Here is an 84,599-nt window from a genome sequence, read left to right on the forward strand (position 1 = left end):
TGCTCTCGTAGGTACACCAGTGCCACCATCGCCCGCTGAGACGGACGGAGCTTGCAGCGCCGGTCGCCCTCACGGGTGACAACCAGCATGGTGACCCACTCCACGAGCGCATGCGGCAGGTCAAGTGCGGCAGGATGGATGACCAACGAGGCCCCCGAGCAACGTGATTGAGACGTCAGACATCTCGATCAACAGCTCGGGGGCCTCGTTCGTTGCGCTTCACGGCCCATCACCCGATCGGTGAGCAACTTGAAGAACTCAATCTTCGGGAACACCTCAGCGCTATCGCCCATGGCGACGACAGCTGGGGCGCGGTCGACGCCGTTCGGAAGATCATCGCGCCGTTCCGGCGGAGCGGCGGCTCTCGCGGCGGGCGTTGCTGAGAATACCGCCGAGGACGCCGAACTGGTCCTATCCGAACGAGGAATCGGCCGACGCCTTGGCCGCCTTCCTTACGGCCCTTCACCGTTCCGCTCCCGCCGGGGTGCCCACCGGCCGCGATCGCGGAAGGCCGCTGGGCGACCATGCCGAGCAGTTCGCCAAAGCAGCTCACGTCGGCCACCGAACGGGGCTGATCCCGAACCCGGACGCCGTGCGCGGCCTGGGAAGAGGCCGCCGCCACGCCCGACTGAACGGGCCCGACACTGTGGCTCGATGGCGACCTGCATCCGGCCAACGCCCTCACCGCGGACGGCACCTTCTGCGGCGTGATCGACTTCGGCGACGTCTGCGCGGGCGATCCGGCCTGCGACCTCGCCGCTCTTGGATACTGCTGCCGGACGGCGCCGCCGACCGCTTCTACGAGACCTACCAGCCGACTCCGGACACCGCGACGCTGCGTCACGCCCGCGAGTGGGCAGCGCTGTGCGCTCTCAACTGCATCCTCATCGGAGACGCCGGCGTCCACGGGCGCACCGGCGGCAAGCCCACCTGGCGCCCACCCGCCCACCTCGCGTTGCGACGCCTCACCACGACGACCTACCGCTGACTCTCGCGCGGATCCGCTCGGAGCGCCGTCTCGCGCCTAGTGACTGGTTATCGACAGTACGTTGCCAGCGGTTTGCTAACTCAATTTATTAATGAGTTAATGGCGGCCGCAGGGGGGAGGGACGGGGGCGCCCCCACCGCCGACGACACCGTTCCGGGGTGCTGGTGGCGCCGGAGGGCGGCCGTGCGCTATATCGTTAGTAATCGTTTACCGACACGGGGGACTGACATGCCGGCCAGAACGCCCGGGGCCACCGCGAGCGACGGAAAGGCGCGACCTACGGCCAACGACGTAGCGAAGGCCGCGGGCGTCTCGCGGTCGGCGGTGTCGTTCGCGTTCAACAGCCCCGAGAAGCTTTCGGCCGCGACCCGGGACCGCATCCTGGCCGCGGCCAAGGAACTGGGCTACGCCCCGAACACCCTGGCCCGCATGCTCAAGGCTGGCCAGACCCAGTCCCTGGGGGTGCTGTTGCCCCAGAACCTCGCTCGCGTCATGGAGAACCCGTACTACTCCCGGTTCCTCACCGGTGTGGGGCAGGTCTGCGACGAGCAGGGGTACACCCTGCTGCTCACTCCGCCACTGCGGGACAGCATGCTCAAGGCGATCCCGTACGCGGCGGTCGACGGCTTCATCGTGTGCGGCCTGGAGCACGACCGGGGCGAGGTGGCCGAGCTGCGCCGCCGCGGGATCCCCTTCGTGCTCGTCGACAGCAGCCCTCATGACGGCGTCTCCAGTGTGGACGTCGACGACGAGGGCGGCGCCTACGAAGCGGTGCGCCACGTCCTGGATCTCGGCCATCGCCGCATCACGCTGCTGTCGATCGATCCGGGTCCCGAGCGAGCCGAGCGCGGCTACCGGGGACCGCTCGCGCGCCGCATGGCCGGCGTGACCCGCGCCCTGGAGGACGTGGGGATGAGCCTGGCGGACATCGAGATCGTCGAAATTCCCGCCACACGCATGGACGGATTTCGGGCCACCAAGCAGTTCATGGCGTCCCGGCCCGCCACCGCGATCGTCGCCATGTCGGACATCCTCGCCTTCGGGGCGGTCGACGCTCTCCACGACCTGGGCCTGGACGTCCCTCGCGACGTGTCCGTCACGGGCTACGACGACCTTCCGGACGCGTCCTGGATGAGGCCCCGCCTGACCACCGTACGGCAGGCGATCACGACCAAGGGCCGTACGGCGGCGGACCTCTTGTGCTCGACGATCAGAGGAGAGGATCAGCACCCGCACCAACTGCTGGGCACCCACCTGATCGTGAGGGACTCCACGGCTCACCCCGCCGTCACCGACTGACCCCCTGCATCCCCCGCGGCCCGTCCGCCCGCGCCCCGTCCGCCGTCCCGGCGTAACGGGGCGCGCGTTTTCCCAGGTCAAGATCGTCTTTGCTCACCCGGACCGTCCCGTGGGACAGCGGGCAAACCAGCGACGCCCACGTTACACAAACGTTAACTAACTCCTGTTAATAACCTGCTAACGTCTGCGGCGTCAAAGGGCTCGCGGTGGGCTCACCGGCCACTCGGAGCTCTGTTCCGAACGGCCGGGGAGCCCACCGCGGCCCGGCCTCCTTTCCCGCCGGTATGTGAGGGAGGTGCTTGATCGCCTGCTGCCGCCGGTCCCGTCCCGCTCCGGCGGCAGCGTCCGGGCCGCCCTTCCGGTCAGACTTTTCCTCCGAGGAGTTCCTCATGCGCCGTGGTCTTGCGGCAGCCGTCGTCACAGCGGCTCTCACCCTCTCCGCGACTGCCTGCTCCAGCGGCAGCTCCGGCTCCGACAGCTCCGGCCCGGTGACGATCACCTGGTGGGACACCTCGGACGCCACGAACGAAGCCGGAACCTTCAAGGCCCTGGTCAAGGACTTCGAGAAGGCCAATCCCGGCATCAAGGTCAAGTACGTCAACGTGCCCTTCGGTGACGCGCAGACCAAGTTCCAGACCGCGGCGGGCAGCAAGGGCGCCCCGGACGTGCTGCGCGCCGATGTCGGGTGGACGCCCGGCTTCGCCCAGGCGGGCTTCCTGGCCCCGCTCGACGGCACGCCCGCGGCCTCGGAGAGCGCGAAGTTCAAGCCGAACCTGATCGAGCAGGCGAAGTACGACGGCAAGCTCTACGGCGTCCCGCAGGTCACCGACACGCTCGCGCTGATGTACAACAAGGCCCTGTTCGAGAAGGCGGGCATCACCGAGGCGCCGACCACTTGGGACGAGCTCAAGGCGGACATGGCGAAGGTGAAGAAGGAGACCGGTGTCGACGGCTTCGCCTTCAACCCGCAGGCGTACTACGCCATGCCGTTCCTGTATGGCGAGGGCACTGACATGGTCGACACGGAGAAGAAGCGGATCACGCTGAACTCGCCGGCCGCCGTCAAGGGCATAGACACCCTCACCTCGGTTCTCGCCGCCCCGGGCCTGCGCGAGCTCGACACCACCAGCAACGCGTACGCCAACATCATGGACGCGTTCAACAGCGGCAAGGTCGCCTCGATCATCCAGGGTCCCTGGGAGAACGCGAACGTCTTCAAGGGCTCCGCGTTCAAGGGCAGGAACAACCTCGGCATCGCCGCCCTGCCCGCCGGCAGCGCCGGCCAGGGCGCACCGCTGGGCGGTCACAACCTCGTCGCCTACGCCGGTTCGGACGCCGCGCACCAGGAGGCGTCGCAGAAGTTCATCGCCTTCATGACCTCCGCGGACGCGCAGCAGAAGGTCGCGCTGGCCAATGGCACCCTGCCAACCCGGGACGACGCCTACACCGCTGAGGTGACCGCGAACCCCGGCATCGCCGGCTACGCGAAGCTCCTGGGCGCCGGGAAGCCGCGCCAGCCGCTGGCCGAGTACTCCTCGCTCTACACGCCGTTCGAGACGCAGCTGATCAAGATCGTCTCGAAGCAGGAGAGCACCGAGGCCGGGCTGGACAAGGCCGCCGCCGAGGCGAAGAAGCTCCTGCCGGAGTTCAGCACCCCGTAAGGCCACCGAGGGCTGCCCCCTGCCGCGCCAGGGGGTGGCCCGCTCCGCTGACGCTCCTTCCCGTCCTTGTCCCATGAGGTGCCGAGATGACCACCGTCGTCGAGGGCAAGCCTGCCCGCCAGAGTCACCACGACCGGGGCTCCGGCCGCGGTCCGATGCGACGCATCAAGAACTCCTACGACCAGTACTGGTACGCCTGGGCCATGTGCGTGCCCGTCGTCCTGGTCCTGGGCGCTGTCGTCGCCTACCCCCTGATCCAGGGGATCTACCTGACGTTCACGGACGCCACCAGCCAGAACGTCGGACGCACCATCGGCGTCAACACGATCCCGGACACCTTCTCCTGGGTCGGGCTGAAGAACTACACCGAGATCCTCACCGGTCCCAACAACCAGTTCTGGCCCCACTTCACGTGGACCGTCGTGTGGACCATCGCCTGCGTCACCCTCACCTACGGCATCGGGCTCGGCTTCGCCGTGGCCATCAACCGGGAGATCAAGGCCCGCGGCTTCTACCGGATGCTGCTGATCCTGCCCTGGGCCGTGCCGACCTTCGTGACGATCTTCGCGTGGCGACTGATTCTCGCCGACGACGGTGTCGTCAACCAAGTCCTGCTCGCCATCGGGCTGGACGGACCGTCGTGGCTCAGCGACCCCTTCGCGCAGAAGGCCGCCGCGATCGCCGTGAACATCTGGTGCGGGGTGCCGTTCATGATGGTCTCCATGCTCGGCGGACTGCAGTCCATCCCCCGCGAACTCTACGAGGCGGCCGAGATGGACGGCGCCACGCCTTGGCAGCGCTTCGTCAACGTCACCCTGCCCGGTCTGCGCCCCGTGAGCAGCACCGTCATCCTGCTCGGTGTGATCTGGACCTTCAACCAGTTCAATGTGATCTTCCTGCTCTTCGGCGGCAACAGCGACAGCGTCCAGATCCTTGTGACCTACGCCTACCGGCTCTTCTTCGGCCAGCAGCCCCAGGACTACGCCCGCTCCGCGACCGTCGGGATCCTGTGCCTGTCGCTGCTGGTGGTCTTCACGAGCGTCTACCGCCGCTGGCTCAAGCGCAACAACGAGGGGGTCCTCGCATGACCACCACGACCACCCCGCCGACCGGACGCCTTGCGGCCGAGAACGACCCCCGCCGCCTGCGCAGCAGCCGCCGGCGCTCGGCCTCCGTCTCCCTGCACGCGCTGCTCGCGGCCGGCTCCTTCATCGCCGTCTTCCCGGTCCTGTGGATCTTCTACATCTCCCTCGGCCCGGACAAGAACGACTACCAGCACCCCTCCCGCATCCTGGGCAACGCGACGCTGGACAACTACACCCACGTCATCCAGAACACCGGCTTCGGCACGTGGATGCTCAACAGCCTCATCGTCGCCTTCGGCACCATGCTCATCGGTGTCCTCATCGCGGCCAGCGCCGCCTACGCCGTCTCCCGGATGAAGTTCCTCGGCCGCGGCTCGCTGATGTACACGTTCCTGCTCACCCAGATGTTCCCGGTCGCCGTCCTCATGGTCCCCCTCTACAAGATCATGGGCAGCCTGGGCCTCCTGGACACCTACGGCGGTCTGGTCCTGATCTACTGCTCGACCGCGGTGCCCTACTGTGCCTGGCTCCTCAAGGGCTACTTCGACACCATCCCCGCCGAGATCGACGAGGCCGGCCGCATCGACGGGCTCTCCCCGTTCGGTACCTTCTGGCGGCTGGTCCTCCCCCTGGCCCGGCCCGGCCTCTCGGTCGCCGCCTTCTACACCTTCATCACCGCCTGGGGCGAGGTCGCCTTCGCCTCGAAGTTCATGCTCACCGAGGAGCGGTACACCCTCGCGGTCGGCCTGCAGACCTACGTGAGCCAGTTCAACTCCCAGTGGAACTACCTGGCCGCCACCTCGGTCCTGATCGCCGTACCCGCCGGCGCGGTGTTCTACGTCGCGCAAAAGCACCTCGTGGCCGGCCTGACGGCCGGCGGCACCAAGGGCTGAGCCCCGGCCCCAGGCGCAACGCGCCCTCATATTGACCCCGTTCACGCCGGCGTGCCGCTCCGCCGCGCCCTGACGTGAGGACTCGTATTCATGTCCCAGTTGCTCGCTGCTGCCCACCCGCCCGCCTCGTCGCGTCCCGCCACGGACTGGTGGCGGGAGGCGGTGATCTATCAGGTCTACCCCCGCAGCTTCGCCGACGCCGACGGAGACGGCATGGGCGATCTGCCCGGCATCACCAGCCGCCTGCCCTATCTGCGCGACCTCGGCGTGGACGCCGTGTGGCTGTCGCCGTTCTACGCCTCCCCCCAGGCCGACGCCGGCTACGACGTTGCCGACTACCGCGTGGTCGACCCGATGTTCGGCACCCTCGACGATGCCGTCGTCCTCATCGGCGCAGCACACCGCCTGGGCCTCAGGATCCTCGTCGACCTGGTCCCCAACCACTGCTCCGACCAGCATGCCTGGTTCCAGCAAGCCCTGCGTGAGGGCCCGGCCTCCCGCATACGTGAGCGGTTCCACTTCCGCGACGGAAAGGGCAAGCACGGGGAACTGCCGCCCAACGACTGGGAGTCCGTCTTCGGCGGACCGGCCTGGACGCGCACGAAGAACCCCGACGGCACCCCGGGTCAGTGGTATCTGCACCTGTTCGCGCCCCAGCAGCCCGACTTCAACTGGAAACACCTTGCGGTCCGCGACGAGTTCCGCTCCATCCTGCGGTTCTGGCTCGACCTCGGCGTCGACGGCTTCCGCATCGACGTCGCGCACGGCCTGGTCAAGGCCGACGGCCTGCCCGATCTCGGCGACCACGAGCGGCTGAAGCTCCTGGGCAACGACGCCGGCCCCTGCTTCGACCAGGACGGCGTCCACGAGATCTACCGCGACTGGCACACCATCTTCGCGGAGTACGACGGCGAGCGGATCGGCGTCGCCGAGGCATGGGCCCCGACCCTGGAGCGGACCGCGAACTACGTCCGCCCCGACGAACTGCACCAGGCGTTCAACTTCCAGTACCTCGCCACCGCCTGGCAGGCGCAACCGCTGCGGGACGTCATCGAGGGCACCCTGCGCGCGATGCGGCCGGTCGGCGCCCCGGCCACCTGGGTCCTGTCCAACCACGACGTCACCCGGCACGCCACCCGCTTCGCCAACCCGCCGGGCCTGGGCACCCAGATCCGCGAGGCCGGAGACCGCGAGCTCGGCCTGCGCCGCGCGCGGGCGGCGACCCTCCTCATGCTCGCCCTTCCCGGGTCGGCCTACATCTACCAGGGCGAGGAACTGGGCCTTCCCGACGTCACCGACCTGCCCGACGAAGTCCGCCAAGACCCCGCCTACTTCCGCGGCGCGGGCCAGGACGGCTTCCGTGACGGCTGCCGTGTCCCGATCCCCTGGTCCGGCACCCGCGCCCCCTACGGCTTCAACAGCGTCGAGGACGGCCCGAGCTGGCTTCCCCAGCCCGACACATGGGCGGCCCTCAGCGTGGAGGCCCAGACCGGCGACCCCGACTCCACCCTGGAGATGTACCGCAGCGCGCTCGCCCTGCGCCGCGACCACCCCGCTCTCGGCGGCGCCGACAACCTGCGCCGGCTTCCGAGCCCCGACGGTGTCCTCGTCTTCGAGCGCACCACCGATGACGGCCCGGCGTTCCTCTGCACGGTCAACGTCACCGACGCCCCCGTCACCCTCCCCACCCCCGGTCGGCTCCTCATGGCCAGCGACCGCGTCACGGCCGGTGACACCCACACCGTGCAGCCGGCGGACACCACTGCCTGGTGGACGACCGCCTGACCCTCCCTGTACCTGCTGACGGCCCCCTCCAGGGCCGTCAGCAGGCAAGCCACAACCTCCCCCGCGACACAACGAGGTGCCCATGACATCCCGTTCCACCTCCGCGCGCGGCCGTGGCCGCCTGACGAGGAGGTCAGCCGCCCTGGCCCTCAGCCTCGTCGCCGGCACCGCCGCGATCCCGGCCATCGCCGCCGACGACGCCGAGGCTTCCCAGCCCACCACGGTCGCCGTCGCCTCCGACTTCGACCACCAGCTCGGCTGCGCCGGAGACTGGGCGCCCGACTGCGACCAGGCCCAGATGCGGCTCCGCCCCGACGGCACCTGGGCGCTGACCGCACGCCTGGCCGCCGGCACGTACAACTACAAGGCAGCCCTCGACCGGAGCTGGGCCGTCAACTACGGCCTGAACGCGACGCCCGGAGGCGCGAACATCCCGCTGACCGTGCCCGCCGGAGGCGCCGAGGTCACCTTCGTCTACGACCCGGTCACCCACTGGATCACCGACACCCTCAGCACCACGCTGGTCACCGCGCTCGGCACCTTCCAAAGCGAGCTGGGCTGTGCGACGGACGGCGCCGCCGACTGCCTGGCGTCCTGGCTGACCGATCCCGACGGCGACGGCATCGCCACCTTCACCACCACCAAGCTCCCGGCCGGCACCCACACCGTGCAGCCCGGCCTCGGCCTGCCCGCCCAGCCCACCGGTGACAAGACCACGTTCACCGTGGCTGCCGACGGGGCGGAGACCACCTTCGCCTACAGCACCGCCTCCAAGACGCTGAGCTTCTATCCGGGCAAACCGAAGCCGAGCCTGGCTCCCCGTTCCGGTCACTGGCTCGCCCCGGACCTGATCGCCTGGGACGTCGAGGACAGCCCCGCCGGCACCACCTACCAGCTGGCGACCGCCCCCGACGGCGGCCTCGCGGCCGGAGGGACCGGCATCACCGGCGGCACCAGCATCCCCCTCCGGTACGACCCGGAGGGCCTTCCGAAGTCCGTGAAGGCCACGTACCCGCACCTGGCGAAGCTCGGCGCGCTGCGCGTCCCCGCCGCCTGGGCCGCCAAGGCCCGCGAACTCGTCAAGGGCCAGAGCGCCGTCGCGGCCATCGGCCCCGACGGGCAGCTCATCAATGCCACCGGGCTGCAGACCGCCGGCGTCCTCGACGCCCTGTACGCGGCCGAGGCCGGCAAGGCCACCCTCGGCCCCGTCTTCCGCGACAAACGCCCGACCCTCTCCCTGTGGGCGCCGACCGCCCAGTCCGTCGGCATCGAGCTGTACGACAGCCCCTCCTCCGCCAAGGCCCGGGTCCTGCCGCTGACGCTCGACCGCAGCACCGGCGTGTGGTCGGTGCACGGTGAGAAGGACTGGAAGGGCCTCTACTACCACTACCAGGTCGAGGTGTGGTCGCCCGCGGCGCAGAAGACCGTCACCAACATCGTCACCGACCCGTACTCGCTGTCGCTGTCGGCGAACTCGCAGCGCAGCCAGATCGTCGACCTCGAGGACCGTGCCACGGCACCCAAGGGCTGGGACGAGACACGGCCTCCGAAGGCGCTTCCCCTGGAGAAGCAGCAGATCCAGGAAGTCCACATCCGCGACTTCTCCTCCGCCGACACGAGCGTGCCCGCCGACAAGCGCGGCACCTACCTGGCCTTCGCCGAGCCCGGCTCGCGCGGCATGAAGCACCTGAAGGACCTCAAGGCCGCCGGCGTCGCCACCGTCCAACTCCTGCCCGCCTTCGACTTCGCCGGCACCCCCGAGCTCCGCGCCGACCAGGCCGCCCCGTCCTGCGACATGGACGCCATGGCCCCCGACTCGCCCGAGCAGCAGGCGTGCGTCGCCTCCACCCAGGCCCGCGACGCCTACAACTGGGGCTACAACCCCTTCCACTTCACCGCCCCCGAGGGCGCCTACGCCACCGCGCCTGACGGCACCGACCGCATCGTCGAGTTCCGCCGGATGGTGAAGGCCCTCCACGACGCCGGCCTCAGCGTCGTCATGGACGTCGTCTACAACCACACCGCCGCCGCCGGACAGGACCCCGCCTCCGTCCTCGACAAGATCGTTCCCGGCTACTACCAGCGCCTGGACGACACCGGCACCGTCACCCGCGACAGCTGCTGCGCCGACACCGCCCCCGAGAACGCGATGATGAACAAGCTCGTCGTCGACTCCGTCACCACCTGGGCCAAGCACTACCGCATCGACGGCTTCCGCTTCGACCTCATGGGCCTGGACCCCAAGCAGACCATGCTCGACGTCAAGTCGTCCCTGGCCAAGCTGACCCCCGGCCGCGACGGCATCGACGGCAAGGCCAGCCTCCTGTACGGCGAGGGCTGGAACTACGGAATCGTCGCGGGCGACGCCCGCTTCGTCCAGGCCACCCAGAAGAACATGGCCGGCACCGGCATCGGCACCTTCAACGACCGGCTCCGTGACGGCGCCCGCGGCGGCGGCATCTCCGACGCCGACCCCCGTGGGCAGGGCTTCGCCAGCGGCCTGTTCACCGCCCCCAACGGGGCCGAGGTCAACGGCACCCCCGAGCAGCAGAAGACCCGCCTGCTCCACGACATGGATCTGGTCAAGACCGGCCTGGCGGGCAACCTCGCCGACTACGCCTTCACCACCAGCGACGGCACCCGCCGCACCGGCGCCCAGATCGACTACAACGGCCAGCCGGCCGGCTACACCGCCTCACCTGGTGAAGCCGTCAACTACGTCGAGGCCCACGACAACCTCGCCCTGTTCGACGCCCTCGCCTACAAGCTTGCGCCCAGCACCACCCCGGCGGCCCGAGCCCGCCTCCAGGCCCTCGCACTCGCCACGAGCACCCTCTCCCAGAGCCCGTCCATGGCCCAGGGCGGCACCGACCTGCTCCGCTCGAAGTCCCTGGACCACAACTCCTACGACAGCGGCGACTGGTTCAACGCCATCCAGTGGGACTGCCGCGCCGGCAACGGCTTCGGCCGCGGCCTGCCGCTCGCCGAGTCCAACAGTGGCCAATGGCCGCTCGCCAGGCCGCTGCTGGCCGACCCGACGCTGCGCCCCGGCTGCACCGAGATCAGTGACACCACCGCCCAGTTCCAGCAGTACCTGAGGATCAAGCAGTCCACGCCGCTGTTCTCCCTCGGCACCGCCGAGGCCGTCAGCAAGCGCCTGACCTTCCCGCTGTCGGGGACCAAGACGGAGAAGCTGGGCGTCATCGCCCAGCACATCGACGGCCGCGGCCTCGACACCTACCGGTCCGTCACCGTCGTCTACAACGCCACACCCACCGCTCAGACCCAGACTGTCGAGAACCTCGCCGGCACCCGGCAGGTTCTGCACCCCGTCCAGAGCGGCGGCAGCGACGCCGTCGTCAAGACGGCGTCCTTCGACCGGGCGACGGGCACGTTCACCGTCCCCGCCCACACCGTCGCCGTCTTCATCGAGAAGTAACACCCCCAGCACCAAGACAGCCCGGTCGGGCAGCGCGCAGGCGCTGCCCGACCGGGCCGCCCGTACTTCCGCCGCCTCCCGGGCGGGCCCCGGCACCCACCCGGCACCACGAGACGGCCTGGAAGCGGCGTGTTTCCGTAACGGTCCACAAGGGTCCTGCTCGATCCATTGACGACCTCAACTATCCACGTTACTAAGTTGAGTTACACATGGATTAGCACTCGATCGCGTTCCTCGACGGCATGCTGTCCGTGCCAGCAGTCGGAGTCCTGCCGCAGAGCCGCGCCGCTGGTCGGGACACCAGCGCCGCCTTCCCTCACCACCCGCACCGCGGCATCCCGCCGCCCGGACGGGTGATCCACATCCCGAGGAGGCACCCCCTTGCACGGCACCACGACGCGCCGCCCCCGGCGCCCCAGAGCACGAGCCGCGTCCGCGGCCCTCGCCGCGATCGCCATGGGACTGGCGCTCGTGCCCGCCCTGTCCACAGCCGCCCAGGCCGAGACACCCACGACCGCCGTCTCCGTCCCCGGCACGTTCAACAGCGAGATCGGCTGCGCCGGCGACTGGGCTCCCAGCTGCGCCAAGGCCCAGCTCACCGCCCGCACCGACGGCTCCCGAGCCTGGTCGAAGACCCTCACCCTGCCGGGCGGCTCCCACGCCTACAAGGCGGCCCTCAACAACAGCTGGGCCGACAACTACGGCGCCCACGCCCAGTACCACGGCGCCGACATCCCTCTCCAGGTGCCCGCCGGCGGCAAGAACGTCACCTTCGTCTACGATCCGGTCACCCACTGGATCGCCGACGACATCAACAACAAGATCGTCACCGCTGCGGGCTCCTTCCAGTCCGAGCTGGGCTGCGCGGCCGACTGGGCCCCCGACTGCCTGACCTCCTGGCTCAAGGACATCGACGGCGACGGCACCTACACCTGGTCCACCACCGCCATCCCGGCCGGCACCTGGAAGGTCAAGGCCGCCATCGGCCAGTCCTGGGCCGAGAGCTACGGCCAGGGCGGCAGCCCCACGGGCGCCGACATCAGCTTCACCGTCCCCGCCAACGGCGCCACCACCGACTTCTCCTACAACAGCACCACCCACGTCCTGAGCGTGCGCACGCAGGAGCCGCCCGGCCCCGCCCTCGGCGGCACACTCGGCGCCCTGTACACGCCCACCCAGACGACCTTCCGGATCTGGTCACCCGACAACTCCCAGGTGAGCGTCACCGTCGGCGGACAGACGCACACCCTCCGGCCCGCCGACGTCAGCGGCTACACGGACGTCTACCAGGCCGTCGTCCCCGGCGACCTCAAGAACCAGCCCTACCAGTTCCGCGTCGGCAACAACGCGGTCCGCGACCCGTACGCCCGTATGGTCAAGCCCGGCACAACCGAGGGCATCGTCGTGGACGCCGAGGCCGTCCAGCCCACCGGTGGCTGGGCCCCCAGGCCCGCCCTCACCAAGCGGGAGGACGCCGTCGTCTACGAGCTGAGCGTCCGCAACTTCACGATCGACCCCAGCTCCGGAGTCGACAGCGCCAAGCGCGGCAAGTTCCTCGGCCTCACCCAGACCGGCACCACGCACAACGGCGTCAGGACCGGCATCGACCACCTCAAGGAACTCGGCGTCACGCACGTGCAGCTGATGCCGGCCTTCGACTTCCACAGCACCGTGCCCAACTGGGGCTACGACCCGCTCAACTACAGCGTCCCCGAGGAACAGTTCTCCCAGTTCACCGCGCCCGAGGACCGGATCCGTGAGTTCAAGAACATGGTCAACGAGTTCCACAAGAACGGCATCCGCGTCCTCATGGACGTCGTCTACAACCACACCGCCAACAAGGACGTCTTCCAGAACATCACCGGCAAGTACTACACCCCGACCGACCTGTCGGCCACCGGCAACTCCATCGACGACGGCAACCCGATGGTCAGCCGCGTGATCCGCGACTCCCTCGAGTACTGGGTCAAGAACTACAACATCGACGGCTTCCGCTTCGACCTCCTGGGCATCCACCACGCCAAGAACGTCGACGCCTGGGCCAAGCACCTCAACGCCGCCTTCCCCGACCGCATCCTGCAGATCCACGGCGAGCCCTGGAGCGGCGGAGTCAGCGACCCCCAGGAAGCCGTCAAGGTCCGCTACGGCACCGCCCCCACCCTCGCCGACGGCCACGTCGGAGTCTTCAACGGCGCCTACCGCGACGCCATCAAGGGCGGCACCCGCGACCGCGTCCTCGGCTACATGGGCGGCTCCTCCTCCAACACCTCCGCCATCGCCCTCGGCATGCGCGGCTCCCCACTGGCCACCAAGAGCACCAGCGCCCTGTCCAACCCCTGGGACCCGGCCTTCGCCTACGACCCGGAGCAGACCCTCAACTACGTCTCCGCCCACGACGACCTCAACCTCTGGGACAAGATCACCTACTCCGGAGTGCCAGGCGGCCCCGCCGGGCGCGCCGGACAGATGAACCGCTTCGCCGCCGGCATCGTCCTCACCTCCCAGGGCATCCCCTTCTTCTACGAAGGCGACGAGTTCCTCCACTCCAAGGTCGTCAACGGCGACTACGAAACCGCGAAGAACTCCTACGAGGCCGGCGACCACGTCAACGCCCTCCAGTGGGGCGAGAAGGCCCAGAACGCCGCCGCCTTCCGCTACTACAAGGACGCCATCGCGCTCCGCAAGAACAGCCCCGCGCTGCGCCTGAGCACCTGGGACGCGGTGAAGGCTCAGATGTCCACCACCACCGACGGATCCGTCGTCACCTCGGCGATCAGCTCCAACGCCGCCGCGCCCACCAGCCACGACACCGTGGTCGTCTACAACCCGACGAACAGCCCCTACAACGTGACTCTGCCCGCGGGCACCTGGAAGAAGGTCCTCGACACCAACGGGGCCGCTGACTTCACCAGCACCACCGCCGACGGACTCGCCGTCACCGTCTTCAAGAAGTCATGACCGCCACCTGACGCCGTGTGCCGCCGCCCCGGAACGGCGGCACACAGCCGTGCTCCCTCAACCGGCCCGCGCCGGCGCGTCCGTCAGGGCAGGGTCCACTTCTGGTTGGCTCCGGTGTGGCAGGTCCACAGGTGGACCGCGGTGCCGTCGACTTCTGCGCGCTGCTCCGGTTGCAGGTCCAGAGCTGCACCTTCGTACCGTCGGCTGTCTGAGCGCCGTCGACTTCCAGGCACTTGCCGTTGACCCCCTTCACCGCACCGGAGCGGGGGCCGGTTCCTGGCCGCCGCCCTGCTTGACGCGGATGTTGCGGCAGGACACGTCGTCGCCGTCGCCGTGGTTCTGGATGCCGATGTGGCCCTGGCGCAGGCTGCGGGCCGGGTCGGTGTTGGTGTAGTCGTTGATCTTCCGGCCGTTGAGGAAGATTTCCAGCCGTTCGCCGGTGACGCGGAGTTCGTAGGTGTTCCACTCGCCCGGCGGATTGAGCGCGGCGTCGCGGGCGGCGATGTCGGCGGACTGGAAGCCGTAGACGGCCCCGGTGGTGCGGTCCGGCCGAGTCGGTGGCGTCGATCTGGATCTCGTAGCCGTTGTTCACCGCCGACCAGGGGTCGTCGGAGGCCGGGAAGCCGATGAAGACCCCGGAGTTGTCGTCCCCGGCGGCCTTCCAGTCGAGCTTGACGGAGTAGTCGCCGGTGAACTCCTGGGCGGAGTACCAGAGCATGCCCAGTCCCCCTGCGAGGTGAGGGCGCCGTCCGCCAGGGTGAACCCGCCGGGGCCGGCCTGCTTCCAGCCGGTGGTGGACGAGCCGTCGAAGAGGGGGGTGTAGCCGGTCTCCGGACGGCAGTCGGCCTCGGTCGTCCCGGCGGCCCAGCGGATGCCGCCGAGGAGGTGCCGCCGGAAGGCGGGCTCGGCGTACGACTCGGGCACGTACCGGAACTGGTCGCACGCGAGCCGCAGTTGTCGGACGCGGGCGTACAACTGATCACCGCGCTCCTGGACAACGGCCCGGACAGTCACGGGATGCACGGGCTGCTGTCCTCGGCCGGCACGCTGGTGACCGGCGCCGACGCCCGCTCTGTCATGCGGGTCTTCGAGATCGACGCGACGCCCACGTACCACCTGATCGGCCCGGACGGCACAGTCACCGCCCACTCCGCGAACCTGGCCGGCATACCGCTCCCGCTTCCGACGAACTGAGCCCCGGTGCACACCGACACCTCCGCCGTACCCCCGCTCCCGATCCGGGTGGAAGAACCGGCCTCCTCTCCACCCCGCGCGCCGGGGGTACTGGCCGGTGCGCGCCTCCTGCGCCGTGCCTGCCTGCTGTACCTGCGCGCGGCACCGGCTCAGGCCCTGCTCCGGCTCGTCATCGGTCTGCTGTCCGGAGCCGCGCCGGTGGTCTCGGCCTGGGCCGCGAAGTCGATCCTGGACGGGCTCAGCGGCCGAGGGGGGCCGCCGTTGTGGATGTCCGTCACCGTACTGGCCGCAGCCGGCGGCATGATCGCCGTCGCTGGTGAGGTCGCACAGTACGCGGAACGGGAAGCCGACCGCAGGGTCACCCTGCACACGCGGGCCGAACTGTTCGCGGCGGTCAGTCGTGGCGAAGGGCTCGCCGAGCTGGAGGACCCGGCGCATCGGGACCACCTGCATCTCGCACAGCAGGCCGGTCAGACCAGCCCACAGCTGGTGACCGGAACCGTGCTGGCCGTCCTCCAGAGTCTGCTCACGGTCGGCGGGTTCGTCACCGTCCTCTACGGGTTCTCCCCGCTCATCGCCGCTCTCGTACTGTCGGCCACGGCGCCGGCTCTCTACGCGCAGTTCAGGCTGGGCCGTCGCCGCAGCGAGGTGGCCGAGCTCACCACTCCTGAAGCACAAGCCGGCGAACGCGACGTCGACCGAACAGCCCTGCGGGTCGAGAGCGCCCTCGCCCTCGCCTCCGGTCTGCTCGCGGCCACGGCGCTGGCCACCGCCGTACATCTCATCGACACCGGACGAGGAGGCGTCGGCGATCTCGCCGTCGTGACAGCCGCCCTCGCCATCGTCCAGTCCACCATCACCTCCCTGGCCGGCCTGCTGGGCTCGGTACATCAGGCCCTGCTGCTCTTCCGCCACTACTGGGAACTCGTCCAGCCGCCCGCACGGCGCGCGGAGTCTCTTCCCGACGTGTCACCACTGCGCCAGGGAGTCGTCCTCCGTGATGTCTGGTTCCGCTATCACCCCACCCACGAGTGGGTACTGCGGGGGGGGACCTCACCATCCGGCGAGGGGAGACAGTGGCTCTGGTCGGAGTCAACGGCGCGGGCAAGTCCACCCTCGTCACGCTCGTGTGCGGCCTCTACCAGCCCACCCGCGGCACCGTCACCTGGGACGGCACCAGCCTGGACGCCCTCGCTCTCGCATCGCTCCGCCGCCGTATCGGAGTCGTGTTCCAGGACTTCATGGCCTACGACATGTCGGCCGCCGACAACATCGCCGTCGGCGACCTCAACGCCTTCGGCGACCTGCCCCGTCTGCGCATGGCCGCCGACCGAGCAGGAATCGACGCCGCCCTCGCCGCCCTCCCCCACGGATACGAAACGTGGCTCAGCCGCACGCACCTGCCCAAAACCGCCACCGAACCGGGCGGCCCGACCACCTGGCGCCGAGGTCGTCCCGCACCGGCCGACCGGTCTTCCGTGCCGGATCAGACCGGCGTCCTGCTCTCCGGGGGCCAGTGGCAACGCATCGCGATCGCCCGCGCCCTGGTCCGCGACGACGTCGACCTGATGATTCTCGACGAACCGTCATCGGGCCTCGATCCCCTGGCGGAACGCGAGATCCACGTCGGCCTGCGGGAACACCGGGGCGGACGCAGCAGTCTGCTCATCTCTCACCGCCTGAACACCGTCCGGGACGCAGACCGCATTCTCGTCCTGCGAGACGGCCAGGTCATCGAGGAAGGCGATCACGAAACCCTCATGAAGCTGCACGGAGACTACGCGGCGATGTTCCTCGCCCAGGCCGACGGCTACCAACTGCGCCACGGACAGCCGACCGGGACGGCGGAACAGTAGGCACGCTCGTGAGTAACGAGACCCCGCCACTCATTCGGCCAGGGGAGCCCAGGCCAGGGCGCGCCGACAACCGAGGCGGATGTCCTCCACGTGAGGCGCGATGTCCTCAGGACCTTCCCCGAGGAAGCCTTCTCGCACCGCGGTGAGTCCGGGGCCCAGACGCAGATGTAGACCCCAGGTGAGAAGGACGGTGGCGAACCCGACAGCTGCGTGGCCGCGCAGGTCGACGCCCGCCACCTCGCTCAGCGCGGTGGCGTACGCGGCCAGCAGTTCCCTCTCGTCGAGGTACCCGACGCCCCCGAAGGCCCTGTAGAGCGAAGCGAAAGTTCCGAGGTCGTATCCGACCGGTCCCACGCCCACGTGCTCCCAGTCGATCAGGGTCATCGTCCCGTCGTCGGCAACGCCCGCGTTGCGGGGGTGGAAGTCGCCATGCACGAGAGTGCTGGGGAGACGGCGGGCCAAGGCGGTGACAGCGTCCGCCCGGTCCAGAAGACGGTGCAGGGCGTCCACCTCGGCGCCTGGAAAGAGATGGCGCAGCCGCTCGTCCCCGGCCAGCGCGTCGAGATTGGCATGCCCGGCCGGCACATGGTGCGCGTACGCGTTGCCGCCGTCGCGCTCCAACCATTCGGTATCCAGGCAGGCGGCACCGGCTCCAGGAACGTACAGCGAGGCCATCAGCCGGGCAGCTGTCAGGGCGGATGTGGGCACCCATGGCCGCAGCAACACCTCACTGGCGTCTCGCATCACGATCCACACGGCCTCGTCATGCCGCACCACGGCGGTGTCCGCGGGCAGAGCCAGGCCGGACGGCAGCCGGCCAGGCAGGTCACCGTCCAGGAACAGCGCCTCCCGGTGCCCCAGGGAGGCGTCCCGCGCATCAAGCCCCGAACGGTGTCCCCACCAGGGCATTTTAACGATCCAGTTCTCGGGTTCCGCTCCGATGCCGACCTCGACGGTGACTCCGAGCACGGCGGCCTGGCCCAACCCGGGCGACAGATCCCGCACCGCGATCACCTGGGGCTTCCCGGCGGCACCGGGCCTGGAGGCGAGGACTTCCGCGAGCGTCGCAGCGCTCGGAAACCGCCTGTCAGCCATCCTCTTCTCCTTTGCTTCCGGCCGTGGCGGAGTGGGCCGCTTCAGCGCTGCGCCGTGTGCATCCTCGCGTACGGGCCGCCTCGGTCGATGAGTTCGTCATGGGTTCCCACTTCCGCAATACGGCCGCGGTCCATGACGACGATGCGGTCGGCGTCCTGGATCGTGGAGAGGCGGTGGGCGACCACGAAGACGGTCCGGCCCCGCACCAGACGGCTCAGCGCCTGCTGGATCAGCGCTTCCGAGGGGTTGTCGAGGGCCGAGGTGGCTTCGTCGAGGACGAGCACGCGGGGATCGCGGATGAGAGCCCGGGCGATGGCCAGGCGTTGCTTCTGACCGCCGGACAGCCGGGCGCCGCGCTCCCCCACGACGGTGTTGACGCCGTGCGGGAGGCTGTCGACGAACTCCAGCGCGTTGGCGTCCTGGAGGGCCTGTCGAACAGCCTCCTTGCCGATGTCGCGCAGACCGTACGTGACGTTCTCCTCGATCGTGCCCTCGAAGAGGATCGACTCCTGGGGTACGACGGAGACGAAGCGGCGGTAGCTCCGCAGGTCGAGCCGGGCCATGTCGGTGCCGTCGAGGAGGATGCGGCCGCCGGTGGGACGGATGAAGCCGATCAGCAGGTTGAGGACGGTGGACTTGCCCGCTCCCGACGCCCCGACGAGAGCGACGGTCTCCCCACGACGCGCGGACAGGGTCACCCGGTCGACGGCGACCTGTCGGTCTGCCGCGCCGGGTTCCCCGTAGGCGAAGCTCACGTTCTCGAAGTCGATGCGCCCCTCGACGGAGGAGATCTGCTCCTTGCCGGTGTTCCGCTCCAGGTCGGGCTCCTGAAGCACTTCGCCGATCGAGCGCACCGACTCCAGTCCCTTGCTGAGGACCGGGGCGAGGCTGAGCAGCGTGGTGACGGAACCCGTCAGGATGGTGAAGAAGCCGCTCAGCATGACGACGTCGCCGGCCGTGACGGGCAGCCAGCCGTGGTACGCCACCAGCGCCGAACCCGTCAGGCACAGCAGACCGAGTGTGTTCAGCACGATCCACGCCAGCGAGCCGAAGCGGCCGTTGAGCAGGTCGAGCCGGATGCCCTCCGAGCGGACCTCGTCCAGCGTGGCGTTCACGCGACCGAGGGCCGCGTGCTCCAGGCCGTGGGCCCGGGTGATGGGGATGAGCGAGGTCACCTCCCCCACCCTGGAGGACAACTGCTCAACGCGGCGCCGGAAGAGTTCGTTCTGGTCCCGGAGCCGGCCCCGAAGCCTCATCACGAGCAGCCCCGCCGCCGGGACGACGATCAGGAAGACGGGCAGGAAGGACGGGACGCGCAGCCCGATCACGACCAGGCCCCCGACGAGGGTGACGACGGCCGCGAGGCCGAGATCGGCGCACTGCATGAGCATCTGCTCGACCGCTTCGGCGTCCCGGATTACCTTCGCCTGAAGGACACTCGCACTGGTCCGCGAGTGGTAGCCGATCGACAGCTACTGCATACGGGCGCACAGCGCCGAGCGCAGCATCGTGCCAAGGCCGCGCACGATGGTTCCCATACAGCGCACGTAGACCAGGTGCAGGGGGAAGTTGAGCAGGAGGATCGTCAGCAGAACCGCGGTGGCGGTCCACAGCTCGGACACGGGTCGGTGTTCCACCACCACGTCGAGGATCACGGCCGTGATGAGAGGCAGCAGCCAGATGGGGCTGTGCTTGGCGACGAAGGTCACGACGGCCACTGTCAGCCTCGGGAGTTCGGGGCGCAGGAGCCGGCCGAGGGTGCGTACGGGGTTCTTCCCGCCGTAGACGTGGTCGGCGGGCAGGGAGGCCGCCCGTGAGGTGGGCTGTTTCTGTCGCATGGGTGCCATCTCTGCTCTGCCGGAAAACGGGGTGCGGGGCGGCGCGCCGGTCCGTGGACCGGTCGCGCCGCCCGTACTCCTTACGTCTGCCGTGGTCGCGTCACCAGGTGGACGGTGCCGGTGGCGCGACGACGGGCGGGCGGTCCTCGCAGGTGATGGTGCTCGGCAGCAGCCAGGGCGCGAGCCAGCCGCCGTCGTTGCCGCCGAGGTCGGTCAGGGCGAACTCCGAGCCTGTACCGGGGAAGTTGAAGGAGCCGCAGTTGTTGACGCCGACGGCGCCGACGTTGCGGGCGTCGACGTTCTCGAAGGTGGCGGAACCCTTCACCCGGGCGCTGACGACGGAGTTCCCGGTGCCGTCGACGCGGACGTCCTTGAAGTGGACGGCCGGGATATCAACCTTGTCCTTCACCCCGTAGTCGCTGACCAGCATGATCGCGTTGTAGGTGGAGTCGAGGTAGTGGTCGCCGGTGACGCGGACGTCGGCGTCGATGCTCTTGTCCAGGGCGTAGAACCAGATCGCGCCCAGGCCGATCCGCCAGTTGAGGTCGAGGGTGCCGGCCCGGACAGTGGTGTTGTCGGTGAAGCGGAGGGCGCCGGTGAAGGGCTCGGCTCCGAACCGGGAACCGGCGTGCAGACCGCTGCCCTCGCGTACCGGGTCGGCGACGAGGTTGCCGCTGACGGTGTTGTCCTCGCCGCCGTAGATCGCGATGCCGTTGGCGAGGGTCGGGGACTGGACGGTGTTGCGGGAGAAGGTGTTGCGGGCGTCGGTGGTCGTGTCCGACCACATGGCCAGGCCGTCGTCGCCGGTGTTGCGGACGAAGTTGTTGTGAACCAGGGAGTCGGTGACGCCGGTGTGGAAGTTGAGGGCGTCGGCGATCTGGTCGGTGATCACGTTGTCCGTGACCCGCACGTTCGCCATCGGACCGTCGAACCACAGGCCGACCTTGGTGTGGTGCAGGTACAGGCCGTCGATCGTGGAGTCGCTCATGGCCCCGCCGATCGCGTTGACCTGGTCGCTGTCGATCCGCTCGCGGACGTCACCCTCGATGGCGAAGCCGCGCAGGTGCACGTTCCGGCTGCCGCCCTCGGCCGCGCTCCTGCCGTACAGGCCGACGCCGGTGTGCCGGGAGCCGTCGGGGGCGGGCTCGGCCAGGGTGACCTGGCGGCCCTTGAGGACGGTGTGCCAGTTGCCCGCGCCGACGATCGTCACGTCGTCCACCACGATGTGGCGGTTGACCTGGAACGTGCCCGGGGGCATGTAGACGTTCCGGCCGACGCGCTGGGCGAAGGCGATGGCCCGCTCGATGGCGGGGGCCGCGTCACGCCGGCCGGTGGGGTCGGCGCCGAAGGCCAGGACGTTCACGCCGCCGCGCTCCACGTGCGGCGGGGCGACCAGCTCGATGTCGAGGAGGTCGATCACCGTCCAGGCCGCGGGGCTGTTCGCGGGGATGGTGAGCCGGACCCGGTCCCCGGCCCGGTAGGTGCGGCCGAGGTGGAGCCGCTGCTCGTCGTAGAAGTGGGTGGGCCGGAACGGCTTGGTGATCTCCGGCGCCGGGGTGGTGGCCGCGGGGACGCAGGCGCACTCGGTGATCCACCAGTCGGGGTGGAGGAGGTCGGCGCGCGGGTCGTTGGTGAAGGGGTACTGGTTGTAGAGCCAGGAGTACTGGGAGGTCAGCGTCATCGTCTCGCGGTGGCGTCCGTCGACGCTGACGTCGAGCGGAGCGGTGATGCCGCCGCCCTCGGGCGCGTCGGGAACGCTGTAGCGGACGGTGAGGGCGTTGGCGGGCCGCGGCAGGACGAACTCGACGTGCTGCCCTGCGGTCAGCCGTACGGCGGAGCGTCCTGACGCCTCGGAGGGAAGCGTGTAGGGCGTCCGGTCCGGTCCGATGACCGTGCCGTCGGTGACGGCGTTCTCCGCCTCCTGCTCGTCGAAAGCGACGGTGGCGCCGCGGCCTGTGACGAGCTCGGGGGCGAGGGCCGCCCTGGTGACCACCGGACCAACGGCGCCGGCCTGCTTGTGGTCTGCAGTGCCCGCCGTCGCGACGCCGTCGAGGCCGACACTCAGGCTCAGTGCGAGGGCGGCGGTCGTGAGCACGGCTCTTCGGCCGCTACGGGCGCCGCGTCCGGATCGGCTCGCATGCATATCGGGCTCACTTCCGTCAGAGGTGATGCGGACATCGCCCGAGCGTGCGGCCCGGGCCGTGGGAGCAGCAGGCCCGGTGTGCTGACTCCTCGCGAGGGGCCAGCACACCGGGCATCCCGCCGTGCGCGGCGTGGTCAGGTATGCCGTCGGACGGCGAGCACTCCGTCGAGTGGCGGCGTGGTCAGGTACGCAGCCAGACGGCGGTGTCCGGGGGGAGGACGCCGTCCGCCGGCAGCTCGTCGCTGGCGAGCAGGACATCGGTGTGCGTCGGAAGGGGTACGGAGTGGCCGGCAAGGTTGACGACGCAGAGGAGGTTCTCCGCGCGGGCGAAACTCAGCACACCCTCGGGCGACGGCAGCCATCCCATGGGTCCGTCTCCGAGTCCGGCCTCCGTGCGGCGCAGCTCCAGGGCGGTGCGGTAGAGGCTGAGCATGGAGCCGGGGTCGGCCGCCTGCCGGTCGACGGCGTAGCGGGCCCAGTCGGCGGGCTGCGGCAGCCACGGCTCCGTACCGCCGAAGCCGTACGCCGGGGCGTCGGCCTCCCACGGGAGGGGAACGCGGCAGCCGTCACGGCCGGGATCGACGCCTTCGGAGCGGAAGTGCATGGGGTCCTGGATGCGGTCCCGGGGAATGTCCGCCTCGGGCAGCCCCAGTTCCTCGCCCTGGTACAGGTAGACGGAGCCGGGCAGGGCGAGGGTGAGGAGGGCGGCGGCGCGGGCGCGGCGGGTGCCGAGTGCCAGATCGGTGGGGGTACCGAAGCGCTTCTTGGCGAAGTCGAAGCCGGTGTCCTCGCGGCCGTAGCGGGTCACGGTGCGGGTGACGTCGTGGTTGCAGAGTACCCAGGTGGCGGGGGCATTGACGGGGGCGTGTTCGGCGAGGGTGGCGTCGATGACGGAACGCAGCCGGTCCGGGTCCCAGGGGCAGACGAGGAAGTTGAAGTTGAAGGCGGTGTGGAGTTCGTCGGGGCGGAGGTAGCGGGCGAAGCGTTCGGCGTCGGGGAGCCAGACCTCGCCGACGAAGACGCCGCCGTACTCGTCGGCGATCGCGCGCCAGGAGCGGTAGATGTCGTGGATCTCGTCCTGGTCGATGTACGGGTGCGGGTCGACGCCCTCGACGAAGTCGGGGAGGCTGGGGTCCTTGGTGAGCAGGGCCGCGGAGTCGATCCGTACGCCGGCGACGCCTCGTTCGAACCAGAAGCGCAGGATGTCCTCGTGTTCCCGGCGGACGTCGGGGTGGGACCAGTTGAGGTCGGGCTGTTCGGGGGTGAAGAGGTGGAGGTACCACTCGCCGTCCGGGACGCGGGTCCAGGTGTTCCCGGCGAACTGGGACGGCCAGTCGTTGGGCGGGAGTTCGCCGTTCTCGCCCCGGCCGGGCCGGAAGTGGAAGCGGGCCCGCTCGGGGCTGCCGGGGCCGGCCTCCAGCGCCTCGCGGAACCACTGGTGCTGGTCGGAGACGTGGTTGGGGACGATGTCGACGATGGCCCGGATGCCCATCTCACGGGCCTCGACGATGAGCTTCTCGGCCTCGGCGAGGGTGCCGAAGGCGGGGTCGATGGTGCGGTAGTCGGCGACGTCGTAGCCGCCGTCGACCAGCGGGGAGGCGTACCAGGGGGTGAACCAGAGGGCGTCGATGCCGAGTTCGGCGAGGTAGGGCAGTCTCGCCCGGACGCCCGCGAGGTCCCCGGTGCCGTCGCCGTCACCGTCGGCGAAGCTGCGTGGGTACACCTGGTAGATGGCGGCACTGCGCCACCAGTCGTCGGTGCGGGGGGTGTCAGGGGCTGCCACGGGACGGTCCTTTCGGGCAGGTCGGGGTTCTTCGTCGCCGGCCCGGTGCGGCGGGGCACGGGAAGGCGGGCCGGCGACGAAGTTCTGGGGTGCGGAAGGGAGGAGGAGGGAACCCGGTCAGCCCTTGAGTCCGCCGGCGGTGAGGCCGCTCATGATGTTGCGCTGGAAGATCAGAAAGATCAGCAGCGTCGGTACGGAGGCGATCGTGAGCGCGGCGATGAGGACGTTCACCGGGACTCCGTTGGAGAGGGAGTAGATCCCCACGTTGAGGGTCTGCTTCGTCGGGTCGGGGAGGGTGAGCATCGGCCAGAGGAAGTCCTTCCAGACGCCGACGACCGCGAAGATCGACACGACGCCGAGGATGGGCCGGGAGATCGGGAGCACGATCGACCACAGGATCCGCAGGGGTGATGCTCCGTCCATGGAGGCGGCGTCGAGGAGCTCCTTGGGGATGGAGTCGAAGAACCGCTTCAGCAAGAAGATGTTGAAGGCGTTGGTGACGGCCGGCAGCCAGATCGCCCACGGCGTGTTGAGGAGGTTGCGCTCGATGACGGGTACGTCGAGCACGGTGAGGTACTGGGGCACCACGAGGACGGTCGCCGGGATCATCAGCGTGGCCAGCATCATGCCGAGGATCGCCTTGCCGAAGACGGGCCGCAGCTTCGAGAGCGAGTACGCGGCCGCCACGTCGAGGACGAGCTGGAAGGCGAGCGCCCCGAAGGCGTAGTAGAGGGTGTTGAAGAGGAGTGTGGCGAGGTCCATGACCTCCCAGGCCCGCGTGTAGTTCTCCGGCTCGAACGATTCGGGCACCAGGGTCGGCGGTGTCGCGATGACTTCCTGGGCGTCCTTGAAGCCGCTGGACACGAGCCAGTAGAGGGGGCCGAGGAAGGCCAGGGTGAACAGAAGGATGACCGCGGCGAAGACGGTCCAGTAGAGGGCCTTGCCGCGAGGCCTGGCGAGGACGGCCGGCGAGATGAGTGTGCGTGTGGACATGCTGGTCTCCCCGGTCCTACTCGTCCTCGGCGCGGCTGAGCTTGACGTACGCCGCCGAGAAGCCGGCGAGGAGTACGAGCAGGAGCAGGCCGAGCGCCGCCGCGGCACCGTAGTTGTTGAAGTTGAAGGCGTATTGGTAGATGAGGTAGACGACGGTCGTGGTCGATCCCTCGGGGCCGGCGCCGCCGGTGAGCAGGAACGGCTCCACGAAGACCTGCATCGTGGCGATGATCTGCATGAGCGCCATCAGCGAGAGGATGAGGCGGGTCTGCGGGATGGTGACGTGCCAGATCTTGCGGAGCAGTCCCGCGCCGTCGAGTTCGGCGGCCTCGTACAGCTCGCCGGGGATGGACTGGAGTGAGGCGAGGTAGATCAGCGTGGCGCCGCCCATGTTCATCCAGGTGGAGGCGATGACGACGGCGATCATCGAGATGTCCGGGTCCTGCAGCCACTGCTGCTCGGGCAGTCCGATCGAGGTGAACAGCTCGTTGAGGAGGCCGTAGCCGGGGTCGTACAGGTACTTGAAGAGCAGCACCGAGGCAACCGGCGGGAGCATCACGGGCAGGTAGACCAGGAGCCGGAGGTATCCCTGGCCGTGCTGGAACTCGTTGATGACGATCGCGACGAGGAACGGTACGGCGAAGCCGAAGACCAGCGCGAGCACGGTGAACAGGCCGGTGTTGCCCCAGGCCTGCCAGAAGGCGGGGTCGTTGAACACCGTCACGAGGTTGTCGAACCCGACCCAGGTGGTCCGGCCGTCCTCGGTCTTCTGGAAGGCGAGGAAGAACTCGCGCACCATCGGGTACCAGGAGAAGACCGCGAAGCACAGGATCGCGCCGATGAGGAACCCGTGGGCGGTCAGATTGCGCCGCAGGGCACGAGCGAAGCCGCCGGAGGCAGGCCCGGGTTTCGTCTCACGCGGCGGGGTGGGGCGGCTGCGATCCGCCTTGCTCGGGGTCAGGCTGGGGGCCGACATCGTCGCTCCTTGGTACTGTCTGCCGGTTCTGAGCCCGATCGGGCGGGCTGATGGGCCGGGGCGGGCCGGAGTCGGTCCGGTCGGCCCCTCTGGGCCGGGGCGGGCGGACGCCCGCCCCGCACCCGGCCGGTCACTGGTTGGCGAGGACCTGGTTGACCTGTGCCTCGGCGGTGGAGAGGAGCTTGTCGATGTCGGCGTCCTTGTTGGTGAGGATGCCTGACATCACGTTGTCGAGGATCTTGTAGACCTCCTGCGCCTTCGGCGGCTCGGCCTTGCCGACGACCGGGTTGTCCATGAAGGTCTTGAAGTTCTCGACCGGCATGGTGGCGTGCTCCACGCGGGCGGCGTCGTCCTTGGTCTTGGAGTCGTTCAGCCAGAAGTTCGGCTGCGGGATACCGACCGGGAGGCCGTCGGCCTTGGTGCGGGCCCAGTCGAACTGGCCCTTGCCGACGGTGAGGTTCTTGAAGTTGAGCCAGGCGATCGCGGCCTTGATCTTGTCGGGCGAGATGCCCTTCTTGATCATGTAGTTGTTGCCGCCGGCGAGAGTGTTCTTGCCGCCGGGAATGGGGCCCATGCCGAAGTTCTCGTACTTCGCACCCAGCTGCTGGGCCATGTAGGCGATGTCGTCGGGGGCGGCGAGGAACATGCCGAGCTTGTCGGTGGCGATCTGCTTCTGCAGCTCGCCCCACTTGAGCAGCTGGGTCTTGCCCATGCTGTCGTCCTCCCAGCGCATGGCGTGGAGGTTCTTCGCGACCTGCTTGCCGAGCTCGTTGTTGAACGCGGCCTTCGTGCCGGACGCGTCCACGACGTCACCGCCGACGCTGTACATCTGCGCGGTGAAATGCCAGCCGCCCTGGTTGCCCGTGCTGTACTCGCCGAAGCCGGAGATCCCCTTGCCCAGGCCCGCGATCTTCTTCGCGGCCGCCCGGACCTCTTCCCAGGTGCGCGGCGGGGTGTCCGGGTTCAGGCCGGCGTCCTTGAAGAGCTTGCGGTTGATCAGCAGGCCCATGGTGTAGTTGCTGGTGGGCAGGCCGTAGAGCTTGCCGTCCTGCTTGAGGGAGTTCAGGACGTTCGGGTCGATGTCCTTGAGCAGCGGGACGGACTTCGGGTGGACGTAGTCGGTGATGTCGGCGGCGCCGTCGTTGTCCAGGACCTGCGGCAGGTCGGTGAAGTACGTGTAGAAGACGTCCGGCTGCGACTTGGCCTTAAGCATCGCGGTGAAGCGCGGCGGCTCCAGGCACTGGCCGGGGGTGGAACGGCCCTCGATCGTGACGTTCGGGTACGTCTTGTTGAACTCGGCGACGTCCTCCTTCCACTCCTTCAGCTCGGGCGCCTTCGCCGCGGGCGGCATGCAGTCGATCGTGAGCGTCACCTTGGTCTTCGGGTCCAGCGGCAGCGTGGGATCCGAGGAACCGTTCTGCTGGGATCCGTCGCTGTTGCTGTCGTCGCTGCTGCTCGTGCCGCAGGCGGCGAGCGCGGTCAGCGACAGGGCGGAGACGAGGGTGATCGCGGCGGCACGACGGCTGCGGCGGAACCGGGCACTTCTCATGGGTGGACCCCTTCGGGCATGAGCGAGGAGCGGTGCGTGAACGTGGAGGTCACCCCCTCCGCCGACGGCGTTGTGGGGTGCGGCACACTCAACCACCACCAACAAGTGAACGCAAGATCTCGCGTTGATTTCGTAATTGCCCGACAGGACTGCGTAATCGTATCGTGACCGATGCGCAGGGTTGCGACATTACGGAGAGGGCGGAGCCACCTGGATACGCCTCCCGCAATTCCCCACCGAGGTGCCTGTCTATCGAGCGCCATAACCACCGGAAGGGCTGGGATCCGTAGGTGACTATCCATAGATCCCTTCGAAGAGGTCCTCCTCTGAAGGCAGAGCGCTCACTGAAACCCGCAGCGAACGGGGCAGGATGAGCCGCACCCCGGCCTGCCCCCCGGCACCTGACCCGTCCCGGCCGACTCGGCCCACGTGAACAGCCTCCGGTCCTGGACGGTCACCCCGCACCGGAGAAGACCTGAGACCGACCGAGGCCTCACCAAGGATCCTCGTCTTGTGAATCACCTCTCTACGCCCAGTGCCTACGGACCGTCGGGCCTGGGGATCGCGATGCCCAGGGCATGTCGGTTCCCGTGGCGGCCCCCGGCCTGGTGACCGCGGCAGCACTCATCGGATCGACCGCCCGAGATTGCGCGACGTGGCAGCCGGCCGATCCAGGGCGGTCGCCGAAGTCGCCCAAACGGTGATCCCAAGAGCCGTTCCCAGTAACAAGGAGCGCTCGGAATCGTCGCCGTGTACGCCTCCCCGACACGTGCCGCTCATGTCGGGAGCGACTTCTGCGAGGTGGTGCGCACCCGGAGCAGTACGCCCGTTCTCAGCCGGAACCTCGTGCGAGCAACTCGTCCTGGAGCGTGCGCTGCAGGACCTACATGAGGCGGCAGACCGAGACGGCAGGATCGCAACGGCTGCCAACCCCCTGCACGACCGCTTGCACGAACTGGCGACACGGGTGAGTGCACGCACGGAGTACGGACTGATCCACGGAGAACTCGGACCCGACCACGTCCTGGTCGACGGCGACGGACACCCCGTCCTGACCGACATCGAGGGCCTGATGCACTTCGACATCGAATGGAAGCACGTCTTCCTCCGGCTCCGCTTCGGCGAGCACTACACCGCACTGTCCCGACGAGGTCTCGATGCACAGCGCCTCGACCTCTACACGCTCGCCATGCGACTTTCACTGACGGCCGGGCCACTGCGCCTCCTCGATAGCGCCTTCCCCGATCGCAGGTCCATGCAAGGGATCGCCGAGCACAATGCCAGGGAAGCACTCGCCCTCGTTTCACCGCCGTTGCCCGTAAACACCCGAGACCCTGCTCTGCCCGATCAGCTCGAACGAATGGACGAAGAAACCGACGTTCAGGGTGGGTAATCACGCAACCGCCCGCGCTCTGCCCGCTGACAGCCACCTGCGCCTTCGGACGGCCCGCCCACCTGCTGGCCCGTCGCCTCCGGCGGCGAGTGGTTCGTCGTGGTCCCGCTCTCCGGCGCGCGCGTCGCGCTGGTGGCCGGCTATATCCGGGGCACGGAATGGGCGCGGTCAGCCTGATAAGACGGTTGCGCACTGCCGTACGGGCCTTCGCCGCGATGGACCTGGCCTGCGGCGAGATGCTGGAACGGCTGCACCGGCTGACCGCGGAGCTGCGCCGAGCAGCCGGCCGAGCCGGCGGGGAGCCCTCGCCAGAAGCGGCGACGTGACTGGCAGCCTTCTACGACCCCGTCAGTCGCGGGTGCGAGGTCGCCACGGAGGGCCATCCGGCTCCGGTGCGCATGACACCCGACGGACGGGTCGAACCGATCGAGGTACCGCGAGGTCCGCTGCTGGGCATGGGAGAGGCCACCTATACGGTCACGAGCCTCGCGGTCCCCGAAGGAAGCATCGTGGCCCTGCGGAACGCGGGCTTGGAGCGGGGCACGGACGCCGCGTGCCTGGAGACTCACCGAGCGGTGCTGACCGGTGGTGACGGATCGCTCCGGGACCGGTGCGACGCCCTCGTCTCGGTCATGCTGCCCGGCCCTCCAACCGACGACGCGCTCCTGCTGCTGGCGCGGACCCGCGCGCTCGATCCCGATCGCCTGGCCTCGTGGCCCCTCGCCAACGCCCCCACAGCGCCTCCGCCGCGTGCCGGCACGTGCGCGCGACGCTGGACGCCTGGGGCATCACGGACCTGGTGTCCGAGACGAAGCTCATCGTCAGCGAGCGCGCCGGCACGCGTTCCGGTACACCGAAGGGCCCATCGGGCCGCGCCTGATCCGGGACCGGTCCTGATCTGCGAGGTCTCGGACAGTAGCAGTGCGACACCCCACATGAGGCGTGCGGAGCAGGACGACGAGGGCGGGCGCGGACTGTTCCTGGTCGGGCAGCTCGCCCATCACTGGGGAACGGGCCAGAGCAGCCGCGGCAAGACGATCTGGACCGAACAACTGCTGCCGGACAACCCCGGAAGCCTTTGCTTCCCGGCCGACCGCCTCTTCCTCTCCCTCATCCCCTTTGCCGAGCCCCCGCGACCCGTTCGGGTCGGCGGCCGATGACACGCCGACGGGTCGCTACGGAGTCTCGTGCAGGCCGGTGTCGGCTGGGCCGAAGGCGAAGCGGGTGAAGCGAACCCGCAGCCCCTCGCGCCGGGGCGAGCAGCAGAAGGGTCCCGCCGTCGCGATCGCGGCCGGCCGCATGTGCGCGAGACGGATCATCCGCCAAGGGCCCTCGCCTGTGCGGGCGCGGATGGTGAGCGCGTCTCCGGAGCGGCTGACCCGCACCGTGACCGGTGTTCCCGCCCACTCGGGGACGGGGGCCAGCGACCAGTCGGAGGTGTCATGCGTGACGACCGCGCCAAGGTGCGGAGTGCCGCCCGTCTCCGGCACGGGGCCGGCACAGGACCTCACGGGGGAGGTCCTGCGCCGACGGGTGTCTCCGGGGGACGCCGGAGGACAATGGAGCTACGGGTTGATGTTGATCTTGAAGGTGGAGGTGGTGTTGCGGATGTCGACGGCGTTGCCGTTCATCCGCAGGCCGTTGAAGGTGACCTCACCGACGGCCGGACCCTGGCCCGCCTCGGGCATCTCGTTCGCCCAGAGGCCGAAGCCGGACTTGGCGTCCCAGGCGTCGCCGCTCTTGCGGGCTCCGGTGATGGAGATGTCGGTGAGGACGGTGTCCTTGATCGGGAACTGCGGCTGTCCGCCGACGTAGTTCGTCTGGAACATGATGCCGCTGTAGGTGGGGTCGACGATGTCGACGTGGTTCACCCTGATGCCCTGGAACACCTTGGATGCGGAGAAGAGCCACATGCCGGGGAAGGTCTGGTTGCCCCAGAAGTGGCCGCCCGCCCGGACGATCGAGATGTTCTCCAGGGTCGTCGGCTCGGTCCCGAAGCCGTTCATCGCGTAGCCGAAGTCCAGCGAGGAGATGGTGACGCCGGAGTACACCAGGGTGTCGGCGATGTGGATGTTGCGGAAGGTGTTGGCGTAGCCACCGTAGACGGCGAGGCCCGCGGCCCGCCAGGTCAGCGTGCTGGTCAGGTTCTCGTAGACGTTGTTCTTCATGTCGGCGCCGCCCGCGTCGATCGCGGAGAACAGGGCGAAGCTGTCGTCGCCGGTGGCCCGGGCGTCGTTGTTGACGACGTGGTTGTCGGTGGAGCCGTTGGTCATGTTGATGCCGTCGGCGAACATGTTGCGGATGCGGGAGTTCTTGATCGTGATCCGGTCCGAGTTGGCGCCCCAGTAGAGGCAGACCATGTGCTCGGTCCAGATGTTGTCGATCTCGATGTCGGTGATGTTGGCGAAGTCGAAGACCTTCCCCGGGCCGTCGATGCGCGAGGTGTAGTTGCCGAAGTAGGCGAAGTTCCGGAACGACGAACCCTTCGCGGCCGCCTCGGCCCGGAAGCCGACGTCGGTGTTGTTCTGCGAGGCCGGCGCGTGGAACCTCGTGTACCAGGGCCCGGCCCCGACGACCCGCACGGGCTTGCCGTACACCTGGAACTTGCTCGACGTCTGGTAGTCGCCGGGCGGCAGGTAGACGCCCACGAGCTTACCGGTGGAGTCCATGCGGACCTTGTCGAGCGCGTTCTGGACGTCCTGCTGACCGAAGCCGGCCGGCACGGCGTACGCGGCCGGGTCGGGGTTGGCGACCGGGGCGACCTGCTCCAGGTTCACGAAGTCGATCGCGTAGTTCGCGGCGGTGTTGGCGGCGTCCTTCTGAAGGCGGATCCTGCTGCCCGCCGGAACGGTCTCGCCGAGCAGGAGGTGCGCCTCGTCGTAGATGTGGCGCGGGCCACCGGCCGACGGGGCGTTCTCGGGGACGGTCTCGGCGCCGTACAGCCACGCGTACTTCGAGGTCAGCGGCATGGCCTTCTTGAAGACCCCGTCGACGTAGACGTTGATCGTCGAGTCGATGCCGCCGCCGCCCGGGGCGTCCGGGATGGAGAAGCGGGTCACCAGGGTGTTGGTGGAGGCCCGGGTGGTGAACTCGACGTACTCGCCGGTCGCGTCCAGGTTCACCGCCTTGCGGCCGGACGCCTCGCCCGCGATGTCGCCCACCGTGCGGTTGGGCCCGACGACGGTCGCGCCGCCGCCCGGGGTGCCGTCCTCGGCCTCGTACATGTCGTACGGCATGTTCGCGCCGCGCCCGACGAACAGCTGCTGGGAGGCGGTGTTGTTGGCGCGCTTGACCGGCAGTTCGCCGGCGTCGTCGGCGAGGACCGTGCGGACGGTGTACGAACCGTTGGCGGCGGTCCACGGGCCGAGGGTCACCACGGTCGAGGCGCCCGCGGCGAGGCTGCCGCTGTAGGAGCCGGTCAGGGTCTTGACCGTGGCGCCCTGCTTGTCGAGCAGGTTCAGGGTGACGGCGTGGCTGCCCGCCGAGGTGGCCTGGTTGCCCTGGTTCTTCACCGTCGCCTTGAAGGAGACGGTGTCACCGGCGGACGGGCTGGACGGGGTGGTCGTGACCGAGGTGGTGACCACGTCAGAGCTGGTGACCGGCTTGACCACCATCGTGGTGGGGCTGGTGTGGGTGTTGTTGGTCTCGTTCTGCTCGATGACCGCGTTAGCCTCGTCGGCGACCGCGCTCAGCTCGTACGAGCCGGCCTCCCGCGCGCCGATGGAGGCGCTGACGGTGGTCTGGGCCCCAGGGGCGAGGGCTCCGACCTGGGCGGTGGCGACCTTCGTGCCTCCCAGCCGCAGCGCGACGGCGCTGGCGGGCGCGGCGGCCGGGCCGCTGTTACGGACCGTGGCGTTGACCGTGATCTGGTCCGACTCGACCGGGGCGGCCGGCGTCGTGGTCAGGCCGGTCACCTCCAGGTCCGGGTTGGGCGCGGGCACGCCCATGACCTGGAACTCGGCGAGCTGACCGGCCGGGGAGCCGGAGTTGGCGGTGAACTTCAGCTGCACGTCGGCGACACGGGCGGTGACCGGGACGGTCACGGTGTTGCCGCCGGCCGGGTCGAAGGTGTAGCTCTTCGCGGCGACCAGGCTCGTGAAGCCCGCCGCGTTCTGCTCGCGGCCGAGGACCTCGATGGTCTGGTTGCGCGCGCCCCAGGCGGTGTCGGGGTTCAGCTTGAGGACGAGCCGGTCGAGGTCGGCGTTGGAGCCGAGCTTGACGGTGAGGGTGTTCGGGTAGCTGCCGCCCGCGCCCTCCCAGTAGGTGCCGGTGTTGTTGTCGTTGGCGTTCGCCGCGACGAAGCTGTGGACCGTGGAGGAGGCGCTGATCGCCTTGCCGACGGCCAGGTTGGAGCCCGTGGAGCCGCTGCCGTTGCGGGTGACGGTGTTGCTGTTGCCCGACCGGTTGCCGGCCGCGTCCTTGGCCCGGACGTGGTACGTCACGGTCTGGTTCGCCGGGCGGTTGTCCGTGTACGTGGTGACGCCGCCCGCCACACTCGTCAGCAGCGTGTTGTTGGCGTACACGTCATAGCCGGTGACACCGGTGTTGTCCGACGAGGCGGTCCACGTCAGCCTCACCTGACCGGTCGCCGACTCGGTGAACGCCAGGTTCGCGGGCGCCGTCGGCGCCTGCGTGTCACCAGTGTCGCCCTGACGGGTGACGGTGTTGCTGTTCGCGGACTGGTTGCCGGCCGCGTCCTTGGCCCGGACGTGGTACGTCACGGTCTGGTTCGCCGGGCGGTTGTCCGTGTACGTGGTGACGCCGCCCGCCACACTCGTCAGCAGCGTGTTGTTGGCGTACACGTCATAGCCGGTGACACCGGTGTTGTCCGACGAGGCGGTCCACGTCAGCCTCACCTGACCGGTCGCCGACTCGTTGAACGCCAGGTTCGCGGGCGCCGTCGGCGCCTGCGTGTCACCGGTGGCCGGTCCGTAGACCTCGAGCTCGGAGAGCTGGGCCGCAGGCTGCGCGGTGTTCGCCGTGACCAAGACCCGGATGTACCGCGCCGTCGTCTCGCCGAAGGGGATCGTCACGGAGTTCTGGCCGGAGGGGGCGAACTCGTACGCCTTCGACGCCGTGAGGTCGGTGAAGTCCGTGCCGTTCGCGCTGCTCTGGATCTTCAGGGTCTGGCTGCGGGTCCCCCAGCCGTCGGGCAGCCGCAGGACGACCCGGTCGGCGCGGACGGAGGATCCGAGGTCGGCCCGGAGCCACTGGGGCAGCTCGTTGTTCCGGCTCTCCCAGTACGTGGCCTTGCTGCCGTCGTTGGCGTTGCCCGCCGTGTACACCTCGGTGTGGCTACTCGCGGTCAGGGTCTTGCCGGCCGCCAGGTTGGCAGAGGTGCCGTCGGCGGCGTGGACCTCCAGCTCGGAGAGCTGGGCGGCCTGCCAGCCGGTGTTGGCGGTGATGTCGACGCGCACGAAGCGGGTCTGGGCGGCGGGGAAGCTCACCATGACGGTGTTGCCGGCGCCCGGGCTGAAGGCGTAGGTGGCCGAGCTCTTCAGGGTGGAGAAGCTGGTGCCGTCGGCGCTGCCCTGGACGGACAGCGTCTGGTTGCGGCTCTCCCAGCCGGCCGGAAGTCTGAGGACGACCTCGTCGACGCGTGTGCTGGTGCCGAGGTCTGCCTGGACCCACTGGGGAAAGCTCGAACCGGCGCTCTGCCAGTAGGTGCCCTGATTGCCGTCGGTGACGTTCGAGGCGCCGTACTCGGCCGCTCCGCTACTGGCCGCCGTGGGGTCGCCCAGGGCGATGTTGGGGCCTCCGGCGGCCTGGGCGGTCACGAGAGGACCGCCCAGCGCCAGCAGGCTCGTCGCGATCACGGCGCACATGCTCCGTGATCTCCAGTTGTGCAGTTTCATCAGTCCTCGATCTCGGCCCCGCATGCGATGGCTGCGTGGCGCGGCTCGTCGAAATCCCGTACCGCTCGCCTTTGTCGTCCATTTACTGCGAACGGTGGAAGAGTTGCAGAAATTAACCAACTCGTCTACATCAAAAGGTAGTTGGATTCCGGAAACCGAACCGGCCGGTCGGAGGCATGGCGAAGACCCCGCTCGCCAGAGGCGGCGGGGTGTTCCCAGTCCGGCAGGGGGACCGGCCACCGCCGTGGCCGGACCCCGCTGTCAGGGCGCCTCAGGCGCCGGTGCCGGTGCTACGGGTTGCGGATGACGAACTGAGATCCGGGCTCGACGAAGATGTTGCCCTCGGCCGAGTTGGTGATCGTGACGTTGGACAGGGTGGCGCTGCCGCGGGCGCCGCTCATCGCGAGGATGCCGGAGCCGTTGTTGGACTTGTCGATGCGGACGTTGGTGATCTTGACGTCCGGTATCTCGCCGCCGCCGGTCTTGAACTGGATGCCGTCGTAGGTCGAGTCGACGATGTCCGTGTCCTTGATGGTGACGCCCGGGATGGGCTGGCCCTGGGCGAACAGGGTGATGGCGCCGAATTCCTGGTCCTCGTTCCAGAACGCGCCGCCCGTGCGGTACAAGGCGTTGTTGGCGATGAGGGTCTGCCCGGAGAAGGGCAGCGGGTCGTGGTCGGTCGCCAGCATGATGCCGGGGTAGTTCATGGTGTCGGCGATGATGTTGTTCTCGATGGTGTTGCCGAAGCCGCCGTAGATCGCGATGCCGTTGGCCCGCCACGGGAGCTGGATCGTGTTGTTGCGGAAGTGGTTGTTGGAGCCGATGTCCACCGAGGTGTCCTTGACGTACTTGCTGGCCCAGACGGCCAGGGCGTCGTCACCGTTGTTGCGGAAGGACGAGTTGTAGACGGTGGAGTTGCGGGTGCCGTTGGCGAAGTTGATGCCGTCGGCGTAGGTGTTACGGATTCGCATGCCGCTGAACTCGACGCCGTCGCCGGGTCCCCACAGCTCGGGGATGTTGGTGTAGTCGCGGCCGGCCCAGACACCGACGTTGGCGTGCTCGATCCAGACGTTGCTGATCTTGGTGCCCTTGCCGAAGCGGCCGTTGAGGCCGACGCCGCCCTCCTCCTGGGCGTTGTTGCCGCGGATCGTGCCCGAGCCGAAGATGGCGATGTCGGAGATCTGGGTGTTGTGGTCGATGTCGAAGCCGAAGTTGCCCTCGTGCGGGTGGTTGATGCCGCCCGCCTGGTGCGGCGGCGTGAGGGTGTACAGCTGCGAGTGCCACATGCCCGCACCCCGGATCGTCACGTCACGGATGCCGACCGTGTTGTAGATCCCTCGGTCCAGCGGGTCGTCGGTCAGGATCTTCTGCTCCTGGCGCCACTGGCCCGCCGGGATCCACACGCAGGGGATCTCGCCCTTCTGGTCGGCGGTCACGGCCCGCTGGATCGCGTCGGTGTCGTCGAGGCCGTCGTTGGGCACCGCACCGTAGGTGGTGATCGAGACGCAGCCGGCCGGCTGGGCCGCCGGGGGCGCGACCTGCTCCAGGTCGATCAGGTCGATGATGTAGAAGGAGGCCGTGTCACCGGCGTCCCGCTGGAGGCGGAACTTCGTGCCGGCCGGGTAGGACTGGGCCAGCAGAGCGTGGGACTCGTCGAACAGCCGGCGGGCGTCGGTTCCCGGGGTGTTGGTGAGGCCTTCCGGGTCGTCGGTGGTGCCGTAGAGCCAGCTGTGTTTGGAGGAGAGCGTCAGCTTCCGTACGAACTGGCCGTCCGCGTACAGGCTGATCGTGGCCTCCCGTCCGCCGCCGGCGGCGGCGTCGGGGATCGAGTTGCGCACGACGATGGAGTTGGCGGCGTTGGTGGAGGTGAACTCCACGTATTCGCCAGCGGAGTTGAGCCGGACCGACTTGCGGCCGGAGGACTCGGTGGCGAAGTTGGTGTGGCCGAAGGTCCGCTTGGCGTCGGCGGTGAGCAGGGTGCCCTGGTAGCGGGCGTCCTCCGCCTCGTACTCCGTGTACGGCACGGCGGCGCCGCGGCCCACCACGAGCGAACGGCTGAAGACGTTGTTGTTCTCGTTCGTCTCGGCCACGGTCGCGGTGGCGTCGGCCGTCGCGGTGAGGTTGACCCCTCCGCTCGCGGCGGTCCACGTGCCGGAGATCGGCACGGTGACCGACTGACCGGCGGCGACGGCGGGGGTGGTCCCGTTCAGGGTGGTGGTTCCCGCGGTCAGCCGCGTGACGGTCCCGGCGGCGACACCGGTGGTGCCCCGGTTCTGGACCGTGGCCGTGAAGGAGACCTGCGCGCCGACGGCCGGAGCGGCCGGGTTCGGCGCGATCGCGGTGACCGTGAGGTCGGGACCGGGCGCCCGGCCGACGACGAGCTTGGCGGAGCCGGTCCGGCTGTTGTTGGTGTCGTCCTGCTCCACGACGGTTCCCGCCGGGTCGACGACGGCGGACACGGTGTAGCTGCCCATGGCCCGCTTGCCCACGGGGATCTTCACGGTCGTGGAGGCGCCTGCGGCGAGCGCGCCGACCTGCGCGGTGCCCGCCACGGTGCCTTCGAGGCTGACATTGACCGAGGTGACCGGCGAGGCGGCGGTGCCCGCGTTGCGGACGGTCGCGCTGACCTCGACGGCGTCCGTCTCGGACGGCGAGGAAGGGGTCCAGGCCAGATCGGTGACCGTGAGGTCCGGGTTCGGAGCGGCGGCGCCCACCACCTCGAATTCGGCGACCTGGGCGCCGGGAGCGCCGTTGTTGGCGAAGAACTTCAGCTGGAGGTCCGCGTACCGGCCGGTGACCGGGATGGTGACGGTGTTGCTCCCGGCAGACGGGCTGAACGCGTAGTCGGCGCGGGCCTTGAGGGAGGTGAAGCCGGACGCGGACTGCTCGCGTCCGAGCACCTCGACGGCCTGGGTCCGCGGGCCCCACGCCTGGTCGGGGTTCAGCTTGATCCGGACCGCCTGGATGTCGGCGTTGGCACCGAGCTTCGCCGTCAGGGTCGCGGGGAAACCGGCCGACTCCCAGTAGGTGCCGGTGTTCCCGTCGTTGGCGTTGGCCGCCGTGTACGTCTGGGTGAACGAGGAGGCCTCGATCGGCTTGTTCCGCGCCAGGTTGGTGCCGGTCGGCGGCGGGTCGACCGGGCCGCCGCCGTCCTCGCCGAAGACCTCCAGCTCGGAGAGCTGGGCCGCGTTCCATCCGGTGTTGGCCGCCACCTGTACGCGGATGAAGCGGGCGGTGGTCGCGGTGACGGGGATGCTGACGGTGTTGGCGTTGGCCGGGTCGAAGGTCCGCGCGCCCGATCCGGCCAGCGTGGCGAAGGAGGATCCGTCCGTGCTGCCCAGCACGCTCAGCGTCTGGACACGGGAGCCCCACGAAGCGGGCAGCTTCAGCGCGACCCGGCCGACATCGGTGCTCGCGCCCAGGTCGACCTGCACCCACTGCGGGAACGCCCCGTTGGGGCCCTCCCAGTAGGACGCCTGGCTTCCGTCGGTCACATGGCCCGCGACGTAGCCGCCGTTCGTGCCGCCCGCGGTCGCGGGCTTGCCCAGGGCAAGGTTGGGGCCCTCAGCCGCATAGGCGGGGGCGGGAAGCATCCCCACTCCTATCAGGCCTGCCATCACCGAACCAACGATCACTCGCCGCCCGTGGTTTCTCAATCCCATGAAGTCCTCTTGATTCCTCACCCGAGCGGCCGACCGTGCCCCCCGCCCTGCCGACGACGTGAGCAGCGCCGGAGGAAGGAGAACGGACTGGGGGGCGAACGCACCGGGTGAACGTCGACAGAGTCCTCGCACGACACCTTCCATCCCTGAAGATGGAACATCCGCGTGTCAACGAGTCTTTTTGAGCTGTTCAGTCAATCTTTTGCGACGACCAGATGACAGGTTTCCGCCGGGTCACCACTTTGTCAACGGGCCGGACACAACTACCTGTTGAGAGGCGCGCGCCATGTGAGCGTCCTGGACGGCTCACCGCCGCAAAGTCCGTCAGCCTCAGGGCCCGCAACGACGCACTTGACGCTGCCGCCCAGCATGGCCCCGCCTTCACGAACAGCGGACGGGGCGAAGTCGCACCTGGTCGGCGCAACCCTTCGCGATCCGAAACCACTCGACCGCATTAGCGGGGATTGGTCGTACAGCCAGGTCGGTAGCCGGTGGATCGCCGGACGTGCCGCCGACGAGCAGCCGAACGACAGTACGAGTTTTCTCGACACCCGCCGCTTACAGTCAACGCCCGTTTCCCGAGCTTCCGTCACCCGATCCGGACAGGGATGAGCGGAGTCACCCGCACACGCCCGGGCACAGGAAAAAGGCCCAGACCGTCAGGTCTGACCCTCAGAAATCGCCTATGAGGCCGTACGGAAGCGGGAACAAGCTGGTGATCAGGCGTGGTTCAGGCGGTGGAGGGCGGCGCGGTCGAGCCCCGTACCACGAGCTCCGGCTCGAAGAGCAGCTCGCCCGGATGCGCCTGCGTCCCCTGGATCTGGGCACACAGGAGATCGACGGCGGCCCGTCCCATCGCCTCGATCGGCTGCCGCACCGTCGACAGGGGCGGCTCGGTGCAGTTCATGAAGGCCGAGTCGTCGAACCCGAGCACGGACACATCGGTGGGAACGGCGAGTCCGCGCCGGCGGGCCGCCCTGATGGCGCCCAGGGCCAGTGGGTCGCTCGCGCAGATGACTCCGGTGACCCCGCGGTCCCACAGCCGACCCGCGGCGGCCTGCCCGCCCTCGAGCGAGAACATCGAGCGCTCCACGAACTCCTCGGTCAGCGCCGTGCCCGCCGCGGCCGACGCCGTCCGCGCCGCGGTCAGCTTCCGGCGCGAGGGAATGTGGTCCTCGGGACCGAGGACCAGCCCGATACGCTCGTGCCCCAGGGAGGAGAGGTGGCGCCAGGCCTGCTCCACCGCGGCGATGTCATCACAGGAGACGCAAGGGAAATCGAGCCCCTCGATGGGCGCGTTGACCAGGACGACGGGGATCGCGCGCTCCGCCAGCTGCCGGTAGTGCTCGTGCGGCGCGTCGGCCTGCGCGAAGAGACCTCCGGCGAAGATCACCCCGGACACCTGTTGCTGCAGCAGCAGCTCGACGTAGTCGGCTTCCGAGACGCCGCCCTTGGTCTGCGTACAGAGCACGGGCGTGAGTCCCTGCTGCGCCAGAGAGCCGCCGATGACCTCGGCGAAGGCCGGGAAGATGGGGTTCTGCAGCTCCGGCAGAACCAGACCCACCAGCCTGGCCCGCTCTCCCCGCAGCTGCGTGGGCCGCTCGTAGCCGAGGACGTCCAGCGCGCTGAGCACGGACTGGCGGGTGGTCTCCGAGACCCCCGGCTTGCCATTGAGGACTCGGCTGACCGTGGCCTCGCTGACCCCCACTTTTTTCGCCACCAAGGCAAGTCGTCGCGTCACAAATGCAACTCTAGCGCAATGGCAGTCAGGAAGTTACATGTTTCTTGCCATGTTTACAGCATGACAGTGCGCCGCAAGGTGCGTATGTCCGGTTCTGTGAAGATCTACACCGGTGGTGGCCCTCCCGGGACCGTCTAGAACCGTCAGCTCTGGCGTTCAACCACGACGCGGACAGAGGTAAAACAGCTCGGGATCGCCCGCGTCGAGGCCATGGAGAAGGCCCACCGGGAGCCATCCGGCGCGCTCCAGCAACCCCTGCATCGGCCGGTTGGAGACGTTGGTCGAGGTGAACAGCTTCTCGGTGGTGCACGAGGACGCCGCAGCATCCAACAGCCGACGTCCCACACCCTTGCGTCGGGCCGTGGGCGCCACCATGAGCATCGTCACAAAGCCCTGCTCGAAGAACGTGTACTCCACCACGCAGTAGCCGAGGTGACCACTCTTGTCCTCCGCCACGGCGGACACTCCGCTCTCACACCATCTTCGAATGCTCGCCCGCCGCTCAGCATCACCACCGCCGACGACGACGTCGACGCCGCACAGCCCCTGCTCGTCCGACGGGAGCGCCCGCCGCACAACGATCCCGTCCCCGCTTCTCACCGTCATACCCGCCATACTGCCGTCTCTTCGCGGGACAAGCGCCTTGCCGGCGTCTCGCCGTAGCGGTCGATGTGGCCGAACACCATGGTGTGGTCCTTCATCGGCGGCCAGCCGCCGCTCAGGTGGACTCCCGCAACTTCAACGTCCCCGAGGAGCAGTTCTCCCGGTTCACCACGCCCGAGGACCGGGTGCGCGAGTAGGCTTCGTTCCCGGTAGCGTGAGAGAGGTGCCTGCCATGACCGGCGATGATGTGCTGGAGATCTTGGACGTGCTTCGGCAGGCCGACACAGATGTCTGGATCGGAGGGGGCTGGGGCATCGACGCCCTCCTGGGGAGGCAGACCCGCCCTCACCGGGACCTGGACCTCATGCACCGCCATGAACAGGAGCCCGCTCTCCTCTCGGCCCTCACCGACGCCGGCTTCACCGAAACCCTTGACTGGCGCCCCACGCGTTTCGTCGTCGCAGACGCGTCAGGCCGCGAGATCGACCTGCACCCGCTGGTCTTCGCACTGGACGGAAGCGCCACCCAGGCTTCGCTGGAACCAGAGAGCCCGTTCGTCTATCCAGCGGCGTGCTTCGTCACCGGCACGATCCAGCACAGCACCGTTCCCTGCCTCTCCGCCGAACAGCAGGTCTACTTCCACCAGGGCTACGACCCCACCGACCGGGACCGCCACGACATGACCCGGCTCCGAGAAGCATTCGGAATCACGACGCACTTCTGAACTCCCCGCAGCCGCCGTAGATCTCCAGGCGGCCCCGGAGACGGTACGCGGGACGGAAGATTCGGCCAGCCAGTCGGGCCGGCCAGGGAGGAAAGGAGACGGCCGCCGTCCGTGGCGGCGTTACGGCAGGAGGCAGGCGGCGAGCATCGGGTACAGCCACTGCCGAAAGGTCTCGGCGTCCCACTGCCGGACATCAATGAGGCGGGTGTAGACGTGGGGTCCGGTGAGAACCCAGCAGGCGTCAGCCTCCCGCGCCTACGCGGTATGTGACCAGAACCCCGCACAGGCCCCTACCCCTGCATCAACCACCGAAGGATTTCCGGAGCCGACCACTAAGGGAGGGGGCAACGTTGCCGGAACACCACAATGCCTCTCCTCCCGCGACCGACATCGCCGGCCTTCACAGAGCATCCAGCCCGACTCCGCAGCGTCCCCGCGGGTCAGCAGCGGACGAGACGCCTGGGCACTGGCCCACTCGCGGCAGACATCGGACCAGCAAACACAGGCCCGGTACCCTGACGCCCCATCAGCAAAGTCAGCGTTGGGTCAGCATTGGGTCTACTAAAGCCGACTACAGATGACCACACCTGGGGCTGCACGCACCACTGAACAGAGGCCACGAGAGGTCCGGGGCACCTCATTCCGCTTGCCGAGCCCGTCACCAAGCCGCCGCGCCCGGCAAGTCAACCAACCCGGTCGCATCTCCCCAGGTCAGCGCACCCTGCCTCGCGGTTTCAGCGCCACCGGGGGCAGTTCGGGAGCAGGCAGCCGGCCCCCTGCGTAGCCTTCCACTTCGCCGAAGCGGGTGGTGGTCATCCAGTCGGCGCGGGCTTGGGCGATCTCCTCGTGGGTCCGGCCCACGAAGTTCCACCACATGACGATCTCCTCCTCGAACGGCTCGCCGCCCAGGAGCATCAGCCCCGCGTCCGATTCGGCGCGCAGGGGGAGGGACGTGCGGCCGCAGCCGAGGTAGAGCATGGAGCCGGGGAGGACCGGTACGCCGTCGACGTGGGCCTCGCCGGACATGGAGAGGACGGCGTACTCGAAGTCGGGGTCGAGCGGCAGATTCGTTTCCGTGCCGCGGGTCAGGGCGAGGTCGGCGCCGAGCAGGGGGCTGTAGGTGGTGCCGGGTGAGAGGGTGCCGTCGAGTTCGCCGAGGACGACCGTGGCCGTCAGGCCGGGGGCGGTGACCTGGGGGAGGTCGGCGTGGTGCTGGAAGTGGGGGTCGACGTGGCGGTGGGCGTCGGGCAGGGCCACCCACAGCTGGGCACCGTGCAGGAAGCGGGCGTGGGGGCGGGGGCTCTCCTCGGAGTGGGAGATGGCCTGCCCGGAGGTCATCAGGCCCAGCTCGCGCGGGCGCACCGTCTGGAGGCTGCCCGTGCTGTCGCGGTGCAGGACCTCGCCCTCGTGGAGCCAGCTGACGGTCTGCAGGCCCATGTGCGGGTGGGGCGGCACCTGCATGCCGGGCTCGTCGGCGATGTCGTCGGGCCCATAGTGGTCGACGAAGGCCCACGCGCCGACCATGCGGCGGCCGAGGTTGGGCAGCAGACGGCGCACCTCGGTGGATTCACCGAGCTGTACGCGGCGGGGGCTCAGGAGCTCACGCACCGGCTCCGCGACGACGAATCCCCGGCCGCCGCAGACGGAGAGCGCGGCCTGACGATCAAGGTTGCTCATACCGCCCAACCTAGTCGGGGGCGCCCCTCCGGCGCCGCGGTTTCTCACGGGTCGTCAGACCACCCGTATGCCAGGGCAACAACCATCGTAAAGCGGGCATATGACGTGCCATATGAAGACTCACATGCCCGAGCTCCGTGCCGCCGCCCGGCGTATGGGGCGCCGTCACTTCCTCACCGTGGCCGGGGCCGCGGCCGCCCTGGCGTTCACCACGCACCTGCCGGCCGCCGGTGCCGCGAGCCCCTCCGTGCTGGACGCCAGGAAGATCAACAAGTATCCGTTCACCCTCGGCGTCGCCTCCGGTGACCCGCTGCCGGATTCCGTCCTGCTGTGGACCCGGCTCGCGCCCAGTCCGTACGACCCGGACGGCGGCCTGTCGGCGCAGCGCGTGGAGGTTCAGTGGGAGGTCGCGTACGACGAGCAGTTCTACGCCGTCATCAGGAGCGGGACCGCCACCGCCCACCCGGAGTACTCCCACAGTGTCCATGTGGAGGTGCCGGGTCTCGACGAGGACCGCTTCTATTACTACCGCTTCCGGGCGGGCGCCTGGATCAGCCCCGTGGGCCGTGCCCGTACCGCCCCTTCGCTCGCCTCCTTCTGGGTGCCCTCCCTGACCTTCGCCGCGGTCGCCTGCGCCGCCTATTTCGACGGCTATTACACGGCGTACAAGCACCTCGCCTCCGAGGACCTGGACATGGTGGTGCACCTGGGCGACTACATCTACGAGTACGGCGTCGACTCGGCCGGCGGCCACCGCGGCTACACCGACCGGCAGCTGCCCGCCCACTTCAACCACGAGACCGTCACCCTCCAGGACTACCGGCTGCGTTACGCGCTCTACAAGAGCGATGCCGATCTGCAGGCCGCGCACGCCGCGCATCCGTTCGTCGTGACCTGGGACGACCACGAGACGGAGAACAACTACGCGGGGGCGATCCCGGAGAACGCCGTGCCGCCCGAGGAGTTCCTGCTGCGCCGCGCCGCCGCGTACCGCGCGTACTGGGAGAACCAGCCGCTGCGGCCGCCGCAGCATCCGACGGGCCCCGACATGCGGCTGTACCGGCGGATCCAGTACGGGCACCTGGCGCAGTTCGACATCCTCGACACCCGCCAGTACCGCTCCAACCAGGCCTACGGAGACGGCTGGCAGGCACCGGGGCCCGAGTCGGAGGACCCGTCGCGCACCATGACCGGCGCCGCGCAGGAGCGCTGGCTGCTGGACGGCTGGCGGGCGTCGGACGCGGTGTGGAACGTCGTACCGCAGCAGGTCACCTTCGCCCAGCGGCGCAACGTGCCCGCGGCCGACTACAAGCTGTCCATGGACGCCTGGGACGGCTACCCCGCCTCCCGCAAGCGCATCCTGGACGGCGCGACCGCGGCGGGGGTGGACAACCTGATGGTCCTGTCCGGGGACGCGCACGTCGGATACGGCTTCGACCTGAAGGCGGACTTCAACAACCCCGCGTCCCGTGTCGTCGGCACCGAGATCTCCACGACGTCCATTTCCAGCGGCAGGGACGGCGCCCAGAAGCCCGGCAACTGGAACAGCCTCACCCAGGCCAACCCCCACCTGAAGTTCTACGACGGGCGCCGGGGCTACACCGTCATCAGGCTCGGCCAGGCCAGCGCCGACATCGCCTTCAAGACCGTCTCCACCGTCACCAAACCCGGTGGCACGCTCAGTACGGCCGCCTCCTTCTCCACCGGTACGGGCACGCCGGGCCTCCACCGCGCGTGACGGTGGCCGGTGGCGCGCCGTTCACTCGTTCGGCGCCACCCGCGGGCACACCGAGCCCGCCCGGCATTCCATGAGGCCATGGGCGACCTCACCTCTCCGATACGGACCTCTCCGATACGGCAGCGGCGCCGCCGTCCGCCGCGCGCCGTCCTCGTCCTCGTCCTGGCGGCGGGCCCGCTCACCCTGACCGGCTGCACCGCCGACGCCCCGTCGCCCCGGGAGCGGACGATGGCGGCGATCGACGGGCTCTGCGAGGACCTGGGGGCCTTGCGGATGGACGTGGGCAAGCTGGCCGGCCTCAGCCCCCGGTCGAGGGGGCGCGACGAGCTCAAGGACCTGCGGGAGGACGTCGCCCACGACCTGGACCTGGTGAAGCGCAGCGCACGGGGCGTGCGCAAGGCGCGAGCGGGGGCGGGGGCGGTCTCGAAGGCGTACGACAGGGTCGGCCGAGCCATCGACGACCTGCCCGGCGGCGTCACGGGCGCGCAGGCCTCCAGCCTGATCAGACCTCACCTGGAGGCGCTGGACAACGCCATCGCCGCCTCGCAGGCGTCCGTGAAGTGCTAGCCGCGGTAGCCCTCCAGCAGCCGCAGCCACACCTCGCTGATCGTGGGGTACGCCGGAACCGCGTGCCACAGGCGGGCGATGGGTACCTCGCCGGTGACCGCGATGGTGGCCGAGTGGAGCAGTTCGCCGACCGCCGGGCCCACGAGGGTGACGCCGAGGAGCACCTCGCGTTCGAGGTCGACCACCATCCGGGCGCGGCCTCGGTACCCGTCCGCGTACAGGCCGGATCCTGCCACCGCGGCGAGGTCCTGGTCGACCGCCCGTACGCGGTGCCCCGCCGCCTCCGCTTCGGCGAGGGTGAGGCCGACGGACGCGGCCTCGGGGTCGCAGAAGACGACCTGGGGTACGGCGGTGTGGTCGGCGGTCGCGGCGTGCGCGCCCCAGGCGCCGGTGTCGAGCGGGGCTCCGCCGTCGGCGCGGACGCCGATGGCGGCGCCCGCGATACGGGCCTGGTACTTGCCCTGGTGGGTGAGGAGGGCCCGGTGGTTGACGTCACCGACCGCGTACAGCCAGTCGCTGCCGTCGACCAGGCAGCTGTCGTCGACCGACAGCCAGGAGCCCGGTTCCAGGCCGACCGTCTCCAGGCCGAGGTCGTCCGTGCGGGGCGCGCGGCCGGTGGCGAAGAGGACCTCGTCGGCCTCGACGTGCTCGCCGTCGTCCAGGACGAGCCTGACCGGCCCGGTGGGGTGCGGGCGCTCGACGGCGGTGACGGAGACGCCGGTACGGACGTCCGCGCCCGCCTCGGTGAGCGCGTCCGCCACGTGCTCGCCGACGAACGGCTCCATGCGCGGGAGCAGGCCCCGGCCCCGTACCAGCACGGTGACGCGGGAGCCGAGCGCCTGCCAGGCGGTGGCCATCTCGGTGCCGACCACTCCCCCGCCCACCACGACGAGCCGGCCGGGCACGTGCCCCGCGCTGGTCGCCTCGCGGCTGGTCCATGGCCGGGCGTCGGCGAGGCCCGGCAGGTCGGGCAGGACGGCGCGGCTGCCGGTGCACAGGGCGACGGCGTGCCGGGCGGTGAGGACCTGCCGTTCGCCGTCGGGGCCCTCGACGGTGACCCTTCTGCTGCCGTCCAGCCTGCCGTGGCCGCGGTGGAGGCGGGCGCCGATCGAGTCCAGCCAGCCGGCCTGGCCGTCGTCCTTCCAGTGCGACACGTACGCGTCGCGGTGGGCGAGCACCGCGGGAGCGTCCAGGGGGCCCCGCACGGCCCCGCGCAGGCCGGGCACCTTGCGGGCGTCGGCGCGGGCGATCGCCGGGCGCAGCAGTGCCTTGCTGGGCATGCAGGCCCAGTAGGAGCATTCGCCGCCGACCAGTTCGCTCTCGACCACCGCGACGCTGAGCCCGGCCGCGGCGGCGCGGTCCGCCACGTTCTCGCCGACCGGCCCCGCACCCACCACCACGACGTCGTACTCGAAGGACTCCACCGTTTCGGTCATGGGGTCAGTCTGGTGGTGAGTGTGCGCCGTGGCCACATGGGCAGGCGGAATAGCGCGGCTCCGGGCACGGTTGTCCGGGTCGATGCCCCCACAGACCTGGAAGAGGTAGGCAGCATGAGCACCGTAGAGCTCACCAAGGACAACTTCGATCAGGTGGTGACCGACAACGATTTCATCCTGATCGACTTCTGGGCTGCCTGGTGCGGACCGTGCCGTCAGTTCGCCCCGGTCTTCGAGAGCGCGTCCGAGCGCCACCCCGACCTGGTGTTCGCCAAGGTCGACACGGAGGCGCAAGCGGAGCTGGCCGCGGCCTTCGACATCCGGTCCATCCCGACGCTGATGATCGTCCGGGACAACGTCGCCGTGTTCTCCCAGCCGGGGGCGCTGCCCGAGACGGCCCTGGAGGACCTCATCGGGCAGGCCCGCAAGCTGGACATGGACGAGGTCCGCAAGTCCATCGAGAGCGGTAAGGCCGGGGCCTGACGCAGGCCCCTTCGGGCGGCACGGGCCTCTTCGTGCGGCACCGGCGGCGGCGCTCCGGCCCCGGGGCGCCGCGCTCAGCGCTCCAGTACCAGCGCCAGTCCCTGGCCCACGCCGATGCACAGCGCCGCGAGGCCCGTTCCTGAGCCCGCGGCCGCCAGCTGGTGGGCCACGGAACCGGCCAGGCGGGCGCCCGAGGCGCCCAGCGGGTGGCCGATGGCGATGGCGCCGCCGCGCGGGTTGACCACCGCCGGGTCCAGCTCGGGCCACTCGGCGAGGCAGCCCAGCGACTGAGCGGCGAACGCCTCGTTCAGTTCGAAGGTGGTGAGGTCCGCGAAGCTGCGGCCCGCCTTGGCGAGGGCGCGCTGGACGGCCTCCACCGGTCCGAGGCCGAACAGCTGCGGCTCGATGCCGGTGACGGCGGAGGCGCGGACACGGGCGAGCGGCTCGCGCCCGCAGGCCTTCAGGCCCTCCTCGTCGACCAGCAGCAGCGCGGCGGCACCGTCGTTGAGCGGCGAGGCGTTGCCGGCCGTCACGGTGCCGGTGCCGTCGGTGCGGAAGGACGGCTTCAGCTTGGCCAGCGCCTCCATGGACGTGTTCTCACGGATGCACTCGTCGCGGGTGAGGTCCACTCCCCCGTACGGCACGACCTCGCCGTCGTACAGGCCCTCCGCCCAGGCCGCCGCGGCTTTCTGATGGCTCGTCAGGGCGAAGGCGTCCTGCTGCTCGCGGGTGATCGTGTGCTTGTCGGCGATCAGTTCGGCGCCCTCACCGAGCGGAACGGTCCATTCGGCGGGCATCTTCGGGTTGGTCATGCGCCAGCCGAGGGTGGTGGAGTGGAGCTGCTGGTGGCCGGCCGGGAAGGCCCGCTCGGGCTTCTGGAGCACCCAGGGCGCCCGCGACATCGACTCGACGCCACCCGCCAGGACGACCGACGCGTCGCCTACGGCGATGGCCCGCGCGCCCTGGATGACGGCTTCCAGGCCGGAGCCGCACAGGCGGTTGACGGTGACACCGGGTACGCAGACGGGGAGTCCGGCGAGCAGGACGGCCATGCGGGCGACGTCGCGGTTGTCCTCGCCGGCCCCGTTGGCGTCGCCGAAGTACACGTCGTCGAGGCGGGCGGGGTCGAGGGCGGGCGTGCGGTCCATCAGCGCCCTGACGACATGGGCGGCCAGGTCGTCCGGCCGTACGGAGGAGAGGGCGCCCCCGAACTTGCCGATCGGCGTGCGGACGGCGTCGACGATGTAGACGTCGCGGATGCTCATCGGGTGCTCTCCCACCATGACCTCGACTGTTCGCCAGGTGAAGTATTCTTCATCCTCTGGCTCGCTTGAGTCTCCGCCCCCGGCCCGCCCCGTGTCAACGGATGCCCGGTCGGGGCGCGGGAGGCGCGGGTGATCAGCGGATACGTGCGGACAGTCCGTAGTCGAGCTCCGCGCCGTCCACCAGCAGGGCCTCCACGGTGCGGGTCTCGGGGTCGATGTCGGCCTCCATGCCCTCGCCCACGTAGCGGGGGTAGCCCGACGCGCCCGTCTGGCCGGTGGCCTCCACGACCGCCGAGCGGATCGCGCTCTGCGCGAGGTGCGCCGCGTCGCGCCCCTCCACGTGCTCGGGCACCAGCAGGATCTCGAAGCGCTGCGGATGTGTGCTCATGCAGGCGACGCTAGAGACGTTCCGCGCGCCACGCACCTCAGGTGGACTCAGGTGGATTCGCGGTGGATCGCTCGGGCGCCCATCAGGTCGTGCCCCTCAGGCGTACGGCCGGGGTCGGCGACCGCCCGGTCGACCAGCTCGGCCAGGTGCTGGCCGGTCTCCATGTCGATCTGGACCGTGCTCAGCCGGGGCCGCAGCAGCCGGCCGAGCAGCAGGTCGTCGGCGCCCATGACGGCCGTGTCGCCCGGGACGGAGACCCCCGCGTCCTGCAGGGCGCGCATCAGGAGCATCGCGTACTCGTCGTTGTACCCGAAGACGGCCTCCAGGCCCAGGTCGGACCAGCGGGCGGCGAGGGCCGCGGCCGACTCCTCCGTATAGGCCAGGGACAGCGGTACGACCTCGGCGCCCGTGCGCGCCGCCGCGCGGCGCACCCCGTCGAGGCGGGGCCCGGAGAACAGCTCCAGGCCGGTCTCCTCGGGCACGACCACGCCGATGCGCCGGTAGCCGCGCTCCAGCAGGTGGGCGCCCGCGCAGGCGCCCACCCGGCTCTGGTCCATGGCCAGGGCGTGGGCGCCCTCGACGGGCCGTGGGCCGAGCGTGATGACGGCCCTGGCGCCGGACCTCTTGAGGACCTCGACGCCCTGCGGGGTGAGCTCCACCTCGCCGAGCGACACGACGGCGACGGGACGCAGCTCCGCCCAGGCACGGGCCGCCTCGTCGCCGTCCAGGCCCATGCTGCCGTACTGCACGACCGTGTAGTCGAGGCGGCGCAGCGCCCACTGGAGCTCGTTGAGGAAGTGACCGTAGAGCGGGCTGACGGGGATGTGCGCGGTGGGCAGCAGCACGATCCGGGTGTGGCCGGCGCGCAGGCTCCGGGCGGCGGCGTGCGGGACGTAACCCAGTTCCTCGGCGGCCTGCCGGACGCGGAGACGGGTCGGTTCGCTGATCCGTACGGCCGAGGTGTTGTTGAGCACGTACGAGACGGTGGCCCGGGAGACACCGGCCAGCCGCGCGACATCGGCACTGGTCGGCACCGGGCGTGGGGCCGGAGGTCCGGCGGGCGGCCGGGGAGGTGTCTGGGTCATCGCCCTCGGCATCTTTCCAGACCGGTCCCCGCGCGGGTCCGGCGGATGGCCGGAAAGGGGTGCCGCCCAGTCCTCCACCGCTTACCGAGCGTCGACCCGCGCGGCCACGGCGGCGGCGTGGGAGGGGTGGGCCGACCGCCCCGGTCACGCCGTCGTGACCGCCGCGAACGTGTCGCGGAACGCGCCCAGGGTCGTCGCCCCGCGCGTCCGGTCCAGGACCGCGAACACGACCTCCTCGAAGTGCCGGGCGAACCGGCCCTCCCCGGTCAGCAGCGCCCGGAACGCGGCCGCCACCTGTCCGGGATCGTTGCGGAAGACCCCGCAGCCCCACGCGCCCAGGACGAGGCGCCGGTAGCCGCACGCCGCCGCGGTCTCCAGCACACGTTCCGCGCGCGAGGCGAGCGCGGCCGGGATGCGTGCGGCGTCCTCGGGCGTACGGCTGGTGATCACCCCGGCGTTGGGTGCGGGTGACGTGAGAAATCCCACGCGGTACGGGGAGTTGAGCAGCCGGCCCCGGTCGTCGCGGAAGACCGGCACGCCCGGGGAGTGGATGACCCGGTCGGTGTAGAAGGGGCTGCGTTCGGCGCGGTGGTGGTCGTAGAACTCCGGGACGCGCAGGAGCGTGGCGTACAGCGCCGAGGCGCGGCACAGGGCCTCCTCCTGGGCCTGTGCGCCGTTCAGGTAGCCGCCGCCGGGGTTGCGGGCGGAGGAGAAGTTGAGGACGGCGACGGGTGCCGGGCCCGCGTCGGTGAGCCGCCTCGCCGCCTCCAGGCTGGACTCGGCCGTGACCTCGAAGCGCGTGGTGCGGTCGGTGTCCGGGGTCACCGGGACCGGCCCCGGGCCGTACATCGCGGTCCCTTCGAGGGAGGCGGTGACCTCGGGACCTATGGTGACCGGCCGGCCGTCGGGGGCCTGGTACCGGCCCCCGGCGACGATCTCCTCGGTGTCCTTCGCGATCCCTCGCAGACGTGCACTCATACCCGGCATGGTCGACAATCATTCGAGCGTGCGGCAACCGGATTTCCGCCCCTGAGGGCACTCTTGTGCGATCACGGACCGGTGGCTTAGGTGGGACGGAACGCCTTCGGACAGGCCTTCGACAGGAGGAGCCCGTATGCCACTGAGTGACATGCCGGAGAGCGGCGGTCCACTCGCCGAGGACGAGGCCGAGGACCTGCTGCGCTGCATCTGTTTCAAGACCGGCCCCCCTCGCACGATCGGGGTCGAACTGGAGTGGTTCGTCCATGACCTGCACATCCCGCAACTCCCCGTCACCCCCGACCGGCTCCGTACCGCATTCGACGGACTGCGGAGCCTGCCGCTGACGTCGGCACTCACCTTCGAACCCGGCGGGCAGCTGGAGCTCAGCTCGCCGCCCGCCGCGTCCCTCATGGAATGCGTCACCACCGTCTCGGCCGATCTGACGGCCGTACGGACCGCGCTGGGCGCCCTGGGTCTCACCCTCACCGGCGCGGGTACCGATCCCTGGTACCCGCCTCGCGACCGGCTGCTCTCCGCACCGCGCTACGACGCGATGGAGAGGTACCTGGACCGTACGGGTCCGGCCGGGCGCGCCATGATGCGTGACTCCGCCTCCGTCCAGGTCTGCCTCGACGCCGGGCACGAGGAGCCCGGCCCGCTGGGCTTCGAGCGGCGCTGGCGGCTGGCCCACCTGCTGGGCCCCGTCCTGGTCGCCGCGTTCGCCAACTCCCCCACCCTGCACGGCAAACCATCCGGTCTGCGGTCCACCCGGCAGGGTCTGTGGGCGGACCTGGATCCGGTACGGGGCGTGGCCCCGGACACCGGGCGGGAGCCGCGCGCCGCGTGGGCGGCACATGTGCTGGACGCCCCGGTGATGTGCGTCCGGGGCGGGGACGGACCGTGGTCGGTTCCCGAGGCGCTGACCTTACGGGAGTGGCTGCGGTACGGGGAGCCGAGGCCCGCCACCCGGGCGGATCTCGACTACCACCTGACCACGCTGTTCCCGCCCGTCCGGCCGCGCGGCCACCTGGAGCTGCGCATGATCGACGCCCAGCCGGGTGAGGACGGCTGGATCGTGCCGCTGGCCGTCACGACGGCGCTGTTCGACGACCCGGAGGCGGCCGAGGCCGCGTACCGCGTGGTCGAGCCCCTGGCGGCATCGGTCACCCCAGCCGCGCCGCCACGCGACGCGCTGTGGCGCGGCGCCTCGCGCGACGGTCTGACCGCGCCCGCGCTGCACGAGGCCGCCGTCGCCTGTTTCGCGCTCGCGCTGGAGGCGCTGCCCCGGCGGGGCGCCACCACCGCCGTCCTGGACGCGGTCGCCGCGTTCCACGAGCGCCATGTCCTGCGGGGCCGATGTCCCGCCGACGACCAGTTCGCCCCCGAGACCGTGACCGCGACCGGAACCGGGACACCCGGGAAGGACAGCCGTACATGACGGACCCCGAGAAGCTCAGGCGGCGGGCGCTGGACGCGCTGACCACCGCCCGGGCGCGCACCGCCCTGCTCACGAGCTGTGTCGACGACAATGAACTGACCGCCCAGCACTCGCCGTTGATGTCTCCGCTGGTGTGGGACCTGGCCCACATCTCCAACCAGGAGGAGCAGTGGCTCTGGCGCGCCGTGGCGGGGCGTGCGGCGCTGCGCCCCGAGATCGACTCGATCTACGACGCGTTCGAGCATCCCAGGGCCACCCGGCCCACGCTGCCGCTGCTGGCGCCCGCCGAGGCGCGTGCGTACGCCTCCGACGTACGCGACCGCGTCCTCGACGTACTGGAGCGCACCCCGCTGGAGGGCGGCCGGCCGCTGGTCGACGCCGCGTTCGCCTTCGGCATGGTCGCCCAGCACGAGCAGCAGCACGACGAGACGATGCTGATCACCCATCAGCTGCGGCCCGGTCCCGCCGCGCTGGACGCCCCGGAGCCGCCGCCGGGACCGGGGACGGCGGGTCTGCCCGCCGAAGTGCGGGTGCCTGGCGGGCCGTTCACCATGGGTACCTCGGCCGAGCCCTGGGCGCTGGACAACGAAAGGCCGGCGCACGCGCGCGTGGTGCCGGAATTCTTCATCGACACGGTGCCCGTCACCAACGGCGCGTACATGGCGTTCATCGCGGACGGCGGCTACCGCGACGAGCGCTGGTGGGCGCCCGAGGGCTGGGCGCAGATCCGGGAGCACGGCATCGGCGCGCCGCTGTTCTGGCGCCGGGAGGGCGGGCAGTGGCTGCGGCGCCGGTTCGGTGTGGTGGAGCCTGTGCCGGAGGACGAGCCGGTGCTGCACGTCAGCTGGTACGAGGCCGATGCCTACGCCCGCTGGGCGGGGCGCCGGCTGCCGACCGAGGAGGAGTGGGAGAAGGCCGCCCGCCACGACCCGGCCTCGGGCCGCTCGCTGCGCTACCCGTGGGGTGACGAGGACCCGACGCCCGAGCACGCCAATCTGGGCCAGCGCCATCTGCGGCCCGCGGCGGCCGGGAGCTATCCGGCCGGGCAGTCGCCTCTCGGTGTACGGCAGTTGATCGGTGACGTGTGGGAGTGGACGTCGAGCGACTTCCTCCCGTACCCCGGTTTCGTCGCGTTCCCGTACAAGGAGTACTCGGAGGTGTTCTTCGGACCGGGGCACAAGGTGCTGCGCGGCGGTTCGTTCGCCGTGGATCCGGTGGCGTGCCGGGGCACGTTCCGCAACTGGGACCTGCCCGTGCGGCGGCAGATCTTCTCCGGGTTCCGCACCGCGAGGGACGCCTGATGTGCCGTCATATCGCATACGTAGGCCCTCCGGCGCCGATGGGTGAGGTACTGGTGTTCCCGGCGCACGGCCTGTACCGGCAGTCGTGGGAGCCCAGGCGCCAGCGGTACGGGACGGTGAACGCGGACGGCTTCGGCGTCGGCTGGTACGCGGACGCGGACGGGGACGGGGACGGGGAGCGCGACCCCGTGCCGGCCCGGTACCGGCGCGCCGGGCCCATCTGGGCCGATCTGTCGTTCGCCGACCTGGCCCGGGTGGTGCGCACCGGCGCCCTGCTGGCCGCCGTCCGGGACGCCACGCTGTCCGGGGCCGACGCGGAGGCGGCCGCCGCGCCGTACGCCGCCGGGCCGTGGCTGTTCAGCCACAACGGCGCGGTCAAGGGCTGGCCCGGCTCCCTCGCACCGCTTGCCTCGCGGCTGCCCGCCCAGGAGGTGCTGTCGCTGGAGGCCCGCAAGGACTCGGCCCTCGTCTGGGCGCTGGTCCTGCACCGGCTGCGGGACGGCGACGAGCCGGCGCAGGCGCTGGCCGAGACCGTGTACGAGGTTGCCGACGCGGCCCCGGGTTCGCGGCTGAACCTGCTGCTCACCGATGGCGAGACCATCTGCGCGACCGCCTGGGGCGACACCTTGTGGTACCTGGCCGAGCCCGCCAGGCACCGCACGGTCGTGGCCTCGGAGCCGTACGACGACGATCCGGGCTGGCGAGAGGTCCCCGACCGCACGGTCCTCGCCGCGACCCGTACCGATGTCCTTCTGACCCCGCTCAAGGAGCCCGCCGCGTGAGCCCGTTCCTGCTGACCCGTACCCTGCCCGAGGACGCCACCGGCGCCGATCTGCGCGCCGACGTCCTGCACGGCCTGACCCGTACGCCGAAGGACCTGCCGCCCAAGTGGTTCTACGACGCACGGGGCAGCGAACTGTTCGAGGAGATCACCCGGCTGCCCGAGTACTACCCGACCCGGGCCGAGCGGGAGATCCTGGTCGCCCGGGCGGCGGAGATCGCCGAGGTCACACGGGCCCGCACCCTGGTGGAGCTGGGCTCGGGCTCGTCGGAGAAGACCCGCCATCTGATCGAGGCGCTGCTGCCGGGGCTGGAGAGCTACGTGCCGGTGGACGTCAGCGAGAGCGCGCTGCGCGGGGCGGCGGAGGCGCTGACCGGCGAGCACCCCGGGCTGCAGGTCCACGCGCTGATCGCCGACTTCACCCGGGGCCTGGCCCTGCCGGGCACGCCGGGGCCCCGGCTGGTCGCCTTCCTGGGCGGCACGATCGGCAATCTGCTGCCCGAGCAGCGGAAGTTGTTCCTGCGTTCCGTGCGGTCGCTGCTCTCGCCCGGCGACGCGCTGCTGCTGGGCACGGACCTGGTGAAGGACGAGGAGACACTGGTCGCGGCGTACGACGACGCGGCGGGCGTGACGGCCGAGTTCAACAAGAACGTGCTGGCCGTGCTGGCGCGCGAGCTGGGCGCGGACGCCGATCCGGCCGACTTCGACCATGTCGCGGTGTGGGACCGGGAGAGGGAGTGGATCGAGATGCGGCTGCGGGCGCGCCAGGCGCTGACCGTGAAGATCCCGGAGCTGGACCTGGCGGTCACCTTCGAGGCCGGGGAGGAGATGCGTACGGAGGTGTCGGCGAAGTTCCGTCAGGAGGGGGTGCGCGGCGAACTGGCGGGCGCCGGGATGGAGCTGGCGCACTGGTGGACGGATGAGGAGGGGCGGTTCGCGCTGTCGCTGGCGACGGCGGTCTGAGCCGCCCGTGCCAGTGCGCGGCGGTCCGTGTGGCGGCCGGCGGGGATCGGGGGCAGGATCCGGATCTCCGCGGTCAGCCCACGGGCCGTCGCGACCCGCCACAGCGAGGCGGTGAGCGGGTCGTCTCCGACGAAGGCCGCCGAGCCGGTCGGGCGGTAGGTGATGCGTACGGGCCGGACGGCGGCGCCCGCGTCCATCGCGGCCTGGAAGGCGGCGGGCCGGAACCGGCCTCCGGCGCGGCCGCACCAGGTGGAGCCCTCGGGGAAGACGACCACGCGGGAGCCGCCGCGCAGGGCCTCCGCGATGTCCCGGACCGTGCCGGGGAGGGAGCGCAGCCGGTCGCGTTCGAGGAACAGGGTGCCGCCGCGGGCGGCGAGCGGGCCGAGCAGCGGCCAGTGCCGTACCTCGCTCTTGGCGAGCATCCGGCCGGGCAGGACGGCGGCGACGAGCGGTATGTCGAGCCAGGAGACGTGGTTGGCGACCACGAGTTGCGGTTCCTTCCCCGGTACGCCGCCGGTGACCCGTACGCGTACGCCGAAGGCCCGGATCACCGTCCGGCACCAGAGCCGGGTGGCCCGCTCGCGGGCGGCGCGACCGAGGGGCGCGGTGAGGGGCGCGAGGAGCACGCCGGCGAGGACGGCCAGGACGCCGGCCGTCAGCCGCCCGACGGCCCTGACGCCTGTGGCCTTTCGCGTCGTACGGGCACAGTGGCGGGGCGTGCAGGGCGCGCTGGGCAGCCAGGCGCTCATTACGCGGGGGCGAGGGAGAGGAAGTGCCGCAGGTAGCGGGGGTCGGTGCGGCGCAGCGACAGCAGGACGTACAGGTCGGCGACGCCGAAGTCGGCATCGTGGGCGGGCGCCCCGCAGACCCAGGCGCCCAGGCGCAGGTAGCCGCGCAGCAGGGGCGGGAGCTCGGTGCGGCCGGCGGGCCGGGCGACGCTCTCGGCGGACCAGAGCTTGTGCGGGGTGACCCAGTACTCCTCGGGGGCCAGGTGCTTGGCCTTGACCGTGTCCCAGGTGGCGGCGGCGAGGGCGCCGCCGTCGGCGAGCGGGAGGGAGCAGCAGCCGGCCAGCCAGGTGTGGCCGGTGCGGGTCATGTAGCGGGCGATGCCGGCCCAGATGAGGGAGATGACGGCGCCGTTGCGGTGGGCGGGGTGGACGCAGGAGCGGCCCACCTCGACGAGGTCGTCGCGGACCGGGGCGAGGCGGGTGAGGTCGAACTCGCCCTCGGAGTACAGCCGGCCGGCGATACGAGCACGGTCGGGCGGAAGCAGCCGGTAGGTGCCGACGACGTCGCCGGTGGCCTCCTCGCGTACGAGGAGGTGGTCGCAGTACGCGTCGAACTCGTCGCCGTCCAGGCCGGGCTCCGGCCCGTCGAGGCGCGCCCCCAGTTCGCCTGCGAACACCTGGTGCCGCAGCCGCTGGGCGGCGCGTACCTCCTCCTGGTCCTGGGCGAGCGAGACGACGTAACGGGACTGCGGCGCGGCGGCCGGGGCGGGTTCGAGGGTGGCGGGGGATGCGGGCATGGCGGTCTCCTGTGCCGGAGGGAAGGGCCCGGACCTCGGCTGCGGCGGCCCGGCTCCTTACTTCTTCCGTGGCCGGCTGGATTCGACATGACCGCGCGGCGGAGCGTGGATGTGCGACGGCTGAATGCCCGGTACGCGGAACATCCCGCCGCCCGGTTCGGCCCCCGCGCCGCCCGCCGCCGGTGCTCCCGCCCCGGCGCCCGTGCCCCTGCCCGGACGGGCGGCGCCCCGGCGCCCCACCCTCGGGACGCCCACCCGGCCCTGGCCGGAGCCGTGCGCCTGACCGGTCGGGTACGGCAGAGGCCGGCCAGGCGGCGTGGCGCGGGCCCGGGTCCCGCTGGGGCCATGACCCACCAAGCGGGCGCCGCACGCCCGCCAGGCGGATGCCGGTCGGGGGGCCGCCTGAGCCGGGGCTGGCCGAGCCGGTGCCGCGGGGTCGTGGCCCGCCAAGGCCGAACCCCCCGGCGGGGCGACCAACGCCAGGTCTCGTGCCCCACGCGGGACCCAGCCCTGCCAGGCGCATGCCGCTCGGGGCGCGGCACCGCCTGGGCCGGGACCTCGACAAGCCGGCGCCACGAGATCGTGGCCCCGCCAAGGCCGAACCCCCCGGCGGGGCGACCAACGCCAGGTCGCGCCCACCCGGGACGCAGCTCGCCAAGCCGGCGCCACGGACGGCCGCCGCGAGGCCCGCAGCCCCGCCGAGCCGGCTGCCGCCGAGGCCGGGTCACCCCGCATGCTGCGCCGCCGGGCCGGATGCTGGCCGGGCCGGGACTCGCCGAGCCGGTGCCACGGCGCCCACGCTCGCCAGGCGGATGCCGCTGCGTACCGGGTGCCGCCTGGGACGGCCCGCCGGGGTGAGTGCCGGCGGGCCGGGGTCGGGGCCGCTTAGCCGGCGGACGGGTCAGCGGTCGTTGCTGAGGATGGCGGTGATCTTCGCCGAGGCGGTCTTCGCGGCGCGTTCGGGGGATGCGCCCTCCAGGACCGCCGTCATGTACGGCTTGATGGGGTTGGCCGCTTCGACGGCCGCCCATTCCGGCGAGTTGGGGGTCGCCCGGCCGCGCGCGGCGCCCGCGGCCATCGCCGCGGTGGCTTCCTGGCCTTCGACGGCGGAGGCCAGGGACGACTTGTTGGGGACGTAGTTCATGGTGCGGGCGAGGTCGGTCTGCCACTGCTCGCCCGCCAGCGCCGTGACGACCGATATGGCGGCGTGCCGGTCGCGCGAGTTCAGCGGGACGATCAGGTCGGAGCCGCCGGTGAAGACCGCGCACGGCTTGTCGGCCGTTCTGCCGGGGATCGGGAAGAAGCCGAGCTTGCCCTTGAGGGCCGGGTTCCGTTCCTCGATGGCGGCCGCGGCGTTCGGCGGCGCGATGATCTGGGCCACGTTTCCCTCGGCGAAGACCTGGGCCTGCGGCGGGGTCTCCTCGTCCGCGTCCTTGGGGCCCTCGCCGAGTTCCTGGAGCTCCTTGTAGATGTCCATGCCCCGCAGGGCGGCGGGGCTGTCCAGGGCGCCCGTCCACTTCCCGTTCTTCTCGACCGCGAGTTCGCCGCCCTCGTCCCAGACGAACCCGGCGAGGGTGTACCAGTCCTGCCCGGCGAGGTAGATGCCCTGCGTGCCGCCGCCGCTGTCGTTGAGCTTCTCGGTGTCCTCCAGCCACTCCTCGCGGGTCTTGGGCGGCGCTTCGATCCCGGCCCGGTCGAACAGGTCCTTGTTGTAGATGACGACCCGGTTGGCCGCGTACCAGGGGATGCCGTACTGGGCACCGTCGACCCGGCCGGGTTCGGCGAGGCCGGGGAGCCAGTCCTCGTAGCCGAGGTCCCGCACCGATTCGAGCGTCAGGTCGTACAGCAGGTCGGTGTCGGCGTACTGGGCGACCTGGGTGTTGCCGACCTCGATGACGTCGGGCGCGTCGTCGCTCTCCAGCGCGGCGGTGACCTTCTTGCCGATGCCGGTCCACTCCTGGAAGGTGACCTCCAGGTCTATGCCGGGGTGCTCCTTCTCGTACGTGGTGGTGAACCGCTTCAGGAAGTCGTCGGACACGCTGTCCTTCATCAGCCACACGGTCACCGTGCGGGGGCCGCCCGCCTCGTCTCCGGGCAGCAGCCCGCAGCCGGTCAGGGCGGGCGAGGCCGTGGAAACGAGCGCGCAGGCGCAGGCCAGGAAGCGCTTCTTCACGTAGGTCACCTTTTGCGTGTGCAGGAAGAGTTGACCCGGCGTGGGGGGGAAGCGAAGCGGGTTCGCCGCGGGTGTGATGGCTGGATTTTGGTATGGACCAACGAGTGGGTCAAGGGGCGGAGGTCAACGGGCGGGGAGCATCCCGCAGTTCACGCCCTCGCGCGCCGCAGCAACGGAGGCAGCACGGGCAGGCCCCGCGCCACGCGGGCCGCCACCGCGGCGTACGCGACCCCCGCGGCCAGTGAGGCCACCAGCGCGAGCCAGCCCGAGAACTGGTCGACGCGCGGGTAGACCTGCCAGTGGACGACGTAGATGTACAGCGAGCTGCCGGCCAGCAGGCCCGCGACCCGGTTGACCGGACCCGGGCTCGGCAGGCTCGGCACCCATACGAGCAGGACGAAGCCCGCCATGATCAGGGCCTCCCGCGCCGGCTCGCCGGAGAAGAAGCCCGGGACGGTGAGCAGGGCGGCCCCGGTCACCAGGAGCCGTTGCCGTACGGTGCTCGCCTTCGCGGCGGCCCAGCCCAGGGCGAACAGCCAGGGCACGACGAACGCCGACGGCAGGTGGATCCGGTCGCGGAGGCCGAGGACGTCGTACCGGGTGAGGAGCGCGAGCGCGGCGAGGGCCATGGGCAGGCCGAAGGGATGGCGCCGCTCCAGCCGGTCGACGGCCGGGACGGCGACCAGCGCGGTGACGGCGAGCAGGAGGAAGACGAGGACCTCGATGAACCAGAAGGGCGCCACATGGCCCTCGCGCGGCGGGAGGAAGCTTTCGAAGAGGAGGAGGGTGGCGAGCCCGTAGTCCTCGGTGAGGAGCAGCATCAGGGCGGTCCAGGCCATGGTCGGTACGACGATGCGCGTGATGCTGCGCCGCGCGTGGCGGACGCGCTCGCGGCGCCCGGCGGACGTGAGGTGGAAGCGGGCGAGATTGAACCCCGCGACGGCCAGCAGCAGATGGGCGCCGCCCTTGATGTGGAAGACGGGGATGTGCGACCCGACGACGCAGACGATCGCGAAGGCGCGCAGCGCGATGCTGGTATCCAGGGTGCGCAGGGCCTTCGCGGCCTTCCTCGGTTCCCTCCCCGGCGCCTGGAGCAGTTCGCGGATCGGGAGGGTGTGCCAGTGGGGCGGGAGGTGTCCGAGGGTCCGTTCGAGGTTCAGGGACATCTCGACGTACGAGAGCGAGTCGCCGCCCAGGCCGGTGAAGGTGCTGTCCTCGGTGGCGTCCGGCCGGTCGAGGACCTCGGCGTACAGCCGGCACAGCCGCGCCACGTCGACGGGCCCCGTCGGCAGCGGGGCGTCGGTGGGTGTCAGGTCGCGTACGGCCCGGTAGTCGGGCTTTCCGGAGGCCAGCCTGGGGAGTTCGGGGAGGACGTGGACATGGACGGAGCGCGGTGGCAGACCGCACTCCTTCACCACCAGCCGCCGGACGTGCCCGGCGTCGACGCCGCTGCGGGCGGCTGCCACCACGAGCCGGTCGTCGTCGCCCGCGCAGTACGCGGTGATGCCCCGGTCCGCGAGCATCGACTCGATGCGTTCCGGGTCGACCCGGAGGCCGAGTATCTTCGCGAACCGGCTGACGCGGCCCACGACTTCGTAGAGGCCGTCGGGGGCGCGCCGCCCGATGTCGCCGGTGCGCAGTTCACCGACGGTGCGGCCGAGGGCGAGGTCGGCGGGGTTCTCGGCGTACCCGAGCATGACGTTGGGCCCGGTGTAGACCAGTTCGCCGGTGCCCGGCTCGGGCCAGTCGGGGTGGGGTTCGAGGCGGAACGACCCGCCGGGTACGGGGATGCCGATCGCCCGCGGACGGCCGGCCGCGCGCTCCGGCGGCAAGTAGGCCATGCGGGCGGTCGCCTCGGTCTGGCCGTACATGACGAAGAGGTCCCAGCCCCGGCGGCTTCCGAGGCCGGCGTAGCGCGTGACCCGGTCGGGGGCCAGTCGGCCGCCGGCCTGGGTGAGGTAGCGCAGGTGCGGGAGGTCCATGTCGGCGAAGCCGACCCGGTCGAGCAGGTCGAAGGTGTACGGGACGCCGGCGAACGTCGTGGCGCGCCGGGCGCGCAGGAGGTCCCAGAAGCAGGGGTCGGCCACCGAGAGGTCGGTGAGGACGAGCCCGGCGCCGCTCAGCAGGTGGCTGTTGATGACGGACAGGCCGTAGCAGTAGTGCATGGGCAGGGTCGTCGCGGCGCGGTCGTCGGGGCGTATGCCGAGGTAGGTGGCGATGGACTCGGCGTTGGCCTGGACGTTGTCGTGGGAGAGCCGGACGAGCTTGGGCGAGCCCGTGGTGCCGGAGGTGCTCAGGAGGAGCGCGAGGTCCTCGTGGAGGGTGTGTACGGAGCCGGCGCGCCGCTCGTGGAGGGTCCAGCCGCCGTCCCGGTCGGGGGCGGCCACGACGTCGGGGTCGTACGCGTCGGTGAGGGACCGTACCGCTTCGGCGTTGTCCCCCGGGACCAGCAGCACGGGGTGGCCCGCGGCGAGGGCGGCGAGGTAGGTGACGAGGGCGTCGACCGTGTTGGCACCGGCGAGCAGGACCAGGCGCCGCCGCGGGCCGAGGCGCCGGGCCGCCTGGGCGACCCGGTCGGCGAGGTCGCGGTAGGACACCTCGCCGTCCCGGGTGAGCAGGGCGGGGCGGTCGCCGAAGGCCGCCAGACGGCGCGCGAACGGGACGGCCCTGGTATCCAGGCGCAGGTCGGGGGTGATGAGCACGGGGCGCATCTTAGGCAGACCTTACTTCGCTGGAAAGGCACAGAAACGTCACGAACCTGGCGGACCATCATCTGACACACCGTAGAGCAGCCGTTATCACGCCGTGATTGACGGTGAGGTTAGCTTTACCTTATCCATAGGGGGCTCACAGGTTCTCCGCTCCTGTGCTCCGCTCCTCCCGTCAGGAAGGCTCCACATGCGCCGCCCCTCGGCCCGCCGCCTCGCCGCCGCCGTCGCGGCAGGTCTGCTCCTGCCCGCCCTCGGGGCCTGCAGCGACGACCCGGCCGGCCTCGTCATCTACTCCGGCCGCAACGAGAACCTCGTCAAGCCGCTGATCGAGAAGCTGGAGAAGCACCTCGGCACCACGGTCGAGGTGCGCTACGGCGACAGCGCCGAGCTCTCGGCGCAGCTCCTGGAGGAGGGCGACAAGACCGAGGCGGGCCTGTTCCTGTCGCAGGACGCGGGAGCCCTCGGCGCGCTGTCCAAGGAGGGCAGCCTCGCCCCGCTGCCGAAGGCGACGCTCGACAAGGTCGCGCCCGCCTACCGCAGCGCCGCCGGCGACTGGACCGGCGTCAGCGGCCGCGTACGGGTCATCGCGTACAACGCCGACAAGGTGACCGCGCCCCCGAACAGCGTGCACGAGCTGGTGAAGCCGGAGTGGAAGGGCAAGATCGGGTACGCCCCGACGAACGCCTCCTTCCAGGCGTTCGTCACCGGCATGCGCGTCCTGGAGGGCGACGACGCCACCCGTACCTTCCTCAAGGGCCTGAAGGCCAACGGCGCCAAGCCGTACGACAAGAACACCGACATCCTCAACGCGGTCGACTCCGGCGAGGTCTCGCTCGGCCTGCTCAACCACTACTACTGGTACGAGAAGGTCGCCGAGGAGGGCGAGGACAAGGTCGACGCCAAGGTCCACTTCCTGCCCGAGGGCGACCCGGGCGGCCTGGTCAACGTGGCCGGCGCGGGCATTCTCAAGAGTGACGACAAGAAGCGCGCCGAGTACGCGCAGAAGGCCGTCGACTTCCTCCTGTCCGCCGAGTCCCAGCGGTACTTCGCCGAGGAGACCAAGGAGTACCCGCTGGCCGCCGGGGTGAAGTCCGCCAAGGGCGTGCCGCCGCTGGAGTCGCTCCAGCCGCCCAAGATCGACCTCGGCAGGCTGGACTCGCTGAAGGAGACCCTGGCCATGCTGCAGGACGTCGGAATGGTCTGAGCGCCGTGACCCCACCGGATTCCCCGGTCCGGACGTCTCACGTCACCCGCCCGGCAGGCGTCCCCGCGCCCGCCGGGCGGCGGCGTGCCGGAACCCCGCCCTCCTGGGTGCTCGTCGTGCCCGCCTGCCTCGCGGCGGCGCTCGCCGTCCTGCCGCTCGGCTATCTGGCGGTACGGGCGCTGGAGCGCGGCCCCGCCTTCGCGTGGGACGTCGTCGCCGACGAACGGACCGGCCTGCTGCTCCTGCGCAGCCTCGGGCTCACGGCCGCCGTGGTCGCCGCGTGCCTGGTGCTCGGCGTGTCGCTGGCCTGGCTCACCGTGCGCACCGCGCTGCCCGGCGCCCGCGCCTGGTCGGTGCTGGTGACGCTGCCGCTCGCGGTGCCCAGCTATGTGGCCGCGTTCGCCTGGCTGTCCGCCGCGCCCCCGCTGGCCGGGTTCGCCGGTTCGGCGCTGGCGCTGACGCTGGTGAGCTTCCCGTACGTGTACCTGCCGGTCGCCGCCGCGCTGCGCGGCACCGATCCGGCGCAGGAGGAGGTCGCGCGCTCGCTGGGGCACGGTCCCGTGCGCACGTTCCTGCGCGTGACGCTCCCCCAGCTGCGGCCGTCGGCGGCCGGTGGCGGGCTGCTGGTCGCGCTGTACGTGCTGTCCGACTTCGGCGCGGTGTCGCTGATGCGGTACGACACGTTCACCCGGGGCATCTTCACCTCGTACCGGGCAAGTTTCGACCGGACGCCGGCCGCCGCGCTGAGCGCCGTGCTCGTGCTCATGACGATCGCCCTGGTCGCCGCCGAGGCGCGTACGCGGGGCCGGGCGGGCCATGCGCGGACGGGTACGGGGACGGCGAGGCCGGCCGTACCCGTGCGGCTGGGCGCGATGCGGTGGCCCGCGCTCGGGTGGTGCGGGGCGGTGGTGGCCGCCGCCGTGGCGTTCCCGCTCGGCACGCTCGGCTACTGGCTGGCGCGCGGTACGTCGGCGACCTGGGACCCGGTGACGGTGGCCGACACGGCGCTGACCACACTCGGCGTCGCCGCCGCCGGGGCGGCGCTCACCACGCTGCTGGCCCTGCCCGTCGGGGTGATCGCGGCGCGCCACCGGGGCCGCGCCACGCACCTGCTGGAGCAGGCGGCGTACGCGGGTCACGCGGTGCCCGGCATCACGGTCGGGCTGGCCCTGGTGTTCTTCGCGGTGCGCTACGCCCACCCGCTGTACCAGGAACTGCCCCTGCTGGTCTGCGCGTACGCCGTGCTGTTCCTGCCCGTCGCGGTGGCCGCCACCCGCGCGGCCGTGCTCCAGGCGCCGCCCGTGCTGGAGGACGTCGCCCGCTCGCTCGGCCGCTCGCCGTTGCGCGTGCTGCGGGACGTCACCGTGCCGCTGGCCGCGCCGGGCGTCGCCGCCGGGGCGGCCCTGACGTTCGTGGTGTGCATGAAGGAGCTGCCCGCCACCCTTCTGCTGCGCCCCACCGGCATGGACACCCTCGCCACCCGGCTGTGGACGGAGACCGGCGCGGGATCGTTCGCCGCCGCCGCGCCCTACGCGGCCGCGCTCATCCTGCTGGCCGCCGTCCCCTCGTACCTCCTCGGAAGGCACCGCCCATGAACGACCTGCGTATCGAGGCGCTGACCAAGGCGTACGGGCCGGAAGGCGACGTGCTGCGCGGGCTGGACCTGACCGTGCCCGGCGGGGCGCTCGCCGCCGTGCTCGGCCCGTCGGGCTGCGGCAAGACGACCCTGCTGCGGATCGTCGCCGGTTTCCTGCGCGCCGACGCGGGCACGGTGACGGTCGGCGGCCGGCTGCTGGGCGGACCGGGCACGCATGTGCCGCCGGAGCGGCGCCGGATCGGCATCGTCCCGCAGGAGGGTGCCCTCTTCCCGCACCTGAGCGTCGCCCGCAACGTCGCGTTCGGGCTGACCGGGCGCGACCGGGGCGCACGGCGCCGGCGTACGGAGGAGATGCTGGAGCTGGTGGGCCTGGCCGGGTACGGCGACCGGATGCCGCACGAGCTGTCCGGCGGCCAGCAGCAGCGCATCGCCCTGGCCCGCGCGCTGGCCCCGGAGCCGGTCCTGGTGCTGCTCGACGAGCCGTTCAACGCCCTGGACAGCGCCCTGCGCGCCGGGGTGCGCGCCGACGTCCGGGCGGCCCTCCGCGCCACCGGCGCCACCGCCCTGCTGGTCACGCACGACCAGCAGGAGGCCCTGTCCACCGCCGACCTGGTCGCGGTCGTCCGGGGCGGCCGGGTGGCCCAGTGCGCCGCGCCCGAGGAGGTGTACCGCCGCCCGGCCGACCCGTGGGTCGCCGGGTTCGTCGGTGACGCCGTCCTCGTACCCGGCAGCGTGGCGGACGGGACGGCCACCACGGCCCTGGGTCCGGTCACGGTCCCGGAGACCGCCGCGTCGCGGGAGGGCACCGTACTGCTGCGGCCCGAGCAGCTCCGCCTGGCCGAACCGGCCGGCGCGCCCGCCCGGGGCACGGTCGTCGACGTCCGCTTCTACGGCCACGACGCGATGGTCACCGTCGACGTCGACGGCCTGGGCGCCCCGGTGGACGTCCGCGCGGCCGGGCCGGTGACCGTACGGCCCGGGGAGGCGGTGGGCATCCGGGTCACCGGGGAGGCCACGCTCCACCCCTGAGCCCCGCATGCCGCGCGGACCTCGGCGTGGTGGTGCACCGTGGAAGGACGCACCACCGGGTGGAGACCACCGGGCGAACGAGGAGACCTCCATGTCGCACCACACCTACCGCGTCACCGAGATCGTCGGCACCTCGCACGAAGGCGTGGACGACGCGATGCGCAACGGCATCGCACGCGCCTCCGAGACGCTGCGGAACCTGGACTGGTTCGAGGTGACGCAGGTCCGGGGGCACATCGAGAACGGGCGGATCGCCCACTACCAGGTCGGGCTGAAGGTCGGGTTCCGCCTGGAGGACGGCGCCGAGGCCGGCTGATCAGGTCCGGCCCTCCTTCTCCTGGGCCTCCACCAGCGCCTCGGAGCTCTCCGCCCAGCGGGCCCGTACGACCCGGAACCCCGCCCGTTCGGCGGCCTCGCAGACCAGCTCGTCGTCGTCGACGAGCATACGGATCTCGCGGGTGGCGGAGAGCCGGCGCAGGATCTCCAGCTTGGTGACCCGGGCCGGGCGGCGGTCCTGGTTGCGGCGCATGTGGACCGGGCCCTTGGGCAGGCCGTGGTCGGCCAGCCACACGACGGTGTCCTCGCGGCACCGTTCGGGGCGGCCGGTGAGGTACACCACGTCGCAGTCCCCGGCCGCCTCCAGGCACAGCTCCACGCCCGGCGCGAGCGGGGGGTCCTTCGGCGCCGCGGCGAAGAAGGCGTCCCAGTCGCGCGGCGCGCGCTCCAGGAAACGCTGCCGGTGCCGGGCGTCGGACAGGGTGTTGTCCAGGTCGAATACGGCCAGTGGCCTGCTGTTTCGCGTCACGGGCCCCAGCGTAGGGAATCCTGGCGCGGCCGGGACGTTGAACCAGGGCGTGAGCTCATTGATCGCTGCGACGCGTCTGTCGGTACTGGACCGCTCCCGCACCCGCGAGGGGCAAGGCGGCCCGGGGGCCCTGCGGGACACCGTGGCCCTCGCCCGGGAGGTGGAGGCGCTCGGCTACCACCGCTTCTGGGTCTCGGAGCACCACAGCGTGCCGGGCGTCGCCGGTTCGGCGCCGACCGTGCTGGCGGCCGCCGTCGCCGCCGCGACGCACACCATCCGGGTCGGCACCGGCGGGGTGATGCTGCCGAACCATCAGCCTCTGGTGGTGGCCGAGCAGTTCGGGGTGCTGGAGTCCCTGTTCCCGGGGCGGATCGACATGGGCCTGGGCCGTTCGGTGGGGTTCACGGACGGGATACGGCGGGCGCTGGGCCGCGACAAGAAGGACGCCGACGACTTCGCGGGGCAGCTTCAGGAGCTGCTGGGCTGGTTCAGGGGTACGCAGACGGCGCACCCGCACGTGCACGCCCGCCCCGCCGAGGGGCTGCGGGTGCCTCCGTACGTCCTGGCCACCGGGGAGGGCGCGGCGATCGCCGCCGGGGCGGGGCTGCCGCTGGTGATAGGGGACCTGAAGGGCCGGTCGAAGGTGGTGGCCGCGATCGAGCGCTACCGCGCGGACTTCCGGCCCTCCGCCTGGTCCGAGGAGCCGTACGTCGTCGTGGCGGGCACCGTCGCGGTCGCCGCGACCGAGGAGGAGGCGGCGCGGCTGCTGGTGCCGGAAGCGTGGTCGCTGGCGTACTCCCGCACACAGGGCGTCTTCCCGCCGCTCGCGCCGCCGGAGCGGATCGAGGGGCTGACGATGACGGCCAAGCAGCGGGAGGTGTACGCGTCGGCTCTGCGCGGCCACATCCACGGCACCGAGGAGCAGGTGCGGGACGCGCTGGAGGAGGCGGTGAAGGAGACGGGCGCCGACGAGATCCTGGTGACGACGAGCACGTACGACCGGGCGGCGCTGCTGGACTCGTACGCCGGGCTCGCCCGCCTCGCGGGCCTGACCGGCGCGCACACCGGGACTGGCGGTCATGCCCGTCCCTCACGGCCTTGATCCGTGCGTCCGCGTCCGGGGCGCCCGGATGCCGGGGCGGTCGGCGCCCCGGCACCGTGCCCGCCGCGTCACTCCTCGTCGCGCAGCCGGGCCGCCAGGGAGATCAGCGGCTCGGCCGCCTCGGTGTGGCCCAGGGCGGTCAGGCGGGGGACCGCGGTGTCGAGGCGGGTCAGGGCGGGGGCGGGGCGTTCCAGGTAGATGCCCTCCACGGCGGCCGCGAGGCGGACGCACTCGGCCCACTCGCCGGCGTGGTCCTCCTCCGCTCCCGGCTCGCCGAGCAGGGCGAGGGCCTTCTCCAAGGCGGCCAGGGCGTCCTCGTACTCGCCGACGTAGGCGTTCACCCTGCCGTATTCGTAGGCCAGGGCGGTGTCCAGGGAACGGCCACGGGCCTCGTACTCGGCGGCGCGGGCCTCGTCGGCGACCTTGCCGGCGTCGGCGAGGAAGGCGAGGGCGTCGGGCAGGCCCTCGGGGCCCTGCTGCTGGGCCTGGAGGCGGGCGAGTTCGCGCAGGCAGTTGCTGAGCTGCTCGTAGCGCGGGCTCCGGGCGTGTGCGGCGAGCGCCTGGTCGGCGGCCTCGCGGGCCCGGCCGAACTCGCCGGACTCGCCGAGGAGTACGGCCGTCTCGGCGGCGATCATGGCGTGGCTGCCCGGGTCGTCGTCCCAGTCGGCGGACTCGGCCGCGAGGGCGACGAACTCCGTCGTCGCGGCCTTGAGGTCCTCCCCCGCGTGCAGCGCGCGGGCGCGGGTCAGGCGGAGCTGGGCGACGAGCCGGTCGTCGACCTCTCCGGCGGCGACGTCCGGTTCGGCCAGGAGGGAGTCGAGCAGGGCGATGCAGTCCTCGACCCGACCGAGGTCCAGGGTGAGCCGGGCCGCGTTGCTGTAGGCGCAGAACGCGTCCGTCCGGTTGTCCCGGCGGAGTTCCAGCTCGGCGGAGCGCGTCAGGTGCCGCAGCGCCTCGTCCGGGTGGCCCAGGTGCATGCAGGCCTCGGCCAGGTCGCTGTGGAGGCGGACGGTGTCGACCGCGTCGGCCGGCCAGTCGGCGGCCAGGCGCAGGCCCTCGGCCAGGTCCGCGTGCGCGGCCCGGGCGTCCCCCAGGCCGAGCTGAAGCCTGCCGCGCAGCCCGAGCGTGCGGGTCAGGTGCCAGGCGGGGCCGTGCGCCTTCAGCCGGTCGAGGAGGGCGTCGACCTCGGTGACCGCGGCGGGCAGGTCCCCGGTCATGGCGTGGGTGCTGGCCCGCAGCAGCAGGGCGCCGGAGATCTGCCCGGCGACGTCGTGCCGGGTCGCGAAGGCGAGGAGCAGGTCCACCTCGGCGAAGACCGGCGCGATGTGCTCCTCGCTCCTGGACGTCTGGAGGCGCAGGCCGAGCGCGGTCGCCCGCATGCGCAGCAGACGGGCCTCCTGGTGCGGGGCGAGGCCGGGCGTCGCCTCGTGCAGGCGGACCATCGCCTCGTGGGCGGTGGTGAACGCGGCTGCCTTCGCCTCGGGTTCCTCGGCACCCTCCGCGGCGATCTCGGCTTCGGCGAGCAGGACGCAGGCGCGGGCGACCGCGGCATCACCCGGCTCTCCGGCGTCCTCGTACAGGCCCGCGGCCTCCTCGTGGAGGGCGGCGGCGACGGCGTACTCGTCGTCGTCCGTCCGGCTCGCCTCGTCGGCCAGCAGGTCGGCGCGCAGCCGGACGAGCGGGCCGACGGCCGGGTCGTCGGGGTGGACGTAGTCGCGGGCGGTGACGAGGGTGCGCAGGCGTGCCCAGCAGGCCTGGGCGTCCGGGTGCCCCTGCGCGTCCAGGGTCCTCGCCCGGACGATGAGTTCGGGCAGCGCTTCGGGCACGGCGGCTTCCGTGCGGGCGGCGGGCGCGGCGGCCGGGGTGGCCGGGGCCACGTCGTCGAGACCGCGGGTGCGCAGGGTCAGTTCCAGCGCGTCGAGGAGCGGAGCGCGGTCGAGACGGGTCCTGCGGCGGTCGGTGTGGGCCGTGGTTCCGTTACGGGTGTCGAAGTGGGCGGCGAGGTCGTCGGCGCGGCCCCGCACCTCGGCGCGCAGCCCGGCCACCGTCCAGGTACGGCCCGAGAACCCGACGGCGGGCAGTTCGCCGTGACCGAGGAACTCGACCCGCTGGAGGAGGACCTCCACGCCGGTGAGGAAGTCGAACAGGGCCAGCGGCGAGTCCACCTCGTCGAACAGGCTCCGGTTCTCGGCGAGCAGTTCCAGGCCGCGTGCCTCGTTGCCGGTCAGCGCGCAGAACTCCAGGTGCCGGCCGACCTCCCCGGACATCGAGGGGTTGCGGCGGCAGGCGCGGTAGCCGGCGAGGTGCAGCTCGCGGGCCCGGTCGGGGCGGCCGGTGCGCAGCAGGGGCAGCAGTGCGTACGAGACGGAGCGGGCCGGCTCCTCCTGGCAGGACTCCTTCCCACCCAGGACGGGCTCCCAGGCTCGCAGTGCCCGCTCGTCGTCGCCCGCCGCGAGGTGGTACAGGGCGCGCTCGCAGATCTCGCAGGCCTCGCAGTCGCTGAGCCGGGTACGGGTGCGGCCCGCCCACAGCTCGTAGGCGAGGGTGGTGTCCTCGCCGACGTGGGCGGCGAGCTGGCACGCCTGCCCGTAGTAGGGCTGGAGGCCCAGGCCGGCCTTCTCGTACCGGTCGCGCATCTCCGTGAGCCACTGGCGCAGGCTCGCCAGCGGAACCTCGGGCAGCGCGCGCAGGGCGTTGGCCACCCACTTGAACCGCCAGAACAGCATGTGGCGCAGGCGCTCGTCGAAGACGTCGGGCTGCTCGTCGAAGAGGGTGAGCAGGCGGGCGAAGACGACGGGCGACTTCCGGGGTTCGGAGCCGTAGGTGTACGCCTCCTGGAGCTCGAACAGCGCGTGGATGAGCGGAACGGGCTCGGCGAACACTTCGGCGGCGTCGACGAGTTCCTCGGCGGTGACGGTGCGCGTGCGGCCGTAGGGGCGCCGGTCGTTCTCCTGGAGCGCCTGGTACAGCTCGTCGGTGCTCTGGGGGTGGGGTGCGGTGGGCATCGTCAGCTGTCCTTGCGGAGGGCGTGGGCGAGGAGGTCGAGGAAGGAGCGGTTGATGAGGCTCGACTCGGCGGGCCTGAGCGGGCGCCGGGACAGCAGCGCGGCCTGCCCGTAGAGGGCTTCGGCGCTGGTGCGGGCCAGCTCGGGCTCGTCGATGGCGACGGCGGTGCGGACCAGCGGGTTGAGCTGGTTGAGGATCAGCTGGGCCCGTGGCGCCTCCTGGCGCAGGGCGCCCAGGATGTCGCCCCACAGGCCGCCTTCCTGCTCACGCGCGAGCTGGGAGCGGGTGCGCTCGTGCCGGGCCTCGCGGCTGTCGACGAGAAGGGCGGGGGCGGAGGCGGGCTGGAAGGTGCGCAGCGCGACGTCGCAGTCGAAGACGGAGAGGGCGTCGCGGGCCAGGGCGAGGTAGGCCGAGGCGGCCAGTTCCGTCTCCCGGTCGACGGGGTCGAGGTGGGCGGTGAGGGTCGCCGGGTCGAGGTCGGCGACGCCGTTCTCGGGCCTGATCTCGGGCAGCCGGTGGACCAGTTCACGGTCGTAGGTGTAGCCGCCGTTGACGACGCCGAGCCCGGCGGCCGAGGCGATCGCCGCGACCTGCCGGAACTCCTCCACACTGGACGTGACGAGCACGGTGCGGTGGGTGCGCGCGAACTCGTCGAGGGTGGTGTGCCCGTCGGTGGTCTCGAACGGCAGCCAGGGCAGCAGCATCCGCAGGATCTCGTCGTCGTGCACCGCGAGCGACTTCACGGCCAGGTGGTGGGCCTGGAGGAAGCGGGCGAGCAGGTCCGGGTCGCCGGCGGCGGCCCGGGCGATCCACGCGCGCAGCCGCTCGGCGAGGGCGTCGCGGACGGCGGCGAGGGTGTCGTCCTCGTACAGGGACTCGCGGGACGCCGTCGGGCGCAGGCTCTCCGCGTCGATGACGCAGCGGACGAAGAACGCCCACTCGGGCAGGATCTCCTCGGCCTGTTCGGACAGCAGCATGCCCTTGACGTGCACGCGGTGGCCGTGGCGGCGCCCGGCCGGTACCGCCTCGGGCAGCACGCACGCGATGCCCTTCAGGCCCACGGCCGGCAGGTCCAGCTCGATGGTGTCCAGCGGCGTGAAGCCGAAGACCTCCTCGCCGTACGCGGCCAGCGCGCGGGAGCGGGTTCCCGGCGTGGGGTACGTGCGCGCCCAGGGCGCGGGCTCGGGGTTGACGGACGCGGCCGGGCCGCCCGTGCCGTCGTCGAAGGTCACCGGGTGGCGCAGCAGGGAGCCGAAGTGCCGGGCCAGCGCGTGCACCCGCGCCGGGCGGGTCCACTCGCCGGCGTCGCCGCGCGGCGTCAGCGTGACGGTGGTGCCGGGCCGGGGGCGGGCGGAGGCGGGCAGGGTGCGGACGGTGTAGCTGCCGTCGCCGCGTCCCCGCCACTCCACGGCGGGTGCGTCGGGGGTGCGGGCGGAGCGGCTCAGGACGTGGATCTCGTCCGCGACCAGGAAGCAGGAGAGCAGGCCGATGCCGAACTGGCCGATGAAGTCACCGCGTTGCTCGGCGATCTGCTCGGCACGCTTGCTGCTGCGGCCGATCGTGGCGAGGAAGCGGTGCACATCGGTCTCGGTGAGGCCGACGCCGTCGTCCTCGACGCGGACCACCGAACCGTCGGCGTACAGGCGGACGCCGAAGGCGTCGGCGGGGGCGGCCGGTTCAAGGGCGTGCCGGGCGGTGAGCGCGTCCACCGCGTTCTGCATCAGTTCGCGCAGGTAGACGCGGGGGCTGGAGTAGAGGTGGTGGGAGAGGAGGTCGACGAGGCCGCGCAGATCCACCTGGAAGGTGCGGTCGGCGCCGGCCGGGTTCGCGGCGGTGTCGGGCAGGGTCATCGGGCAGTCCGGGGTGCGAGGGGTGACGGGTGACGGACGGGCGGGCTCGGCGGCCGGCGGGTGCTCAGGCGCGGCGGTGGGCGCGCGCGAACTCCTTCTCGGGCTCGGCGTAGTAGGTCCAGGGCCACGTGGTGCAGGCGCCGTCCAGGGCCTGGAAGACGCGCCGGATCGTGTGCCGCTCACCGGACAGCGACAGAGCCATGGCGAACATGTTGAAGTCGCCCTGCCAGCCCGGGCGCCGTACGTAGGCGGGGTGCAGGATGCTGTGGTCGGCCGCGTCCCGCAACTCCGCCTGGACGTGGGGGTCCACGAGGCAGTCCCCGCGGTCGGACTCCACCCATTCCTCGATGTGTGCCATGGCGATCACGCAGCCGAGGCGGTGCCCCTGCGGAGTGCGGGCGAGCGCGTCACGGGCGAACGCCAGGGCCTGGCCGGGCTCGCCGCCCCAGCGGGGCTGCATCTGCGACACCCACTCGAGGTGGGTCTCCAGGTCCAGCGGGTCGCGGCGCAGGGCGGCACCGAGCCGGGTCTCGTTGACGGCGGGGTCCAGCGACATGCCGCGGCCGGAGGTGAGGAGGTGGCGCCAGGGAGTGACCCATTCGGGCCGCAGCTCGGCGGCCTCGAGCAGCTGTTCCTCGGCGATGTGGAGCCGCTCGTGGAAGACCCTCCACTGCTCCTGTGTGACGTCGACGGCACGCGCGGCGGTGCGCGCCTCCCAGCCCCAGGACATGTGGCGCGCCCCGGATATCAGCAGGGCGGTCGCCCTTGTCCTCCTCGACGGCCCGGCCGATCCAGTCCTGCACGCCGTCCAGGTCGGCGACCTCACCCAGGACATGGTGGTCGCGGCCGAGATCGAAGGGGGCCAGCGCCGCTTTGACCGCTTCCCAGTCGCCCGCGTCGGCCGCCTCCACCAGCGCGAGCACCCGGGTGTCCCCGAGTGCGCGCAGCGTGTACGTCCCGTTCTTCCGCCTGCGCGGCACGGGAAGGGCGTACGGATCCGCCGCCGCTCCCTCCGCACCCCTGCCGAACAGCTTGCCGAACATGCCGCGCCCTCCCCTGGTGCCGCGTTTGCGTCCGGTGCAGCATAAGCGGCCCCACCGACACCGCTTCCACAGGGTTTCCACCCGTGCTTCAGGGCCACCGGCGGGCCCGCCATGTGCGCCGACGGCGGCATCCCGGCGGGAGCCGGACGGGCACCCGGTGCTGCGACGGTCTAGGCGGCCGTGTCGTAGGTGTAGTGGCGGGTGTGGTCGAGCATGTCGGCCGGGGTGACGTCGTTCCACGGGCGCATGGTGTCGTTCAGGTCGACGACGTCCGGGGTGCCTGCGGCCGGGAGGTAGGTGGAGCGGGGGTGCCGGGCCTGCCAGTCGGCCCACAGCTTGTCGATGAAGGCGTGGTGGAGCCAGAACACCGGGTCGTTCGGGGAGGCGCCGGTGGCCATGTGGCCGCCGACCCACACATGGACGCGGTTGTGGAGGTTGGCGCCGCGCCAGCCCTCCAGGTGGTTGCGGAAGCCGTCGGAGGCGCTGTTCCACGGGGGCATGTCGTACGTCTCCATGGCGAGGACGGAGTCGACCTCGGCCCGGGTGGGGAGCTGGCGGCCGCCGGCGCCGAGGGCGCGGCGCAGGTAGTCGCGGCCGTCGACGCGTACGGAGATCGTCCAGCGGTTGCCGGTGCGGGCGAACGGGCCGTCCATGACCTGGCCGTCCCGGGCGCGGCCGGTGCCGCCGAGGAAGTCGGGGGCCCACAGGGAGGCGCGGGGCGTGCGGGCCACGGTCCAGTCCCAGTAGGGCAGGGCGACGGCCGGGTCGACGGCCTGGAGCGCCTGCTCGAACTGGAGGAGGAAGCGCCGGTGCCAGGGGAGGAAGGACGGCGAACGGTGGCCGACCCGGTCGCCGTTGTCGGTGTCGCTCATGATGAAGGCGTTGTGGGTGGTGACGAATGTGTCGTACTGGCCGGTGCGCTTGAGCTCCAGCAGGGCGTCGACGAAGCGCCGCTTCTCGGTGGCGGTCAGCTGGGCCTGGTTCTTGCGTACGGTCATGGTGGTACGGCTCCGGATCGTGATCAGGCGGTGGCGACGGGGACGAGCGGGGCGCCCTGCAGTTCGCGGACGGCGGCGCGGGCCACGGCGCGGGGCGTGGCGAGCGGCTCGTAGTGGTTGATCACACTGATCCAGGTGCCGTCGGCGTTCCGCATGACGTGCAGTTCCTCGCCGTCGATGCGTACGGAGTAGCCGGAGCCGTGTTCCGCGCCGTGTCCCCCGTGGTGGCCGTCGCCGTGGGAAGGGCCGCCCTGGATGCGGCGGCCCATGACTATCTCGTCGAACGTCTCCGGGCCGGCGCCCAGGTGGGCCGGAGCGGCCACGGCCTGGGCGGGAGCCGTGAGCGCGCGCCCGGCGGCGAGGCCCGCGGCGGCCGAGGCGGCGACGCCGAGGGCGCGGCGGCGCGTGATTCTGGACATGGGTAACCCCCTGAGTGGTGCGGTGGTCGATGGACCGCCGGGGGATTGGTCATGTGCCCCCGGCACGACCCATGCCTATCGGGGGTTTTCGGAGTGGGGAATTCCGCAGGTTCCGGTTGGCCGCGATACGGACAACTCACCACCTATAGTGCAGAGTTGAACGAAGTTGATCTTGCTGTTGACGGGCACGCGAAAGCCCCGGAACGTAAGTCTTGCGGAGCATGTGACAACCTCGTGAAGAATCTTCCGTTCCGGGGCGGTCGGCGTGGTCCGGCTCACGCCCGGAGACTGTCCGGAATCAGCCGCGCCGCGGCGCCTTGCGCGTCGCCCGCAGCCACTCCTTGTTCATCGCCGCGATCGACGGCAGCGGGATGCCCTTGGGGCAGGCCGTCGCGCACTCACCGGTCAGCGTGCAACCTCCGAAGCCCTCCTCGTCCATGACGCGCACCATGTCCAGCACGCGGGTCTCACGCTCCGGGGCGCCCTGCGGCAGCACATTGAGGTGGTTGACCTTCGCCGAGGTGAAGAGCATCGCCGAACCGTTGGGACAGGCCGCCACACAGGCGCCGCAGCCGATGCACTCGGCGTGCTCGAAGGCGGAGTCGGCGTCCGCCTTGGGCACGGGCGTGGCGTGCGCCTCCGGGGCGGAGCCGGTGGGGGCGCTGATGTAGCCGCCGGCCTGGATGATCCGGTCGAAGGCGGACCGGTCCACGACCAGGTCCTTGACCACCGGGAAGGCGGCGGCCCGCCACGGCTCGATGTCGATCGTGTCACCGTCCTCGAAGGCCCGCATGTGGAGCTGGCAGCTCGTGGTGCGCTCGGGCCCGTGCGCGTCACCGTCGATGACGAGCGAGCAGGCCCCGCAGATGCCCTCGCGGCAGTCGTGGTCGAAGGCGACCGGGTCCTCGCCCCGGAGGATGAGCTCCTCGTTGAGGGTGTCGAGCATCTCCAGGAAGGACATGTCCTTGGAGATGCCGTCCACCTCGTAGGTGGCCATGGCGCCGGGTGCGTCGGCGTTCTTCTGGCGCCAGACGCGCAGGGTGAGCCTCATGCGTAGCTCCGCTGGGTGGGGTGGACGTACTCGAAGACGAGGTCTTCCTTGTGCAGGACGGGGGCGTCGCCCGTGAACTCCCAGGCGGCCGCGTAGGCGAACTCGTCGTCCTTGCGGGCCGCCTCGCCGTCCGGCGTCTGGGACTCCTCGCGGAAGTGGCCGCCGCAGGACTCGGAGCGGTGCAGGGCGTCGAGGCACATCAGCTCGGCCAGCTCCAGGTAGTCGACGACACGGTTGGCCTTCTCCAGCGACTGGTTGAACTCCTCCCCCGTGCCGGGGACCTTGATCCGGCGCCAGAACTCCTCGCGGATCTGCGGGATCCGGTCGAGCGCCTTGCGCAGCCCGTCCGCCGTGCGGGCCATGCCGCAGAACTCCCACATCAGCTCGCCCACCTCGCGGTGGAAGGAGTCGGGAGTACGGTCCCCGTCGACGGCGAGGAGCCGGGCGAGCCGGTCCTCGGTCTCGGTGACGACGTCCCATACGACGGGGTGCTCGTCGGTGACCGGCTCGGTGAGCGGGTTGCGGGCGAGGTAGTCGTTGATCGTGGACGGCAGGACGAAGTACCCGTCGGCCAGGCCCTGCATCAGCGCCGAGGCGCCGAGCCGGTTGGCTCCGTGGTCGGAGAAGTTGGCCTCGCCGATGGCGAAGAGGCCGGGAACGGTGGTCTGGAGGTCGTAGTGGACCCACAGGCCGCCCATCGTGTAGTGCACCGCGGGGTAGATCCGCATCGGCACCTCGTACGGGTTCTCCGCGGTGATCCGCTCGTACATCTCGAAGAGGTTGCCGTACTTCTCCTCCACCTTGGCCCGCCCCATGCGCCGGATGGCGTCGGCGAAGTCGAGGTAGACGCCCTGGCCGCCGGGGCCGACACCGCGGCCCTCGTCGCAGACGTTCTTGGCGGCCCGGGAGGCGATGTCACGCGGGACGAGGTTGCCGAAGGACGGGTAGATCCGCTCCAGGTAGTAGTCGCGCTCGTCCTCGGGGATCTCGTTCGGCGGCCGCTGGTCACCGCGTGCCTTGGGCACCCAGATGCGGCCGTCGTTGCGCAGCGACTCGCTCATCAGGGTCAGCTTGGACTGGTGGTCGCCGGTGCGCGGGATGCAGGTGGGGTGGATCTGGGTGAAGCAGGGGTTGGCGAAGTACGCGCCGCGCCGGTGTGCCCGCCAGATCGCGGTGGCGTTGGAGTTCATGGCGTTCGTCGACAGGTAGAAGACGTTGCCGTAGCCGCCGGACGCCAGGACCACCGCGTCCGCGAAGTGGGTGGTGATCTCGCCGGTGACGAGGTTACGGGCGACGATGCCGCGCGCCCGGCCGTCGACCACGATCAGGTCGAGCATCTCGGTGCGCGGGTGCATCTCGACGTTGCCCGCCGCGATCTGCCGGGACAGCGCCTGGTACGCCCCCAGCAGCAGCTGCTGGCCCGTCTGGCCGCGGGCGTAGAAGGTGCGGGAGACCTGGACGCCGCCGAAGGAGCGGGTGTCGAGCAGACCGCCGTACTCGCGGGCGAAGGGCACGCCCTGGGCGACGCACTGGTCGATGATCTCGACGGAGATCTGCGCGAGCCGGTGGACGTTGGACTCACGGGCGCGGAAGTCGCCGCCCTTGACGGTGTCGTAGAAGAGGCGGTGGATGGAGTCGCCGTCGTTGCGGTAGTTCTTGGCCGCGTTGATGCCGCCCTGCGCGGCGATGGAGTGGGCGCGGCGCGGGGAGTCCTGGTAGCAGAACTGGACGACGTGGTAGCCCTGTTCGGCGAGGGTCGCGCCGGCGGAGCCGCCCGCGAGGCCGGTGCCGACGACGATGATCGTGTGCTTGCGGCGGTTGGCCGGGTTGACCAGCCTCGCCTCGAAGCGGCGCCTGTCCCAGCGTTCGGCTATGGGGCCGGCCGGTGCTTCGGCGTCGACGATCGGAGCGCCGACTTCGTAATCGAGGTAGCTCATGGATCAGCTCACCACTCCGGTCATGACGGCGACGGGTACGGAGATGAAGCCCGCGGTCAGCACGAGCGCGAGGACGTTGGCGAGGGTCTTGAGCGCGCGGTCGCGCCGCGCGTTGCCCACGCCGAGGGTCTGGGCGGCGGACCAGAAACCGTGCCGGATGTGCAGGCCGACGGCGAGCATCGCGACGATGTAGATGACGTTGCCGTACCAGGTGGAGAAGGTCGCGACGACGTTCTCGTACGGATGACCTGGCTGCGCGTTCGGGTTCACGGTGAGCGTCGTCAGGTCGAGGATGTGCCAGACGATGAACAGCGCGACGATCACGCCGCCCCAGCGCATGGTGCGGGTCGCGTAGCTCGCGCGGCGCCGCTTGTGGACGTACGCGGTGGGGCGGGCCTTGATGTCGCGCCTGCTGAGCTGGTACGCGGAGACGCCGTGGGCGATCACGGCCGTGAGCAGCACCACCCGGGCGATCCACAGGCCCCACTCGTAGTGCAGGACGGGCTCGCCCATGGTGCGCAGCCAGTGGCCGTACGCGTTGAACTCACCGGGGCCGAAGAAGACCTTCAGGTTGCCCATCACATGCGCGACGAGATAGCCGATCATGATCAGGCCGCTGACGGCCATGACCGTCTTCTTGCCGACGGTGGACCGCCAGAAGGTGCGCGTGAGGGACGGTTGTCGATCCGTCCGCGTTGCCAGAGCCATGGCATCAGACGGTAGGGGCGGACCGGGCCAGAGGTCCAAGACATGGTCCGGCTCATCTCCATAGGCGGTCTCTATGGAGCGGCTTATGGTGGGTGGTATGCAGTTCCAGCAGCTCCAGTACTTCGTGGCCGTGGCCGAGACCCGCCACTTCACCCGGGCCGCCGAGCGCGTCCATGTCTCCCAGCCGTCGCTGTCGCAGCAGATCAGGGCGCTGGAGAAGGAGCTGGGCGCCGAGCTCTTCAGCCGGGCACGCGGCAATATCGCGCTCACGGACGCGGGCGAGGCGCTGCTGCCGCTGGCCCGCCGCATCCTGGCGGACGCCGACACCGCGCGCCACGAGGTGCAGGAGCTGGCCCAGCTGCGGCGCGGACGAGTGCGGCTGGGCGCGACGCCCAGCCTGTGCACCGGGCTGCTGCCCGATGTGCTGCGCGCCTTCCACGACCTGCACCCGGGCATCCAGCTGCTGATCGAGGAGAGCGGCTCCCATGATCTCGTACGGGAGCTGGCGCGCGGGTCGCTCGACCTGGCTCTGGTGGTGCTGCCGCTGCCGACCCCGTCGCCTGCCCTGACGACCGTCGAGCTGCTCCACGAGGACCTGGTGGTGGTCTCCTCGGCAGCGGCGCCCGCCCCGCGCCGGCCGGTGCGGATCGCGGATCTGGAGGGGCAGCCGCTGGTGATGTTCCGGCACGGCTACGACCTGCGGGACCTGACGGTCGCGGCGTGCCGCGCGGAGGGGTTCGAGCCGTCGTTCACGGTGGAGGGCGGTGAGATGGACGCGGTGCTGGGATTCGTCCGGGCCGGGCTGGGCGTGGCGGTCGTGCCCGCGATGGTGGCGGCGCGGGCGGGACGGGACCTGCGGGTGACGGCGCTGGCGCGGCCGGGGCTGCGGCGCACCATCGCGCTGGCGCACCGGAGCGATGTGGCACCGCCGCGGGCGGCGCGGGAGCTCCAGCGGCTGCTGCTGGCGCACCGGGCGAAGCCGTGAGGGTGCGGGCCCGTGGTCCGGTTGTGCCCACCCGTCCCTCACCCAGCGGAACGAATGCCCACAACCGGGCCGGCGTCCTACACCGCGTCCGCGAGGACCAGCGCGTGGATGCGGTCGGGGGCGCCGGGGCGGGCGTAGTACCAGCCTTGGGCCGTGTCGCAGCCGAGTTCGCGGAGCTGCTCCGCCTGCGCGCCCGTTTCGACGCCTTCGACCGTGACCGCGAGTTCCAGGCTGTGCGCCAGGGAGACGATGCCTTCGACGATCTTCAGGTCGACCGGGTCGATCGGGTGCTGCTGCATGCTCTGGGTGAAGGAGCGGTCCAGTTTCAGCACGCTGACCGGGAGCCGGCGCAGGTTGGCCAGGTTGGAGTAGCCGGTGCCGAAGTCGTCCAGGGCTATGTCCACGCCCATCTCGGCCAGTTGCCGCAGCGGCTTGAGCAGGTCCTCGTCGGCGCCGATCAGCGCGGACTCGGTGACCTCCAGGCACAGGGCGCCCGGGTCGAGCCCGGAGCGCTCCAGTACGTCGACGGTGTCGGCGACCAGGTTCGGGTGGTGCAGCTGCGTCGGCGAGAGGTTGACGTTGATGCGCAGGGGGCCGCCGTCGGAGTGGCGTCGCTGCCAGAACCTGGCCTGGCGGACGGCCTCCTGGAGGACCCAGCGGCCCAGCGGCACGATCAGCCCGGTGTGCTCGGCGAGCGGGATGAACCGGTCGGGGCCGAGTACGCCGTGCTGCGGGTGGCACCAGCGCACCAGGGCCTCCGCGCCGTGCACGCTGCCGTCGCCGAGGTGCACCAGCGGCTGGTACTCGATGAAGAACTCGCCCCGGTCCAGGGCCGCGGGCAGCGCGGTGGTCAGGCCGTGCCGGGTGATGGCGCGGGCGTCCGCCTCGGGGTCGGCCCGCTCGAAACGGTTGCCGCCCGCCGATTTGGCCCGGTACATGGTGATGTCGGCGCTGCGCAGCACCTCCGCCGGTCCGCGTTCGCCGGCGGGCCCCTCGACGATGCCGACGCTGCCGCGCACGGTCAGCTCGCGGCCGTCCAGCCGGACGGGCGTGGCCAGGGCGGCGAGGATGCGGTGGGCGAGCTCGTCGGCCTGCTGCTCGGTGTCCGTGCCGGTGGTGAGCGCCACGAACTCGTCGCCGCCGAGCCGGGCCACCATCTCCCCCGGCCGGGTCGCGACGGACTGCAGCCGGTCGGCGACCTCCACCAGCAGCCGGTCGCCGGCCGCGTGGCCGAGGCTGTCGTTGATGGCCTTGAAGCCGTCGAGGTCGAGGTAGCACAGGCCGAAGCGGGTGCCGTCACGCGCGGACAGCACCTTGTCCAGCCGTTCGAAGAACAGCGTCCGGTTGGGCAGCCCGGTCAGCGCGTCGTGCGTCGCCTCGTACCGCAGCCGCAGGTTGAGCAGCCGGCGCTCGGTGGTGTCCTCCATCAGCGCCAGCTGGTACTGCGGGCGGCCCTCAGGGTCCCGGAGCAGGGAGACGGTCAGGTTGGTCCACAGGACGGTGCCGTCGCCCCGGTAGAAGGGCTTCTCGACCCGGAAGTGGTCACGCTCGCCGCGCACCAGCTCCCCGTACAGCTTCCAGACGTGCGGCGCGTCCTCGGGGTGGACCCACTCGCTGACCCTGCGGCCGCGGACGTGGTGCTCCAGGCCGCCGAACATGCGGGTGAGGGCGCCGTTGACCTCCAGCACGTTGCCGTCGAGGTCGGCGATGCCGATGCCGATGGCCGCGTCCTCGAAGACGGCACGGAAGCGGGCCTGGGTGGCGTGCAGGGCCTGTTCGGCGAAGCTGCGCGCGGCGAGCGCCGAGCGGGCGATGGCCTCCTGCTCGGCGAGGGTGCGTTCGCGCAGCGCCTGGGCGAATCCGGCCGCGAGCGCGTGCTGGAGCCGGGCGCAGCGGGCCCGGAGCTCCTCGGCCGCGGCGCTCTCCCCGTCGCCCCCGCAGTACAGCACCAGGTAGGAGTCGACCACGCCGAGGGTACGGCTGAGCGCGTCCGGGTCGGTGCAGTGCGCGGCCACCAGGGCGGCCCCGACGCGGTGCGCGGGCGTCGGGTCGAACGGCCTCGCGTGCAGCGCGTCGCTCAAGTCCCGTGCCAGCGGCAGCAGGTGCCGCTCCGTCTCGGAACGGGTCATCGACGTGGCCGTGACGGGGAAGATGGCCCGGCTCCAGATGGTCGCGAACCGCTGGAGTCTGTCCTCCAGGCCGTCCGGTTCCGCGGAGGAACCGGACGCCTGCGCCGGCATGCTCACGCCTTGCGCCCCACCCCTGCGTAGCCCGAGAAGGCGTATGGATCCTCTTGGTCGAGTGGGTTCTCCGGCCGCCACTCAGGCATCGACACGAGACCCGGTTCGACCATCCGGAACCCGTCGAAGAAGCGGGCGATCTCCTCGCGCGTCCGCATCACCAGCGGGTTGCGGATGTCGCGGTAGACGTCCACCGCGCCGCCCACGCGTTCCTGCGGCAGCGGGATGCCCTCGTACGAGGCATGGCTGACGATCAGGAGGCTGCCGGGCGCGAGGGCGTCGCGCAGCTCGGCGACGGCACGCTGTGGTTCGTCCGTGTCCTCCAGGAAGTGCAGGACGGAGACCAGCAGCAGGGCCACGGGCCGGTCCAGGTCGAGGAGGGCGCCGGTCTCGGGGGCGGTGAGGATGTCCCGCGGCTTTCGCAGGTCGGCGGCGAGGACCCCGGCGTTCGCGTTGCCTTCCAGTACGGCCTGGCTGTGTGCGACGGCGACGGGATCGTGGTCGACGTACAGGACGCGGGCTTCGGGGTCGGCGCCCTGCGCGACCTCGTGGACGTTGCCGAAGGTGGGGATGCCGGAGCCGATGTCGAGGAACTGGGTGATGCCCTCGCTCACGGCGTACCGTACCGCCCGGCGCATGAACGCCCGGTTGGCCTGCTGGATCTTGGGAAGACCCGGCACGAACTCCATGACCTTGCGGGCCGCTTCGCGGTCCACCTCGAAATTGTGCGAGCCGCCCAGGTAGTAGTCGTAAATGCGGGACACGCTCGGCACCGAAATGTCGATGCCCGGCGGGGCCCAGGCGGGACGCTCCATCGATGTCTCCAACAAGTCGCCACGGAATGCGGCCATGTTCATGGCCAGTGTTCGAGCCGAGGCTACTGATCGCCCGCCGGGAGGGCGAGGGGAAACGGAAATTATCGATCCGTTCTTGGTCACACGTCTCGGTCACTGGACGGTGGCACGTGCGGCGTCCGTGGCACGTGCGACCGGCCCGCCGCTCACGCGGGGAGCGTGGGGCGGCGGGCCGGCGGGGTGTCCGGGCCGGCTGGGCCGGACACCCGAGTCGCGACGTACGTGGGGACTCTACTTGGACGTCGCGACCATCTTTCCGGTGGGCGAGACGGCGAACCAGGTGCCGCCCACGCCCTGACCGTTGGTGTCACCGGGCTTCTTGTCGCCCGCGAAGGTGTAGAGGGGCCAGCAGTCGATGGTCTGCTGCTTGATGCCGTCGGGCCGGTTGAAGGTGACGTAGCCCTTCGTGGAGATGCCCTCGGTGTCGTTCTTGTCGACGGGCGCGACGACCGGCCACTTCTCCAGGCACTCGCCGGTGCAGGCGGTCTTCATGGGCCACGCCGAGTCCTTCTCGAACCGGTAGACCGTCATGCCGTTCTTGTCGACGACGATCTCGCCGAGCTTGGGGTCCTTGCGGACGGACAGGCCCGCCAGGTCGGCCGGCGCACCCGCGCCCTCGCCGCCGCCCTGCTCCTCGGCCGTCCCCTCGTCGGCGCCCTCGTCCTCGGCGGCCCCCTCGTCGCCGCCGCCCGCCAGGGCCGCCTTAGTGCCGTCGGGGGCGGCCGCGAACCAAGTGCCGCCCACGCCCTGGCCCTTGGTGTCACCGGGCTTGGCGTCCTTGGCGTACCGGTACATCGGCCAGCCGTCGATGGTGAGTTGCCTGGTGCCGTCGGCGCGCGTCACCTCACCCATCAGGGAGGCGTCGACACCGGCCGGGGGCTTGGCGCCCTCGGCGGCCACCACGGGCCAGGCCTTCGCGCAGTCGCCCTCGCAGGCGGACTTGGGCGGGTTCGGGGTGTCCTTGTCGAAGCGGTAGAGCGTGAGACCCTCGCTGTCGGTGACGACCTTGCCGAGCTCCTTGCTGTCCCAAATGGCGAGCTGACCGGCCGGCTTGGCGGCGGCCGCCTCCCCTCCGGAGCCGGCGCCGGAACCGTACCCGGCGCCCGAACCGTAGCCGGCGCCGTTCTCGGCGGGCGCGCCCGCCGGTGCGGCCGCGCCGACCGAACCGGCGGGGGCTTGGTCCCCCTTGTCCTGACCGCACGCCGTCGTCAGCGCGAGCACGGCCGCCGCGGACAGCGCGAGCGAGGCGTTCCGCCAGGTCTTCATGTCAACTCCCGTTGTATCGAGGTAGTTTGGCGACGCCCAGGCGTGCCGTTCATGGCCCTATGTACGGGCGGGAGGGCGACGCGTGTTCAACGCGTCGGGAAAATTTCTCCGGCGGCGGCGGAACGGGGGTTACGAAAAACCCTTCCATCAGGGGAATCACACCGGTTCCAGGCCGCACCAGGGCACTGAGCGATCATGCTCAACGGCGTGTACGGAACCCTCGTCGCGCGACTCCTGGCAGCCGCCGCCCTCGGCTGGTTGCTGACCGCCCCGCTGCCCGCGGCGGCCGACAGTTGCGCCATCGCCCACATCGGCCCCGGCACCCCCGAACCGGCCGTCGCGGTCGCGGGCGGCGCCACCTGCACGGCGGGCCCCTCTCCCGCACCGGAGCCCCCTCCCCCGCCCAAACCGCCCGCACCGCCGCCCCCGCCACCGCCCCCGCCGCCTCCCGGGCAGGTCGTCCCCGAGCCACCGCCACCCC

The 84,599-nt window shown here is 71.0% G+C and carries 57 protein-coding genes and 7 pseudogenes (1 of these 64 cut by a window edge); 28 read left to right on the forward strand and 36 right to left on the reverse strand.

Annotated features, from left to right (window positions below; all coding sequences use genetic code 11):
- Positions 1 to 146, reverse strand: a pseudogene (locus BKD26_RS25205) (transposase family protein) (it extends 603 nt beyond the left edge of the window).
- Between the two features lie 278 nt (positions 147 to 424).
- On the opposite strand from BKD26_RS25205, the pseudogene BKD26_RS25210 reads away from it, so the two are divergent.
- The 8 genes and pseudogenes from BKD26_RS25210 to BKD26_RS25245 form a co-directional block, all read left to right on the forward strand.
- A pseudogene (locus BKD26_RS25210) lies at positions 425 to 988 on the forward strand (phosphotransferase); the annotation flags it as partial.
- 228 nt (positions 989 to 1,216) lie between these two features.
- The gene (locus BKD26_RS25215; RefSeq protein WP_084902342.1) at positions 1,217 to 2,287 is read left to right on the forward strand and encodes a LacI family DNA-binding transcriptional regulator; all 1,071 of its coding nucleotides are present in this window, start codon (positions 1,217 to 1,219) and stop codon (positions 2,285 to 2,287) included.
- Positions 2,288 to 2,676: 389 nt separating this feature from the next.
- Entirely contained in the window at positions 2,677 to 3,948 is a 1,272-nt protein-coding gene (locus BKD26_RS25220; protein ID WP_084902344.1) for an extracellular solute-binding protein, read from the forward strand.
- A 155-nt stretch (positions 3,949 to 4,103) separates the two neighbouring features.
- On the forward strand, positions 4,104 to 5,036 hold the full coding sequence (locus BKD26_RS25225; RefSeq protein WP_241518823.1) for a sugar ABC transporter permease: 933 nt from the start codon (positions 4,104 to 4,106) through the stop codon (positions 5,034 to 5,036).
- Positions 5,033 to 5,926 carry a sugar ABC transporter permease gene (locus BKD26_RS25230; protein ID WP_084902349.1) on the forward strand — a complete coding sequence of 298 codons (894 nt, stop codon included), beginning with the start codon at positions 5,033 to 5,035 and terminating at the stop codon, positions 5,924 to 5,926. The genes BKD26_RS25225 and BKD26_RS25230 overlap by 4 nt, the downstream gene beginning before the upstream one ends.
- 90 nt (positions 5,927 to 6,016) lie before the next feature.
- Positions 6,017 to 7,711 carry a glycoside hydrolase family 13 protein gene (locus BKD26_RS25235; RefSeq protein ID WP_084902352.1) on the forward strand — a complete coding sequence of 565 codons (1,695 nt, stop codon included), beginning with the start codon at positions 6,017 to 6,019 and terminating at the stop codon, positions 7,709 to 7,711.
- Between the two features lie 82 nt (positions 7,712 to 7,793).
- Positions 7,794 to 11,150, forward strand: coding sequence for a pullulanase-type alpha-1,6-glucosidase (pulA, locus tag BKD26_RS25240; protein WP_084902355.1), 3,357 nt, complete (start codon positions 7,794 to 7,796; stop codon positions 11,148 to 11,150).
- Positions 11,151 to 11,531: 381 nt separating this feature from the next.
- Positions 11,532 to 14,108, forward strand: coding sequence for an alpha-amylase family glycosyl hydrolase (locus tag BKD26_RS25245; RefSeq protein ID WP_143662710.1), 2,577 nt, complete (start codon positions 11,532 to 11,534; stop codon positions 14,106 to 14,108).
- Positions 14,109 to 14,191: 83 nt separating this feature from the next.
- On the opposite strand, the pseudogene BKD26_RS25250 reads toward BKD26_RS25245, so the two are convergent.
- Positions 14,192 to 15,026 (reverse strand): annotated as a pseudogene (locus BKD26_RS25250) (family 16 glycoside hydrolase); the annotation flags it as partial.
- Between BKD26_RS25250 and BKD26_RS40485 the strand changes: the two are divergent.
- A complete protein-coding gene (locus BKD26_RS40485) occupies positions 14,994 to 15,302 on the forward strand; it encodes a hypothetical protein (protein WP_179166680.1) in 309 nt (102 codons plus the stop codon). The pseudogene BKD26_RS25250 and the gene BKD26_RS40485 overlap by 33 nt on opposite strands.
- 1,031 nt (positions 15,303 to 16,333) lie before the next feature.
- The gene (locus BKD26_RS25255; protein ID WP_277622413.1) at positions 16,334 to 17,158 is read left to right on the forward strand and encodes an ABC transporter ATP-binding protein; all 825 of its coding nucleotides are present in this window, start codon (positions 16,334 to 16,336) and stop codon (positions 17,156 to 17,158) included.
- A 30-nt stretch (positions 17,159 to 17,188) separates the two neighbouring features.
- Here the strand turns inward: BKD26_RS25255 and BKD26_RS25260 are convergent, their stop codons facing one another.
- The 7 genes and pseudogenes from BKD26_RS25260 to BKD26_RS25290 all read right to left on the reverse strand — a co-directional run bounded on the left by BKD26_RS25260 (position 17,189) and on the right by BKD26_RS25290 (position 27,535).
- Positions 17,189 to 18,253, reverse strand: coding sequence for an aminoglycoside phosphotransferase family protein (locus BKD26_RS25260; RefSeq protein ID WP_084902363.1), 1,065 nt, complete (start codon positions 18,251 to 18,253; stop codon positions 17,189 to 17,191).
- A 41-nt stretch (positions 18,254 to 18,294) separates the two neighbouring features.
- A pseudogene (locus BKD26_RS25265) lies at positions 18,295 to 20,100 on the reverse strand (ABC transporter ATP-binding protein).
- 91 nt (positions 20,101 to 20,191) lie between these two features.
- Positions 20,192 to 22,234 (reverse strand): glycosyl hydrolase family 28-related protein, encoded by a 2,043-nt coding sequence (locus BKD26_RS25270; protein WP_084902366.1) that lies wholly within the window; start codon positions 22,232 to 22,234, stop codon positions 20,192 to 20,194.
- Positions 22,235 to 22,415: 181 nt separating this feature from the next.
- Positions 22,416 to 24,017: an alpha-amylase family glycosyl hydrolase gene (locus BKD26_RS25275; protein WP_084902369.1), complete on the reverse strand. Its 1,602-nt coding sequence runs from the start codon at positions 24,015 to 24,017 to the stop codon at positions 22,416 to 22,418.
- A 117-nt stretch (positions 24,018 to 24,134) separates the two neighbouring features.
- On the reverse strand, positions 24,135 to 25,010 hold the full coding sequence (locus BKD26_RS25280) for a carbohydrate ABC transporter permease (RefSeq protein WP_084902371.1): 876 nt from the start codon (positions 25,008 to 25,010) through the stop codon (positions 24,135 to 24,137).
- A 16-nt stretch (positions 25,011 to 25,026) separates the two neighbouring features.
- Positions 25,027 to 25,986: a sugar ABC transporter permease gene (locus BKD26_RS25285; protein WP_084902374.1), complete on the reverse strand. Its 960-nt coding sequence runs from the start codon at positions 25,984 to 25,986 to the stop codon at positions 25,027 to 25,029.
- A 130-nt stretch (positions 25,987 to 26,116) separates the two neighbouring features.
- Positions 26,117 to 27,535 carry an extracellular solute-binding protein gene (locus tag BKD26_RS25290; protein ID WP_084902376.1) on the reverse strand — a complete coding sequence of 473 codons (1,419 nt, stop codon included), beginning with the start codon at positions 27,533 to 27,535 and terminating at the stop codon, positions 26,117 to 26,119.
- Positions 27,536 to 28,373: 838 nt separating this feature from the next.
- On the opposite strand from BKD26_RS25290, the pseudogene BKD26_RS25295 reads away from it, so the two are divergent.
- The 3 genes and pseudogenes from BKD26_RS25295 to BKD26_RS41550 all read left to right on the forward strand — a co-directional run.
- Positions 28,374 to 28,928: pseudogene (locus BKD26_RS25295) on the forward strand (hypothetical protein); the annotation flags it as partial.
- A gap of 185 nt (positions 28,929 to 29,113) precedes the next feature.
- Positions 29,114 to 29,254, forward strand: a complete 141-nt coding sequence (locus BKD26_RS42290; protein ID WP_179166685.1) for a hypothetical protein — start codon at positions 29,114 to 29,116, stop codon at positions 29,252 to 29,254.
- Positions 29,255 to 29,863: 609 nt separating this feature from the next.
- Positions 29,864 to 30,088 (forward strand): hypothetical protein, encoded by a 225-nt coding sequence (locus tag BKD26_RS41550; RefSeq protein WP_241518824.1) that lies wholly within the window; start codon positions 29,864 to 29,866, stop codon positions 30,086 to 30,088.
- 15 nt (positions 30,089 to 30,103) lie between these two features.
- Here the strand turns inward: BKD26_RS41550 and BKD26_RS25305 are convergent, their stop codons facing one another.
- The 5 genes from BKD26_RS25305 to BKD26_RS25325 form a co-directional block, all read right to left on the reverse strand.
- Entirely contained in the window at positions 30,104 to 30,439 is a 336-nt protein-coding gene (locus tag BKD26_RS25305; RefSeq protein WP_107417986.1) for a DUF1349 domain-containing protein, read from the reverse strand.
- A 54-nt stretch (positions 30,440 to 30,493) separates the two neighbouring features.
- A complete protein-coding gene (locus BKD26_RS25310; RefSeq protein WP_084902383.1) occupies positions 30,494 to 34,783 on the reverse strand; it encodes a discoidin domain-containing protein in 4,290 nt (1,429 codons plus the stop codon).
- Between the two features lie 290 nt (positions 34,784 to 35,073).
- Positions 35,074 to 38,445: a CARDB domain-containing protein gene (locus tag BKD26_RS25315; RefSeq protein ID WP_084902386.1), complete on the reverse strand. Its 3,372-nt coding sequence runs from the start codon at positions 38,443 to 38,445 to the stop codon at positions 35,074 to 35,076.
- Positions 38,446 to 39,175: 730 nt separating this feature from the next.
- Positions 39,176 to 40,186 (reverse strand): LacI family DNA-binding transcriptional regulator, encoded by a 1,011-nt coding sequence (locus BKD26_RS25320; RefSeq protein ID WP_084902388.1) that lies wholly within the window; start codon positions 40,184 to 40,186, stop codon positions 39,176 to 39,178.
- 156 nt (positions 40,187 to 40,342) lie between these two features.
- Positions 40,343 to 40,792, reverse strand: a complete 450-nt coding sequence (locus BKD26_RS25325) for a GNAT family N-acetyltransferase (RefSeq protein WP_107417996.1) — start codon at positions 40,790 to 40,792, stop codon at positions 40,343 to 40,345.
- Between the two features lie 229 nt (positions 40,793 to 41,021).
- On the opposite strand from BKD26_RS25325, the gene BKD26_RS25330 reads away from it, so the two are divergent.
- On the forward strand, positions 41,022 to 41,513 hold the full coding sequence (locus tag BKD26_RS25330) for an amino acid transporter (RefSeq protein ID WP_084902394.1): 492 nt from the start codon (positions 41,022 to 41,024) through the stop codon (positions 41,511 to 41,513).
- 711 nt (positions 41,514 to 42,224) lie between these two features.
- On the opposite strand, the gene BKD26_RS25335 is transcribed toward BKD26_RS25330, so the two are convergent.
- The gene (locus BKD26_RS25335) at positions 42,225 to 43,190 is read right to left on the reverse strand and encodes a pirin family protein (protein WP_084902396.1); all 966 of its coding nucleotides are present in this window, start codon (positions 43,188 to 43,190) and stop codon (positions 42,225 to 42,227) included.
- Between the two features lie 124 nt (positions 43,191 to 43,314).
- Between BKD26_RS25335 and BKD26_RS25340 the strand changes: the two genes are divergently transcribed.
- Both BKD26_RS25340 and BKD26_RS25345 read left to right on the forward strand, forming a co-directional pair.
- Positions 43,315 to 44,928 carry an alkaline phosphatase D family protein gene (locus BKD26_RS25340; protein ID WP_241518820.1) on the forward strand — a complete coding sequence of 538 codons (1,614 nt, stop codon included), beginning with the start codon at positions 43,315 to 43,317 and terminating at the stop codon, positions 44,926 to 44,928.
- Positions 44,929 to 45,006: 78 nt separating this feature from the next.
- Positions 45,007 to 45,495 carry a hypothetical protein gene (locus tag BKD26_RS25345; protein ID WP_084902401.1) on the forward strand — a complete coding sequence of 163 codons (489 nt, stop codon included), beginning with the start codon at positions 45,007 to 45,009 and terminating at the stop codon, positions 45,493 to 45,495.
- Here the strand turns inward: BKD26_RS25345 and BKD26_RS25350 are convergent.
- Positions 45,492 to 46,931, reverse strand: coding sequence for an NAD(P)/FAD-dependent oxidoreductase (locus tag BKD26_RS25350; RefSeq protein WP_084902404.1), 1,440 nt, complete (start codon positions 46,929 to 46,931; stop codon positions 45,492 to 45,494). The genes BKD26_RS25345 and BKD26_RS25350 overlap by 4 nt on opposite strands.
- Before the next feature lie 114 nt (positions 46,932 to 47,045).
- On the opposite strand from BKD26_RS25350, the gene trxA reads away from it, so the two are divergent.
- Entirely contained in the window at positions 47,046 to 47,414 is a 369-nt protein-coding gene (trxA, locus tag BKD26_RS25355) for a thioredoxin (protein ID WP_084902406.1), read from the forward strand.
- Between the two features lie 74 nt (positions 47,415 to 47,488).
- Here the strand turns inward: trxA and BKD26_RS25360 are convergent, their stop codons facing one another.
- From BKD26_RS25360 to BKD26_RS25375, 4 genes are all read right to left on the reverse strand, one after another.
- Positions 47,489 to 48,679, reverse strand: a complete 1,191-nt coding sequence (locus tag BKD26_RS25360) for a thiolase family protein (protein ID WP_084902495.1) — start codon at positions 48,677 to 48,679, stop codon at positions 47,489 to 47,491.
- Positions 48,680 to 48,812: 133 nt separating this feature from the next.
- Positions 48,813 to 49,067: a hypothetical protein gene (locus BKD26_RS25365; protein ID WP_073759469.1), complete on the reverse strand. Its 255-nt coding sequence runs from the start codon at positions 49,065 to 49,067 to the stop codon at positions 48,813 to 48,815.
- Between the two features lie 47 nt (positions 49,068 to 49,114).
- Positions 49,115 to 50,152, reverse strand: coding sequence for a LacI family DNA-binding transcriptional regulator (locus BKD26_RS25370; RefSeq protein WP_084902409.1), 1,038 nt, complete (start codon positions 50,150 to 50,152; stop codon positions 49,115 to 49,117).
- A gap of 144 nt (positions 50,153 to 50,296) precedes the next feature.
- On the reverse strand, positions 50,297 to 51,130 hold the full coding sequence (locus tag BKD26_RS25375) for a TIGR02452 family protein (RefSeq protein WP_084902498.1): 834 nt from the start codon (positions 51,128 to 51,130) through the stop codon (positions 50,297 to 50,299).
- A gap of 136 nt (positions 51,131 to 51,266) precedes the next feature.
- Here BKD26_RS25375 and egtA point away from each other — a divergent pair, with 136 nt between their 5' ends.
- From egtA to egtD, 4 genes are read left to right on the forward strand one after another with little or no spacing between them, the layout of a single operon-like run.
- The gene (gene egtA, locus BKD26_RS25380) at positions 51,267 to 52,571 is read left to right on the forward strand and encodes an ergothioneine biosynthesis glutamate--cysteine ligase EgtA (RefSeq protein WP_084902411.1); all 1,305 of its coding nucleotides are present in this window, start codon (positions 51,267 to 51,269) and stop codon (positions 52,569 to 52,571) included.
- Positions 52,568 to 53,872 (forward strand): ergothioneine biosynthesis protein EgtB, encoded by a 1,305-nt coding sequence (egtB, locus tag BKD26_RS25385; protein ID WP_084902413.1) that lies wholly within the window; start codon positions 52,568 to 52,570, stop codon positions 53,870 to 53,872. Before egtA ends, egtB begins: the two co-directional genes overlap by 4 nt.
- Entirely contained in the window at positions 53,872 to 54,654 is a 783-nt protein-coding gene (gene egtC, locus BKD26_RS25390) for an ergothioneine biosynthesis protein EgtC (RefSeq protein WP_084902415.1), read from the forward strand. The genes egtB and egtC overlap by 1 nt, the downstream gene beginning before the upstream one ends.
- Positions 54,651 to 55,616 carry an L-histidine N(alpha)-methyltransferase gene (gene egtD, locus BKD26_RS25395; RefSeq protein ID WP_084902417.1) on the forward strand — a complete coding sequence of 322 codons (966 nt, stop codon included), beginning with the start codon at positions 54,651 to 54,653 and terminating at the stop codon, positions 55,614 to 55,616. The genes egtC and egtD overlap by 4 nt, the downstream gene beginning before the upstream one ends.
- On the opposite strand, the gene BKD26_RS25400 is transcribed toward egtD, so the two are convergent.
- From BKD26_RS25400 to BKD26_RS25415, 4 genes are all read right to left on the reverse strand, one after another.
- Entirely contained in the window at positions 55,511 to 56,365 is an 855-nt protein-coding gene (locus tag BKD26_RS25400; RefSeq protein ID WP_084902421.1) for a lysophospholipid acyltransferase family protein, read from the reverse strand. The genes egtD and BKD26_RS25400 overlap by 106 nt on opposite strands.
- Positions 56,365 to 57,141 carry a GNAT family N-acyltransferase gene (locus tag BKD26_RS25405; protein WP_084902423.1) on the reverse strand — a complete coding sequence of 259 codons (777 nt, stop codon included), beginning with the start codon at positions 57,139 to 57,141 and terminating at the stop codon, positions 56,365 to 56,367. Before BKD26_RS25405 ends, BKD26_RS25400 begins: the two co-directional genes overlap by 1 nt.
- A gap of 901 nt (positions 57,142 to 58,042) precedes the next feature.
- Positions 58,043 to 59,314, reverse strand: coding sequence for an extracellular solute-binding protein (locus BKD26_RS25410; RefSeq protein ID WP_084902426.1), 1,272 nt, complete (start codon positions 59,312 to 59,314; stop codon positions 58,043 to 58,045).
- Positions 59,315 to 59,463: 149 nt separating this feature from the next.
- Positions 59,464 to 62,016: an AMP-binding protein gene (locus BKD26_RS25415; protein ID WP_241518821.1), complete on the reverse strand. Its 2,553-nt coding sequence runs from the start codon at positions 62,014 to 62,016 to the stop codon at positions 59,464 to 59,466.
- 196 nt (positions 62,017 to 62,212) lie between these two features.
- Here BKD26_RS25415 and BKD26_RS25420 point away from each other — a divergent pair, with 196 nt between their 5' ends.
- The 4 genes from BKD26_RS25420 to BKD26_RS25435 all read left to right on the forward strand — a co-directional run bounded on the left by BKD26_RS25420 (position 62,213) and on the right by BKD26_RS25435 (position 66,171).
- Complete coding sequence (locus BKD26_RS25420) at positions 62,213 to 63,229, forward strand: iron ABC transporter substrate-binding protein (RefSeq protein WP_084902431.1); 1,017 nt, start codon at positions 62,213 to 62,215, stop codon at positions 63,227 to 63,229.
- Between the two features lie 5 nt (positions 63,230 to 63,234).
- Complete coding sequence (locus BKD26_RS25425) at positions 63,235 to 64,824, forward strand: iron ABC transporter permease (RefSeq protein WP_084902434.1); 1,590 nt, start codon at positions 63,235 to 63,237, stop codon at positions 64,822 to 64,824.
- Positions 64,821 to 65,855: an ABC transporter ATP-binding protein gene (locus BKD26_RS25430; RefSeq protein ID WP_084902436.1), complete on the forward strand. Its 1,035-nt coding sequence runs from the start codon at positions 64,821 to 64,823 to the stop codon at positions 65,853 to 65,855. The genes BKD26_RS25425 and BKD26_RS25430 overlap by 4 nt, the downstream gene beginning before the upstream one ends.
- A gap of 91 nt (positions 65,856 to 65,946) precedes the next feature.
- Positions 65,947 to 66,171, forward strand: coding sequence for a dodecin (locus BKD26_RS25435; protein ID WP_084902438.1), 225 nt, complete (start codon positions 65,947 to 65,949; stop codon positions 66,169 to 66,171).
- Here BKD26_RS25435 and BKD26_RS25440 read toward each other — a convergent pair whose 3' ends face one another.
- Positions 66,172 to 66,660, reverse strand: coding sequence for a hypothetical protein (locus BKD26_RS25440; protein ID WP_084902441.1), 489 nt, complete (start codon positions 66,658 to 66,660; stop codon positions 66,172 to 66,174).
- A 49-nt stretch (positions 66,661 to 66,709) separates the two neighbouring features.
- On the opposite strand from BKD26_RS25440, the gene BKD26_RS25445 reads away from it, so the two are divergent.
- Positions 66,710 to 67,762 carry an MsnO8 family LLM class oxidoreductase gene (locus BKD26_RS25445; RefSeq protein WP_084902444.1) on the forward strand — a complete coding sequence of 351 codons (1,053 nt, stop codon included), beginning with the start codon at positions 66,710 to 66,712 and terminating at the stop codon, positions 67,760 to 67,762.
- Between the two features lie 68 nt (positions 67,763 to 67,830).
- On the opposite strand, the gene BKD26_RS25450 is transcribed toward BKD26_RS25445, so the two are convergent.
- The 8 genes and pseudogenes from BKD26_RS25450 to BKD26_RS39320 form a co-directional block, all read right to left on the reverse strand.
- Positions 67,831 to 70,767, reverse strand: coding sequence for a hypothetical protein (locus BKD26_RS25450; RefSeq protein WP_084902446.1), 2,937 nt, complete (start codon positions 70,765 to 70,767; stop codon positions 67,831 to 67,833).
- A gap of 2 nt (positions 70,768 to 70,769) precedes the next feature.
- The gene (locus BKD26_RS25455; protein WP_084902449.1) at positions 70,770 to 72,617 is read right to left on the reverse strand and encodes an HSP90 family protein; all 1,848 of its coding nucleotides are present in this window, start codon (positions 72,615 to 72,617) and stop codon (positions 70,770 to 70,772) included.
- Between the two features lie 64 nt (positions 72,618 to 72,681).
- Positions 72,682 to 73,660: pseudogene (locus tag BKD26_RS25460) on the reverse strand (hypothetical protein).
- Between the two features lie 170 nt (positions 73,661 to 73,830).
- Positions 73,831 to 74,658 (reverse strand): tyrosinase family protein, encoded by an 828-nt coding sequence (locus tag BKD26_RS25465; RefSeq protein WP_084902452.1) that lies wholly within the window; start codon positions 74,656 to 74,658, stop codon positions 73,831 to 73,833.
- Positions 74,659 to 74,681: 23 nt separating this feature from the next.
- Positions 74,682 to 75,077, reverse strand: a complete 396-nt coding sequence (locus tag BKD26_RS25470; protein WP_084902454.1) for a tyrosinase cofactor — start codon at positions 75,075 to 75,077, stop codon at positions 74,682 to 74,684.
- A gap of 298 nt (positions 75,078 to 75,375) precedes the next feature.
- On the reverse strand, positions 75,376 to 76,128 hold the full coding sequence (locus BKD26_RS25475; RefSeq protein WP_084902457.1) for a succinate dehydrogenase/fumarate reductase iron-sulfur subunit: 753 nt from the start codon (positions 76,126 to 76,128) through the stop codon (positions 75,376 to 75,378).
- Positions 76,125 to 78,065, reverse strand: coding sequence for a fumarate reductase/succinate dehydrogenase flavoprotein subunit (locus tag BKD26_RS25480; protein ID WP_107417988.1), 1,941 nt, complete (start codon positions 78,063 to 78,065; stop codon positions 76,125 to 76,127). The genes BKD26_RS25475 and BKD26_RS25480 overlap by 4 nt, the downstream gene beginning before the upstream one ends.
- 3 nt (positions 78,066 to 78,068) lie before the next feature.
- On the reverse strand, positions 78,069 to 78,773 hold the full coding sequence (locus BKD26_RS39320; protein WP_107417989.1) for a succinate dehydrogenase cytochrome b subunit: 705 nt from the start codon (positions 78,771 to 78,773) through the stop codon (positions 78,069 to 78,071).
- Between the two features lie 97 nt (positions 78,774 to 78,870).
- On the opposite strand from BKD26_RS39320, the gene BKD26_RS25485 reads away from it, so the two are divergent.
- Positions 78,871 to 79,758 (forward strand): LysR substrate-binding domain-containing protein, encoded by an 888-nt coding sequence (locus tag BKD26_RS25485; RefSeq protein WP_084902500.1) that lies wholly within the window; start codon positions 78,871 to 78,873, stop codon positions 79,756 to 79,758.
- Between the two features lie 77 nt (positions 79,759 to 79,835).
- On the opposite strand, the gene BKD26_RS25490 is transcribed toward BKD26_RS25485, so the two are convergent.
- From BKD26_RS25490 to BKD26_RS25500, 3 genes are all read right to left on the reverse strand, one after another.
- Positions 79,836 to 82,004 carry an EAL domain-containing protein gene (locus tag BKD26_RS25490; protein WP_084902460.1) on the reverse strand — a complete coding sequence of 723 codons (2,169 nt, stop codon included), beginning with the start codon at positions 82,002 to 82,004 and terminating at the stop codon, positions 79,836 to 79,838.
- The gene (locus BKD26_RS25495; RefSeq protein WP_084902463.1) at positions 82,001 to 82,813 is read right to left on the reverse strand and encodes an SAM-dependent methyltransferase; all 813 of its coding nucleotides are present in this window, start codon (positions 82,811 to 82,813) and stop codon (positions 82,001 to 82,003) included. Before BKD26_RS25495 ends, BKD26_RS25490 begins: the two co-directional genes overlap by 4 nt.
- Before the next feature lie 270 nt (positions 82,814 to 83,083).
- On the reverse strand, positions 83,084 to 84,118 hold the full coding sequence (locus tag BKD26_RS25500) for an SCO0930 family lipoprotein (protein ID WP_084902465.1): 1,035 nt from the start codon (positions 84,116 to 84,118) through the stop codon (positions 83,084 to 83,086).
- A gap of 195 nt (positions 84,119 to 84,313) precedes the next feature.
- Here BKD26_RS25500 and BKD26_RS40490 point away from each other — a divergent pair.
- Positions 84,314 to 84,599, forward strand: a pseudogene (locus BKD26_RS40490) (hypothetical protein); the annotation flags it as partial.

It is taken from the genome of Streptomyces sp. CB03238, assembly GCF_002099185.1.
Lineage (GTDB): Bacteria > Actinomycetota > Actinomycetes > Streptomycetales > Streptomycetaceae > Streptomyces.

What these genes read in the sequence shown, in the direction of transcription:
- BKD26_RS25215 (WP_084902342.1), top strand. Translation starts at nt 1,217, where the DNA reads ATGCCGGCCAGAACGCCCGGGGCCACCGCGAGCGACGGAAAGGCGCGA.
- BKD26_RS25220 (WP_084902344.1), top strand. Translation starts at nt 2,677, where the DNA reads ATGCGCCGTGGTCTTGCGGCAGCCGTCGTCACAGCGGCTCTCACCCTC.
- BKD26_RS25225 (WP_241518823.1), top strand. Translation starts at nt 4,104, where the DNA reads ATGCGACGCATCAAGAACTCCTACGACCAGTACTGGTACGCCTGGGCC.
- BKD26_RS25230 (WP_084902349.1), top strand. Translation starts at nt 5,033, where the DNA reads ATGACCACCACGACCACCCCGCCGACCGGACGCCTTGCGGCCGAGAAC.
- BKD26_RS25235 (WP_084902352.1), top strand. Translation starts at nt 6,017, where the DNA reads ATGTCCCAGTTGCTCGCTGCTGCCCACCCGCCCGCCTCGTCGCGTCCC.
- pulA (WP_084902355.1), top strand. Translation starts at nt 7,794, where the DNA reads ATGACATCCCGTTCCACCTCCGCGCGCGGCCGTGGCCGCCTGACGAGG.
- BKD26_RS25260 (WP_084902363.1), bottom strand. Translation starts at nt 18,253, where the DNA reads ATGGCTGACAGGCGGTTTCCGAGCGCTGCGACGCTCGCGGAAGTCCTC.
- BKD26_RS25270 (WP_084902366.1), bottom strand. Translation starts at nt 22,234, where the DNA reads ATGCATGCGAGCCGATCCGGACGCGGCGCCCGTAGCGGCCGAAGAGCC.
- BKD26_RS25280 (WP_084902371.1), bottom strand. Translation starts at nt 25,010, where the DNA reads ATGTCCACACGCACACTCATCTCGCCGGCCGTCCTCGCCAGGCCTCGC.
- BKD26_RS25285 (WP_084902374.1), bottom strand. Translation starts at nt 25,986, where the DNA reads ATGTCGGCCCCCAGCCTGACCCCGAGCAAGGCGGATCGCAGCCGCCCC.
- BKD26_RS25290 (WP_084902376.1), bottom strand. Translation starts at nt 27,535, where the DNA reads ATGAGAAGTGCCCGGTTCCGCCGCAGCCGTCGTGCCGCCGCGATCACC.
- BKD26_RS41550 (WP_241518824.1), top strand. Translation starts at nt 29,864, where the DNA reads ATGAGGCGTGCGGAGCAGGACGACGAGGGCGGGCGCGGACTGTTCCTG.
- BKD26_RS25310 (WP_084902383.1), bottom strand. Translation starts at nt 34,783, where the DNA reads ATGAAACTGCACAACTGGAGATCACGGAGCATGTGCGCCGTGATCGCG.
- BKD26_RS25315 (WP_084902386.1), bottom strand. Translation starts at nt 38,445, where the DNA reads ATGGGATTGAGAAACCACGGGCGGCGAGTGATCGTTGGTTCGGTGATG.
- BKD26_RS25325 (WP_107417996.1), bottom strand. Translation starts at nt 40,792, where the DNA reads ATGACGGTGAGAAGCGGGGACGGGATCGTTGTGCGGCGGGCGCTCCCG.
- BKD26_RS25330 (WP_084902394.1), top strand. Translation starts at nt 41,022, where the DNA reads ATGACCGGCGATGATGTGCTGGAGATCTTGGACGTGCTTCGGCAGGCC.
- BKD26_RS25335 (WP_084902396.1), bottom strand. Translation starts at nt 43,190, where the DNA reads ATGAGCAACCTTGATCGTCAGGCCGCGCTCTCCGTCTGCGGCGGCCGG.
- BKD26_RS25340 (WP_241518820.1), top strand. Translation starts at nt 43,315, where the DNA reads ATGCCCGAGCTCCGTGCCGCCGCCCGGCGTATGGGGCGCCGTCACTTC.
- BKD26_RS25345 (WP_084902401.1), top strand. Translation starts at nt 45,007, where the DNA reads ATGGGCGACCTCACCTCTCCGATACGGACCTCTCCGATACGGCAGCGG.
- BKD26_RS25350 (WP_084902404.1), bottom strand. Translation starts at nt 46,931, where the DNA reads ATGACCGAAACGGTGGAGTCCTTCGAGTACGACGTCGTGGTGGTGGGT.
- trxA (WP_084902406.1), top strand. Translation starts at nt 47,046, where the DNA reads ATGAGCACCGTAGAGCTCACCAAGGACAACTTCGATCAGGTGGTGACC.
- BKD26_RS25360 (WP_084902495.1), bottom strand. Translation starts at nt 48,679, where the DNA reads ATGAGCATCCGCGACGTCTACATCGTCGACGCCGTCCGCACGCCGATC.
- BKD26_RS25365 (WP_073759469.1), bottom strand. Translation starts at nt 49,067, where the DNA reads ATGAGCACACATCCGCAGCGCTTCGAGATCCTGCTGGTGCCCGAGCAC.
- BKD26_RS25370 (WP_084902409.1), bottom strand. Translation starts at nt 50,152, where the DNA reads ATGACCCAGACACCTCCCCGGCCGCCCGCCGGACCTCCGGCCCCACGC.
- BKD26_RS25375 (WP_084902498.1), bottom strand. Translation starts at nt 51,130, where the DNA reads ATGAGTGCACGTCTGCGAGGGATCGCGAAGGACACCGAGGAGATCGTC.
- egtA (WP_084902411.1), top strand. Translation starts at nt 51,267, where the DNA reads ATGCCACTGAGTGACATGCCGGAGAGCGGCGGTCCACTCGCCGAGGAC.
- egtB (WP_084902413.1), top strand. Translation starts at nt 52,568, where the DNA reads ATGACGGACCCCGAGAAGCTCAGGCGGCGGGCGCTGGACGCGCTGACC.
- egtC (WP_084902415.1), top strand. Translation starts at nt 53,872, where the DNA reads ATGTGCCGTCATATCGCATACGTAGGCCCTCCGGCGCCGATGGGTGAG.
- BKD26_RS25400 (WP_084902421.1), bottom strand. Translation starts at nt 56,365, where the DNA reads ATGAGCGCCTGGCTGCCCAGCGCGCCCTGCACGCCCCGCCACTGTGCC.
- BKD26_RS25405 (WP_084902423.1), bottom strand. Translation starts at nt 57,141, where the DNA reads ATGCCCGCATCCCCCGCCACCCTCGAACCCGCCCCGGCCGCCGCGCCG.
- BKD26_RS25420 (WP_084902431.1), top strand. Translation starts at nt 62,213, where the DNA reads ATGCGCCGCCCCTCGGCCCGCCGCCTCGCCGCCGCCGTCGCGGCAGGT.
- BKD26_RS25430 (WP_084902436.1), top strand. Translation starts at nt 64,821, where the DNA reads ATGAACGACCTGCGTATCGAGGCGCTGACCAAGGCGTACGGGCCGGAA.
- BKD26_RS25435 (WP_084902438.1), top strand. Translation starts at nt 65,947, where the DNA reads ATGTCGCACCACACCTACCGCGTCACCGAGATCGTCGGCACCTCGCAC.
- BKD26_RS25450 (WP_084902446.1), bottom strand. Translation starts at nt 70,767, where the DNA reads ATGCCCACCGCACCCCACCCCCAGAGCACCGACGAGCTGTACCAGGCG.
- BKD26_RS25455 (WP_084902449.1), bottom strand. Translation starts at nt 72,617, where the DNA reads ATGACCCTGCCCGACACCGCCGCGAACCCGGCCGGCGCCGACCGCACC.
- BKD26_RS25465 (WP_084902452.1), bottom strand. Translation starts at nt 74,658, where the DNA reads ATGACCGTACGCAAGAACCAGGCCCAGCTGACCGCCACCGAGAAGCGG.
- BKD26_RS25470 (WP_084902454.1), bottom strand. Translation starts at nt 75,077, where the DNA reads ATGTCCAGAATCACGCGCCGCCGCGCCCTCGGCGTCGCCGCCTCGGCC.
- BKD26_RS25475 (WP_084902457.1), bottom strand. Translation starts at nt 76,128, where the DNA reads ATGAGGCTCACCCTGCGCGTCTGGCGCCAGAAGAACGCCGACGCACCC.
- BKD26_RS25480 (WP_107417988.1), bottom strand. Translation starts at nt 78,065, where the DNA reads ATGAGCTACCTCGATTACGAAGTCGGCGCTCCGATCGTCGACGCCGAA.
- BKD26_RS39320 (WP_107417989.1), bottom strand. Translation starts at nt 78,773, where the DNA reads ATGGCTCTGGCAACGCGGACGGATCGACAACCGTCCCTCACGCGCACC.
- BKD26_RS25485 (WP_084902500.1), top strand. Translation starts at nt 78,871, where the DNA reads ATGCAGTTCCAGCAGCTCCAGTACTTCGTGGCCGTGGCCGAGACCCGC.
- BKD26_RS25495 (WP_084902463.1), bottom strand. Translation starts at nt 82,813, where the DNA reads ATGGAGCGTCCCGCCTGGGCCCCGCCGGGCATCGACATTTCGGTGCCG.
- BKD26_RS25500 (WP_084902465.1), bottom strand. Translation starts at nt 84,118, where the DNA reads ATGAAGACCTGGCGGAACGCCTCGCTCGCGCTGTCCGCGGCGGCCGTG.